Annotated in this window: 114 protein-coding genes and 5 tRNA genes (1 of these 119 only partly in view); 29 read left to right on the top strand and 90 right to left on the bottom strand. The window is 39.8% G+C overall.

Going from position 1 to position 115,343, the window contains the following annotated elements:
• Positions 1-87: 87 nt before the first annotated feature.
• From LDM93_RS09790 to LDM93_RS09780, 3 genes are all read right to left on the bottom strand, one after another.
• On the bottom strand, positions 88-831 hold the full coding sequence (locus LDM93_RS09790) for a DUF4395 domain-containing protein (RefSeq protein ID WP_223892226.1): 744 nt from the start codon (positions 829-831) through the stop codon (positions 88-90).
• Positions 832-962: 131 nt separating this feature from the next.
• Positions 963-1,631 (bottom strand): 16S rRNA (uracil(1498)-N(3))-methyltransferase, encoded by a 669-nt coding sequence (locus LDM93_RS09785; RefSeq protein ID WP_223892225.1) that lies wholly within the window; start codon positions 1,629-1,631, stop codon positions 963-965.
• Between the two features lie 2 nt (positions 1,632-1,633).
• A complete protein-coding gene (locus LDM93_RS09780) occupies positions 1,634-2,059 on the bottom strand; it encodes a hypothetical protein (RefSeq protein WP_223892224.1) in 426 nt (141 codons plus the stop codon).
• Positions 2,060-2,159: 100 nt separating this feature from the next.
• Here LDM93_RS09780 and glp point away from each other — a divergent pair, with 100 nt between their 5' ends.
• Complete coding sequence (glp, locus tag LDM93_RS09775; protein WP_223892223.1) at positions 2,160-3,377, top strand: gephyrin-like molybdotransferase Glp; 1,218 nt, start codon at positions 2,160-2,162, stop codon at positions 3,375-3,377.
• A gap of 32 nt (positions 3,378-3,409) precedes the next feature.
• On the opposite strand, the gene LDM93_RS09770 is transcribed toward glp, so the two are convergent.
• The 9 genes from LDM93_RS09770 to mnmG all read right to left on the bottom strand — a co-directional run bounded on the left by LDM93_RS09770 (position 3,410) and on the right by mnmG (position 11,783).
• Positions 3,410-4,030: a c-type cytochrome gene (locus LDM93_RS09770; protein ID WP_223892222.1), complete on the bottom strand. Its 621-nt coding sequence runs from the start codon at positions 4,028-4,030 to the stop codon at positions 3,410-3,412.
• A gap of 16 nt (positions 4,031-4,046) precedes the next feature.
• A complete protein-coding gene (locus LDM93_RS09765; RefSeq protein ID WP_223892221.1) occupies positions 4,047-4,427 on the bottom strand; it encodes a hypothetical protein in 381 nt (126 codons plus the stop codon).
• A 49-nt stretch (positions 4,428-4,476) separates the two neighbouring features.
• Positions 4,477-5,058 carry a 6-carboxytetrahydropterin synthase gene (locus tag LDM93_RS09760; RefSeq protein WP_223892220.1) on the bottom strand — a complete coding sequence of 194 codons (582 nt, stop codon included), beginning with the start codon at positions 5,056-5,058 and terminating at the stop codon, positions 4,477-4,479.
• A gap of 60 nt (positions 5,059-5,118) precedes the next feature.
• Positions 5,119-5,877 (bottom strand): 7-carboxy-7-deazaguanine synthase QueE, encoded by a 759-nt coding sequence (locus tag LDM93_RS09755; RefSeq protein ID WP_223892219.1) that lies wholly within the window; start codon positions 5,875-5,877, stop codon positions 5,119-5,121.
• On the bottom strand, positions 5,877-6,854 hold the full coding sequence (gene moaA, locus LDM93_RS09750; RefSeq protein ID WP_223892218.1) for a GTP 3',8-cyclase MoaA: 978 nt from the start codon (positions 6,852-6,854) through the stop codon (positions 5,877-5,879). Before moaA ends, LDM93_RS09755 begins: the two co-directional genes overlap by 1 nt.
• 120 nt (positions 6,855-6,974) lie before the next feature.
• Positions 6,975-7,961, bottom strand: coding sequence for a c-type cytochrome (locus LDM93_RS09745; protein WP_223892217.1), 987 nt, complete (start codon positions 7,959-7,961; stop codon positions 6,975-6,977).
• Between the two features lies 1 nt (position 7,962).
• Complete coding sequence (locus LDM93_RS09740; protein WP_223892216.1) at positions 7,963-9,192, bottom strand: cytochrome bc complex cytochrome b subunit; 1,230 nt, start codon at positions 9,190-9,192, stop codon at positions 7,963-7,965.
• Between the two features lie 9 nt (positions 9,193-9,201).
• Positions 9,202-9,714 (bottom strand): ubiquinol-cytochrome c reductase iron-sulfur subunit, encoded by a 513-nt coding sequence (gene petA, locus LDM93_RS09735; RefSeq protein ID WP_223892215.1) that lies wholly within the window; start codon positions 9,712-9,714, stop codon positions 9,202-9,204.
• 194 nt (positions 9,715-9,908) lie between these two features.
• Positions 9,909-11,783: a tRNA uridine-5-carboxymethylaminomethyl(34) synthesis enzyme MnmG gene (mnmG, locus tag LDM93_RS09730; RefSeq protein ID WP_223892214.1), complete on the bottom strand. Its 1,875-nt coding sequence runs from the start codon at positions 11,781-11,783 to the stop codon at positions 9,909-9,911.
• Positions 11,784-11,883: 100 nt separating this feature from the next.
• Here mnmG and ribE point away from each other — a divergent pair, with 100 nt between their 5' ends.
• The gene (gene ribE / locus LDM93_RS09725; RefSeq protein ID WP_223892213.1) at positions 11,884-12,501 is read left to right on the top strand and encodes a riboflavin synthase; all 618 of its coding nucleotides are present in this window, start codon (positions 11,884-11,886) and stop codon (positions 12,499-12,501) included.
• Positions 12,501-12,794, top strand: a complete 294-nt coding sequence (locus LDM93_RS09720) for a cupin domain-containing protein (protein ID WP_223892212.1) — start codon at positions 12,501-12,503, stop codon at positions 12,792-12,794. Before ribE ends, LDM93_RS09720 begins: the two co-directional genes overlap by 1 nt.
• Here the strand turns inward: LDM93_RS09720 and LDM93_RS09715 are convergent.
• The 34 genes from LDM93_RS09715 to rdgB form a co-directional block, all read right to left on the bottom strand.
• The gene (locus LDM93_RS09715; protein WP_223892211.1) at positions 12,774-13,556 is read right to left on the bottom strand and encodes a tRNA (5-methylaminomethyl-2-thiouridine)(34)-methyltransferase MnmD; all 783 of its coding nucleotides are present in this window, start codon (positions 13,554-13,556) and stop codon (positions 12,774-12,776) included. The genes LDM93_RS09720 and LDM93_RS09715 overlap by 21 nt on opposite strands.
• Before the next feature lie 6 nt (positions 13,557-13,562).
• Positions 13,563-14,078 (bottom strand): S-ribosylhomocysteine lyase, encoded by a 516-nt coding sequence (gene luxS, locus LDM93_RS09710; RefSeq protein ID WP_223892210.1) that lies wholly within the window; start codon positions 14,076-14,078, stop codon positions 13,563-13,565.
• A 76-nt stretch (positions 14,079-14,154) separates the two neighbouring features.
• Positions 14,155-14,787 carry an HAD family hydrolase gene (locus tag LDM93_RS09705; protein WP_223892209.1) on the bottom strand — a complete coding sequence of 211 codons (633 nt, stop codon included), beginning with the start codon at positions 14,785-14,787 and terminating at the stop codon, positions 14,155-14,157.
• A complete protein-coding gene (locus tag LDM93_RS09700) occupies positions 14,771-16,390 on the bottom strand; it encodes an ABC transporter ATP-binding protein (protein WP_223892208.1) in 1,620 nt (539 codons plus the stop codon). The genes LDM93_RS09705 and LDM93_RS09700 overlap by 17 nt, the downstream gene beginning before the upstream one ends.
• The gene (locus LDM93_RS09695; protein ID WP_223892207.1) at positions 16,387-17,757 is read right to left on the bottom strand and encodes an ABC transporter permease; all 1,371 of its coding nucleotides are present in this window, start codon (positions 17,755-17,757) and stop codon (positions 16,387-16,389) included. Before LDM93_RS09695 ends, LDM93_RS09700 begins: the two co-directional genes overlap by 4 nt.
• On the bottom strand, positions 17,754-18,731 hold the full coding sequence (locus tag LDM93_RS09690; RefSeq protein ID WP_223892206.1) for an ABC transporter permease: 978 nt from the start codon (positions 18,729-18,731) through the stop codon (positions 17,754-17,756). Before LDM93_RS09690 ends, LDM93_RS09695 begins: the two co-directional genes overlap by 4 nt.
• Complete coding sequence (locus tag LDM93_RS09685) at positions 18,725-20,866, bottom strand: ABC transporter substrate-binding protein (RefSeq protein WP_223892205.1); 2,142 nt, start codon at positions 20,864-20,866, stop codon at positions 18,725-18,727. Before LDM93_RS09685 ends, LDM93_RS09690 begins: the two co-directional genes overlap by 7 nt.
• A 285-nt stretch (positions 20,867-21,151) precedes the next feature.
• On the bottom strand, positions 21,152-21,541 hold the full coding sequence (gene rpsI / locus LDM93_RS09680) for a 30S ribosomal protein S9 (protein WP_223892204.1): 390 nt from the start codon (positions 21,539-21,541) through the stop codon (positions 21,152-21,154).
• A 2-nt stretch (positions 21,542-21,543) separates the two neighbouring features.
• Positions 21,544-21,969 carry a 50S ribosomal protein L13 gene (rplM, locus tag LDM93_RS09675; protein WP_223892203.1) on the bottom strand — a complete coding sequence of 142 codons (426 nt, stop codon included), beginning with the start codon at positions 21,967-21,969 and terminating at the stop codon, positions 21,544-21,546.
• A gap of 95 nt (positions 21,970-22,064) precedes the next feature.
• A complete protein-coding gene (locus LDM93_RS09670) occupies positions 22,065-24,797 on the bottom strand; it encodes a RecB-like helicase (protein ID WP_223892202.1) in 2,733 nt (910 codons plus the stop codon).
• Positions 24,794-27,151 carry a PD-(D/E)XK nuclease family protein gene (locus LDM93_RS09665; protein ID WP_223892201.1) on the bottom strand — a complete coding sequence of 786 codons (2,358 nt, stop codon included), beginning with the start codon at positions 27,149-27,151 and terminating at the stop codon, positions 24,794-24,796. The genes LDM93_RS09670 and LDM93_RS09665 overlap by 4 nt, the downstream gene beginning before the upstream one ends.
• A gap of 100 nt (positions 27,152-27,251) precedes the next feature.
• Positions 27,252-27,800 (bottom strand): FixH family protein, encoded by a 549-nt coding sequence (locus LDM93_RS09660; protein ID WP_223892200.1) that lies wholly within the window; start codon positions 27,798-27,800, stop codon positions 27,252-27,254.
• A complete protein-coding gene (locus LDM93_RS09655) occupies positions 27,787-28,416 on the bottom strand; it encodes a hypothetical protein (RefSeq protein WP_223892199.1) in 630 nt (209 codons plus the stop codon). Before LDM93_RS09655 ends, LDM93_RS09660 begins: the two co-directional genes overlap by 14 nt.
• A 104-nt stretch (positions 28,417-28,520) precedes the next feature.
• A complete protein-coding gene (locus tag LDM93_RS09650; protein ID WP_223892198.1) occupies positions 28,521-28,760 on the bottom strand; it encodes a DUF4006 family protein in 240 nt (79 codons plus the stop codon).
• A 10-nt stretch (positions 28,761-28,770) separates the two neighbouring features.
• Entirely contained in the window at positions 28,771-29,661 is an 891-nt protein-coding gene (locus tag LDM93_RS09645; RefSeq protein WP_223892197.1) for a c-type cytochrome, read from the bottom strand.
• The gene (locus LDM93_RS09640; protein ID WP_223892196.1) at positions 29,658-29,876 is read right to left on the bottom strand and encodes a cytochrome c oxidase, cbb3-type, CcoQ subunit; all 219 of its coding nucleotides are present in this window, start codon (positions 29,874-29,876) and stop codon (positions 29,658-29,660) included. Before LDM93_RS09640 ends, LDM93_RS09645 begins: the two co-directional genes overlap by 4 nt.
• Positions 29,877-29,885: 9 nt before the next feature.
• A complete protein-coding gene (gene ccoO / locus LDM93_RS09635) occupies positions 29,886-30,554 on the bottom strand; it encodes a cytochrome-c oxidase, cbb3-type subunit II (protein WP_223892195.1) in 669 nt (222 codons plus the stop codon).
• A 15-nt stretch (positions 30,555-30,569) separates the two neighbouring features.
• Positions 30,570-32,036, bottom strand: a complete 1,467-nt coding sequence (gene ccoN / locus LDM93_RS09630; RefSeq protein WP_223892194.1) for a cytochrome-c oxidase, cbb3-type subunit I — start codon at positions 32,034-32,036, stop codon at positions 30,570-30,572.
• Between the two features lie 248 nt (positions 32,037-32,284).
• Entirely contained in the window at positions 32,285-32,899 is a 615-nt protein-coding gene (locus tag LDM93_RS09625) for a tetratricopeptide repeat protein (RefSeq protein ID WP_223892193.1), read from the bottom strand.
• Between the two features lies 1 nt (position 32,900).
• Positions 32,901-33,434: a hypothetical protein gene (locus tag LDM93_RS09620; protein ID WP_223892192.1), complete on the bottom strand. Its 534-nt coding sequence runs from the start codon at positions 33,432-33,434 to the stop codon at positions 32,901-32,903.
• 91 nt (positions 33,435-33,525) lie between these two features.
• The gene (locus LDM93_RS09615; protein ID WP_223892191.1) at positions 33,526-34,389 is read right to left on the bottom strand and encodes a protoheme IX farnesyltransferase; all 864 of its coding nucleotides are present in this window, start codon (positions 34,387-34,389) and stop codon (positions 33,526-33,528) included.
• Positions 34,389-35,396 (bottom strand): cytochrome c oxidase subunit II, encoded by a 1,008-nt coding sequence (gene coxB, locus LDM93_RS09610; RefSeq protein ID WP_223892190.1) that lies wholly within the window; start codon positions 35,394-35,396, stop codon positions 34,389-34,391. The genes LDM93_RS09615 and coxB overlap by 1 nt, the downstream gene beginning before the upstream one ends.
• Positions 35,397-35,410: 14 nt before the next feature.
• Positions 35,411-35,740, bottom strand: coding sequence for a cytochrome C oxidase subunit IV family protein (locus LDM93_RS09605; RefSeq protein ID WP_223892189.1), 330 nt, complete (start codon positions 35,738-35,740; stop codon positions 35,411-35,413).
• Positions 35,730-36,419, bottom strand: a complete 690-nt coding sequence (locus LDM93_RS09600; RefSeq protein ID WP_223892188.1) for a cytochrome c oxidase subunit 3 — start codon at positions 36,417-36,419, stop codon at positions 35,730-35,732. The genes LDM93_RS09605 and LDM93_RS09600 overlap by 11 nt, the downstream gene beginning before the upstream one ends.
• Positions 36,419-38,074: a cbb3-type cytochrome c oxidase subunit I gene (locus LDM93_RS09595; protein ID WP_223892187.1), complete on the bottom strand. Its 1,656-nt coding sequence runs from the start codon at positions 38,072-38,074 to the stop codon at positions 36,419-36,421. The genes LDM93_RS09600 and LDM93_RS09595 overlap by 1 nt, the downstream gene beginning before the upstream one ends.
• Complete coding sequence (locus LDM93_RS09590; RefSeq protein ID WP_223892186.1) at positions 38,067-38,861, bottom strand: SCO family protein; 795 nt, start codon at positions 38,859-38,861, stop codon at positions 38,067-38,069. Before LDM93_RS09590 ends, LDM93_RS09595 begins: the two co-directional genes overlap by 8 nt.
• A 277-nt stretch (positions 38,862-39,138) precedes the next feature.
• Positions 39,139-40,179, bottom strand: a complete 1,041-nt coding sequence (locus LDM93_RS09585; RefSeq protein ID WP_223892185.1) for a D-alanine--D-alanine ligase — start codon at positions 40,177-40,179, stop codon at positions 39,139-39,141.
• Between the two features lie 9 nt (positions 40,180-40,188).
• Positions 40,189-41,307: a glutamine-hydrolyzing carbamoyl-phosphate synthase small subunit gene (gene carA, locus LDM93_RS09580; protein ID WP_223892184.1), complete on the bottom strand. Its 1,119-nt coding sequence runs from the start codon at positions 41,305-41,307 to the stop codon at positions 40,189-40,191.
• A 46-nt stretch (positions 41,308-41,353) separates the two neighbouring features.
• Positions 41,354-41,905 (bottom strand): DUF507 family protein, encoded by a 552-nt coding sequence (locus LDM93_RS09575; protein ID WP_223892183.1) that lies wholly within the window; start codon positions 41,903-41,905, stop codon positions 41,354-41,356.
• Positions 41,906-41,917: 12 nt separating this feature from the next.
• Positions 41,918-43,168 carry an adenylosuccinate synthase gene (locus LDM93_RS09570; RefSeq protein ID WP_223892182.1) on the bottom strand — a complete coding sequence of 417 codons (1,251 nt, stop codon included), beginning with the start codon at positions 43,166-43,168 and terminating at the stop codon, positions 41,918-41,920.
• A gap of 5 nt (positions 43,169-43,173) precedes the next feature.
• Positions 43,174-44,019, bottom strand: a complete 846-nt coding sequence (locus tag LDM93_RS09565) for an ATP phosphoribosyltransferase regulatory subunit (protein ID WP_223892181.1) — start codon at positions 44,017-44,019, stop codon at positions 43,174-43,176.
• Entirely contained in the window at positions 44,020-45,129 is a 1,110-nt protein-coding gene (locus tag LDM93_RS09560) for an alanine--glyoxylate aminotransferase family protein (RefSeq protein ID WP_223892180.1), read from the bottom strand. It abuts the gene before it with no gap.
• 130 nt (positions 45,130-45,259) lie between these two features.
• On the bottom strand, positions 45,260-47,089 hold the full coding sequence (gene ciaB / locus LDM93_RS09555; RefSeq protein WP_223892179.1) for an invasion protein CiaB: 1,830 nt from the start codon (positions 47,087-47,089) through the stop codon (positions 45,260-45,262).
• Positions 47,086-47,679 carry an RdgB/HAM1 family non-canonical purine NTP pyrophosphatase gene (gene rdgB / locus LDM93_RS09550; protein WP_223892178.1) on the bottom strand — a complete coding sequence of 198 codons (594 nt, stop codon included), beginning with the start codon at positions 47,677-47,679 and terminating at the stop codon, positions 47,086-47,088. Before rdgB ends, ciaB begins: the two co-directional genes overlap by 4 nt.
• A gap of 153 nt (positions 47,680-47,832) precedes the next feature.
• On the opposite strand from rdgB, the gene LDM93_RS09545 reads away from it, so the two are divergent.
• The 4 genes from LDM93_RS09545 to LDM93_RS09530 all read left to right on the top strand — a co-directional run bounded on the left by LDM93_RS09545 (position 47,833) and on the right by LDM93_RS09530 (position 52,316).
• On the top strand, positions 47,833-49,164 hold the full coding sequence (locus LDM93_RS09545) for an MFS transporter (protein ID WP_223892177.1): 1,332 nt from the start codon (positions 47,833-47,835) through the stop codon (positions 49,162-49,164).
• Positions 49,164-49,841, top strand: coding sequence for a hypothetical protein (locus tag LDM93_RS09540; protein ID WP_223892176.1), 678 nt, complete (start codon positions 49,164-49,166; stop codon positions 49,839-49,841). The genes LDM93_RS09545 and LDM93_RS09540 overlap by 1 nt, the downstream gene beginning before the upstream one ends.
• Positions 49,842-50,020: 179 nt before the next feature.
• Positions 50,021-50,674, top strand: coding sequence for a response regulator transcription factor (locus LDM93_RS09535; protein WP_223892175.1), 654 nt, complete (start codon positions 50,021-50,023; stop codon positions 50,672-50,674).
• Positions 50,658-52,316, top strand: a complete 1,659-nt coding sequence (locus tag LDM93_RS09530) for a PAS domain-containing sensor histidine kinase (RefSeq protein WP_223892174.1) — start codon at positions 50,658-50,660, stop codon at positions 52,314-52,316. Before LDM93_RS09535 ends, LDM93_RS09530 begins: the two co-directional genes overlap by 17 nt.
• Positions 52,317-52,392: 76 nt before the next feature.
• Here LDM93_RS09530 and tkt read toward each other — a convergent pair whose 3' ends face one another.
• Complete coding sequence (tkt, locus tag LDM93_RS09525) at positions 52,393-54,381, bottom strand: transketolase (protein WP_223892173.1); 1,989 nt, start codon at positions 54,379-54,381, stop codon at positions 52,393-52,395.
• Between the two features lie 10 nt (positions 54,382-54,391).
• Positions 54,392-55,240, bottom strand: a complete 849-nt coding sequence (locus tag LDM93_RS09520; protein WP_223892172.1) for a polyprenyl synthetase family protein — start codon at positions 55,238-55,240, stop codon at positions 54,392-54,394.
• A 57-nt stretch (positions 55,241-55,297) separates the two neighbouring features.
• Between LDM93_RS09520 and LDM93_RS09515 the strand changes: the two genes are divergently transcribed.
• A complete protein-coding gene (locus tag LDM93_RS09515; RefSeq protein ID WP_223892171.1) occupies positions 55,298-55,522 on the top strand; it encodes a hypothetical protein in 225 nt (74 codons plus the stop codon).
• On the opposite strand, the gene LDM93_RS09510 is transcribed toward LDM93_RS09515, so the two are convergent.
• Together LDM93_RS09510 and LDM93_RS09505 are read right to left on the bottom strand one after the other, a co-directional pair.
• Complete coding sequence (locus tag LDM93_RS09510; RefSeq protein ID WP_223892170.1) at positions 55,519-56,031, bottom strand: shikimate kinase; 513 nt, start codon at positions 56,029-56,031, stop codon at positions 55,519-55,521. The genes LDM93_RS09515 and LDM93_RS09510 overlap by 4 nt on opposite strands.
• 3 nt (positions 56,032-56,034) lie before the next feature.
• Positions 56,035-56,277 (bottom strand): hypothetical protein, encoded by a 243-nt coding sequence (locus LDM93_RS09505; RefSeq protein ID WP_223892169.1) that lies wholly within the window; start codon positions 56,275-56,277, stop codon positions 56,035-56,037.
• A gap of 128 nt (positions 56,278-56,405) precedes the next feature.
• Between LDM93_RS09505 and LDM93_RS09500 the strand changes: the two genes are divergently transcribed.
• The gene (locus LDM93_RS09500) at positions 56,406-57,098 is read left to right on the top strand and encodes an SDR family NAD(P)-dependent oxidoreductase (RefSeq protein WP_223892168.1); all 693 of its coding nucleotides are present in this window, start codon (positions 56,406-56,408) and stop codon (positions 57,096-57,098) included.
• Between the two features lie 38 nt (positions 57,099-57,136).
• Here LDM93_RS09500 and LDM93_RS09495 read toward each other — a convergent pair whose 3' ends face one another.
• The 4 genes from LDM93_RS09495 to LDM93_RS09480 form a co-directional block, all read right to left on the bottom strand.
• Positions 57,137-58,462 (bottom strand): MATE family efflux transporter, encoded by a 1,326-nt coding sequence (locus LDM93_RS09495; RefSeq protein WP_223892167.1) that lies wholly within the window; start codon positions 58,460-58,462, stop codon positions 57,137-57,139.
• 9 nt (positions 58,463-58,471) lie between these two features.
• Positions 58,472-58,792 carry a hypothetical protein gene (locus LDM93_RS09490; RefSeq protein WP_223892166.1) on the bottom strand — a complete coding sequence of 107 codons (321 nt, stop codon included), beginning with the start codon at positions 58,790-58,792 and terminating at the stop codon, positions 58,472-58,474.
• Positions 58,793-59,013: 221 nt separating this feature from the next.
• The gene (locus LDM93_RS09485) at positions 59,014-59,286 is read right to left on the bottom strand and encodes a DUF4389 domain-containing protein (protein ID WP_223892165.1); all 273 of its coding nucleotides are present in this window, start codon (positions 59,284-59,286) and stop codon (positions 59,014-59,016) included.
• Between the two features lie 79 nt (positions 59,287-59,365).
• The gene (locus LDM93_RS09480) at positions 59,366-60,499 is read right to left on the bottom strand and encodes a site-2 protease family protein (protein WP_223892164.1); all 1,134 of its coding nucleotides are present in this window, start codon (positions 60,497-60,499) and stop codon (positions 59,366-59,368) included.
• Positions 60,500-60,670: 171 nt separating this feature from the next.
• On the opposite strand from LDM93_RS09480, the gene thpR reads away from it, so the two are divergent.
• Positions 60,671-61,171 carry an RNA 2',3'-cyclic phosphodiesterase gene (gene thpR / locus LDM93_RS09475; protein WP_223892163.1) on the top strand — a complete coding sequence of 167 codons (501 nt, stop codon included), beginning with the start codon at positions 60,671-60,673 and terminating at the stop codon, positions 61,169-61,171.
• On the opposite strand, the gene purN is transcribed toward thpR, so the two are convergent.
• Both purN and LDM93_RS09465 read right to left on the bottom strand, forming a co-directional pair.
• Positions 61,168-61,725: a phosphoribosylglycinamide formyltransferase gene (gene purN / locus LDM93_RS09470; RefSeq protein WP_223892162.1), complete on the bottom strand. Its 558-nt coding sequence runs from the start codon at positions 61,723-61,725 to the stop codon at positions 61,168-61,170. The genes thpR and purN overlap by 4 nt on opposite strands.
• Before the next feature lie 55 nt (positions 61,726-61,780).
• Complete coding sequence (locus LDM93_RS09465) at positions 61,781-63,199, bottom strand: NAD(P)H-hydrate dehydratase (RefSeq protein WP_223892161.1); 1,419 nt, start codon at positions 63,197-63,199, stop codon at positions 61,781-61,783.
• A gap of 131 nt (positions 63,200-63,330) precedes the next feature.
• On the opposite strand from LDM93_RS09465, the gene rpsU reads away from it, so the two are divergent.
• From rpsU to LDM93_RS09435, 6 genes are all read left to right on the top strand, one after another.
• Positions 63,331-63,543 (top strand): 30S ribosomal protein S21, encoded by a 213-nt coding sequence (rpsU, locus tag LDM93_RS09460; RefSeq protein ID WP_223892160.1) that lies wholly within the window; start codon positions 63,331-63,333, stop codon positions 63,541-63,543.
• A gap of 135 nt (positions 63,544-63,678) precedes the next feature.
• Positions 63,679-64,842 carry a formate-dependent phosphoribosylglycinamide formyltransferase gene (gene purT, locus LDM93_RS09455; protein ID WP_223892159.1) on the top strand — a complete coding sequence of 388 codons (1,164 nt, stop codon included), beginning with the start codon at positions 63,679-63,681 and terminating at the stop codon, positions 64,840-64,842.
• An 11-nt stretch (positions 64,843-64,853) separates the two neighbouring features.
• The gene (locus LDM93_RS09450) at positions 64,854-65,717 is read left to right on the top strand and encodes a glutaredoxin domain-containing protein (protein WP_223892158.1); all 864 of its coding nucleotides are present in this window, start codon (positions 64,854-64,856) and stop codon (positions 65,715-65,717) included.
• A gap of 8 nt (positions 65,718-65,725) precedes the next feature.
• Positions 65,726-66,661 carry a D-2-hydroxyacid dehydrogenase gene (locus LDM93_RS09445; RefSeq protein ID WP_223892157.1) on the top strand — a complete coding sequence of 312 codons (936 nt, stop codon included), beginning with the start codon at positions 65,726-65,728 and terminating at the stop codon, positions 66,659-66,661.
• Positions 66,658-68,262: an FAD-dependent oxidoreductase gene (locus tag LDM93_RS09440; protein ID WP_223892156.1), complete on the top strand. Its 1,605-nt coding sequence runs from the start codon at positions 66,658-66,660 to the stop codon at positions 68,260-68,262. Before LDM93_RS09445 ends, LDM93_RS09440 begins: the two co-directional genes overlap by 4 nt.
• Positions 68,253-68,984: a succinate dehydrogenase/fumarate reductase iron-sulfur subunit gene (locus tag LDM93_RS09435; RefSeq protein WP_223892155.1), complete on the top strand. Its 732-nt coding sequence runs from the start codon at positions 68,253-68,255 to the stop codon at positions 68,982-68,984. Before LDM93_RS09440 ends, LDM93_RS09435 begins: the two co-directional genes overlap by 10 nt.
• Here the strand turns inward: LDM93_RS09435 and leuC are convergent.
• Positions 68,981-70,261, bottom strand: a complete 1,281-nt coding sequence (leuC, locus tag LDM93_RS09430) for a 3-isopropylmalate dehydratase large subunit (protein WP_223892154.1) — start codon at positions 70,259-70,261, stop codon at positions 68,981-68,983. The two genes, LDM93_RS09435 and leuC, sit on opposite strands and share 4 nt — an antisense overlap.
• A 104-nt stretch (positions 70,262-70,365) precedes the next feature.
• Here leuC and LDM93_RS09425 point away from each other — a divergent pair, with 104 nt between their 5' ends.
• From LDM93_RS09425 to LDM93_RS09385, 9 genes are all read left to right on the top strand, one after another.
• On the top strand, positions 70,366-71,709 hold the full coding sequence (locus LDM93_RS09425) for an NFACT RNA binding domain-containing protein (protein ID WP_223892153.1): 1,344 nt from the start codon (positions 70,366-70,368) through the stop codon (positions 71,707-71,709).
• 58 nt (positions 71,710-71,767) lie between these two features.
• Positions 71,768-72,526: a phosphatidate cytidylyltransferase gene (locus LDM93_RS09420; RefSeq protein WP_223892152.1), complete on the top strand. Its 759-nt coding sequence runs from the start codon at positions 71,768-71,770 to the stop codon at positions 72,524-72,526.
• Between the two features lie 12 nt (positions 72,527-72,538).
• Entirely contained in the window at positions 72,539-73,609 is a 1,071-nt protein-coding gene (dxr, locus tag LDM93_RS09415) for a 1-deoxy-D-xylulose-5-phosphate reductoisomerase (protein ID WP_223892502.1), read from the top strand.
• Complete coding sequence (locus LDM93_RS09410) at positions 73,593-74,150, top strand: alpha/beta hydrolase (RefSeq protein ID WP_223892151.1); 558 nt, start codon at positions 73,593-73,595, stop codon at positions 74,148-74,150. Before dxr ends, LDM93_RS09410 begins: the two co-directional genes overlap by 17 nt.
• Positions 74,147-75,160 (top strand): tRNA (adenosine(37)-N6)-threonylcarbamoyltransferase complex transferase subunit TsaD, encoded by a 1,014-nt coding sequence (tsaD, locus tag LDM93_RS09405; RefSeq protein ID WP_223892150.1) that lies wholly within the window; start codon positions 74,147-74,149, stop codon positions 75,158-75,160. Before LDM93_RS09410 ends, tsaD begins: the two co-directional genes overlap by 4 nt.
• Positions 75,161-75,252: 92 nt before the next feature.
• The gene (gene gyrB, locus LDM93_RS09400) at positions 75,253-77,568 is read left to right on the top strand and encodes a DNA topoisomerase (ATP-hydrolyzing) subunit B (RefSeq protein ID WP_223892149.1); all 2,316 of its coding nucleotides are present in this window, start codon (positions 75,253-75,255) and stop codon (positions 77,566-77,568) included.
• The gene (locus tag LDM93_RS09395) at positions 77,568-78,995 is read left to right on the top strand and encodes an EAL domain-containing protein (RefSeq protein WP_223892148.1); all 1,428 of its coding nucleotides are present in this window, start codon (positions 77,568-77,570) and stop codon (positions 78,993-78,995) included. The genes gyrB and LDM93_RS09395 overlap by 1 nt, the downstream gene beginning before the upstream one ends.
• Positions 78,996-79,004: 9 nt before the next feature.
• Positions 79,005-79,382, top strand: coding sequence for a preQ(1) synthase (gene queF / locus LDM93_RS09390; RefSeq protein ID WP_223892147.1), 378 nt, complete (start codon positions 79,005-79,007; stop codon positions 79,380-79,382).
• Positions 79,383-79,461: 79 nt separating this feature from the next.
• Entirely contained in the window at positions 79,462-79,719 is a 258-nt protein-coding gene (locus LDM93_RS09385; protein ID WP_223892146.1) for a helix-turn-helix domain containing protein, read from the top strand.
• Between the two features lie 12 nt (positions 79,720-79,731).
• Here LDM93_RS09385 and LDM93_RS09380 read toward each other — a convergent pair whose 3' ends face one another.
• The 19 genes from LDM93_RS09380 to LDM93_RS09290 form a co-directional block, all read right to left on the bottom strand.
• Positions 79,732-80,097: a hypothetical protein gene (locus LDM93_RS09380; RefSeq protein ID WP_223892145.1), complete on the bottom strand. Its 366-nt coding sequence runs from the start codon at positions 80,095-80,097 to the stop codon at positions 79,732-79,734.
• Positions 80,098-80,304: 207 nt separating this feature from the next.
• Entirely contained in the window at positions 80,305-82,395 is a 2,091-nt protein-coding gene (gene fusA / locus LDM93_RS09375) for an elongation factor G (protein ID WP_223892144.1), read from the bottom strand.
• Between the two features lie 11 nt (positions 82,396-82,406).
• A complete protein-coding gene (gene rpsG, locus LDM93_RS09370; RefSeq protein WP_223892143.1) occupies positions 82,407-82,874 on the bottom strand; it encodes a 30S ribosomal protein S7 in 468 nt (155 codons plus the stop codon).
• Between the two features lie 130 nt (positions 82,875-83,004).
• Positions 83,005-83,376, bottom strand: coding sequence for a 30S ribosomal protein S12 (rpsL, locus tag LDM93_RS09365; RefSeq protein ID WP_011979826.1), 372 nt, complete (start codon positions 83,374-83,376; stop codon positions 83,005-83,007).
• A gap of 229 nt (positions 83,377-83,605) precedes the next feature.
• Entirely contained in the window at positions 83,606-88,135 is a 4,530-nt protein-coding gene (gene rpoC / locus LDM93_RS09360; RefSeq protein ID WP_223892142.1) for a DNA-directed RNA polymerase subunit beta', read from the bottom strand.
• Entirely contained in the window at positions 88,128-92,285 is a 4,158-nt protein-coding gene (gene rpoB, locus LDM93_RS09355; RefSeq protein ID WP_223892141.1) for a DNA-directed RNA polymerase subunit beta, read from the bottom strand. The genes rpoC and rpoB overlap by 8 nt, the downstream gene beginning before the upstream one ends.
• 182 nt (positions 92,286-92,467) lie before the next feature.
• Positions 92,468-92,842 (bottom strand): 50S ribosomal protein L7/L12, encoded by a 375-nt coding sequence (gene rplL, locus LDM93_RS09350; RefSeq protein WP_223892140.1) that lies wholly within the window; start codon positions 92,840-92,842, stop codon positions 92,468-92,470.
• Positions 92,843-92,924: 82 nt separating this feature from the next.
• Complete coding sequence (gene rplJ, locus LDM93_RS09345) at positions 92,925-93,410, bottom strand: 50S ribosomal protein L10 (RefSeq protein ID WP_223892139.1); 486 nt, start codon at positions 93,408-93,410, stop codon at positions 92,925-92,927.
• Positions 93,411-93,606: 196 nt separating this feature from the next.
• Positions 93,607-94,311 (bottom strand): 50S ribosomal protein L1, encoded by a 705-nt coding sequence (rplA, locus tag LDM93_RS09340; protein ID WP_223892138.1) that lies wholly within the window; start codon positions 94,309-94,311, stop codon positions 93,607-93,609.
• 65 nt (positions 94,312-94,376) lie between these two features.
• The gene (gene rplK, locus LDM93_RS09335) at positions 94,377-94,802 is read right to left on the bottom strand and encodes a 50S ribosomal protein L11 (RefSeq protein ID WP_223892137.1); all 426 of its coding nucleotides are present in this window, start codon (positions 94,800-94,802) and stop codon (positions 94,377-94,379) included.
• A 34-nt stretch (positions 94,803-94,836) separates the two neighbouring features.
• The gene (nusG, locus tag LDM93_RS09330; protein WP_223892136.1) at positions 94,837-95,367 is read right to left on the bottom strand and encodes a transcription termination/antitermination protein NusG; all 531 of its coding nucleotides are present in this window, start codon (positions 95,365-95,367) and stop codon (positions 94,837-94,839) included.
• A gap of 8 nt (positions 95,368-95,375) precedes the next feature.
• A complete protein-coding gene (gene secE, locus LDM93_RS09325; protein ID WP_223892135.1) occupies positions 95,376-95,555 on the bottom strand; it encodes a preprotein translocase subunit SecE in 180 nt (59 codons plus the stop codon).
• A gap of 18 nt (positions 95,556-95,573) precedes the next feature.
• Positions 95,574-95,649 (bottom strand) — tRNA-Trp (locus LDM93_RS09320).
• Positions 95,650-95,699: 50 nt separating this feature from the next.
• Positions 95,700-95,852 (bottom strand): 50S ribosomal protein L33, encoded by a 153-nt coding sequence (gene rpmG, locus LDM93_RS09315; protein ID WP_008245833.1) that lies wholly within the window; start codon positions 95,850-95,852, stop codon positions 95,700-95,702.
• Positions 95,853-95,903: 51 nt separating this feature from the next.
• The gene (gene tuf / locus LDM93_RS09310; RefSeq protein WP_223892134.1) at positions 95,904-97,112 is read right to left on the bottom strand and encodes an elongation factor Tu; all 1,209 of its coding nucleotides are present in this window, start codon (positions 97,110-97,112) and stop codon (positions 95,904-95,906) included.
• A 123-nt stretch (positions 97,113-97,235) separates the two neighbouring features.
• A tRNA-Thr gene (locus LDM93_RS09305) sits at positions 97,236-97,310 on the bottom strand.
• Positions 97,311-97,429: 119 nt separating this feature from the next.
• Positions 97,430-97,505: transfer RNA gene (locus tag LDM93_RS09300), tRNA-Gly, on the bottom strand.
• Positions 97,506-97,527: 22 nt separating this feature from the next.
• Positions 97,528-97,612, bottom strand: a tRNA-Tyr gene (locus LDM93_RS09295).
• Between the two features lie 50 nt (positions 97,613-97,662).
• A tRNA-Thr gene (locus LDM93_RS09290) sits at positions 97,663-97,739 on the bottom strand.
• 156 nt (positions 97,740-97,895) lie between these two features.
• Between LDM93_RS09290 and LDM93_RS09285 the strand changes: the two genes are divergently transcribed.
• Positions 97,896-98,630, top strand: coding sequence for a YaaA family protein (locus tag LDM93_RS09285; protein ID WP_223892133.1), 735 nt, complete (start codon positions 97,896-97,898; stop codon positions 98,628-98,630).
• A gap of 110 nt (positions 98,631-98,740) precedes the next feature.
• A complete protein-coding gene (locus LDM93_RS09280) occupies positions 98,741-99,073 on the top strand; it encodes a translation initiation factor (RefSeq protein WP_223892132.1) in 333 nt (110 codons plus the stop codon).
• Positions 99,074-99,088: 15 nt separating this feature from the next.
• Here LDM93_RS09280 and LDM93_RS09275 read toward each other — a convergent pair whose 3' ends face one another.
• Genes LDM93_RS09275 through LDM93_RS09265 form a run of 3 tightly spaced genes read right to left on the bottom strand, consistent with a single transcriptional unit; the run spans position 99,089 to position 102,716 of the window.
• Complete coding sequence (locus LDM93_RS09275) at positions 99,089-100,363, bottom strand: SagB family peptide dehydrogenase (RefSeq protein WP_223892131.1); 1,275 nt, start codon at positions 100,361-100,363, stop codon at positions 99,089-99,091.
• Positions 100,347-100,709: a DUF309 domain-containing protein gene (locus LDM93_RS09270; RefSeq protein ID WP_223892130.1), complete on the bottom strand. Its 363-nt coding sequence runs from the start codon at positions 100,707-100,709 to the stop codon at positions 100,347-100,349. Before LDM93_RS09270 ends, LDM93_RS09275 begins: the two co-directional genes overlap by 17 nt.
• A 3-nt stretch (positions 100,710-100,712) precedes the next feature.
• A complete protein-coding gene (locus LDM93_RS09265) occupies positions 100,713-102,716 on the bottom strand; it encodes a thioredoxin domain-containing protein (protein ID WP_223892129.1) in 2,004 nt (667 codons plus the stop codon).
• A gap of 88 nt (positions 102,717-102,804) precedes the next feature.
• Here LDM93_RS09265 and LDM93_RS09260 point away from each other — a divergent pair, with 88 nt between their 5' ends.
• On the top strand, positions 102,805-103,143 hold the full coding sequence (locus tag LDM93_RS09260; RefSeq protein ID WP_223892128.1) for a TraR/DksA C4-type zinc finger protein: 339 nt from the start codon (positions 102,805-102,807) through the stop codon (positions 103,141-103,143).
• 166 nt (positions 103,144-103,309) lie between these two features.
• Here LDM93_RS09260 and LDM93_RS09255 read toward each other — a convergent pair whose 3' ends face one another.
• The 4 genes from LDM93_RS09255 to LDM93_RS09240 all read right to left on the bottom strand — a co-directional run bounded on the left by LDM93_RS09255 (position 103,310) and on the right by LDM93_RS09240 (position 106,159).
• A complete protein-coding gene (locus LDM93_RS09255) occupies positions 103,310-103,963 on the bottom strand; it encodes a LexA family transcriptional regulator (RefSeq protein ID WP_223892127.1) in 654 nt (217 codons plus the stop codon).
• Positions 103,964-104,226: 263 nt separating this feature from the next.
• Positions 104,227-105,432 carry a molybdopterin molybdotransferase MoeA gene (locus LDM93_RS09250; protein ID WP_223892126.1) on the bottom strand — a complete coding sequence of 402 codons (1,206 nt, stop codon included), beginning with the start codon at positions 105,430-105,432 and terminating at the stop codon, positions 104,227-104,229.
• Positions 105,433-105,499: 67 nt separating this feature from the next.
• Positions 105,500-105,934, bottom strand: coding sequence for a molybdenum cofactor biosynthesis protein MoaE (locus LDM93_RS09245; protein ID WP_223892125.1), 435 nt, complete (start codon positions 105,932-105,934; stop codon positions 105,500-105,502).
• 3 nt (positions 105,935-105,937) lie between these two features.
• Positions 105,938-106,159: a MoaD/ThiS family protein gene (locus LDM93_RS09240; RefSeq protein WP_223892124.1), complete on the bottom strand. Its 222-nt coding sequence runs from the start codon at positions 106,157-106,159 to the stop codon at positions 105,938-105,940.
• Between the two features lie 108 nt (positions 106,160-106,267).
• On the opposite strand from LDM93_RS09240, the gene LDM93_RS09235 reads away from it, so the two are divergent.
• Positions 106,268-106,930 carry an MqnA/MqnD/SBP family protein gene (locus LDM93_RS09235; RefSeq protein WP_223892123.1) on the top strand — a complete coding sequence of 221 codons (663 nt, stop codon included), beginning with the start codon at positions 106,268-106,270 and terminating at the stop codon, positions 106,928-106,930.
• A 21-nt stretch (positions 106,931-106,951) separates the two neighbouring features.
• On the opposite strand, the gene gltX is transcribed toward LDM93_RS09235, so the two are convergent.
• The 7 genes from gltX to LDM93_RS09200 all read right to left on the bottom strand — a co-directional run.
• On the bottom strand, positions 106,952-108,340 hold the full coding sequence (gltX, locus tag LDM93_RS09230) for a glutamate--tRNA ligase (RefSeq protein ID WP_223892122.1): 1,389 nt from the start codon (positions 108,338-108,340) through the stop codon (positions 106,952-106,954).
• Between the two features lie 167 nt (positions 108,341-108,507).
• Complete coding sequence (locus tag LDM93_RS09225; RefSeq protein WP_223892121.1) at positions 108,508-108,753, bottom strand: helix-hairpin-helix domain-containing protein; 246 nt, start codon at positions 108,751-108,753, stop codon at positions 108,508-108,510.
• Positions 108,754-108,806: 53 nt separating this feature from the next.
• Positions 108,807-110,588 (bottom strand): UDP-N-acetylglucosamine 4,6-dehydratase family protein, encoded by a 1,782-nt coding sequence (locus LDM93_RS09220; protein WP_223892120.1) that lies wholly within the window; start codon positions 110,586-110,588, stop codon positions 108,807-108,809.
• Positions 110,585-111,685 (bottom strand): UDP-N-acetylbacillosamine transaminase, encoded by a 1,101-nt coding sequence (pglE, locus tag LDM93_RS09215; RefSeq protein WP_223892119.1) that lies wholly within the window; start codon positions 111,683-111,685, stop codon positions 110,585-110,587. Before pglE ends, LDM93_RS09220 begins: the two co-directional genes overlap by 4 nt.
• Positions 111,686-111,688: 3 nt before the next feature.
• The gene (locus tag LDM93_RS09210; RefSeq protein ID WP_223892118.1) at positions 111,689-112,288 is read right to left on the bottom strand and encodes a sugar transferase; all 600 of its coding nucleotides are present in this window, start codon (positions 112,286-112,288) and stop codon (positions 111,689-111,691) included.
• Positions 112,289-114,391: an STT3 domain-containing protein gene (locus LDM93_RS09205; RefSeq protein ID WP_223892117.1), complete on the bottom strand. Its 2,103-nt coding sequence runs from the start codon at positions 114,389-114,391 to the stop codon at positions 112,289-112,291. It abuts the gene before it with no gap.
• A gap of 2 nt (positions 114,392-114,393) precedes the next feature.
• Positions 114,394-115,343, bottom strand: partial view of a glycosyltransferase family 4 protein gene (locus tag LDM93_RS09200; protein WP_223892116.1) — the 3' portion only. The gene runs 262 nt beyond the window's last position; 950 of the gene's 1,212 nt are visible here — the last part of the coding sequence; its start codon lies off the right edge, out of view; the stop codon is at positions 114,394-114,396.

Here is a 115,343-nt window from a genome sequence, read left to right as displayed (position 1 = left end):
ATTGACCTGTATGATCCAAACATCATGGGCAACAGGAGTCTGCACATCCAAATCACTCTTTAGGATGTCTGGATCACTGTATAAGACCTACCAATCCTCATCATCTTCAAACTCTTTTGCTACCTCTTTTTGATATGCTTCATCTTTCTCTTTTTGAAGCTGTGCGTCTGTTAAAACCGCTTCATGGAGAAACTCACCGAAGAATGTTTGAGGCTGTGAATTCGCTAAAAAGAGGTAGGTTCCTACCACAAGTCCGATCATGGTTAAAGCGGTGATCACTTTTTGTATCGGATTAAAGGTTTGTATAGGCTCTTTTTTGCGTACTTCACACACGCCTCCAGGACAATGTACTGGGTCTATTTTAGTCATTACTCTGTATAGCTTACAGCCTACACATATAGAAAAAGCACTTTCTAAAAAAGTAAGTAGCAGACAAAGCACACAGATCATCACTTTATAAAAATTGATATCCCAGTGTATCACGAACCACCAGACCATAGGAAGAGAGATAAGCCAGCCCAGTGTCCATGCAAAGCGTTTTTGTAATCCGCCTACATACTCCGGTTTTTGATTTTGTACAAAAAACCTTCCCAAGAGCAAAGAGGGAGCATAGCTTGGACTGATGATCCTTGCCGTAAAGTCAAGAAATAAAAATGCCAGATAGACTCTTGCTACGATAGTATGGTTAAATCCTATCCCCACAAAGATGACGATCATCCCCAGCATTCCGAGTATCCCTGCTCCGGCTCTTGCTTCTCTTTCATTGATGACTCTGACATCGTACCCGGGGACTTTTTCCCCATATTCCCATAAAAAACTTTGTAAGTTCAAAAAATTTCCTTTGTCAATTTAATCTATTTTCAATCATGCTTGAAACTCTAAAAATATTATCCGGATTTTACTGTGCATTGTTTATGTTTACCTTAGTTTACAACAAGGGTGAAAAAATACCCATGCCCCAATTAGAGTAATATTTTTGCAGCTACTGCACACACAGCACTCTCACTTTTGAGCACTAAAGGTGTATCAAATCCTATCACTCTCTGCGGTGCAAAAAGCGCTACCTCATCCTCGGTCATTCCCCCTTCACATCCAACCACGATCGTATCGATACTGCTCTGCGATGAGAGTGTCTGTTCTGAAAAGTTCAAAAGATAACTTTGAGGATTCTCAGCGATAAACGCTTCAAGGCTCTCAGCTACATTCAACTCCATCATCACACTTCGTCCGGACTGCTGAGAAGAATTTAAAAGTATCTTTTCCCATCGTTTGAAGTCCGGCTTAAAACTTTTTTGTGAACGGGCACAGTAGATAAAAGTGATCTTCTCTACACCCATTTCATTTAAAGATGGCAGGACTTTTTCTATGTTTTTAGGATCGATCACACACCAACCTATATGCAGTGGTGCTTTCGCTTTGATCTCAAGTGTTTGACTCTCTTGCAGCTCAAGAATGACTGAACGTTTATCGATATAGGTAATAAGATAGCGATGAATGAGTCCATCTTCAAGGTTACGAAGATACAAGGTATCATCTACCTTATGTCTTCGTACTTTGAAAATGTAACGATGCTCGTCTCCCAGTAGGGTAAGCTGAGGCTGACCTGCCCCTTTCTGATAAAGATATAACATGCTTAGAGTGCTATGACACCTTTAGCTTTCAGTACCATCAGTACGATCATCACAACAACCAGCAGGATCTGTACTGAAGATATTTTCAAAAATGCACCTTTTAGTAACTTGTGCGCGTCAGCATTGTCTAAATTGGCTATTTTGATAAGCTTGTACTTCTTGATCTCTATATACATCAACACTGCCCAAACCACGACCATGATAATCGTCGTTACCGACCAACCCAGATCACCTGTAAACACAGCAACGATACCTGCAAATGCTATCATGGTAGCAAGCGCTTGAAAGATCATCGTATAGATAAAACTTGCTTTTCTAAATCCTAATGGATTTTTTGCTGTCATTATCGGAATAAATAACCCTCCAACCAAAAAGCCTAAAAAGACTTTCACTAAAATACTATGTGCTGCCAACATCTCTTCAACCATATGAATTTCCTGTAATTTTGATTTGTTTAAAAGTGGATTATACCCTATTTTGCTATAATCGACCCCTCTGATCAACATAACTTAATTTTAAAGGTTCAACATGCCCGTTTCTATCACGCAAGCACTTGATATTATTTATAAAAATACCTCTGTGGTAAACTCTGAGGTCATACCTATTGAGATGGCATTGGGACGTGTGATGAGTGAAGACTCCATCGCTACATTTGATCTACCGCGTTTTGACAACTCTGCCATGGATGGATATGCGGTGAAATGTGCTGATGCAAACAGTACCGTGGAATGTACAGATGTGATCTATGCCGGAGATGATCCTCAAATGACACTTCAGGCTACAAAGGCCATCAAGATCATGACAGGTGCTCCTATTCCGAAAGGTTGTGAATCAGTCATCCCCATAGAGAATACGACTGTCAATGGCACACAGGTCACCTTGCCAGAAGAGATCAAAAAAGACGGGCATATAAGACATGCGGGTGAAGATATCAAGAGCGGTGCTGTCTACCTGCATAAAGGAGAGAAGGTCACGGCATACAGCATAGCACTTCTTGCCAGCCAAGGAGTGACACATCTACGGGTAACACGCAAGATCAAAGTGGCTGTCTTTGGTACAGGAGATGAACTGCGTCCACACTTCGAAAAAATAGCCCCACACCAACTCTACAACTCAAATACGCCTATGTTCTTGGCACGTGCCAAGGAGCTGGGATGCGAAGTACAATACATAGGCAGTTCCGGTGACACATTAGAGTCTTTGACGTCTGCTATCAAATCTGCATTGAATGCGGATATCATCATCACATCTGGTGGTATCAGTATGGGGGACAAAGACTTCACCAAAGAAGCTTTTACAAACTTGGGTATGACACTGCACTTCGACAAAGTAGATATCAAACCGGGTAAACCTACTGCTTTGGGGACCATAGGAGACACTGTTGTGATCAACCTGCCTGGAAATCCTCTTGCATCTATGGTGAATTATGAAATGTTTGTACGCGCTGCCATACGTAAAATGTCGGGGATGAACGCCTATTATCATCATACGATATCTACAGAGATAAAAGAAGACTTCACACTTAGAGCAGGTAAACATACCGTACGTCTGGGTACATTTGACGGACAAACATTTATGCCGTTCACAAAACAACTTCCCGGCATGATCTCACCCTTAGAACAAGCCAATGCTATGCTTATCACCATACCTGAAATTTCAGTGCTAGAAAAAGGCAGAACGGTTAAAATACTACCGATAAATTGGGAATTAACCGCTTCTGAAAAGGAAGATTTTTTTACATGTTAAAGGAAAAAGAGGGACATTGCCCTCTACATTTTTTAGATCTGTGAAAGATACTCAGCCACTGCTTCGATCTCTTCGTCAGACATTGTTGCCACTTGAGCCGTCATAAGCGAACCCATTCCAGCTACATTTTTTGTACCTGCTTTATACTCGTTCAAAGAAGTAATCAGTGCTTCTTTATCCTGACCGGCAATTACTGCTGATTTTCCAAGTGCTTTTGTCTTACCATTTGCACCATGACACCCTTTACATTTGGCATACGCTGCAGGTGATGCAGGTGGTGTAGCAGGAACAGCAGCTGGCGCTTCTGTTGCTTCTGGTGCTGCAGGCGTTTCTGATGTTGCAGACTCTGCTACTTCCTCTGCTTTTTCTTTCACTACTTCCGCTGCTTCAGCTGCTTTTTCTGCCGCAGCTACTTTGGCTTCTGCTGCTTTTTCTGCTGCTTGATCCGCCATTTTTTTCGCTTTAACTTTTGCTTCTTCTGCCATTTCGGTTATTTTGATCTTCGCCGTCTCTACAGCATGTACGGTATCTTTTTTAACTGCTTCTGCAACTTTGGTTGTATTCACTTCTGCTACTGCTTTTTGTGTCTCTTCTCCACAGGCTGTAAACAACACAGTTGCTGTTACAAGAGAAAGTAATGTACTATTCTTCATGATCGATCCTTTCTATTTACTTGGCTGCCGGTTTTTCGGCTTCTTGTGGGCAGGTTCCCGGTGCTGGTGTTGCTGGTTCTGCTGGTGTTGCTGCTTTTGCTGATTGGGCAGGTTTTACCGGTGTTGCTGGATCTGCTGCTTCTACAGACTTTGCGGCTTCGGCAGGAGCTGCAGGTTTCGCGGCATCCGCTGGCTTTACTGGTTCTGCAGGTGTTGCAGGTTTTGCTGGCGCCACACATTCTGCTGGTTTTGGTTTTTTTGGTGATACTAATGGTGCTGAAGATTTTTCAGATGCAATTTTTTTAGCTGGAACTTTTTCTACTGTTTTTGCTTCTTCTGCATAAGCGGTAAACACTACACTCGCTGTGACAAAAGAGAGAAATATTATTTTCTTCATACTCTATCCTTCTTGTGTTCATGCATCTATTATAACTAAAAAAAGGAACCTAAACCTTTTTAGGATTTTTAATATGAATACGATTCAGCAATTTATCCCAAAGTGCACTGTCACTCCATTCACTTTGTACTTGAGGGGAGAATACAATATCTTCAAGCTTTATGGTCCCCATAATCTCACTATGGGCATCTTCTTTAAACCCTTGTGCATATCCGGTGTCAGTCTCATGTACAATAATACTGTGAAGCTTTACTTCTCTCTCGCCATTTTGCATATCTGTGCACGCCAAAACACGTTCTACCATAAGATAGATCACACGGGAAAACTGTTCTGCCGAAGGAGAAACAGGCAGTTCCACCCATCTATTACTGTAGGTTTTCATCGCTTCTACATAATTTTTATCATCTTTGGACCAAAGCGTGATCGCATGATCAAAGGAGTCTATCAGCTCTTTAATGTACCGTTTGGTCAGTCCAAAATCATACACCATTTGTCCATCATCAAGATAGTTTGACTCTAAGAGTACTTCAATTTTATAAGAGTGTCCATGGATATTTTCACTGCAGCGCTGTGTGCTACAGTCACGTACAATATGCGCATTTTCAAATTTAAAAAGTTTTCTGATTAACATGTGTCTTCCTCAACTAGGAGTATATTCATCTGATTTTAACCAAGCTAACTAAAATTTAGGTTATACACCTTGGGTAGTATCAAAAACGCGTATATGCAGTCTGTCACTATACTTAAAATTATATTTCATGCAGAATTCAAAAACAGCTTTGTCATTTTTCCAAATGGTATCTCTGCTTTCACCCACAGGCATACAGTAGACGGGGAGATCCGGCAAGAATTCTCTTATAGCTTCTATCTCATCGAGCGCTGAAGTTTGTACCAGATCCGCATCAATGGTAAATTTTAAAAAAGACTCTTTTGCATGATCACGTATAGATCGAAGTGCCTGAGGAACGATACGCTTCGCTTCAGGTTCACCTGAATTGGCCAATTTTAAAGAGAGTGCAAAGATACAGAATTTGTATGCAGGATACTTTTCAAAGTCTATCTCGATTGTACCATTGGTTTCAAAAGTGATCTCAATCCCTTCTGAAACCAACCACTCAATGACTGCATAAAATACAGTATCACTATGATACATTAAGGGTTCACCCCCCGTAATGACCATATGTGGTTTATAGCCTATCGCGCTGAATTCTTTTTTAAGTCTGTCGATCAGTGTTTTGCTGTCATCAACTTTTATCCAGGATTTGGCATAGGCACTGTCTACCGCAAAATAGGTATCACACCCGTAGCGTACTTCACCGTCGACTTCATAACTTGCACCAAAACCAGGACAGCTCAAATTACAGCCGCCTGTACGTAAAAAATACGAAGGTACCCCCGCGTATTTACCTTCACCCTGGATCGAAAAAAACTGTTCAGTAAGGTAAAACATCAGCCACCAGTTTCATAAAAAGCACGTGAAGAAATTTCTTTCTCTTCATTAGGGTTATCTTCACTCCAACGGTTCTCTTTTGGTTTGTCTTTGAGTACTTGAGCCAAAACATTTGCCGCACCTTGGATATCACCCTTTTTCACTGACTCTGCAATACTCATCGCTTCATCGAAATAAAGACATGGGATGAGATTACCCTCAGCAGTCAAACGTATACGATTACAGCTCTCACAAAAATCATGTTTATGCGGGTCTATCAATCCAAACTCTGTCCCATCTTCAAGTGCATAGTTAAATGATGGACTGGCACCTTCCCGTCCTAAAGCATGAATCGTATGTTCCTCTTTTACTTTCGCAAGTATCTCTCTTCCGTGCATACCTTTGAGTGCTTGATCTGCATGTCTGTTTTCCATGTACTCTATGAAACGTACTTTGATATTACGTGCTTTACAATAATCCAAAATATCTAATATCTCACCATCATTAATACCTTTAAGAGGAACCATATTGATTTTCACTTTAAGACCGACTTCTAAAGCTTTATCTATGCCTTTAAGTACTTGAGGAAGTACGTCTTTCCCTGCTATCTTCGCTGCTACATCCGCGTGCAGTGAATCGAGTGAAATATTCAGTCTTTTAAGCCCTGCATCCTTAAGTCTTTGTGCTGCTTCGGGAAGAAGATAAGCATTGGTTGTCAGTGCTAGATCTATATCCGGCTTATAATCAGATATCATTTTAATAAAGACATCAAGATCTTCTCTCAGTAGCGGTTCCCCACCTGTGAGACGAATTTTCGTTACCCCTTCATCGATAGCAACTTTGACAAATAAAAAGAGTTCTTCAAAAGTAAGTAAATTCTCTTTAGGTACCCATGAAAAAGGTTTTTCCGGCATACAATACTGACATCTAAAGTTACAGCGTTCTGTCACTGAGATACGTAAATAGTTCACTGTACGGCCATGTCCATCTATAAGCATATAAAATCCAATGTATAATTTTTTAAAATTTTTTCTTAGGGTAGCAGAATGTAGATAAAAAAGGGATAATGTGTATCAAGAAAGTGAGGACAAGGAGATTCCCTGTCCTAAATCGTTAGATTAGTGCAAGTCTCTCCATTGTGACTTCTTCCATAGCAATGCAAGAAGTGAAAACAAGATAAAGAAACCAATGACGATCGGTCCAAGCGCTTCTCTTTTTTCTTTACTTGGATCACCCACTTCAGTAAGGTAGGCTTTTACCTTCTCATATCCTTCATGGTTCAGACCCACTCTAGGCATTGATGTACCAGCCAATTGACTTTGTGGATTTTCAATGAATGTCTCCATAAAGTGCTCGCTTCTTGCTCTGATGATCATAGAAAGATCCGGAGGAAGTTTACCCATATAGGCTTTCACGGCATCTTGCTCATCTATCACTTTGATCTTATGCGCCAGTGCATCTTTTTCATATTTGAATGCTGGTGTTTCACCCAACTGTGTCAGTTTACCGTAACGTACAGCATGGCATCTTACACAAGCTTCCATAAACGCTTCTTTAGATGTAACTTCTCCAGCTTTATTCTTAAGTAGATAAGCTACAACATCAGCAATTTGCTGCTTGTCACTCATCATTGATTTGATCGATCCCATTGGGTGCATCATGGTATCTGCGTATTTATGATCCACATTGGATGCCATCGCAGGATCTTTGATCAAAGCGATAAGATAGTTTTTATCATAAAGTGCACCTGCATGATCAAGGTTAGGCGGTATCACACTACCCATATTCATGTTTGCACCATTATGACACCCCATACAGAGTCCAAATCCTGCTTCACCTGCAGTCGCATCTCCTTTGAGCCTAGCAACTTCTGCTACTTCTGCCCAGAATGCTTTTTTTGCTTCAACCCTTGCAGTATCTCCTGCACGTACTGCTTCTTCGATGTCATCTGCTCCATTATAGGTAAACCCATGACTCTCTATTTTGATCTCATTACCCTGAGCATCCACTTTTTTATGCATCTCATGGTGTGCATAAGGTTCTACCAAATAATAGGTCAATAATGAAAAGAAGACAACAACTGCTAATATTTTTAATTCTCTCATGTTATGCTCCTTTCTCTATTTTTTTTTCGAACATAGTGATAATGAACAAGATCGGTCCAAGTGCTAGAAATGTCCATGCTGATACCAAGCCTATCCATGCAAATGTAGGATCTGTCGGAGGTAATTTACCCATTGCTGTAAGTACTATCATATCTACAAGTAAAACCCAGAACCAAACTTGGAAAAGTCCTCTTTTATGTGCTGGAGCCACATTTGGACTTCTATCGATGAACGGCAAGAAGAACAGGGCTAGCTGCGCAATACCAAACGCTATCAGACCAGCATCTTTACCGAATGGACGCAAGATCTCATAGGACCACAGGAAGTACCACTCAGGATAAATGTGAGCCGGTGTTTTAAGACCATCTGCCGGGTCAAAGTTCACCGGGTCCATCGCAAAGTTAAAGTTATAGAATACCAGGTAAAAGAAGAGTATAAAATATACACCCATGACAAAGACATCCTTACTTAAAAATACTGGAGAGAAAGGAATGACTTTAGACTCTTTTTTCTTTCCAGATTTCCAAAGATCTGCAGCTTCTTTAAAGTCTATCTCTGCACCTTCTTGGTTGTTGACATGCGGTATTCTTAGCGTACCAAAATGCAGTACGATCAGCCCAATGATCACCAATGGGATCAAAAATACATGCAGCATAAAGAATCTGGTCAAGAATGCATCACCAGGAACATAATCACCACGTATCCATTCAACCAAACCATACGCCTCAAGAGAACCTCCAGAGAAAAGGTTTGTAATAACCATACCTGCCCAGTAACTCATCTGTCCCCAAGGGAGCATATAACCTGAAAAGGCTTCTGCTGAGAATGCAACAAAAAGTGCCATACCTGATAGCCAGATAAGCTCTCTACCTTTTTTGTATGAACCATAGTAGATACCTGTGAACATATGAATGTAGATGATAAGGAATACAATAGAGGCACCCACCCCATGAATATGTCTCCATAACCAACCATAGCCTACTTCACTCATGATCGTATAATTGACAGAATCAAAAGCCAGGTTCGTATCTGGTTTATAATACATAAGTAAGAAGATACCAGAAAGCACGAGTATACCGAATGTCGCCGCCAGGACCATACCCATAGCCCAAAGGAAGTTAATATCTTTTGGGATCCAATATTCCGTATTGAGTACTCTTTTGAGTGTATTAATGGCTAAACGCTGATCCAACCACTCATTAAGATTCTTCGCTTTTTCAAAATGTGCCATAATTCCCCCTTATACCGTTAGGCCGGCATCTAACATTTTTTGATATTCTGGACCAGTCTCGCCAAGAACAAGCTTTGTTCCATCTATTTTAAATGGAGGAATTTCAAGTGGACTTGGAGGAGGACCGAAAATTTGGTGTCCACTTGCATCAAATTCACCACCGTGACAAGCACACTTGAACTTATGCTGTTCTTTCTCATAGGCAGGAATACATCCCAAGTGCGTACAAAGACCGATAGAGACATGATATCTAGCTGTACCGATCACTATATCTCTGTCATCTGCTTGCATATCTTCCGATTTCTTTAAAACAAAGATCGGTTTCCCTCTCCATTTTTCGACAACAAGTACATTTTCTTGAGCACCACTCAAATCAATGGTAGTAAAACCCGCTGCTTTTACACTCGGCAATGGATCCCATGTACGTTTTGCCGCGTAGAGTGCGCCTACACCACCTACTGCCGCACATGCACCAAGTGCCATACCCATAAAGTCCCGACGACCTTTTTCTTTTTCTTGCATCTTTAATCCTCCATAAATTAAAACTATATTTATATTGTATTGTACTTATGATTAAAGAAGCAGTGTAAAAAAAATGTAAACTACCCCTGAATAGATAAGATGTTACTGCAGGTAAATTAGGAATATTATATTCCTAATTTATATTTATTATAATTTATTTTTTTAACTTCATACTTTTATCATCATTTTTTCTATTATCTTTTTTTGTTTTTTTGAGCCATTTTAATATGCACATGTATAATTTCCAAAGCCGCAGGTGTCACACCCGATATCTGTGACGCAGCAAACAGCGTAGGAGGTGTAGCAATCTCAAGTTTTTCAACGATTTCATTGCTCAATCCTGAAATATGCTTATAGGCAAAACCTTCGGGTATTTTGATCTTCAGCATATCATCCATCTGTAATATCTGCTGTTGCTGTTTCTCTATGTAACGGCTGTATTTGGCTTCAATGAGAATCTGCTCTATCACCTCATCATCATACTTGTCAAACTCCGGCAGAAGCGTAACCAATTTCTCTCTATTGAAATCTCCACGCCCTATCACATCGAGGAAAGGTGTTTTGTCATTTATTTTCACAGCACCTATAGATTCTAGCTTAGCCAAAAACTCTTTGGTAGGCGTTGCATGATGCACTCTCAAGTAATCCAATGCTTCCTCTAGGTTCGCTTTTTTCTCTTCAAAATGCTTGATATACTCAGCATCCAAAAGTCCCAACTCTTTTCCGTAATGTGAAAGTCTCATATCTGCATTGTCCTCACGCAGAAGCAGTCTGTACTCTGCACGGCTGGTGAACATACGGTAGGGTTCTTTGGTTCCTTTGGTTACCAGATCATCGATCAGTACGCCGATATAAGCCTCATCTCGTCTAAGAATGAAAGGTTCTTTGCCTTGTATGCTCAGTGCAGCATTGATCCCTGCCATGAGTCCCTGTGCAGCTGCCTCTTCGTACCCGGTCGTACCGTTTATCTGACCTGCGGTATAGAGCCCTTTTATCTTCTTCGTTTCAAGCGTATGTTTTAGGTCCGTTGGCTGGATGTAATCATACTCTATGGCATACCCATAACGGACTATTTTCGCATTTTCCATCCCTGCAACTGAACGTACCATCTCAAGCTGTACATCAGTCGGTAATGATGTACTCATACCGTTGATATAATACTCCGTTTCATCAATGGTTTGAGGCTCGACGAATATCTGATGTCTCGGTCTGTCTCTGAAACGGTTGATCTTGTCTTCTATACTTGGACAGTAACGCGGTCCTACACCTTCTATCTGCCCCGAAAACATAGGTGCCCTGTAGAAGTTACTCTCAATGATCTCATGGGTATCTTCATTGGTGTATGTCACATAACAAGGCAACTGTGTAGGGTTAAACGTCTTCTTATCTGTTCTAAAAGAAAAAGGCGGCGGTGGGGTATCTCCCGGCTGTATCTCCATACCCGATGTGTCAACACTCTTCGCATCAATACGCGCACAGGTCCCTGTCTTCAGGCGACCGATATTCAACCCTAGTCCACGTAAGTACTCAGCCAATTCTATAGAAGCAAATTCACCCTGTCTACCTGCTGTTTGTGTTTTTTCACCTATATGGATGAGACCGTTAAGGAATGTTCCTGCTGTGATGATGACTTTGGAAGCCATGTATCTATTTCCAAGTTGTGTCGTTACCCCTTTGACCTCACCCTCTTCTATGATCAGACCTTCTGCTATCTCCTGTTTTACATCAAGGTTATCCGTGTTGAGGACTACATTACGCATGTAGATACGGTACTCATCCATATCTATCTGCGCACGGCTTCCTCTGACTGCCGGACCTTTAGAGGCATTGAGTGTACGGAACTGTATCCCCGTTTTATCTGTACACAGACCCATCTCACCACCAAGGGCATCTACTTCTCTTACCAGGTGACCTTTAGCCAGTCCGCCTATGGCAGGGTTACAAGAAGATGCCCCTATCTGTTCTGCTAATATTGTGATCATCAATGTTTTGCTTCCCATACGCGCAGAAGCCAAAGAAGCCTCTATCCCCGCATGTCCGCCACCGATGACTATGACATCATAATTCATAAAAAAACCTTACCTCTTATTCACAAGACAAAGCAGTGAACAAGAAAAAATATATATTTTGCTATAATAATCGAATTATATCCAAAAAAATTGAGGTCACATGTTTACAGGACTTATACGAGAAATTGCGACAGTAAAAAGCTATCAAAACAATATTTTAACCATTCAGTCAAAACATGCTGCAAAACTCGGTGACTCCATAGCGATCAATGGTGTCTGCTTAACGGTTATTAAGGTAAACAATGACGGTTTTGATCTCGAACTGGCAGATGAGACACGTTCTATCATTGATGAAAGCAAGATTACTGGACAAGTACACATCGAACCGGCCATGATGATGAACGACCGCTTTGAAGGGCATATCGTACAGGGGCATGTCGATTGTGTCGGTACAGTCTCACAGATCACGCCTCGAGAGAATGCCACGGACTTCATCATCACTGTGGATAAAAAATACATCGCACATATCATACCAAAAGGCTCTATTACCATCGATGGCATCTCTTTGACAGTCAATGACGTAGGAGCAGATCATTTCAGACTCACCATCATCCCACACACACTTAAAGAGACCCTGATGAAAAACTATAAAGTGGGCACTAAACTGAATATTGAAACTGATGTCTTTGCACGATACATCGACCATATACTGGCACACAGAAGCTCAAAAAAATGTATGAGCTGGGAAGAAGTTGACAGTTTACAAATGACATACTAGTGAATATTTACGACTATCTAACCCCTCAAATCGGTGAAACCTTCACCACCCTTCTCGAACATAAAAATATCAAGATCAACCGTATCATCAGTTCAAATCATGTAGAGGAAACAGAATATATACAGGAAGAAGATGAATGGCTGGTCGTACTTGAGGGTAAAGCAACACTCCTTCTAAAGGGTGAAAAGAAAACACTTATAAAGGGGGAATCACTGTTCATCCCTTCAAAAACACCCCATCGTGTTTTGAGTACGCAAAGTGGTACGATTTGGCTAACGGTCCATATCTTTTAAATACTCTGCATCTCTCATACTGCGTGCTTGTGTATTACGTACTTTTTTCAGTTCCATATCTATATATTCTAATCCGTCAAGTAATTTCAGGCTGGCTACGGTTGAGTAACGCATCATTTCAGCTCTGTGTACAAAGATAAAAAAATCATTTTCATACAATCCCAAACGTATGGCTGCTGCTGTTGAGTAGGTGGTAAGCAGTGCATCCTCTTTGCAAAGTGCCCTGATATCTGCAAAGTGTTCTTTCGTCCAAAGCAGTGGATTGTGTGCGGGGCTGAAAGCATCCTGATAGATGATGTCTACCTTCTCTTTTATCTTTGGAATACTTGTTCTTGCATCCCCTAGAAGTATCTCTATCTTGAACTGTTCATCTTCATAGTAAAGATCAGAACTGACCGCTTTGATAATGTGTTTGATACTCTCAAATTCCGGAGGGAAATCAAAGGTATCCAGGGAACGCACAAGCCCTTCATCAAACTCTGGAGAGAGTATGTGTACTTTTGTCTTTAAGCCCTGTTGTTTTATGTAATAGAGGCTTGCAAAGGTATTATATCCCAGACCAAAACAGATGTCCAAGATAGTCAGTTCACTCTTTTTTTGACTGAAAGAGAGTGCGGGTTTAACATGTTTCTCTAAAGACTCATGTAGCGCACCATCTTTGGTAGAGTGGTAGGGTTCGTCAAACTCAATAGAAAAGAGTGTATTAGTACCATCTTCACACAGTACCAACTTTTTTTCTTCCCTTAACGATTCATTATACATTATTGGTTATTTATTTGCCTCTTTGAGTTGTTTTTTTGTCATTTTGAGTTTTTTGTTGTTCATGACGCCTATTCCTCTGTCCAAAACAGTGTGTGCGATAAGCTTTGCTTCACCTAGTGAATGCATCTTATAGGTTCCGCACTGATACTTATTCAGTTCCGGAATGTCTTTTTTGCTTTCAACGCCAAGGACATCTTTCATCGACTTCTTCCACGCTTTGGCTACCTCTTTGGCTTTTGGCGACCCAAGAAGTGACATATAAAAGCCTGTGCGACATCCCATAGGAGAAAGATCTATGATCTCCACATCTTCACTGTTCAAATGTTCTCTCATAAAACCGGCAAACAAGTGCTCCAAGGTATGGATACCTTTTTCTGACAATGCTTCCGCGTTCGGTACACAAAAACGCAGATCGTACACTGTGATGTCATCGCCACTTGGACTACTCATCTTTTTGGCCACACGTACCGCAGGTGCGATCATCTTCGTATGGTCTACAGTAAAACTGTCTAATAATGGCATAGAATTTCCTTCAAAATATTTTTTTTGATTATAGCGAGATTTACTAAGTCTGGAGTTACGACTTCTTTAATGTTCTTTATCCTTGGGTAATGAACTTCACAGCTTCGAGAGCTGTTTTAGATACATTATCCGTATGTTTTAATAACAATGCTTCATCTGCATATCCGCATGTCACACCCACACTATCGATATTTGCTGCTTTAGCCGCCAAAATATCCATCGGTGTATCGCCTATCATCCAATACTTATTTTTGTCACCCTGTAATTTTGATAATGCTTTGAAAATAGGTTCGGGGTGAGGTTTGGGATTTTCTACATCCTCCCTACCTATCAATACATCAAAATAGGTCATCAGCCCCATATGCTCTAAAAGTTCTATGGAATACTTCGCTGTCTTGGTCGTCACCACTCCCAGAACTGCATGCTGACTTGCAAGTTCTACCGCTTCCCTTGCTTCAGGAAGCAGCACTGTCTTGGCACATGAAATTTTTTGATAATGCATCTTATACGCCTGTACATGTGCATCTACAGAAGCCTCCTCAACACCCAGTGTTGCAAACATCACATCTAAAGGATGTCCTATCTCCGCTTTGATCGATTTATCATCAGGTGATTCTTTTCCATGTGCCTTAAATGCAACAGCAAAACTTTCCAGTATGGCTTCTGTTGAATCTATCAGTGTTCCGTCTAAATCAAATAGTATTATCATTTTCTCTTTCTTTATGCATTAATTTTGGTGCTGAAGCAAGTAATTTTTGTGTGTAAGGATGCTGAGGGTATTCCATCACATCTTCTACCAAGCCTTGTTCAACAATTTTACCCTCTTTCATCACAGCAACTTCATCTGCTATCATAGGGATAATAGATAGATCATGTGTGATAAACAGATACGAGACCCCTGATTCTTTTTGCAGTCTGGTAAGTAAGTCTAAGACCTGTGTCCGCACAGAGACATCAAGTGCTGAAGTAGGTTCATCACAAATGATCAGTTCAGGTTCTACCGCCAATGCTCTTGCGATACCTATACGTTGACGTTGTCCTCCTGAAAACTCATGCGGATAACGATGCATGTGTGCAGCTTCCAGATCCACTTTTAAAAGCAGTGCCTCAATATACCGATCTTGTTCACTTCTGCTTTTTGGTCCCACATCCAGACTGATCATACCTTCTCTAATGATATTGGCTATCGTCATTCGAGGATTTAGCGCAGAAAAAGGATCTTGAAACACCACTTGTATCTTACGTCTGTAAGGACTTAAAGCTTTTTTATCCAGTCCAACCAGATTTTGGTTCTCAAAGCGCACTTCTCCCTCTGTCTCCTCCAGCAAAGAGAGTATGGCTTTACCGATGGTACTTTTACCGCTTCCTGATTCTCCAACTAGTGCCAGTGTCTTTCCCTTTGCGATAGAAAATGTGACATCATCTACCGCCTTGACAACCCCTGTTGTTCTTTGAAAAAAACCTTTTTTGATGGGAAAATGTACTTTTAACGCTTCAACCTCAATGAGTGGGTCAGATACTTCTTCTTTGTTGTATGCTTTGGTAGCCTTGGCATCTGCCAGCAAGCACTGCGAATAGGCATGTTGCGGATGCGTAAAAAAATCTTCACACGCTGCTTGCTCAACGATCTCTCCTTGTTTCATCACGGCAACCCTGTCAGCCATTTCTGAAACCACAGCCATATCATGCGTAATGAACAATATAGAGAGATCCCTCTGCTTACATATCTTTTTGAGTAACCCAAGTACTTGTGCTTGTATCGTGACATCTAACGCCGTGGTAGGCTCATCTGCTATAAGCAGGTCAGGTTCACAGGCCAGTGCAATCGCTATCATCACTCTTTGTTTTTGTCCACCGGAGAGTTGATGCGGATACCAGTGGTAACGTTCTTCAGGATCTTTTAATGCCACTTCCCTAAACAGTGAGAATACCTTCTCTTTGATCTGCTCTTTTTTGAGCCCCAAATGCACCTTGATCACTTCTGCAATCTGCGAACCTACCGTCATCACCGGATTCAACGCGGACATAGGTTCCTGAAATATCATCGCTATAGATTTGCCTCGTACTTTTTGCATCTGTGATTCGGGAAGATTAAACAATGCTCTATCTTTTAAATGAATCTCTCCTGAACGCACAGCTATGACTTCAGGCAGCAGCCGCATGATAGCCAATGAAGTTAAAGACTTACCGGACCCGGACTCCCCGACCAAAGCAAAGATCTCCCCATGCTGAATGTCAAAACTGACACGGTCCAATACTATGTTACTCCCCACACTCAATGAAAGATCTTTAACGGTTAAGATACTGCTCATACTTTATTCCTAGGGTCCAGTACCGTTTGAATACGGTCAGAAAATAGATTGGCAGCCAAAACCAAAATAAACATAAATACAAATGCCGAAAAGAGCGACCACCAAACCATGGGTTCTCTTGCCATCTCCAGTCGGGCCTGGTTGATCATATTTCCCCATGAGTGCATCGTTGGATCGACCCCTACACCTACATAGGAGAGTACGGCTTCAGCCAATACCAGCCCAGAAAAGTCTAACACTACAGAGATAAGAATGATATGCATGAGGTTCGGCACAATGTGACGACGAATAATCGTCAACTTGCTCACACCAAATGCTTTGGCTGCAGTGACAAACTCCATTTGAGAGATTTTAAGCGTCTCAGCTCTAAGCAGTCGACATAAACCTGTCCATGAAGTGATCCCAAGGATCAAGATAAGAAATAACAAACGCAGATCAGAACGTTCAAGGGTAGTTTCAAACCATGTGGGGTGGTTATCCATCATTACTTGCATAGAGAGTACTCCCGCTGCGATAAGCAGTACACCCGGGATCGAAGAGAGCGTGGTATAGATATACTGGATCACATCATCCACCCAGCCGCCGAACAACCCTGCACTTACACCCAGGATCACCGCTACAGGCAACATGATAAGTGTGGTGAGTATCCCTATCAGGACCCCGGTACGAATGCTCTTGAAACTTTGATAGAGTACATCACCACCCACTTTATCTGTGCCCAATACATGATAAGAGTAGCTGAGCAAATAGAGCCAGGTAAATGCCACAACCAAGAGTATGAATGTCACATAAGCCGTACGCCACGGCAGATCACTTTCTCCCTGCCACGTCTCTTTGCATGCACGCATAAATCTTGATCTCTCTCTCCACCAGATATGCAGCATCACAAGTGACAGACTTACTATCAAACCTACACCCACTGCGAACAGAGATTCCTCTACAACGTTATCTTTGGTAGAAACATGTTTTAAAGGCAGGCGAACCTGTTTGGTCATGCCCTTTTCATCTACCATAATGGAACTTGTATACTCCACCGTGGCAAAAGGTGCAGAGTAGGTACGCTCTGTATTTTCAATATTATGTTCAAAGATCAGATCCAGAAAGGAGACCATTTCAGACGTATACACGACCTCCTGACTCTTTTGTCCTTCAAGAGGCAGTGCAAAACGCAAATGTATCGAGTCAAGCAAAGTGAACAGTACATAAAACAAAAGTACCGTTGCAGAGGCCATCGCGATACTTGATCTAAAGATCATCTGCCATTGTTTCTTTATTTGAGGAGAATGTGAGATCACCCATGACCATAGCAAGAGTACTATTACCAATGACCATACCAGCATATCTGTCCAAAGTAATACCAGTTTCATGAGAGCTTCACCCGCGGATCAAAAAGTGTATAGGAGATGTCTGTCAAGATCAATCCCAGGATATAAAGGACCGAACCTAAAAAGACCATCGCTTTGACGATAGCAAAATCTTGTGAATTGATCGCATCGATCGTGTATGAACCAAGTCCGGGAATACCAAAAAAGGATTCCATAATAAGACTTCCCATAAAGAGTGAAGGGATGATCACCACCACCCCTGTCAAAATAGGAAGCATCCCGTTACGCAACACATGTCCAAACAATACTTTAATTTCAGAGAGTCCTTTGGCCCTTGCAGTACGCACATAATCCTGGTTGATCTGTTCCAAAAAGATACTCCTGTACCAACGTACGCCTGATCCTAACCCCGAAAAGACACCTATCATCACAGGTAAGAGTATGAACTTCACACCATCCCATCCACTCTCATACCCCGATATAGGTACCCAGTGCCAAATCTTGGAAAAAAGCACCTGCCCGGCAATGATATAAAAGAGCCCAGAGATAGACATGATCATCACGGCGATGATCATCATACTTGTATCCAACATAGACCCTCTAAAAAGTACCAAAAGCAGTGCCAGACTAATGTTGGTGACCAGTGCGATCACAAATGTCGGTAAAGCAATAGAGAGACTGGGTATCATACGCTCTTTGATATCTGATCCTATGTCACGGTTGCTGTCTGAAAAGCCAAAATCAAAGGTAAAAAGCTTGAGAGACTCTTGTACAAAAAGAGTCTCTGATACCTGTGCAAGACCTTGGGCTTTGGTATTGACAAAAAGAGGTTTGTCATAGCCTCTCTCCTCTTTCCATGATTGTATGAGTTCAGGAGTTACCTGTTTGGCACCTAACTGTACTCTTGCCATGTCATCCGGACTATTGACCATAAAGAACAACATAAAGGTAATCAGGTTGACCCCTATCAGTATGGGTATCGCATAGAGTATTCGTCTCATGATATAGGCTAACATATACCCTCCTCTTGAAAGATCACTCTGTTTTGTCTATTTCTATAGATGCGGCGAAGTGAAAAGACCATCACCAACACAAACAGTGCCATGATGATCAATGGCATCACTACAGGCTGATTCCACTCTTTTTGTTTTTCTACCCGCAAAGTGGCATCAATACGTTTATACTTCAGTGTATTGTTTGCCATGGCATTGGGAACCACATTACGATACCAGGCATGAGACAGGGCCAAAGACTTGGGATGAATACCCCACACCCAGGGTGCATCCTCTCTTGATATTTTGACCATTTGACGTATAATTGCCATTCTCTCAGGCGTACTCTTCATCGTTTTCATTTTTTCAAAGAGTCTGTCAAACACCGGATTTTTATAATTTGAGGAGTTGATCCCCGCACCATTGGTATCGATAGAGGCATTAGGCCCATAGAGCAAAAAGAGGAAGTTTTCCGGATCTGGATAATCAGCATTCCAGCCCCATGAAAAAAGTTGTGTCTTGCCTTTACGTACTTTATCTTGGAAGCGGTTATAGTCAGTCGCACGTATCACAAGCTGTATACCCAAGGCATCAAACTGTTTACGATACCAATCCATCAAAGCTCTGTCATCAGGACCCGTAGCAGTGACATCATAGTGAAGTTTTAAAGGCTTTCCTGTTTTATTTGAAATACCATTTGGGTATCCCGCTTCTGCCAAGAGTTGTCTAGCAAACGCCAATGACTTACGTACTCTCTTACCGTCAACCCAGTCATAGACCACGCTATTGGTACCTTTTTTCCCCTCTTCATATCCAAAAATACCAGGAGGTATGACACTTTGTGCAGCGATACCTCTTTCATTCATAAAGATAGAGATATACTCTTCCTGATTAATAGCAATACTAATGGCTTGTCTTAATTTTCTGGCTGACTCTGTATATCCGCCGACAATAGGATCTACCATATTAAATGCCATGTAGTAAATGGAAGGCTGCACAGACCCGATCAATGAAATGCCCTTTTTTTGCATCTCTTCACTTAACCCCATACTGCCCGATGAAGATATCTGCACCGCTTGGTCAAACGCTTCCGAGCTGATACCTGAGGCATCATAATATCCCTGTAAAAACTTGTTCCATAAAGGAATGCTCTCTTTTTCCAGGGCATAAATGATCTCATCTATAAATGGCAGTTTCTTCCCTGCATCCTCATGATCTGAACCAGGATACACCTCATCATGAAAATTTGGGTTTTTTACCAGACGCATCTGTTTATTGGGATTGTTCTCTGCCAAATAGTAGGCTCCTGTCCCTACAGGATACCAATTGAGCGTCAGATTTTTAGACACTAAACCCTGCTGCTGGTAAAAGATATCTGCCTCCCAGGGTATAGGTGCAAAGAAATTCATCGTAAGCCAATAGAGGAACTGCGGGTATTTTCCTTTTATCTCTATGACCAACGTATAATCATCCACAACCTTTACCCCTGAAATATCATACGCACGCAGATCAAGGACTTCCCCCTTTGCTCTCTTTCTTTTTGCTATCTTTGTAATCGCACTCGAATATGATTTTAACCCCACGATATAGGTTTGCATCGTGTCCAAGATAGGGGAGTGGTTCTGCCTGACCCCCATACGCTTTATGGCATAGGCATAATCTTCTGCCAGTAAATGACGTGTACCCTTCTTTGGAAAATCATCCAATGTCTCTATCTTTTCAAGATCTTCTTGGCTCAATGCTGCGTAAAGCAGCTGCCCTTTTTCATCTTTTGCAAAAGCGGGATGGTTTTGATACATGACATCTTTTCTAAGGTCCAGACGGTATTCGCTGAATGCTACACGCTTATCATTTTCACCCACTTCTTCTCTCTCTTTATTCAGGTAACGTATCGTTGGCATTTGAATGAGTGTCAGTGGTTCAAGCGTATAAGGTCTTTGAAGGTAATTGTATTGCAACGGGGGTTCATAGATCTGACCGATGAATGCCCATTCATTAGAACTATAGGAGACAACCGGATCCAGTCTTTTAGGAGAGAGTGAAAAAGAGGTAAAAAGCGTATTGGAGGCACTCTTTTCCTTGTTATGAGGGTTATTCCAAACATCCGCCTGAAGCAATGATACGATCATCATCAATAAAAAGATCTTTATCCTAACCATCTGCATCTATTTGTATCTTCCCTTATCGTGAACTGCTTCTAAATTATATCAGAGGTAAAATAGTAGCATACTTTAGTCATTTTAGGCTAATGTAGACGTATGGAGACAAAATAAGATGAATAATCGTGATCATTATACTTGGGTTGAAGTGTATAGATAAAAAGTATGGGGTGTGTACTCTGTAGATTTTGCAAGAGAAAAGCTCTTGCAAAAAGTGCCAAGGATAAACCTTGGAAAAAAGAAGTGGAAAAGATTTTCCAAAGAGAAGCTTTGGAAAAAGATCGACTATCTTTTTGAGAATTGTGGAGATCTTCTCGCTTTTTTCTTTCCTGGTTTCTTTCTTTCAACTACTCTTGAATCTCTAGTAAGAAGTCCCATTGGTTTAAGGATCGCTCTGAAAGATGGTTCAAACTCTACAAGTGCTTTAGTGATACCATGCTTCAATGCATCCGCTTGAGCAGCATAACCACCACCAAGTGTAGTAGCTCTGATATCCATAGACTCAAGTTGTTTAGTTGCTTCAAGTGGAAGTCTTACTTTCATCTTAAGTGTTTCATGTCCACCCAACCATTGGTCAAGTGTTTTACCGTTGATAAGCATTTCACCGTTACCTGGAGTCAACCAAACTTTAGCGATCGCTGCTTTTCTTTTTCCTGTTGCGTACATAGTTGCCATGCTTACGCTCCCTTATTGATTTGAGCAGTGTGTGGATGTTCAGCACCTGCATATACTTTAAGCTTTTTAAGCATTGCTCTACCAAGAGTAGTCTTTGGAAGCATACCTCTTACAGCCAATCTGAAAAGTTTTTCTGTATGGTTTTCTAACATATCATCCAGTTTTTTACTTTTAGTAGAACCGAAGTAACCACTGTGAGTAAAATACTCTTTGTCTTCAAGTTTAGCTCCTGAGAACTTCGCTTTTTCTGCATTGATGATTACTACGTAGTCACCACAATCTACATTTGGTGTAAATGATGGCTTGTGTTTACCTCTAAGAAGTGTCGCTACTTCAGTTAAGATACGACCAAAAGTTTTACCTTCTGCATCGATCAGAACCCAGTCACGTTGTACTTCAGAAGGTTTAAGAACTGATGTCAATTTCATGAATTTTCCTTGTTTAAATAGAACTATCTACACAGTAAATGCTCTTTTGTGAACGGATTCTACCCACTTAAACTTAAAATTTATTTAAATTAAGATTAATTTAAGCTTTTAATGCTGATTTCATCTTCTAAAAGATAAATGATCCTGCCTTCTGTTCTTTTTCCTGTGATATTGCCTATGGCCTTTTGATAATATCTTACCTGTTTTTCATGTTTCAGTGCATACTTTTTTGAACTCTTATAATCTATGACCAAACAGTGATCCTCATACTCCAGCAAAAGATCTATCTGTTTCAACTCTCCCTCAAAACTAAGAGACTGCTCTTTTCTGACTTTGGCACCATCTAGTATCTGCTGGAATGCTTCATGGTCTATCAAATGCTTGATACGCATTTCTATCTGTTCTATACTTGGATCAGGCAGCTGCTGTCCATAACGATTTTTTAATGAAAGCATTGCAACATCCAAACTCTCTTTATCAAAGGTACCCAACATCTCTAAAGTATAATGTAAAGCCGTACCAAACAAGATAGCTTCATAATCTTTCTCTTCTTCCTCATCATCAGAGAGCACCTCTTGTGTACCATAGTTTGAGATACTCAACTCTTTCACTCTTTCAGGTAAAGTCTTTTTACTCTCATGAATTGATTCCACTTGAAGTTCACCTACAGACATAGGTGCCATATTGATCTCATCAAATATAGAGTCTTTAGGTTTCCTAAGCACAATAAGCCCTTCAACTGCACGGGTCAAAGCCACATAAAGAACATTCTTTCTATCTTTAAGTTCAGATAGCTTGCGCGCCTCCATAATCCGTTTATATGCGCCATCAAAATTTTCTCTACCTTTGGTTCTGTAGAGGATTTGATCTATATAAAGATTGTCATTGTAATGATAGATAAGTGCCGACTTATCACTGTTTTTACGTGTAAGTTTATCGAGCAGTATGACATATTCAAACTCCAAGCCTTTGGAGCCATGTACCGTCATGATCTTTGCACCGTGTAACGAATTGGATGCTACAGCAATACTTGAAGTCTTAAACTCTTCTACAAATGTTGGTATATCAGAAAAGTCAGAAGCAAATTCCAAAAGTTTTAAAATATTCAAGTCTTCGTCAAAATACCCAAACTCGCGTACAAGTCTATCCACAACCTGTAAAGGAGACATAAAAGCAGAGAACCAGGAAAGATCTATCTCTTCCAAACTTTTACCTACCTTGAGAAGCATCGCCTCAGCATCTATCTTCTCTCCAAAGAACAGATACTCACACATTGCAACCAAGGCAGCTATTTTAGGCATATTTTTTAAAGAAGAAGAAGTTTTTAAAAGGGTATGTATCCCTTCATGTTCACAAGTTTCTTGTAAACTCTGTCCATCTTTATTCGTATGTACCAAAAAAGCGATCTCATCTACATTTACACCAAGATCTAAAAGTTTTTTAGCTTGTGTTACTGCTTCTGTTATGATATCTTCAGACTCTAACACTTCCACATAGCCTTCCGACGCTCCAGGCTTGCTCTTTTGCGCTGTGTAACCCTCCATGGTTTCTTCAAACCAGCGGTTAACTTGTTCCACCACATTTTTAGAACTTCTATAATTGGTGTCCATCGGGAGTATATCTACATCATAGTTCTGGGCTACTTTATCAAAGAGCTCTTCCACTCCCCCACGGAAACGATAAAGTGACTGTTTGGTATCTCCCACATAAAAAAAGCTCTTAAATTCACTCTGTCCATGCCCTGAAAATATCTCATCTATAAGCGGTTTGAGGAGTAAAAACTGCAAGGTAGAAGTATCTTGAAATTCATCAAGCAGTATATGTTTAAACTTAGAGTCTATCTTGAAATATAAAAACTCTTTACTGAGACTCTCATGCAAGAGCCTGTAGGTAAAATAGGTCAAATCATCAAAACTCAAAACACCCGAAGATTTTGCATTGGTGATCGTCGCATTTTTATAATAGTCATATATCTTAAAGATGTTATGTAAAACAATGGCCTCTTTAACTTGCGACCAAAGGGCTAACTCTTTTTTGAGAAAAGCATAGAGCCCTTCTATCTCATCATTGGCTACTTTTTTAAACCATGAGTGTTCTCCCAAGGTTTCTTTTTCAAAAAGTGACTTGGCAAATAACGCTTTAATATCCTTTGTATCAAACTGTTTCATACAACGTGCTGCAGCCCCTGCATCTGTAAGGGCTTTGATCATCTTGATTCTCAGTGTTTCACATGCCTCTTCCTGTTTGGCCAAAGAAAGAGCTCTCTCTTCTTGCTGAGGCAACAAAGGATCCACCTTATAAAAATTTTGCATCAGATCAAAGATCTTCATAAAACGTTTGTCTTCGATGTCCATAGAGAGTTTTACTAGAGAGGAGAGTAATCCCGCTGCCTGCACTTCATCCAGGAAATGTTTTTCTAATTCATCTTCACTCTGATCTTTGGTAACAAAGTCCGGTTCAAGTCCTATCTCCAAAGAAGCCGAACGCAAGATAGAAGAGAAAAAACTGTCAAGCGTAACAATGTAGGAACTACTGGCCAGGAACCGTGCCAAAACCTCAGGCTGTTTTCGTAAAAGTGCCTCACGTGAGAGTCCAGTCTGTATACAGATCGCATCAGTGAACGCTTCATTGCTTTTATCAGCCAAGCCCCGTAAAGAATCTACTACTCTTTGACGCATCTCCGCTGCTGCTTTGTTGGTAAAAGTCGCTGCCAAAATAGCACTAGGAGATTCTCCCATAAAAAGCAATGATATGTATCGTACAGAGAGTGCAAATGTTTTACCGGACCCTGCAGAAGCAGAGTAGGCTAAAAAAGGTTTGAAACTCATAGATACTCTCCTCTTCCACACATCAAAGTAAATTCACAGTATTTGCATTTTTGCAGATCTTCACACTTTTCAGCCGTAAAAGAGTTTGTCTGTTTGAGTGCTATAATGTGTTGTGCCAAAAGTGCATTTTTTTCTTCAAGGACTGTGATCTCTTCTATAGTACCACCTTCGAGTATTTTGACGAATGCCAGAGTGATATTCTGGTATTTCCCTGCAAGCATTTGGTGATAGATACTCATCTGCAGATCTGTGAGTTTCTCCAGGTTCTTCGTTTTGTTGGCCTCTGCAGTTGAGCCGCTTTTATAGTCAAGTATAAGTGTATCTGTAGCATTCTGGTCTATACGGTCTATGCGTCCTTTGAAGCGTAGCCCCCCTATTTCGCCCTGCACTTCCACTTCTCTTTCCACCACGCTCCAATCCGCCTTAAAATGCTCTACCTGGGAAGTAACAAATCCTTTTAATTTCTCTTTCCACAGCAGTTTTTTATACGAAGTTTGCGCATCATCATAAGGAAGTAGTCGATCTAAAAGGATATCTATGTTTTTTTGCATCTCATCTTGATTGTCATAACACCCTTTTTCTCTATATAAGTGATCCAAGAGCAAATGTAAAAATGCACCTTCATTCAACTCTTCTTCTTTCTTTGCCTCTATCTTTTGTATATACCGATAATAATACTTTCTCTTACACTCCAAATAGGTTTTCAGTCTTGAAGCTGACCAAGTGATATCCTGCGCATTAAAATGCTCTACCTCTGGATCTTTTTCATCTACAAACTGTGAAGGTTGGTCATAAAGAAGGGTGGTTTGGACCGGTGTTGGTACCGCACTTTTAAGTCCCAGTTCATAAAGGAATTTTGAGGGGAGTTTATTGTCACTGCTGCTGTAGAGTATTGCTACCTCTTTGGCTTGTTCCAGTAAGCGTTTATAATACTGCTTTTGCAACGCTTCTCTGTCATTTTTCGTAGGAAGATTGGCAAAGGCCCGGACTGATGAGTTAAGAAACTGGTCTTTGCTTGAAGCTGCCGGTACAATGCCTTCATTAAAATCGACGATGACCACACCTTCAAAATGTATGCCTCTGGTCTCCAACACACCCATCACCGTGATCATTCCGCCTCGTACATCATCGATAGTGATCTTGGAGAGTGCTTTAAGCCACAAGAAGAGCCACTCTTTTAAACTCAGTTCCTCTTTTGCAAATATCTTCATGAAGTGCAGATATTTTTCATAGACCCGTTCATTGATCTTCTCTTTTTTTTCACCATCAAGCAGTGCGCATTCTAATAATCCCAATCCGTCTACAGCCTTAAAAAACTCCTCTATTTTACAACGTTTTGCAGGAGATAATGTTTCTACCGTTTCAAAGTTAAATCCATAACGTTCCAACATCTGTCTCTGTTCAGCATCAAAGCTTTGCCAATATTTATAAAGTGCTTCAAGCGATTTGTAGATACGGCCATTTGCGTAGTCATACCCCATCGCAAAATTCAGGTTATTTTGGGTATCAAATAGGGTAAAGTGCTCTTTAAAGCTTTCATCAGGCAAGATTAGTACGATCTCTTCCGGGGATATGCCGGAACGGACCATCTTTTCTATCTGGACGAAGGCAACAGCTATCTGTTCTTGTCGTTCTTCCACAGAAAAGACATTAGCATTTATCTTTGCATCATTGGGCTGGGTCGTAAGTATTTTTTTATCTGTTAGATCAAAACTGACATGTGCATGATTTGGTAAAACTATCCCCAATGTTTCAAAACGTTCCTGCATCTTCACATTAAATGAGCTGGTTGTGTAATGTATGATGAGCTGTGTTCTCTTGGCTATTTTTTCAATAAGTTCCAACTCAAAGTGACTCAAGTACCCTTCAAGGTGTATCTCTATGCTTTCATAACTTTGTAAAAAACCCTCATTGAGTCTATATGCACTTGGAATGAATGCTTTATCCGTAAACCCTTGTGCATCAAGAAGCCCTCTGTAATTCTCAAAAAGTTGTTCCAGTATGCCAAGGTGTGTCTCGAACTCTGCATAAGCATCTGCCTGTGCCAAAATATCAAAGCTTATCTGTTCGGCAGCCAACTCTTCAAAGAATTTGAACAAGGCATCACTCTTGGTAAAGAACCGTACCAGTTCAAGATTCACTTTCAAGTCTTCAAAGGCTTGGAAACACGCTGCTTCACGTAAAAGAAGAATGCGCTGCAGCGGATCTATCTGCACTCTGTCTTCCAGAAGAATAGCACGCTGTTCAAACTCATCCATACGCATGAGTGCGGGTAAAAAACCATCTTGCTCTTTATGTGCAGCACTGACTGTTCTTAATGCTCGTGATGTGGGGTAAATATGGAGTTGATTCATGCTGAGTAGTATAGCATAGTGTAGAAGATAAAAACGAAAAATCTGTCATATTGACAGATAAAGATGAAGACAGGGTTAACCCTGTCTTCAGGATTACATCTTAGGGTTTCAGATAAGCAGATACTTCAGAGTAACCAATCGTATCACCCACTTCTGCTCTTAGCTGTAAGGTGTATCTTCCCGCTTTAGTGATCTCTACATCTCTGATTTGGTATTTTCCATCTTTATAAGGCACATTGGTGAAAAGTTTATCTTCTTTTCTACTATGGGGCTGTGTCAATAAAAATGTTACATTTGCATCAGATACTTTTGTACCGTCTTTTGCAAGCACTTCATAGGTAAATGTATTGATGCCTTGTGAGAGTTTTACGGGGTTAAACTGAGGTCGATTACTATTGACGTTATCTGTCATCACCATTGTTTCCGCATCAACCATGTGAATGTTATATGCTTTGTCAAATGCTTTTTTTCTCTCCATAATCTGGTTGATATTCATATCAGCCATTTGATACTTGAGCATGAATTGATTGGACTCTTGTACGGGCATTGATGAGGCCGACTTTACAGTCCAGTAACTTAATGTGATCCCAACCACAAGAAATCCAAGTATCATGTGCGGCCAATAAGTTTTTTCGTTATTTTTTGCCATTTTTTATCCTCATATATAGTGGTCTAATTGCAAATATCCAGAGTACAAACAGTGAACCGATGTAGACAAAAACACTTAATCCCCATACCATATAACGTGTCTCATTAGGTATCGTTGTAGCCAGCTTAACCCCTTTTGACTGAGCAATACCTTCTGCCAGCTCCGAAAAAGCCTGTATCACGCCAATGTTATGTTTATCTTCATCCGAATTACTATCTTTAGTGGAAACGATATCCACTGCAGCATCTCTTACGTCATCATAGTCATAGAGACTACGAAGATCATCAGATGAAGGGATCAATCCCACTCTACCCTTTGTTTCTGTTTGATCTGTGATCCGTGCCTGTGGGGCAAATATAAATAAAACATAAGGCTTGCTCATCTGCGCTTCATACTTCTTGCTATACTCTACCAAGTTGAAACCTACAGGAAAGTGCTCATTGGTCGCTATTACGTATCCATTGATGCCTGTTTTTGAAAAAAGTTCATCACCCATCTCATTGATGCGTTGTGAAGCTTCAATTTTTAGAATGTCATCTTTGAGTATATGTGTAGCGTTTAGAAGAAGTGGAAGTACCAAAGCAAGCAAGGTTGCCCTTACTTGTGCTTTGAACATATTTTATCCTACGTATAAAAGATTGCCACTGAGTGACAAATATAATGCTGCTGCTGCTGCAAATGCCATACACGCGATAAGTACTTTATCCATATATTTAATCATTATTTATCCTTTTTCTCTGCATCTATAAATGCAAACTGCTTATTATTTACATCGATCATTTTAACATTATGTATATCTCTGATCGCTGTCGGATCATAAGGCTTTACTGCTGCATGTCTCTGTACAACGATAACCATGAGCATCAATGTGATCAAAATTGCAAGTAAACCTACGATCGAGATCAAAACCCCAAATATTCCATGTAGTCCAAATAGACTTCGTTTTGTATTTTCTGCCATATGAAACTCCTTACTTTGACAATGACTGAACATATACAGTCAAAGCTTTCTCTTGTACTGGTGTAATAAGCGTTTTGAATGATGGCATTTTACCGATCATACCCTTTTTACCATTTTGCAATACATGGTTCATCAATGTAGCATCATAAGATACAAGATTTGGTGACATACCATTGTTACCTTTACCATCCATTCCATGACAAGAACCACAAGCTGCAAATGCTGCAGGCTGTTCACCCTTCATACCACCGGCAATATATACAGCGATCGCCTCAGCGTCTGCGCCTTGCGCCATACCAGCAGGCATTGCACCCATAGGATAACCCAATTGATTTGAACCATTATTGATCACATCCAATACTTGCTCTTTACTCATTCTAGCAGTAAAGTCTTGTGCTTTACCGGAAAGACCATCTCCTGTCACCCCATGACATTGCTGACATTGTACCAAAAAGATAGACTCACCCATCTCTTTAAGTGTTGCTTCATCTGCATTTTTGTGTATCTCTTCAAACTTCGCATTATATGCCAAAACATCTTCATTGTACTCACCGATCTGGCTATACGCGTTCACAGGATACCCTATCAGTCCATACCACATTGACCAAAGAAAAACGGCTAAAAATGAATATGCCCAACCCGAAGGTAGTTCATTTTCATACTCACCGATCCCATCCCAGTTTTCCTCTGCAAGCTTACCAGATGCTGTGTCTGTTTTCATCTGATTCACATATTTAACTGCAACTGATGCTGTGATCGTTGCAATCGCAATAGCTCCCCCCATTGTTATCGCATTGACCGAATCTGCAAAGATATCGATATCCAGACTCGTTACAACAGCTATAGTTGCTATGATCAACACTGCTGCAAATGCCAGCGCTTTTATCATTAATGCATTCATTTATTCTCCTCCTTATATTCTCTTTGTGACGCGGGTTTATCTTCTACGGGTGTACTTGTCACTTCATCATCAAGTGCAATATTCCCATATTTTTCATAATCACGCTCACCTTTTTTTTCACTTCTGTACAGGTGTATAATATACCCGTACAGCATCACTACCAAAAAAATGGTCATAAAGAAACTGGCATAGCCTTGAATATCTCTAATGTCCATTTTATCACTCTACTTCAAGCTGTTAAGATAAGCAATAAGTGCTACGATCTCAGGTACTTGACCATTCGCAACTGCTTCTTTAACATCTTTGTTTTTCATATCATCAGCAATCGCTTTTGCGTCTGCAAGAACTTTTGGTCTGTGTGCTTCCCATGCAGCTCTGGTTCTTTTAAACTCAGGTCCATATGGTGTGTGAAATGCATTTTTAACTGTTACCGCTTCTGCATAAGCAGTTTCAATATCAGCCAAGTTTGTAAACTGATGTTTATATGCCGGCATAATAGAACCAGGTACGATCTCAGCAGGATTCAACATGTGATTTTCATGCCAATCAGTTGTTCTGTAGTTTCCTACACGGTGAAGGTCCGGACCTGTTCTTTTAGAACCCCAAAGGAATGGTCTGTCAAAAGCATACTCACCTGAAAGTGAATAATCACCATAACGATCCGTCTCAGATTTAAATGGACGGATAAGCTGTGAGTGACATGACATACAGTTATCTTTAATATAGACATTTTTACCTGCAAGTTCAAGTACAGTACGAGGTTTAAGGTCTACTACCGGTCTTGCCGCCTTCGCAAAGTTCGGTACGATCTCAATAAGTCCTGCAAATGCGATAACGATCGAAATCCCCGAAGCAAAGAAGAATGGATTTTTTTCTAACCAATGAAAAAACATAATAAACTACCTCCCTTATGCCATAGGTGTTCTAAACTGTGGTTCTTCTGTAATCTCTTTAGCAGAAGTCATAGTTTTATACATATTGTAAGCGAACATAATGAAACCAATAAGGTACATTACACCTGCAAGCGCTCTGATTGTGTAGTAAGGATGAAGTACATTGACCGTATCGATGAAGCTATACATCAAGTTACCATACTCATCTACTGCTCTCCACATCATACCTTGTGTAATACCTGCGATCCACATAGATGTAAAGTAAAGTACAACCGCTGTTGTTTGAAGCCAGAACTGTGTCTCCATCATTTTTCTAGAGTAAATTTCTCTTTTAAACATACGCGGTGCCATATGGAACAGTGAAGCCATGATCATAAATGTAACCCAACCAAGTACACCATCATGCACGTGACCTGGAATCCAGTCAGTAAAGTGTGCAATTGCATTGACTGATTTGATCGCTTGGATAGGACCTTCAATGGTTGACAACATATAGAATGTTGATGCAAGTACCATAAATTTGATCAGTGGATTGTCGGTTAACTGATTCCACTCACCTTTCATCGTAAGGAGCATATTGATCGCTGAACCCCATGATGGCAAGATTAGTACTACAGAGAACGCAGAACCCATTGTTTGCATCCAGTCCGGAACTGTTGACCATAAAAGGTGGTGAGAACCAGCCCAAAGGTAAACGAACATCAATCCCCAGAAAGAAAGTAAAGAAAGCTTATATGAATAGATCGCTTGTCCAGACTCTTTTGGAAGGAAGTAGTAGATCATACCAACAATAGGCACTGTAAAACCAAATGCAACCGCATTATGACCATACCACCATTGTACTAGTGCATCATTCGTACCTGAATACATAGATACAGAGTGAGTGATTGCACCTAGACCCTCTGTTGCGAAATAAGTAGGAATTGACATATTGTTGAAAAGATAAAGCATAGCAATACCAAGGAAACATGCAAGATAGTACCATACAGAGATATAAAGTGCTTTCTCTCTTCTGATACCTATAAGACCCATCATACCAACACCCCAAAGTACCCAGATTACAACAACAACAAGATCAACCCACCACTCATACTGAGCATACTCTTTACCACTGGAGATACCCAATAGTAATGATACTGTTGCGATCAACGCGCCCACAAAGTATAGCCAAAACTGAATGTTTCCGACCACCATCAAAAACTTCGATTCTGCCATAGATACTTTAAGGACTCTTTGCCCTATATAAAACCAAGTAGCAAAGATTGCTGAAACCGTAAATCCAAATACTACGGTATTTGTATGAAGTGGTCTGAGTCTTGAGAATGTCCCATACTCACCCAATAGATAGTTTAATTCAGGAAATGCCATTTGTGCGGCAATAATCGTACCGATCAACATTCCTAAAAATCCAAACAAAATAGTTAAAAAGGTAAACTTTTTTGCCAATGAATAATCATATTCCAATGCTGCGTTTGATTGCATGCATACCCCCTTGTATAAATTCTATGTCATAAAATTACAACACTCAATAATAATTATAATCTTATTTGATTATATTGGGACTTAAATAATTATTTAATGTATATATATGGGATAAATGGTTACATTTGACGTAATTATGGAGTGATTTAAGGCATCAAAAGAGAAATTAACTCTCACTTAATTTATCAATTTTATTGATTTTTTTAGGAGTAATATTCTCCTAAATAATCTCTTGAAAGGAAAGAAAACTATTTAAACCAGCTTTTTATCGTAGCCCAGATCCCGGTTTCTATACCCTTGTCTTCGTTGTCCAATTCAGTATATCGATCACATCCGGCTTTCAATCCAGTATCACAACCTTTTTTGTAAAATTCTTTTTCTTTTGTTCTGTTTTTCTCAACACCAAAGCCACCACGATAAATGATCGCCACTGCGAAGCATGCATCACCGCTTTTTAGTTCACACGCCTTTTCATAAAACTCTCTAGATTTGACATCATCAGGCCTTACATCATGACCATCACGATAGATCGTTCCCATAGCTTCACAGGCAAATTTCACACTTCTTGCACATGATTCTTCAAGATAAGGTATAGCCGCGCGGTAATTTTGATCCTTATAGTAATTATCCCCCATAAGGTCACATGCTCTATCCTCTCCTAGAGTACATGCTTTACGTATATAGCTCAACCCCTCTTCTTTGATATCTTGTACCTTTGCATTATCACCTGTTACTTTAGGGAGGCCATACTCATAACATGCTGTTCCATTATTGTCACTACACAACACTTTTAACACATCACTTTGTGAAGCTGAGAGCGTAGACAAAATACATAGGCTTAATGATACGATAATCTTTAACATACTATTTACCTTCTTTTTTCTCTTTATCTTTTTTCATTGCCTCAACAAGGTGAATGTTTTCCATTTCCATCTTTTGGAATGATTCAGTCATTCTCGCCTTTAGTGCATCTTCCTCTAAAGCCTCTGTAAGTGCTGATTCATAATATTTTTTGAAATCAGCATAAGGTGTTACACCAGAAGAGAGTATCATTTTAAAATCAATACCAGGGAAATAGGCCTCCCATGCTTTGGCAGCTGTTTTTAGCACCTTTTTATTATTAAAGTAAGAGACCGCCACAACAATTTGCATGGCAAACACAAGGAGTATAATATAAAATACAATGGCTTGAGCTATACCTAACTCTTTAAAAGATACCGGGTTAAAGATTGCGGCATACATAGCAAATGGTAAAATAAGAAACGCCAGTTTGATCCACTTGTTGCTTAATCCCCCAAACTGTGCATTATCATAAATAAGTCTTTTATTGATCGTGTGATTCTTTTCTTTAAACACACTCTTTATGATAGTTTGAATGCTATATTGTTTTTCTTGCATGGTTGTCCCTTAAAATGTAACTCATATAAGTGTAGTAAGTTTTAATAAACTGTAGTTTAATAGCAGAAAAATTCTGCTATTGAAAATATCGTTAGAGATGATGTTTGACATACTCATCAATGCTGAGAAGTATGATAATACCTAAAAATGCTGCATTAATTTTCCAGAAAATTGCACGTGCATCTGTGAGTTTAAACTCTTTTTTAAGCAATTTTAGAGATGTGATAAATGCCCATACACCCAGTGCTGCAGAAAGCGCCACGGTAATATTTGAATAGACATTAAATGTATAGACCAAGAATACACCTGCATGTATAGTCAGTACCAGCCACACAAATGTAAGTCTTTGCAGTGTCCCTTCACCAAAGAGGCGCATTGCTGTTGGATAACCACCTTCCTTGTAATCTCCATGAAAGAGCATCACCAATAGCCAAAAGTGTGGTACCTGCCAAATAAAATAATAGACTGCTAAAGCAATGAACTCTAACTCAAACAGCGTATGACCAGCAACAAGCCACCCGATAGCCGGTGGAATAACACCTAATATCGCTCCTGGTACAACTGCTACAGCAGATCTCTTTTTCAAAGGAGTATACATGAGGTTATACCAAATGAATGCAAAAGCAAAAAAGTTTATGCCTGTAAGCCCCAAGAGTGCATATATGCAGGCAAAGGATATCAAGATCAGGACAACTGCAATGATCGTTCCTGTGCGTGGTGACATACGGCCTGCTGCTATAGGACGATTCTTCGTTCTTTCCATCTTGGAATCTTCTTTATACTCTTGTACTTGATTAAGAGTGGAAACTCCCATCGCAACGAGAAGTACAGAGAAGGTAGCAAGAAACATATCTAAACCAATCTCTCCCTTTGCCATAATGTAGGCAAAGAGTGCAGATAAACTGACTGCAAAGGAGAGAACAAACTTGGTGACTACGAAAAAGTCTTTAATCATTATTTACCTGTTTCCATGTATTTAATAAGTGTTTCAAGATCTTCAGCCGGAAGGTTGAACGTTGGCATAATACCTGGGTAGAATCCTTCAGGAACATCTTTATCTGGATTGGTAATCGCATCTTTAAGATATGCAGTGTCATATTTGTCACCTATACCTTTAAGGCTTGGTCCAACTAAAACTGCATCCGTATCAATTGAGTGACATGAAGCACATCCATTCTGTGCGTACAATGCTTTTCCATCTTTAGGGAAGTTACCTTTTGGTGTATCTTTGTCAGTGCTCTCAAACCACTTCTTGTACTCATCTTTTTCCATTACAACGACCTTAGAGTACATGTATGAGTGGTCTGTACCACAGTACTCAGCACACTCTACATCATACTCACCCGTTTTAGATACATTGAACCATTGTTTGGTTGTACGCCCTGGAACGACATCCTCTTTCATACGGAATGCAGGAATATAATATGAGTGAATTACATCATTGACTGGTGCAGTCATTTCTAAGATGACATCTGTATTCACAGGCACATATAGTGCAGTGATACCCATAGTACCCTCTTCAATAACCTTACCTGTCTCTTTATCTATAGTAGGCTTTTTGAACACCCCACCGATTTGATGAACATGTCCGCTTTTATTTGCAGGGTACTCATATTTCCACTTCCATTTAGAACCTTCAACCTTGATCACAACAGTCTCATCTGTAACTGTTGGCATTGTTCTAAACATTTGCATTGTCGTATTACCGTAGTAAAAGAAAACCATCACTGCAATAATAGGAATGATAGTCCATGCTAATTCCAACCCGGTATGATGGGTTAAGTTACCAATCTCTTCATCTTTTACTTTATCAGCACGATACTTCCATGCAAAATAGAACATCGGTGCAACTACTGATAAAAATAGTGCAACTGAAATCCACACGTGCAGCCAAAACGCAAAATCAACATCTGCGTTAAAACTTGATGCACTTGTACTAAATCCTTCTAATTTATTACTCATATGTAAAACCCCTCTTAGTGTGCTGCAGGAGCAGTAATATGACTTTCAGCTCCAAATTGGAAATTGGCAACATCAATACCAATGACGATAATAAAGAAAACTGTAACTAATGCTAATGAAAACCATACCATAGCTGAAATCAGTTTCTCACCTTTTAAGTGCATGTAGTAGATCACGATCAACCAAGCTTTAACCACTGCAATAAGCATTTGTGCTAAAAATGTTGAATGTGTCATAAACATATGCGGCTGGATAAATGTAATCGCCGTCAGTACTAGTAGTCCTACAAGTACTTTATAATATATCTTTTTCTCTTCTTGATAATTTACTGTATTAGTGTCCACCTGTTGCTCCTCCTGCTCCGATCATGTAGTAGTAAGGGAATACGAATACCCAAATAAGGTGTACGATATCCCAGTATAGTGCGATGTTCCAGTGTAAAATATGATGCTCAGTGCTCACTTTACCTGCATTGATTCTTTTAAGTAACCAAATCATAAGACCAATACCAATAATAATATGGAATCCATGGAGTCCAGTCATTGAAAAGTAAAGACCAAAGAATAGTTTTTGACCAAATGGTAAAGTTGACTCAGGCAATAGCTTGTCATGCATCAAGAAAATACCGTGATGATATTCAGCTGTCCATTCAAATCCTTTGATGACCAAGAAAGCAACCGCTAAAATCATAGTCGCCCAGATCATAAGCTTGGCACCTTTTACATCACCAGCTCTCATTCTAAGTAATCCCAGCCCCATTGTCAGTGCCGATATAAGTAGAATGACTGTATTTGTACCACCCAATAGTCTATTTAAAGATGCAGATGCATCTAAAAAATCTTGAGGGTGTAATGTATTATAGTATGCAAGTGCAAGGAACATAGCTCCAAACATCATTACTTCTGTAAGCATGAACAGCCAGAAACCTAGTTTCCCGCCGTAAAAATCACCTTGCCAACCTTGTACTTCATGTTCATTCCCATCACGATCGATCGCGATTTCAGGTACGTATTCGTGTCCCATTAGTCTATCCTTTGCATCGTTTCATAATTAAATTTAACCACTGGCTCACCATGTTTATACTCATATGGATCAAAATCAACATATGGCACTTTAGAGTGGTTATCTAGTGGTGGTGGTGATGTTGGTAAGTGCCACTCAAGTGTTGTAGCATTCCATGGATTCGGCGTAGTTGCCTCACCTTTAGTCCAGCCTTTAAAGAATACCCAGAACATATAGATAAGACCAGAGATAAAGATAACTGCTCCTATAAATGAGATTTGGTGATAAATTTCAAATTCTGGCAAGTAGTCAAAATAACGTCTTGGCATACCATAGTAACCAGCGATGAACATTGGGAACCACAGAAGGTTGAATCCAATAAAATTAAGATAGAAAGCAATTTTTGCTTTTGTTTCATTATACATTTTACCTGTAATCAGCGGGAACCAATAGTGCATCCCAGCAAACATCAAGAATACAACCCCACCAAGAATTGCGTAATGGAAGTGTGCAACTGTGTAGTACGTATCTTGTAAGTGTACATCCATACCGATCATTGTAATAGTAATTCCAGTAATACCACCGATAGCAAATGTGATAATTGTTCCTAGTGCCCAGATCATTGGTGTAGAAAGAACGATCTTTCCTTGATACATTGTAGCAACCCAGTCATAGAACTTAACACCTGTTGGAATAGCAACAAAGAACGTTAAGAATGAAAATACTGTTTTAGCAATATCTGACATACCTGATGTATAAAGGTGGTGACCCCATACAAGGTAACCAATACCTGCAATTGACGCTGAAGAAAGAGCGATAGTTCTATATCCGAATACCTCTTTTCTTGAGAAAGTAGGAATGATTTCAGACATAATACCAAATGCTGGAAGAATCATAAGATAAACAGCCGGGTGAGAGTAGATCCAGAATAAATGCTGGAACAATACAGGGTCTCCCCCTTTAGCTGGATCAAAGATACCAATACCAAAATACTTTTCTAAAATAGCAAGCACAAGTGTAATACCAACAACTGGTGTAGCAAGAAGTTGGATCCATGCTGTTGCATAGATACCCCATACAAACAGTGGCATTTTAAAGAAAGTCATACCTGGTGCTCTAAGTCTGTGAATAGTAACAAGGAAGTTAAGTCCCGTAAGAATTGATGCAAAACCAAGAACGAATGCAGCTACAAGCGCCATAATAACGTTTGTTCCTGTGTTCATTGAATATGGAGCATAGAATGTCCACCCTGTATCTGCTACACCTTCACCAATAAATAGTGATGCAAGTGCAATACAACAACCCGCAATGTAAAGCCAAAATGTAAACCAGTTCAATCTTGGGAAAGATACATCTTTCGCACCGATCATAAGTGGCATAACAATGTTTCCAAATACCGCAGGAATTCCCGGGATAATAAATAGAAAGATCATAATTACACCGTGAAGTGTAAATGCCTGGTTAAATGTGTCTCCATCCATATATTGTCCGCCTGGTGCAAACAACTCTAGTCTCATTGCAAATGCTGTAAATACAGCTACAAAAAAGAATACAAACATCACAGCTGCATACATAATACCAATTCTTTTATGGTCAATAGTAAGCATCCACTGCATGAATGTACTTTTAGGGTGCCCAATGGCACAGTGTGTTTCGTCGAAATAAGTTTTACTCATCTAAGTCTCTCCTTTGATTTTGATGTTCTTCTTGATCTCTTCTTCCTGCTTTGATAAGCCAGATAAAAAAGATAATTGTAATCGTTAATATCACTGTTGCTGCTATCTTCTCCCAGGCAAAAACATAAGTTTTACCTTTTGGGTCGTATGAAAAACAGTACAGTAATGTTTTAGCTATGGTCGGTCCAACCTTTCCTTGTGCTGACTCCAACACTGCCATTTTCACATCAAAAGGAAGTTGTTCGATACCATTAAGGTAACGTGTGATCTTCCCTTCTGGTGAAATGATGATCAATGTCGCAGCATGAATCCACTCAACTACACCTGCTTTAGATACTTCCTTTTTATAGGTAAATCCAACTTTGTCAGCCAAAATAGCTGAAGAGTTGTTTTCACTCAGTAAAAAGTGCCAAGCATCCTGTACGTATGGTCTATCCATTACGTGTAGCATCGTTTTTCTTTTCGCTTTTGCTAAAGGCGGTGTTTCATCCGGTGCAAAACTGATAGTCAATGCTTTGTAGTCAGTATTTTCAGCCAAGTCAAGTTTAGACAGCATTTTTGCCATATCTTCTAGTTGTGGTGTACAGATACCTGCACATCTAAAGTAGTTCAAAGAGATGATCGTTGGTTTCCCATCCATATACTCTTTGAGTGTTCTACTTTTACCGTCTTCGTCTATAAATGTTAAATCAAGTGGAACATATTCACCTAACTTTTCATTTACACCTAAAGACTCTGCTTGCAGTACAGTTAACAACAGTACTACAAGCATTACGATTTTCTTCATATACACTCCCCTGTTTATGTCCTATATTTGTAAAAATACGAACAATTCTAGTCCACAATCACTTAAATGGCAATGAAAATATATTGATTAATCTGTATTTACTTGATAAAAAAGACTTTTAAGTTACAGAAAGTAATTTTTTTAATTATATATAATTTTTTGTAATTTTTAGTATTATCTGAAGTAATTTAGGTATGGAGAAAATGCTTTTACGGGAAAGATATACTTTCCCTGATTGATTTTGAGAGAATGAATAAGTTTACTATAACACGTATAGTTAGGCTTTGCCTTTTGCGCTTTGGATAGAGTGAATATATTGGTAGTCTACCGCGATGTTTTGTTCTTTAGGAAGAGTGTTTGAGAGTCTTTGCACCATACCTTCAAAATCTTCAAACAAATAGTTCGCCATAGAACCGGGAATAGGATTGATCTCATTAAGAAGCACTTCATTGTCTACAACAAAAAAGTCACAACGTATGATACTTCCTTTAAACAATGGATCATATATCTTTTTGAAACTCTCTTGGATCTTTTCTTTTAGCGCATCAGAAATATCCGCTGCCAAAACTTGAGAATCTCTGGAAAAGTCCATGTATTTTTTTTCAAAATCGAGGAACTCTTCTTTATGCGGCTCTTCTACAATAGAAAGTTCCCAATCATTCGTGTATGAACCTGCCTGATTAAACTCTTTTACCCCTTCGATAAAAGGTTCTATGATCACATCTGTATCAAATTCAAATGCAACATCAAGCGCGTAATCAAGCTGAGAAGCTTCTTTTACGATACTCACACCGATGCTGGAACCTAAACGGACCGGCTTAATGATCACAGGGTACTCCATAGAAATTTTTCTTTCATCATTTTTAGAAAGATATTCATAAGCGACTGTTTTGACACCTAAACTCTCTGCTAAAAATTTGGTGTAGAGTTTGTTATAAGAGAGTGCCGAAGCTTCTATTCTCGGAGAAATGAAAGGAATCGTGTAGAATTCCATCAGTGAAGCTATCTTGCCATCCTCTCCATCTCTTCCATGGATAAGGTTCAGAGCCACATCAAAATCCACATGCTTGCTTCCAAACATACCGTCAATCTGAAAACCGCCATTTTTAAGTGTCAACTCTTTAGATTTTTTATATTCACCGGATGAAAACAGTTTAGAGTTGATCTTCTGCGTATCAATCAGATAAAATTTTCTGTCACTGCTTACAAAGATATACACAAGTGTAGAATTTTTTAAGACTTTTTTCATTGTGATAGCAGAGACAATGCTTATCTCATGTTCATAGCTGGATCCACCAAACAATATCGCTATTTTCATCGGACTTCCTTAAAGCATTTTGGCAAATTCGCCAAAGATATATGCACTTTCATGTGGTCCAGGACTTGCTTCTGGGTGATGCTGTACCGACATTGTTGGAGAATCATTGTATTTGAGTCCTTCAATCGTATTGTCAAAAAGGTTCATATGCGTGACAGTCGCCACTTCAGTAATAGCATCAGGTACATTATAGTTGTGGTTTTGTGCCGTGATCTCTACAGTACCTGTAACTTCGTTTTTCACAGGATGGTTTCCGCCATGGTGTCCAAACTTCAATTTGTACGTATCGTAACCATGTGAGATAGAAAGCAGCTGGTGTCCAAGACAAATACCAAAAATCGGTACTTTACGAGCGATAAGCTTTTTGATCTTCTCTTGTTCCTCTTTCAAAATAAGCGGATCCCCAGGTCCATTTGAAAGGAATACACCATCACACTCTTTTGCATCGATCTTGGCAATGATCTCTTCTGCTGACATAGTGTTAGGTGCAACCGTGACTTCCATTCCTGCATGGGTAAGTTCATTTAAGATATTTCTTTTAATCCCAAAATCCAAAGCAATAATTTTTTTTGTGGTTTGTGGCACTTCATATTCAAATGTCGTTGCATTGTATCGTGCTTCAGTATGTACATAACTCTCTTTGGTACTTACCTGCTCGATATAATTCACTTCTTCAATACGCGGTGAAGATTCCAATACTTTTTTGAGTGCATCCTGATCATGTATCTCCGTAGAAGCTACCATCATCATTGCGCCTTCATCTCTAAGCATTTTTGTTATAAAGCGTGTGTCTATCTCAGTAATGCCAAGGACATTTTCTCTTTTTAACAAGGCTGCCAAAGTCTCTTCGCATCTAAAGTTAGAGGTACGATCCTGATAACTGCGTACGATGATTCCTTTACAATGCGCACCTTTACTCTCCATATCTTGCGCATTACACCCTACATTACCTATCTCAGGCGTCGTAAATGTCACAAATTGCCCTGCATACGAAGGGTCCGTAGTAATCTCCTGGTATCCTGTAGTGGATGTATTAAATACGATCTCTCCTACAGAAGTACCTTCTGCACCAAAACTTTTCGCTTCAAGCATCAATCCATTTTCAAAATATAAAGATATCTTATTCATATATTTCTCCTTTTTTTGAGAACAAGTCCCTCAAAAGATTCATTCATTAGAGCATACCTCTCTTAGCAAGCTCTTCTTGATACAATCTTTCATAAAGCAGTTCATAATCCTGAGAACCAGGGATCACTTCTTTTTCCATACCTTTGATCTTTGCATACACAATATCATCTATCTCATCATATGCATCTGCAAATGCTTTGAAAGATTTAAAGATCACATTCTTTACCTGGTTTTCATTTACCGTATATTCTGCAAGGTAGTTTTCATACAATTCATCCAGGATAAGGTGTGCCAGATCATTGTATCTGTCATCGTAATTCATGATCACACCATGTTCAGGAGCCATTTTCTTTTTGATCATAAAAAAGAGCTGTCTCTCATCTGCATGTTGAAATTCAATCTCATCATAATTTTCATCTAGAATTTTTTTTACTTTTTCATCAAGTGCATGCTCTTTTTCCAGGTTTTCGTCTATGATCTTTTTTGCTGCTTCAACAACGGCTTCTCTACCTTTTGGCAGAGTGACAAAAGGTGCGTTGGCCAAATCTATCCCGATTTTTGTTGCTACATACCCTGTCTGTTGTGGTTTTAATCTCATTGCTACCCCTTATTATCGAATTATTGTATCTTCACGCTCTGGACTTGTGGAAATGATACCCATCTTTGTCCCTATCATCTCTTCAAGTGCTAAAATATATGATTTTGCAGTCTCCGGTAAGGCATCGAATTCTCTCACACCTTCTGTTTTATCCCAACCTGGAAAACTTTTATACACAGGTGTTGCATCATCAAGTTCATAAGGTACATAGTTGATCTCTTTACCATCTACTTCATAGGCTACACATACTTTTACTTCATCAAAACCATCCAGTACATCCAATTTCATCAGTGCTACCTGGTCTACACCATTCACACGTACTGCATGACGCATCGCTACAGCATCGAACCAGCCACATCTTCTCGGACGTCCTGTTGTCGTACCGAACTCATGACCATTTTTACGCAGGGTGTCACCTTCTACACCAAAGTCTTCACTTGGGAAAGGCCCATTTCCTACTCTTGTACAGTATGCTTTTGCAATACCCGTTACTTTTCCAAGGTCTTTTGGGTTAATACCAAGACCAGAACAGGCACCTGCACTTACCGTTGTTGAGGAAGTCACATACGGATAGGTACCATGATCTATGTCAAGCATCGTTCCCTGTGCACCCTCTAAAAGTATCTTCTTATGGTCATCCAGAATGTCCCACATCATTTGTGTCGTATCTGTAATAAAAGGCCCGAGTACTGCTTTGTACCCTTCCAGCTCAGCTAAAAGCTCTGCCTCCACAGGTGCATCTACACCCATAGCATCAAATACAGGTTTGTTTATACTAAAGAACTCTAAGATTTTTGCTGTGAGTTTTTCAGGGTTGAGTAGTTCACCCAGTCTATGTCCTACTCTAGCGATCTTATCACCATAGGCAGGTCCGATCCCCTTACCTGTTGTACCGATGGCTTTGTCACCCTTCAGACGCTCTTTGGCTTGATCTATAAGTGCATGGTAAGGCAAAAGTACATGTGCTTTATCTGAAAGGAACAGTCTCCCTTCCAAATTATCAAACTGCTCCATCTCTTTAATGAAATCTTTTGGTGAAAGTACCACACCGTTCCCTACAATGTTTTTAGCCTTAGGGTTCAGTACACCTGAAGGGATAAGGTGAAGCGCATACTTCTTGTCACCAATAACAATCGTATGCCCGGCATTGTGCCCACCTGCAAAACGACATACATAGTCATGTGTCTGTGCCATATGGTCAACGATCTTTCCTTTTCCTTCATCTCCCCATTGGAGACCTACGATCAAATCTGCTTTACTCATCTACCCTATCCTCTGTTCATTTTATTACTGACACACTCATCTGTATAGAGTGCAAATCCTGCTGCTTCTACACCGTCTATGGTGTATATTCCGCCCCTTGCCAAAAGACTGTTGCCTTCAAACATCCTGAATGTTAAAGAGTCATAATATCTCATCTTCGCATAGAAGAGTGGAGAGATGACCATATTGCTATACGCTACTTTTTGTGTCGCCTCTTTGATCTTTTCAAGCTCCACTTTGATGTCATCAGGAAACGGGCTCAGATCTTCAAGGTCACTCACGGCATTGATTCTTATAAGTTGTTCGATCCAAGGCAGATCAGCCGCCATGATCTGTTCAACATGCATCGATTTCAATACTTCTAAAGAGACCCCGTATTTTTCATTTAAAAGATGCGGGATACGGATATTGGCTATCTGCATGACCGGTTCTGATCCTATCTGGCTTAAAAGCGTTGTTGTGGTTTCTGCGATCTCCTCAAAACTGCCATCGATCACTTCCGCACCGATCTGATACTGCTCTTGTGTCGGGAACGTTACCGTTGGCTGGATATAAAACCACTTTTTAGACTCTGTACTGCGCCCCAGTCTTTTTGTCACAATACGTACTACATCTGCCGTAGAATCTGCACGTAATGTCACTTCATGATTTTCTGCATCATTGAGTCTGACCAGGAGCTTTTGATCCTCGAAACATTCATGCTGATGATAAGAGAAGAGTGGTGTTACGATCTCTTCAAATCCAAGCGTCCCCAATGTTTCACTTGCGATACTTTCTATCTCTCTTTTTATCTTGGCACTTTGTCCAAAATAAAGCCTGCTCCCACTAGGGATCTCGTGTTCAAATATCATTTAGTTACTCTTCTTAAAATATGTTTCGTTAAAGACACGGCTTGCCGTACCATCAAACTCTCTTCTACCCATGTCAGCCAAGGCCAACTCAATAGCATTCACGACCCATGCAGACTCATAGACAGGGATAAGACCCATCTGATTGATACGGAAAAGTTTACCTTTGAGGTGGTCTTGACCCCCTGCCATGTTAACACCGTACTTCGTTTTGAGTAGTTTGCGTATTGGCTCTGCATCTTCATCCAATACAGTACTCATAGACAGTGCCGGAGTTTGTGGGTACATCGCAAAACCGATCGCTTCAAGCGCCGCTTGTGTCGCTGCTGCTCTTGCTGCAGTATTTGCATATAAAGCATCGATCCCCTCTTCTTCAATCGCATCAAAAATAGCATTGAGACCGATGATGAGTGTCGTTGCTGCTGTATATGCCGTAGTATTCTGCTGCTGTTTTTTAATCTCTGAAGCAAGGTTGAAGTAGTAGTCCACTCCTTTGCCTATCTTCTCTACAGCTGCACTTGAAAAGCCGATCATTGCAAGTCCGGGAGGAAGCATCAATGCTTTTTGACTCCCCGTGACCAATGCATCGATATTCGAAATGTCGATACGCTCCACACCTACTGCTGTGATACCATCTGCAACGATCATAATATCAGGTTTGATCTCTTTGGCTCTTTTCGCGATCGCTTCTACAGGATGGCGAAGTCCGCCGGCACTTTCACACACTTGTATAAAGATCGCATCGATATCTGTATTTTCATGCAAAGCATTTTCAACATCAGCTACAGAACACGGTGTATTCCACTCATAGCTGAGCTCCACTTTAGCTCTTCCTATTGCATCAGCAATCTTTCCAAAACGCTCACCAAACTTACCGGCGTTTACCGTCAATGCTTTAGTCTTACATAAGTTCAACATACATGCTTGCATGGCACCTGTACCTGAAGAGGCTATCATCACACACTCATCCATTCCAAGAAGTTTTAAAAGTCTTTCACGGGCTTCTTTAAAAATGGCTTCAAATTCTGGTGTTCTATGGTGTAGTGTAGGTGTTGCCATAGCTTGGCGAACAGACTCCGGTACTGGTGTAGGTCCTGGGGTAAAAAGTAGCATAAATATCCTCGCAATCGCCATCATGACGACGGCGTAATTAGCGAGATTATATCCAAAAAGAAGTTAGAGAATGGTGAAGAAAAAGAATTAAATCATGGTAGAAGAGAAGGAGGTCCCTTCTACTGCGCGCTTAAGAAAGTACGATAGTTTGCTGACCTATCTCTTTATATCTTGTATAATAATGCTCTACAAACGATCTTATCTCCTCTTTTACCGGTAAATATACACCATTTTCTTTACTTGCATAGGTACTTAAATAAAGATTTGCATCTACTTTTGAAAGATAATTTTCGGCTAAATTTCTATAGGCATTTTGATAGGTTTCTTTCATCTTGCCATACTTGCTGTAGTCAATGCGTATCTCTCCGTCATACGTGATAACACCTGAGCTGAAAAGAATATCCAGATGGATCAATCCTTCACAATAATAGGGCAATACTTCACCTACTTCACGCCAGGCCATCAGCCCTACAGCACGAGAAACAAGATCATCTACAATGTGTGTTTTCAGCGCTTCACGCTCATTGGAGAAAAATGCCATCAATCCACCTGCTGTCGCCTTGAACTCTTCGATATTTTTAAACTGTCCAGAAGCATTCATCTTGGTTTCTGTATCTGCATCTATCCATAAGATATGTCCGTACTCATGTCCTACAGTAGAGATATCATAAAGCTCATGCCAAAGGTTAGGATCTGTATCTATAAGCTCTCTTTGTGTCTTCACAAAATCTTCACCCATTGTTTCAACGGAAAGTTTCATGATAGGTTTGGATTTTTTAGACTCCATGACAAAATCGGCATACGCAAAGATCTTCTTGCCAAGTTCTGCTGAAACCTGTTCATCATTCGGTACTACTTGTGCCGAGAAAAGACCATTGAATTCTGCTCCGTAGTAAAGGACGGGTTGACCTATATAGAGTTGGGTTTCATCAACCTGTAAAAGATTCTTGCTCATAGTATGCAAGGCTTCTTCACCAAAATCTTTTGCCATTTCATAGGCAAAAAGTTTAATGTTGTTACGCGTACTTGAACCTTCTTGTAATTTAGGATTGACAATACGAAGATCCCACTCTAGTGCAACAGCTTTTCTATAATGATCTTCATAATACTCTAACGGATGCCCTACCTGCAAAGGTGTCGTTACAGCCATCCAACGTCTGTCTACATCTGCCCATTTACCTATCAGTTCATCGGTTTTTGTATGCATAAAAGCCGCTTTGATCGCTGTAAAATAGGCTATCCACTCTGCTTTTTGATGAAAGACAGTATCTTCATGTTGGTTCAAAAGTGCAATGAGCTGTTCAAGTGCTGTAGTCACTTGTGTCACCTCTTCAGGAAATGCTTCCGCATAGGCAACACTTTTATACCCTGTATCCTCTTTTTTAAGTACAGAGTAAGATCTATCTCCTACAGATCCACTCTCGTCTGCATCTAGTAGAGACTCATTCTGAAGCATCTCAAATACTTTTGCATCATCACCATTAAACATTTCGCTGAGTTCAAGGTTCACAGAATAAAGAATGTGATCTGTCCAGTGGCTCTGCCAGACGCTCATAGCAACACCAACATAATGTACACCAAGCATCAACGAACGATAAAAAGGTGTAAGAAGCTGCTTCTCCTCTACCCATGCAATGAAATTTTCATGCCGTGTGATATACATCGTACTGACAAATCCGTATGCCAACTCTTTTTTCACTCTTATCTCATCTGCAGAACAACCATTTTTTTCCAAAACCTGTTCCAAGGCATCTTCACGAAGATTAACGATACGTGTAAGTGCAGCCATCGTAGCGTCATCATCTCTAGGGATATCTATGAGGCTTAAAAAAGCATCCACGATCTCGTTAGCTTTGTCATGCCCCTTATCTAAAAGTTCATAGTAGGCATTAAGACCGGCCTGTCTGCTTTGCAATTCGTCATAAATGACCTGAAGATCTTCCATAAACTGTTTTTTCATTGTTTACCCTTTAACATTTGTATGATCGGCTGTGCCAATTTCATTGCTTGTGCTCTGTGTGATATCCTTTTTTTCACATCATCATCTAACTGCCCTAGTGTCTTGTCAAATCCTGCAGGGATGAACATCGGATCATACCCGAACCCTTTCTCTCCTCTGGCTTCATCTATGACATCTCCATGCATCCAACCATGCACCACATACTCTCCATACTTGGAAACGATAGCGATCGCTGCAGTATAATATGCCGGTGTAGACTTTACACCTCTTTCTTTAAGCTTTTCTATCAGTTTATAGAGGTTCTCTTTATCTGTCGCACCTTCTCCTGCATAACGTGCCGAGTAAATCCCCGGTGCCCCGTCAAGTAGTGGTAGAGAAATACCACTGTCATCTGATATCACCAGATACTCTTCCCCCAGTTTCTCATAGATCGCACGTGCTTTTATGAGTGCATTGGCCGAAAATGTATCTCCGTCTTCTACGATATCAAATTCACCTAAAAGTTCAGAAAAAGCAACCACTTCATCTTGACACATTTGTTTAAATTCACGTAGTTTTCCTTTATTCCCTGTCGCTAGAACGATACGCATTTCTCTCTCCTTGTCACAGAGTGAAACTTTGTGAAAATCCCTTCCACTCAAGCTTCCTCTTTTACGAGAGATGACAGATCTTTCTCTTTATCATCTACTCTTAAATATTTCGTTATATAATGAGAGAAATTTTATCTAAATAGAGGTATCACTATGATTAAACAGATCATGCCGCTCAGTCTCATTGTGGGTCTGAGATTTTTTGGACTCTTTATCGTTCTTCCTGTTCTCTCCATCTATGCACTTGACATGGAAGGTGCAACACCCTTCCTTGCAGGTCTTGTTGTAGGTGGTTATGCGCTTACTCAAGCAGCTTTTCAAGTACCTTTTGGACTGGTTAGTGACAAAGTAGGACGTAAAAAGACTCTACTTTTTGGTCTGATCATCTTTATCATCGGTTCAGTGATCGCTGCACTCAGCGAGAATATTTATATGCTTCTTGTCGGACGTTTTTTACAAGGTGCAGGAGCCATCGGTTCTGTGGTCTCAGCGATGGTTGCAGATCTGGTAAAAGAAGAGCAGCGTGCACATGCCATGGCCATCATGGGTGGGACGATCGCGCTGAGCTTTGCAGCAGCGATGATCATCGCACCTGTTGTAGGTGGTTACTGGGGGATAGACAAACTCTTTTGGCTGACTGCTATTCTTTCAGTGATGGCGATCGGTATTTTATTTACTGCCGTACCTCAACCTCCAACCATTGTTCACAGCTATGCAGAAGAAGAGTCTAAAATGCTAGAAGTCTTTAAAGACAAGTCTCTGACACGTATGTACATTACTTTTCTTTTCCATTCGTCTATTATGACCATGGCATTTTTTATCATTCCGGTTGTGATGACACAAGGACTGACAGAAGGTGGCTTTGGTTGGGAAAAATCTGAGTTATGGAAAGTCTATTTCCCTGCGATGATCTTTGGTTTCTTCGCTATGGCACCTGCAGCAATATTTGGAGAGAAGTACGGCAAAGGGAAACAAGTCTTTATGATCTCGGTTTCTGTTATTTTCTTAGGTTTTCTTGCGATGGGATTTGCTAGTGCTGCGTGGGTCTTTGTCGTGGGTGTAGTGCTTTTCTTTATCGGATTCAATATGTTTGAGCCTCTCTTACAGAGTTTTGTAGCCAAGTTTGCCAAAGTCCATCAAAAAGGTGCAGCACTGGGTGTGGCAAATACTTTTGCCTATGTTGGTATCTTCTTGGGTGGTCTGCTTGCAGGTTGGCTCATGCAGCACTATGACAGAGCAACACTTGCCGTTGTGGTAGCGATCATCTCTGTAGTATGGTTCATCTGGGTAGCGACCATGCCAAACCCGAACAACAGAGGGAATGTGTACCTTCCACTAGACATCTTTGACCGTGAAAGAGTTGCTTCACTGACGAGTCATGAAGCTATTGTAGAGAGTTATGTGAATGAAACAGAGAACATCGCTGTTGTCAAATATGAAAAAGACCTCATAGATGAAGATGAGATCAGAGGGATGTTGAGTTAATGCTTACACCACTTATTAAAGAGCTCCAGGAGGCACTTAGACATACGCCTTCGAATATACAGATAAAAGATGCATTACATCTGCTCTTTAATGAGAGTCACTATGGATGTCAAAAAGAGTATCCTGTCGCTGTGGTCCATGAAAAGACAAGGATCACGGAACCCTCGTCTCTTGCTTTTTTCACACAAAACAACCTTTTAGATACAGAAGGATTTACCCCTTGTGCCTATGACGATACGCAGATCGAAAAGATTGTTTCACAGGCACCTTCTTACATCCAAAGGGTCAACTATATCGTAGCCAAAAGCAAAACTATCCCTAAACCGACATTTTTCAATAAATTCAAACATGACTACTGGAAAAAAATTCAAAGTGTCGATGGGCTGGAAGCTGTTATCGATGTTACTGTTCTTAGTGAAGAAACTACCGATTGTGAGGTCGAGGCATCTTTACGTGCCATCATCCGAAAAAGAAAAGAGGTACATCAGTTAAAAAAACTGACCTTTATCTGGATAGTGGAAACCGAAGGGGAAAACCCTTCCATAGAAACCGTACTTAAACACTATTTTCAAAAAGAGTATACTGTTGTGAAAAGCGCAGAGAAAACCTACTGCATAGGATGGAGCACGCCATTGCAGAGTATCAATATGCGTTACTTTGTCTGTCCCCCTGAATAAATTTTCTTGTTTTTTGTCATCGAGTGTCTAACGTTCTTTGAATAGATCTCACGTTTTCAATCCTCCTTTACAACTATTTCGTTTCAAACTATACCTTATTGATGTCATTATTCTCGTCATCTAAGATTTTTCAACCAAATATGACAGAAATATGACAGAAAGAGAGTATAGTTTTAGTCATGAATGTATTGATTATAGAAGATGATGTTCAACTGAGCATTGCCATTAGCAGATTTTGTGAAATCAAAAAGTTTGATACTATATGTATGAAAGATGGCTTAGATGCCATTGATCAAATAGATAATGGTAATTTCGATCTTTATATTATTGATATCAACATCCCTCGTATTAATGGTTTAGACCTACTTAAACACATTCGAAAAACAGATCTGAATACACCAATCATCATTATTACTGCATCTTTGGAGATACAAAATTTTTCTACGGCCTTTGAAAATGGTTGCAGTGAATACATCAAGAAACCATTTCATTTAAAAGAGCTCGATATACGGATCAATAATTTGTTGGCTATCAATAAGCCTGAAATCATCACTTTAAACGATGAACTTACTTATGATCTCAGCAGAGAAGAATTCTATTATCAAAACAGGCCTATAAAATTTAGATATAAAGAAAAAAGATTTTGTGCCCTATTGATGAAACATATAAACACTGTTGTTCCTAATGCGCTGATTCATGATTATGTTTGGGAAGGTGAGATTAAAGAGACATATCCTTTACGACAGTTGCTTGTTGAACTGAGAAAAAAACTACCCTTTAATATAATACAAACAAAAATCAGAGAGGGGTATATTATTGAATCTCAAAGATAAACTTCAACAAATACAATCCAAATTAAAACAATTACAACCTATAAATACCTCTATGGTAACTACACTCTATACTCTTACACAAAAAAGTCTTCCAACCGCCCTAATATTTACTATACTTATAGCAATATTTTTATATTCTGAACTTTCCTATACTATTGTCATCTGGGCTAGTCTAATGATTACAGTTATACTATTAAGACTCTATGATCTATATCTTTTCAAAACAAACTTTCAAAGGTATTCGCTTGCAACATGGCATAACAAATTTATGTTATCTGTTTTGTTATTAGCATTGCTGGTATCTTCACTCAGCTTTGTATTTATCCCTTACCTGAATGAATATTATCAACTTTTTGTACTGGCATCTTTAGTGGGTATCACTGCCGGGGGAACAACTTCTTTATCAGCTGATTTTCGTATTGCTATAGTATATGTCAGCATCATTATGCTTCCTTTAATTGGATCTTTATTGATGATCCACTCATCACCAGGTAACATCCTTTCACTACTCATGATATTATTTTTCATATCACAGGTAGGTATGATCCATAATAACTATACGGAACAAAAAAACCTCAAAGCGTTAAAAGAACAACAAGATCTGCTAAATAACATATTTGCAGAATCACCTCTTGCCATGTTTTCATATGATACCCACTTGAATATCTCATATGCCAATAAACATGTATATGAGATATTTGGGCAAGACAATACTATGATAGGGATGAACCTTGGCTCTCTCCACAATAAAAATATTTTAAACATATTTAATCTTTCTCTCACCAAAGGCCATCAATCATATACAGGATCTTATCTTGCTCCAAACGGCACTTTTTTTTGGATAAAGATAACAGCTTTTTCGTTTAAAGATACAGACAATACTATTCTTGGTGGCGTGGGAATCATAGAAAATAAAACTGAAGAATACAAAGATAAAAAAGAACTTGAAGTGCTACATATAACACTTCAAGAACAAGTAGAAAAGAATCAGACACTACTGGAGGAAAACAAACTGTTCATTGCTGATATGGTACACCAGATAAGAACGCCACTCACCGTCATTATGACAAACACTTCACTCATAGAAATGCAAACTGAATTACAAAATTCTTCTTGTATAACACAAATACATTCAGCTATAAACATGCTTTCTAATTCATATGAGGACCTATCCTATATTATTTCAAATGATAGGATAGAATACATGCCCATAGAGATTGACTTTACAAACTTTCTTAATGAAAGAGTTCACTTTTTTGACGTCATTGCCAATGCCAATAATAAAACTATATCTACCGATATTCCAAACGATATAAAAATAACTATCAATGATACAGAATTGGAAAGGCTCATCGACAATAATCTATCTAATGCCATTAAACATAGTTACGATAAAAGTGAAATAGAGATTGTTTTGGAAAAAACAAATTCAGAAATAATTTTGAAATTTATCTCTAAAGGACCAAATATACAGAATGTATCTAAAATATTTGATAAAGATTATACAGAAAGTTATGGTGCAAAACGGAGTTTAGGATTGGGATTAAATATGGTAAAAAATATTTGTGAGAAAAACCATATCAAATATAGCGTTCACTCGAAAGACAATATTAACACATTTACCTATATTTTTAAGCGCTAAAAAAGAGTTTATTTTAAGTCTCGTCATACAAATCTCAAGGGATTTGAATAACGATCATAACAAATTAAAAATAAGATTAGAGTTTACACTCTCCAAGCTCTACTTCTCTGTACTCTACATCCATGAGTTTACATGCACGCTTCATGATACCTTCCTGTGTAAATCCGAACTTCTCAAAGAGTTGCTCTGCCGGTGCTGAGGCTCCGAAACTTTCCATTCCCAGAACATCATCTGCATAACGGTAGTACTCTGTACCTGTCGCTGCTTCTACTGCGAGTACTTTTGTATTTGGATCCACCACTGCTGCTTTGTATTCTGTATCCTGCTCATTGAAAAGATCAAGACATGGTACGGAAACCACGTTTGCTTTGATACCAAGTACCGCCAGGTGACATGCTGCCTTGAGACAAGTCATCAATTCAGATCCTGAAGCCATCAATGTCATGTTCGCATCTTTTCTTTTTTTGACGATATAAGCACCTTTGCTTACATCACCGAAATCTCTTTTTGGCTTCAGTGTTTGAAGTTTTTGACGGCTCAAAACAAAACCGTGTGGTGCCTGCATAGTCAGTGCTGTTTTCCATGCTTCTACGTTCTCCGTTGCATCTGCCGGTCTCCATACATAGAAGTTAGGCAAAGCTCTAAACTGAGACATATGCTCGATAGGCTCATGTGTAGGACCATCTTCCCCTACACCGATACTGTCATGCGTCCACACAAAGAAGTTTTGAATCTTTGTCAATGCTGCGATACGTGCTGCGGGCTTGAGATAATCCGAGAATACAAAGAATGTTGCATTAAACGGGATCGTTGTACCATACAGCGCTATAGCATTTGTGATAGCAGCCATAGAGTGCTCACGGATACCAAAGTGCAGGTTTCTTCCTTTAGGGAAATCTCCCAGATCTTTTAACTCTGTTTTGTTCGACGGCGCCAAGTCTGCTGACCCCCCAATGAAAGAGGGGACAGCTGTGGCTATGGCATTGAGTATCTTACCGTTTGAGTCTCTTGTTGCCATCGTAGCATCTCCAGAAAAGTCCGGGAACTCGATCGCGGAGAAATCAGGGTTAAGCAGTCTATCCAACGCTTTGTTCTGCTCTATAAGCGGTGCTTCTTTTTGTCTGTGAATCCACTCTTTTTCCGCAAGTTCACCCTGTTCTAATGCACATCTGAATCTGAGTAGTACATCTTCTGGGATTTGGAAAAAGGCTTCAGGATCAAAACCTTCTTTGGCTTTTGACTCAGCAATGATGTCAGCGCCAAGAGGTGCACCATGTGTATGATGAGACCCTTCCATATCGCCTGCACCCTTACCGATAATCGTATTGGCAATGATAATGGTAGGTTTAGTGGCTGTTTTTACTTCTTCCAACGCTTTTTCGATGTCATCATAACAGTGCCCGTTGATCTTCATCACGTTCCAGTTCTGCGCTTCAAAACGCTTGGCTACATCTTCACTCCATGCAATACTTGTATCACCTTCGATCGTAATTGCATTGTTGTCATAGATAAGCACCATATCTTTAAGCCCCAAGTGTCCAGCAAGGGCACAGGCTTCATAAGAGATACCTTCTTGCAGGTCACCGTCACCACAGAGACAATAGACTTTATGGTCTATTAGTTCACAGGTCTCTGAGTTTACTTGATTGGCGGTATACGCTTCTGCCATAGCAAAACCTACAGCATTAGCGATACCCTGTCCCAAAGGACCTGTCGTGATCTCTATACCATCCGTATGTCCATACTCCGGGTGTCCCGGTGTCTTAGAATCTAGTTGACGGAAATTTTTCAGATCGTCAAGAGTTACATTGTAACCCCAAAGATGTAAAAGAGAGTAGATTAGTGCAGAAGCATGCCCTCCTGAGAAAACCAAACGGTCACGGTTGAGCCATTTTGGATTTTTAGGGTTATGGCTCAGTTTTTCACTCAACACTACTGCGATATCTGCAAGACCCATAGGTGCACCCGGGTGTCCTGAATTTGCTTTTTGTACCATATCAGCCGCTAAAAATCTGATCGTATTTGCCATCTTTTTACGCATAATGTTCTGCTCTGTCATTGCCATAGTTATTCCTTTAGTTATGTCTGTATAGGTATGTGTTCATCAAGGGTTGTAAAGCCATTTGCAGCTTCTCATCAAAGTCTTCAAATCGTCTTTGTAAATCTTTTGCCAGAGTATCTGCTTCTTCAACACTCTTCTCCAGTCCTAAAAGATTGACAAAGCTATTTTTATCACTGTCATTTCCTGTGGTCTTACCTGCTTCTTCCTCACTCTGTGTCTCATCGATAATGTCATCTTGTATTTGAAATAACAATCCCAGTTCGATACCAAAATCATAGAGTGCATCTTGTTCTTTCTTCTCAAGTCCTACGATAATCGCTCCCATCTGCATGGAAGTGGCGATGAGTTTGGCCGTTTTGTTCTTATGCAGTGTTTTGACCTGTTCAATATCCAGGGGGGTATTCTCAAAATAACAGTCTATGGCCTGTCCAAGTACCATACCGCGACCGCCGCCATCACGTGCCAATAATTCTACAAGTTTGATTTTCACATCTGCACGCAGTGGTGCTTTGGCGATGAGATAAAAAGCATCCGTGTTAAGTGCATCTCCTGCAAGTATGGCAGTTACCTCATCAAAACGTTTATGTAAGGTCTCATGTCCGCGACGCAGATCAGCATCATCCATCGCAGGAAGATCATCATGTATAAGAGAGTAGGTATGGAACATTTCAAGTGCAAGTGCTACAGGTAATGCAGAATCATAGAGCATTGGTTCATAGGCATCAACGATATTTAAAAGCAGCATAGGACGAAAACGTTTTCCCCCGGCAGTCAGCATGACGCCAAGTGCCTCTTCATAGATAGGGTGGAAACTTGGTACTTGTGGCAGGTTTTCATTTAGATACGTTTCAAATCGTTGCAATTTATACTCTCAAAGTTTATTTGTTGAAATTATATCAAATTTGGATAAAATAAGCATATGAAAAAAGAAACATCACTCTTACTTATCATTTGGACCAAGCGCCTGCTGGGGTTTATCGCTTTTTTAGTGTGGGGATATGTTATCTTTACCATCTCACAATCTCCCACCCCATTTATAGAACAAGCACCCTACTGCATGGGTAGCACCATGCTTATATTCGGCTTACTGACCGCTGTGTATAAAGGGTTGGATCACTGGAGTTTAAAACAAAACGGTCATTAAACCTTACATTTTTTAGCAATTTGCGTGATCTGTTCCTCTAAAGTAAGATTTTCCACATCTATGATCACATCTGCCACTTTTCTATACGCCTTTTCACGTTCATTATAGAGTTTCTTTGCCTTTTTTTCATCTGAAAAAAGTGGACGTTTTGCAAGTTTTGATTCAGCATTTTTCGCTGTTTTCAGACGCTGATGAATCCATTCAAATGAAGCATCGAGCAACACGACCGTACCCAGTTTTTTAAGATTATCCACTTTATAAAAACCACCGCCGCAAGAGATGAGCGTACCTGTCACACATTTCTCTATCCAGTTGGCAGTGACCTGTTCTTGTGCTCTAAAATACGCTTCACCTTTTTTAGCAAATATTTTTTTGACCTCTTTGTTCTCTTTAGATTCTATAAGATCATCTGTATCTATGATATAGGTACCATATTTTTTTGCAAATGCACGGGCAGTCGTACCTTTCCCTACACCCATGAAACCTATGAGAATAATATTCTTTTTCAAAGTTTATACCATATTGTAACGGTCTATAATTCTTGAAAGACGTTTACGTAGATTTTTCAATGCAACTGTAGCATTTTCACCTTCAGCAACAAGAGATTCAAACTCGTCAAACTGTATCTTGGCAACCCAACCTATCTTTGTATGTTTTTTGATCCCTACAAAACGTACTTCACCAAAATGTTCTTTTGCCATTTTATAGATACGCTCAATTCTTTGATCTAAAGTTTTTACTTCTTTATTGCTCATTGCTTTCCTTTTTGATTAGATAGATCCCGTTAAAATATCATGATTCCATCATGTTTTATAGGACTTTTACTTTCTGATATAATTATATCATATCAAAATGGCAAATATATTACAAAAGGATGAGAGTGATGAAAAACATACTGATTACGGGTGTGAGTTCTGGGTTGGGTGAAGCTTTAGCTACAAAATATTTGGAGAATGGTGACACGGTCTATGCCATAGGTAAAACCATTCCAAAAAAACTTGACCATTATCCTCATTTTTTCTTTTTCCCTTATGACCTGAGTGAAACCTTTATGATCCAATCGACACTGAAAGAGTTTTTTCAACACCGCTCATTTGACATAGTGATCCTTAATGCCGGTCTCTTAGGTGACATAAAAACACTCTCTCAAACAGATCTAATGGATGCCAAAGCAGTAATGGAAGTCAATGTCTGGGCAAACAAAGAACTCATAGACACCCTCCATGAACATGCACAGGTAAAACAAGTTATAGGGATAAGCTCAGGTGCTGCAGTGAATGGATCTAAAGGCTGGGGTGCATACTCACTCTCTAAAGCCGCGCTAAACATGTTACTCAGTGTCTATGCCAAAGAGTTACCCGAGATCCATTTTACCGCACTGGCACCGGGGGTTATCCGTACTCCTATGGTTGAGCATATCATAGAAGAAGTGGATGATACCCTATTCCCCTCGGCCAAAAGATTGAAAGAGAACCCTATCCAAACAGCTGGGGAAGCAGCCAAAAATCTTATCAATATTTTCCCTCAACTTCTGGAGTATGAGAGTGGAAGTTTTTTAGATGTAAGGACGATGTAAAGTAAGACTTAGAAAGGTACTAATGGACAATAGATCGTTTAGACTTTTATCTTTTGCCATTCACCTTTATCGAAAGTCCTCCAGAGCCATGTGGCTTTTACAAACGTATCTGATATCATTGCTATATAGACCAACAAGATAGACTCAAAATACCAGCTCAACACAAAAGCAGGAATGATACGGACAAGCCATACAGAAATAAGATTGATCTTCAACGTTCGTTTGGTATCCCCTGCTCCCCGCAGGGCACCAGAAAGGACAAAATTATAAGCCAAAGGGATTTGTGACAATCCTACAATACGCAAATAAAGACTCGCTTCTTCAATGGTTTGTGCATCATCGGTAAAGAACCACACGAGCTTCTCTGGCATAAATATCATAAAAAAGGAGAGAAAGAACATGAAACTAACGGTGTATTTGAGTACGAGAATGACATCTTCTCTGGACTGTTCAGGCTTTTTTGCACCTAAGCCCTGTCCCATGAGTGCCATCGCAGCAATGGTAAATCCAATACCCGGCATGAAAGCCAATCCTTCTACCCGCAACCCTATCTGATACCCTGCCAATACTTCTGTGCCATACTGTGCGATGATCACCGTAAACAGCATAAAACTTCCAAATGTCAAGGAACGTTCAAACGAAGCAGGAATACCCACTTTCAGTGCACGTTTTAAGAGTGATGTAGAGTAATGCCAAGCAGGTATATATGGTGTTTTATGTTTAAGATAGAGAACCATATAGACGATCAGTTCCAGGATATTGACGATCACGGTACCTACCGCTGCACCCATCACACCCAGTTCCGGAAATCCATGATTACCGAAGATCAACAGATAGTTTAAAAATACATTGAGCACAATAGAGGCTATCTTGATCTTCATAGGGGTATGGGTATCTCCTGCAGAGTTCAGTGCCGTCACAAAGACCAGTTTTCCCAATACAAAAGGAAGCATCCATGTCAACGTTTGTACATACGCTTCACCCAATCTGACAACTTCAACTGCTGTACCAAACCATACATAGATATTTGAGGCGAAAAAGTACCAAAAGGCCATGAGTGGCAAAGAGAGGTATAGCACAAAATGAAGCAGGGTTGAGAGTCCTACTGAAGCGCGGTTCATCTGCCCTGCTCCCACAAAACGCGAAAGTAGCGCCGAAGTACCGATGTGAAGCAAAGAAAGCATCGCAAACAAGAACATAAGCGACTGCAGTCCAAGCCCTACGGCTGCCACAGCAAAAGCAGAAAGTCGTCCCACCATTATAAGGTCGGTAATAATTTGAAGCATATCGAGCAGTGAATTCACTGCTGCGGGGAGAGAGAGCTTGAGTATTTTTTGGTGTTTTTTAGGGAAAAATCGTATCAAGGAGAGTAGTTACCCTGTAATTTGTGCAACATAGACATAAAGTAAAACAATAATCAGCGATGCTGTAGCCATCGTCCATATGAAGGCACCCATCATTTTACCTGCATTGAACATTTGTCGATATTTGTAAAGGAGAATAGGGAAAATGACCAGTGCCACAAACACTGGGAAATACATCAGAACACTCAAACCATACTCGTCTATAGCAAACCCCACTGCTACAAAAGAAGTATAGATGATGATGTACACCATAGTGAGCACTACCATTTGCACGATCATGAACAGAACTTTGGCGCCTGCTTTGTTTTTTTCATCATTATAGTGCTGCATATGTCTGTTCCTCTATGGTATCTTTGCGGAATTATAGCACACCGTTGGCTTCGAAATCTTATTTAGATACGATAACTTTCAATTCACACTTCATACTATATATCATTCCCTTCACGAAAGACGGAGGTCGGAAACCTTATAATCTAACATATTTTATAAGGTTTTCATTTAAATAGATATACCCGAATAATATGATGGATCGATATTAAACTAGGAAGTTTCTATACATACGGCCAATCGCCTACAGGCCATGGTTTTTCATCCGTATTGAATCCCACATAGGAAACAATCTGTTTTGCATACTCTGCCAAACCTTCCGTAAAATGTAAGATCTTTTCATTAGGTTCGCCTGTCAGCCAACTGTAAATAAATTGGGTAATGGCAATCACAAAAAGGATCATCGAGATAAACCTGCCTATGATCAAATATAAGATCGTATAGAGGGCTCTTGATAACCCGGCTTTCCCCCGTTCATTCGTTTCAAACTCTTCCATCTTGACTCCCTTTTTGATTTGATTATATCAAATTTATTCATTTTCATCCAAATTATATAGGTATATCCAACAAGTGCTTCTATGGTATGGTCTCCAACTCCATCTTCAATGTGATATATTCAAGCAGGTCCTTCAGCGTAATGATGCCCACAATTTTATGCTGTTCTACTACCAGTAAACGTGTGAATCCACTTTCATTCATTTGGTTCAGGGCATCGTCGATAGGCGTATTTGATGCGATCGAATTGGATGAATTTTGTTCTTCCATGACCTGTCCCACGTAAAGACGCTTCCACTCTTCGTGTGTATGTAACTTTAGCATCTGAACCGTAATGAGTCCAGCTATTTTACCCCCTCTGCTTACAGGGAACATTTTATAGTGATAACGATAAAGATACTTATCCACAAACGCTTGCAGTGTGATATCAAAAGGCACACTCACGGGTTCTGGGTTCATGAAATGGCGTACGGCCTTCCCTTTAAATGACTCCTTGATCATTAACTGTTGATACGAAGCATTCGCTGCAAAGAAAAGAAAAGATCCGATCAGTATCCACCACAGCCCTCCTATAGCATTACCTCCTATCATATGCATAAATCCTGTGAAGATAATGACAACGGCGAACAGAAGACTGATACGTGAAGCTATCTGTGTTGCCCAATGGATATCACCCTTGATCCACCATAAAAATGAACGAAGCACCCGTCCTCCATCCGTAGGGAATGCAGGTATCATATTGAAAATGGCAACCAACAGGTTAATCATACTCAAATAGCCCAAAATAGCGACAATGGGTACCGAAAACTTCAATGTCTCCGCAACTTGCGCAAGTCCACTGAAGATGATAGAGAGTGTAAAGCTGGCTATCGGCCCTGCAATCGCCATCAAAAATTCACTTTTAGGCGTGTGGGGTTCATCCTTCATCTCAGCCACACCCCCAAAGATAAAGAGCGTAATACCTTTTATTTTTATGTCATATTTACGGGCAATCAATGCGTGGGAAAACTCATGGATGATAATAGAAATAAAAAGTCCTATCGCCCCGGATACGCCCATCAGCCAGTATGTTTGAAGGCTAAGCCCTGGGAAATAACTCGGAAAGAAACCCTTAGAAAGTGACCATATCACCAAAAAAAGAATAATACCCCAGCTCACGTCCAAAGATACGGTAAAACCAAGCAGTTTAAACAGTGCTATTTTTCTTTTGAGCATGCTATACTCCTTCTACCTATTATAAGTTCATTTTTTAATTATAGCGATTTTTTACACTATCTGCTTTTTGCTCATCAATCAGCCCATATCTTGAAAAGATCACCTGACATTTAAGAAAAAAGTGAAAAAGTATGTCAAAATATCATAGTTGATTATGAAAAAAGGACCACCATGAGACTCTTCATCGCATCGCCTGTCATTCTGGAGGACTATGCTTCCATACAAGAAGATTTTAAAGGTATTATCGAAGGGAAATGGGTAGAAGAGCAAAATCTGCATCTGACCTGGGTATTTCTCGGTGATGTGGAGGAGGTAAAACCTATCCTTGATAAACTCCAAGGGATATCTGCCTTGGAACATCAGGTCCCTATACAAGCATTAGGGTATTTCGGACGGCCGCCTAGAGTCTTTTTTTCTAAGTCTAAAGCCATAGAACTCTATAACAAAGCAAAAGAATTCAAACATGCAGGCTTTGATCTCTATCGTTTCAAACCGCACATTACGTTTTGCCGTATCAAAGCCATACATGATTACAAAGCCTACAAAGAGAAACTCAAAACCTATCGTGAAAGATCTTTAGGAGTGATCCTCCCTGAAATAACGATTTATGAGAGTACCCTATCCTCTGAAGGGGCACAATACAGTCACAGATATACCATCAAAAAAATTTAATCCAGGACTTTTCTAATGGCTTCTACCAGGGCTACTTTTTCAATACTCCGTATTTTTTTATCATAGTCTTCAAAACTCAAGCCCTCTTTGGCGATCTCTTTTTGCAAGATCACCTCTCCTCCATCAAGTTCAGAAGTGACATAATGCACAGATGCACCGCCATGGGTATGTTCATCTTCATAACTTTTCTCTATAGCCTTAAGCCCTTTGTGTCTTGGCAGCAAAGAGGGATGCAGGTTGATACTTTTGATCTGCTCTGTAAAGACAGGGGTCAAGATACGCATAAAGCCTGCAAGTACGGTAAGATCGGGATTGTACTTTTGTAGGCATTTTACCACTGCAGCATCAAAAGCTTCTCTACTCTCATACGCTTTTGAATCTATGATCTCAAGAGGGATAGATGCTTCTTTAGCTATGTTTATTCCCTGAGCATTGGGATTATTTGTCAAGGCAACGACAACTTCAAATCCTTTATGGTGTAAAGTGTTGACAATATACGCGAAATTGCTTCCTTTACCGCTAAAAAGTACTGCTAATTTTTTACGATTTGCCATTCAATGCTTCCCTGCCTTGTTTTGTCATACTTAATTATCGTCGCATTGTAGCGTTTTAGCCCTTAACCGTACACTCTAATTTCCCTACTTCTTCTACAAGGTCCGTAGACAACATCGCATAAGAAGAACCCTCATATTGATGCGCAGCGATCACCAAGGCCAAAGAAGCTTGAATGGCTGCATCAATGGCAGTATACCCTTGTGCAAGCAGTGCAACAATGAGACCCGAAAGCACATCGCCGCTCCCCCCTTTGCTGAGTTTGGAACATCCCAAAGGGTTGATGTAGAGTCTCTCTTCTTGCATGATAAGGGTATTTGCCCCTTTAAGCAGAAGTGTAATATGCGGATATCTGGCATTAAACTTTCGTACCATCTCAAAACGTCTGTTTTGTACTTGTGTCACAGTCAATTGTTCCCCTGTCAGGGTTTTCCAAAGTACGACAAACTCTTTGGGATGAGGGGTGATAACAACTTCTCTGTCTTTCTGTTCCAGAACACTCAAGATCTCTTCATTATAGAAACTGTCTGCATCTAGTACAATAGGCAGGTGGCTCTTAACCACATACTTCTGTAAAAATTCACTCTCAAAGTGACATCCAAGTCCCATACCTATGGCCATGGCCGATGCATTGTCAGGCACAACCGTTGAGTGCATCAGATAAGGAGGAGGGGTGATCCTTTCATGTACGACTAAGGTCGTAAGCCCTGCACCAAATGTCGCTGCAGCCATTCCTGAGATAATACCTGCGCCCTCCTTTTCTCCGCAAAATACAGCTGCATGTCCGAAGATACCTTTATGTGTAGACTGTTCTGTTCTGCTAGGAAGTTTCAGATCAGATTTTTCGAGTAGACAGGTTTGACTCTCTCCTTCATAGAAAAGTGAACTTACGCCAAGATCAATACGCAGAACTTCACCTACTACATCTTTACATGCATCTAAAAACAACGCTTCTTTATAGGCTCCCATGGTCAAGGTCACATCTGCATGAAATGCCATTGGCATGAGTATGCCTTTCTCTCCTACCCCTGTAGGGATGTCACAAGCGATCTTATGCGCTTTTAGTGCATTGAGCTGATGCAGTAGATGTTCTGTATCTTCATCTAGGTTTCGATTGAGGCCTGCACCAAAAAGTGCATCCACCACTACATCAGCCTGGCTTATTTGATCAACTATTTTTAGCCCTAAAAGCGTGGCACGTTCAAACTGTATTTTTGCCATCGACGAATGCAGAGGAAAAGGAAGATAGAGTTTGACGTCGTAATCTCCATGAAGCTGACGTCCCAATGCAATACCGTCTGCACCATTGTTCCCCGTCCCTGCCACGATCAATACAGAAGTGCCTTTGGGAAAATGCGTACGTATATAGTCTGCCATACCGGCAGCTGCATGCTCCATGAGTATGTCTTCACTCAGCCCATAAGATTCATAACACCTTTTATCTAGTGCATAACAATTTTCAAATACTTTTTGCATCTTGACTCCTTCTACTACTTCTATGACTTTCATTTTATCACAAATTAATACTAACTCGATATAATCCCATTCATATTTATCTATTTTGGTCCAGAACCAGGAAATCTTGATAAGGAAGGGGGTGCTTTTCGATGCCAGGAATTATGTTATCACAACGTGACTCTTTTGATGATGCTTACAGAAAATTCAAAAGACAATGCGACAGAAATCTTATCGTGACAGAAGCTAGAGCTAGACAACACCACGAAACTGAGACTGAAAAGAGAAAAAAAGAGAAAATTGCAACGCGCAAGAAAATCCTTAAAAAACTCTTCATGCTTAGAAGATACGAGTCTAGACTGTAATATTACAGCAGTAGGGCATTTGCCCTACGACTCATCTCACTTTTTTACTTAAACTACTACAAATTTTCCTTTAACTCATTACATATTATTTAACTTTTCGCTAGAATAATCTATTATTTTTTCGAAGGTTTTCTTATGACATTTACGACCACATTACAAAAAGACGCTATTAAGATCATGCTCCTGGGTTCAGGTGAACTTGGTAAAGAAGTTGCTATGGAAGCCCAACGGCTCGGGATAGAGGTCATCGCAGTAGATAAATATGAAAATGCCCCTGCACACCTTGTAGCCAACCGCTCTTATGCCATAGACATGCAAGACAAAGAAGCCGTACTCGCACTAATAGAAAAAGAGCAGCCTAGTTTTATCTTGCCTGAAGTGGAAGCGATCAGCATTGCAGCCCTTTTTGAAGCAGAAGCCAAAGGTTTTCATGTGATCCCAAATGCCGAAGCGGTCAACAAAACAATGAACCGTAAGAATATCCGTGTTTTTGCCGCTGAAGAGCTGGGACTCAAAACAAGCGGGTATGAATTTGTTACTACGCTTGAAGGGCTTAAAGAAGCCAGTAACCGCATAGGTTTCCCTTGTGTCATCAAACCGGTCATGAGTTCATCGGGTCATGGTCAAAGTATCGCAAGAACAGCAGATGATATAGAAAATTCATGGGAGATCGCGAAAGAAGCACGTGGAGATGCCTCGGAGCTTATCGTAGAAGAGTTTGTCCCTTTTGACTATGAGATCACTCTTTTGACCGTGCGTAATGAAACAGGAACCACCTTTTGTGAACCTATCGGACATGTCCAGAAAGATGGAGATTTCATCCTCTCATGGCAGCCGATGCAAATGACACCTGAAGCACTCAAAAAAGCACAGGAGATCGCAAAAGCAGTGACTGATGGTCTAGGTGGCCGCGGTATCTTTGGTGTGGAATTCTTTGTGAAAGATGATGAAGTCTACTTCTCTGAACTCAGTCCGCGTCCTCACGACACAGGAATGGTCACACTGATCACACAAAGCCAAAGTGAGTTTGCTCTGCATGTAAGAGCTGTGCTTGGACTGCCTCTTGACTTTACCTTCTACGGTTCTGGTGCCTGTGGTGCCTACAAAGCTAAAAATGAAAGCCACACCCCTATACTTGAAGTACCCGACACTGCCTTTACAAAAGACAGTTTTGTAAGAGTCTTTGGAAAACCCGAATCACATGTAGGCCGTCGTATGGCAGTGAGTCTGGTACTGGATGAAGTGGAAGAAGCAAAAAGAAGAGCCACTCAGATCGTAGAGAATATTTCTGATCATTAACAGGAGAACATATGCGTTTTTTTTCTAGGGTCTTTTTACCCTTCTTACTCTTTGTGTATATTGCCACTGAGACCTATTTAAGATTACAGCATACTTCACTTTGTGGAGAAGTAGGTTGCGCACTTGCTGGAGAGCTCCTGAGATTTGACCATATTTATCTCAATTATTTTGGTTTGGCCGGCGTACTCTCTTTGATCATCTCTGGCTACCTTTCACTCAAAAGCCGTTGGTTTGAAACACTCTTTTTCACTATGCTTTACGCCGGTATAGCTTTTGAAACAACTATTATTGGCTACCAGTTCATTGCCAACCCTGAACCCTGTCTCTTCTGTCTGAGTGTCTTCTCCTCTTTGCTGGTCATTGCACTCTTTAGTCAAATGAAGTACTTTGCTGTGGTTCTGGCTACCGTACTTTCCATTTTTTTAGGGTTGAATACCCTGACCATACCCCAAAACAGATCTTTTGTGACTGCTCCTGGTTTGTACCTCATACAATCAGAGACATGCTCCCATTGTAAAAAAGTGAAAAAATATTTTGCAGAACATCAGATAGCCTATACACCGATCTCCGCAAAAGAGATCAATGCCAGAGGATTTTTGAAATTTGTGGATATAAGCACCATCCCTGTACTCATTATCAAAGAATCCTCAAGTATGACCATTTTAAAGGGTGATAGAAAGATCATTGCACATTTTGATGCACAGAGGAAAGAAGAAGTGCTTAAAGATGTAACAGAGTCTACCTTGGTACAAAGCAGTGCATTGGAACTCTCTTCAGATTTCCTGGGTACCGGGGGAGATGCAGGGTGTACACTTACCATTACAGAAACACCTTCCTGTGAAGAGACGAACGCTACACCCATACCTCAACACTAAGGCAAATTATGAATATCGTATTACTTGACGCTAAAACACTGGGTGATGACCTAGACCTCACTGTACTTGAATCTTTTGGAACACTGAGCGTGTACAAGACCACTTCACCCGAAGAGACCCTCGAACGCATCCAGAGTGCAGACATTATTATCACCAATAAAGTGGTCATCACCGCAACTATGATGGAAGCAATACCTACACTGAAACTCATTTGCATCGCTGCTACAGGCATGAACAATGTAGACCTGGAGGCTGCCAGATCCAAAGAGATAGAAGTCAAAAATGTTGCAGGGTACTCAACAAAAAGTGTGGTACAGCATACGTTTGCCATGGCACTTTACCTCCTGGAAAAAATGGCCTATTATGATAAAGTAGTGAAAGATGGATCATGGAGTCAATCAGGGCTTTTTACCGATGTTACTCAGCCCTTTTATGAAATATCAGGGAAAAAATGGGGCATTATCGGTTTTGGCACCATAGGCCAAGAGGTTGCCAAAGTTGCAACAGCATTCGGAGCCGAAGTGAGTTACCACTCGACCAGCGGGAAAAATCTTCATCATACCTACCCGCATCAAAGTTTGGAAGTATTGCTCAAAGAGTGTGACATCATTTCTATTCACGCACCGCTCAATGAAAATACCTATAACCTCATCAATGAAAGCAACCTCTCTTTTATCAAAGAGAATGCAATACTTTTAAACCTCGGACGGGGAGGTATCATCAATGAGACAGATCTGGCCGTTGAACTTGACAGACGTACATTGTATGCGGGGCTGGATGTACTCGAGAAAGAACCGCTTACACCCGATAACAGTCTTCATGAAGTCAAACATCAAGAAAGACTCCTGATCACGCCACACATAGCCTGGGCAAGTATCGAAGCGAGAAAAAAGCTTCTTGAAGGTATTGTAAAAAATATTCAAGTATTTATGGAGAGCATATGATAGATGTACTGATCATCGGTTCAGGTGGTGCTGGACTCACAGCGGCACTTGCAGCAAAAAATGCCGGAGCTTCCGTCACCGTAGCAGGTAAAGCCTACCCTACCAATTCGCAAACCTCTATGGCACAGGGAGGCATGAACGCTGCCCTTGGCAATGTAGGCGAGGACCATGTAAGTTCGCACATCGCAGATACCATCAAGTCGGCACATGGACTTTGTGATGAAGAAATGGTACAACAGATGTGTGAAGATGCTCCTGGGACCATCGCATGGTTAGAACGTTTGGGTGTCCCTTTTTCAAGGCTTGACAATGAAAAATCCGGTACACAAACCATAGCCCAACGTCAAATGGGCGGGGCATCTGCGAAACGTGCATGTTATGCCCAGGATTATACCGGACTCAAGATACTCCATACCCTTTATGACACCTGTTTAAAAGAAAAGATACACTTTTTGGATGAATATTATCTTCTGAATCTCATTACAGAAGAGGGAACAGTAAAAGGTGCCACCTTTTTAGATATACGTACAGGCAAGGTCAAGCAGATCAATGCAAAATCTGTTATCATGGCCACAGGTGGATATGGTGCACTCTATCATGGATTTACAACCAATGCCTACGGCTCTACCGGTGATGGTATAGCGGCAGTACTGCGTGCAGGTGGAGCAGTCTCTGATATGGAGTTCATCCAGTTCCATCCAACGGCACTTAAACACTCTTGTATTCTCGTCTCTGAATCTGCCAGAGGGGAAGGCGGGTATTTGGTCAATGAAAAGGGAGAGCGTTTTGTCGATGAGCTCAAACCACGTGATGAAGTCGCCCGTGCTATCTTTAGCCAGATCAAAGAGGGACAGCGTGTCTTTTTGGATGTACGTCATTTAGGAGAAGCAAAACTCATGGAACTTCTCCCGCAAGAGGTGGAACTCTGCAAATTGCATGAACATGTTGACCCTGCAACAGAGCTTATCCCGATCAAACCTGTCGCTCACTATTCCATGGGAGGAATAGACGTAGATACCGCCCTGGAAGTCAATGGGATCAAAGGCTGCTTTGCCGTGGGTGAATGTTCCAATGCCAAAGTCCATGGTGCCAACCGTCTTGGAGGAAATTCCCTGCTTGAAATTACCACTTTTGGAAAAGTTGCAGGAGAAAATGCCTATAAATATGCTGTTTCTGTTAGTAGCAAAGCTGCAGATGATACACAACAGCAAAAAGATGCTGGAGAGATAGAAGCACTTTTATCACAAAAAGAGACTGCTAATTTTTATCCCTACAGAGAGAAGCTGGGGAATCTTTTTTATGATAAAGTCGGTATCGTCAGAGAAAATGACCAGCTCAATGAAGCACTAAATGAAATAACTATGATGCAAGAGACAAAAAAAGAGATGGGCATTTCAGACAAAAGCCCAACTAATAACCAGAACCTCATTGACTTTTTAGAGTTTCAAAATGCCCTGCTTCTGGCACCCACCATCATCTCTGCAGCCATTGCCAGAGACGAAAGCCGTGGAGCCCACTACAAAGTGGGGTTTGAACATGAAGATGAAGCACTGAAAAAACATAGGGTACTCCAGTGGAAAAAGGAAGAGACATGCAAATAAAAATTCTTCGCTCTGAAACCAATACCCATCAACTCTATACTCTACCTGCGGGAGAGATTCCTCTTTTGAATGCCTTGAGCTACATTAAAGAGACGCAAGATGCCACACTTACCTTTTCAGCTGGCTGTCGTGCTTCGGTTTGCGGTACGTGCGCAGTACGTGTAAATGGAAGAGAAGAGCTTGCCTGTGCCTATAAAGTAAAATCCGGGGATATCATAGAGCCACTTCAGTATCATCCTGTACTGCGTGATCTTAAAGTAGATAAACACAAAGCCAAAGAGACACTCTTAACAAGTACTGCATGGCTGCATAGTACACAAGAGGCTTCACTCACACCGAGTGATGAAAGACTCTCTGAAACACAGACAGACTGCATACTCTGTGACTCATGCTACTCAGCCTGCCCTGTCTATGCAGTCAATCCTGATTTTCTTGGACCTTTTGCGCTGACACGTGCCTATCGTTACAGTGCTGACAAAAGAGAAGGTGATATGAAAAATATCATAGATAACATTCAGAGTAATGGTGTGTGGGATTGTACCTTATGCGGAGAGTGTACAGCTGTGTGTCCTAAAGGTATCGATCCGAAAATGGATATCACCATGTTAAGAGGACTCTCTGTACAGGAAGGATACAATGATCCCTCTTTTGCGACACAGAGTTTTGGCACGCCAGATTTTGGCGGTGGAGGATTTGGGTTCGACCCCAATGCAGGATTTTAGAGATCTCTAGGGTCTACGATCTTTCCGGCTATTGCTGAAGCAGCTGCCACAGCTGAGTTCGCCAAGTAGATCTCAGATGTTCTGGCACCCATACGACCTACGAAGTTACGGTTTGTTGTAGCAACACAACGCTCACCGTCTCCGAGTATACCCATGTATCCACCCAAACATGCACCACAAGTAGGGTTCGAGACCACGGCACCTGCTTCGATCAAAATATCCATCAAACCTTCATGCTGTGCTTGAAGAAGTATCTTCTGTGTGGCTGGCGTTACGATCATACGCGTATGGCGTGCGACTCTTTTGCCTTTCACAATTTCTGCTGCAACACGTAGATCCTCGATACGTCCATTCGTACAAGATCCGATCATTACCTGGTCTACTTTGAGATCATCTGCAACCGCTTGTTCTATAGGCTTTCCGTTTGATGGCAAGAAAGGATACGCGACCACCGGCGAAAGTGCTCCGGTATCTATCGTGATCACTTGACAATACTCGGCATCTGCATCAGAAACATGGATCTTAGGTTCAGCTCTTAATCCGCCATTGATCTCTTTTCTCTCTTCAAGGTACGCCAATGTGATATCATCCACTGCGAAGATACCGTTTTTAGCTCCCGCCTCGATCACCATATTTGCAATAGAGAATCTGTCTGCCATACCAAGGTGTTGGATCGCTTCACCTGTAAATTCGATCGCTTTGTACAATGCACCGTCCACACCTATCTGACGGATCAGTTCAAGAATGATATCTTTACCGTAGATATGTTCACCCGGCGTACCTGTCAATTCCACTTTGATCGTCTCAGGTACTTTAAACCAGTTCCCACCCGTGATCATCCCGAATGAAAGGTCTGTACTTCCCATACCTGTTGAAAATGCACCAAGGGCACCATGTGTACAAGTGTGGCTATCCGCACCGATGATCACATCACCAGGGACCACAAGTCCTTTTTCCGGGAGTAAAGCATGCTCGATACCCATATCTTTTTCATCAAAAAAATATTTCAGATCATGTTTATAGGCAAAATCCCTAGAGATCTTTGCCTGGTTTGCCGATGCAATATCTTTTGCCGGAATATAGTGATCCATTACGATACAAAAATTATCTGGTCTAGCCAATTTCTCTGCACCTGACTCTTCAAATGCTCTAATGGAGATAGGCGTCGTAATGTCATTTCCAATGATCATATCGATATCTACTCTAACGATCTCCCCTGCATGCACTTCACGCCCTGCATGTTCTGAGAAGATCTTTTCTGTCATAGTTTGTCCCATAGGTTATCCTTAGTTCTACATTAGATAATGTATATAATATTACGCGAATTATAGCGAAAAAAAATTATGCTAGAATTTCACTACAATTATGAAGAAAGACTCAAATGAAATTATATGAACTCAAAGCCATTGCCAAACGTCTTAATGACTTCTCTTTTATCAGTCGTGCCAGACGCGTTGAAGACAATACTTTAGAGTTGGTATTTGACAAATCGGACAGCTACTTTTTCAATATGACACGAGGGCACAGTTTCATCTATAAAGCTCCATCACAAAGACCGATTCAAAGTTATAATGCACCTTTTGACACCCTGCTCCATACACTCTTGTCTGCAAGTAAGATCATCTCTGTGGATGTACCGAATGATGACCGGATCTTACGTTTGACACTCGCACCCAAAAGTTCTTATAAGGACAAGATCATCTGTCTGCAGTTGGAATTTACAGGTAAGAATACCAATGCCATACTCATTGATGACAACGAAGTCATCATAGAAGCACTCAGACATATCGATGCGGACAGCTCATTTCGTGTCATCCGTCCAGGCGTACAACTCCTTGCGATACCTCCTTTTACACGGACAGAAGAGAGCAAAGAGATCATAGATATAGATGCTTACCTTGAAGAGAAATATACTCAGATACAGGCTAAAAAACTTTTAGAGCTAAAAAAACAGAAACTCGCTCTTACCGATAAAAAGATCCAAAAACTGAATCAACTTTTGGAAAAACTTCCTGATGAAGTACAACTGAACGAGGAAGTGCAGAAGTATAAAGAATATGCCCACCTCATCCTGGCAAATCTCTATCAGATAAAACCCTATGACACGAAACTTAAAACCTATGATTTTGAAGGCAATGAAATCACCATAAAATTGCCCAAAGATACGAAGGTCAACCGTATGAGTGATTACTTTTTCAACCTATCCAAACGGGCTAAAAATAAAGCCAAGAACGTTCACATAGAAAAAGAAAACCTGCAAAGTAAAAAAGCTTTCTATGAAAATATATACTATGCGCTTGAACAAGCCAATGAGCCTTATGAACTGGAACTTCTTGTGCCCAAACGCGGAAAGTCTCAACGTAAAAAAGAACGTCTGAAGGAAGGAGAACTCTTCTGGATAGAAGACTATAAAGTGCTTGTCGGACGTAACAGCAACGAAAACCAAAAACTCCTGGAAATGGCAAAAGCCAACGACCTTTGGATGCATATACGTGATATGCCATCAAGCCATGTCATCATCAGAACCGATAAACAAAACCTGCCCGACTCCGTACTCAAAGCTGCCGCAAAGCTCTGTGTAGATTTTTCTGTCAAAAACCCCGGAGATTATGAAGTCGATTACACAAAGCGTAAATTTGTCAAAGTACAAGAAGGTTCCAATGTACTTTACAACAAATATGACACTATTTCTGTCACGAAGGAAGGCGTTGAAATTAGAGTCTAGTACCCTCTAATCCAAAGCGTGCTATAATATTCTTCATTTAAAAAACGAGGGTATCGCCATGACAAAAATATTTAAAGATTATCAAGAACGATGGCTTACGGGCATTGCACTATTAGCACTTGTTGGATTTATCGGTTGGGTGGATAACTTTTTTGTTATGTGGGCTTTTTTAGGTCTCATCTATATGTTTGCCTTTTATGAAGCGATGAAACTTTTCAAACTTACCGGTCCTGCTATGTATGTGTGGGCTGTCGTTCTGTGGATAGTGGCCTATTTTTACCCTAACCCGGATGATCTGTTCTTCTTTATGGCAGTCATATTTGCTTCTTCTCTTGCCTATTTTCATAATTTTGACAAAAGATTGCTTCTCCCTTTCCTTTACCCGGTCAGTGGAATACTCTTCTTTCTTATCCTCTACCAGGATTTTGGTATCGCGTCTATGTTTTGGCTTCTTGTCACCGTAGCACTCACGGATGTCGGTGCATTTTTTACAGGGAAAACCATAGGTAAAACAAAATTTTCAGATACTTCTCCAAATAAAACACTCGAAGGTGTTTTTGGCGGTATTATCATAGCAACTCTTGCAGGTAGTTTTGCCGGACTTTATGTCGTTGAGTGGTGGATCGCGATCATTGTCACACTTTTGACCTCTGTAGCTTCAGTATTTGGAGATCTTTTTGAGTCTTATCTTAAACGTGAAGCAGGGGTAAAAGACTCTGGAGACCTGCTCCCCGGACATGGTGGTATCTTAGACAGAATAGACGGTTATCTCTTTGCTGCGGTTATCATGGTTATTGCACTGAGATCTTTACTCTAATTCATGTCAAGTATCGTTTTACTCGGTTCTACCGGCTCTATAGGTGTCAATACCCTCATCATCGCAGAACGCTATAACATTTCCATAGAAGCGCTTGTCGCAGGCAACAATATTGACCTGCTTAATGAACAGATCAAAAAGCACCAACCCAAAGTGGTTGCCATTGCCAACGAAGCAGACAGAGCAAAAGTGAATCATTCCAAGGTACTCTGTGGGACAAAAGGTATTTTGGAGCTTATAGAAATGTCTCATAGTGATACGGTTGTCAATGCACTCGTAGGTTATGCCGGTCTTGCACCTACACTCAAAGCTACCAGCCTTGGTAAAAGAGTTGCATTGGCAAATAAAGAGTCTCTGGTGGTTGCCGGAGAATTCATAGACATGTCACGCATCACCCCTATAGACTCTGAGCATTTTGGACTATGGTATCTTATGAATGAACGGCCTGTCTCTAAACTCTATATCACTGCAAGCGGTGGTGCATTCAGAGACTGGGAACTGGGCAAAATGAAAGATGCTACGTTTTCAGATGCACTCAAACACCCTAACTGGTCCATGGGGAACAAGATCACCATCGATTCAGCCACTATGACCAATAAACTCTTTGAGCTTTTAGAGGCAAAATGGCTCTTTGATACGAACAAGGTTGATGCACTGATAGAAAAAAAATCGATCATCCATGCACTCGCAGAATTCACAGATGGTTCTACCACTGCACACTTTGCAGGGGTGGATATGAAACTCCCAATTGCCTTTGCATTGAGAGGAGAAGTGGAAGAAGCTATATTACCTCCCACAGATCTTCTGAGTATGGGCAGTTTGGAATTTTTACCTATTGAAGCAGCACGTTACCCTATCTGGAATATCAAAGAACACATCTTGGAACATCCTCATCTTGGTGTAGTGGTCAATGCTGCAAACGAAGAAGCCATTCAAGCGTTTCAAGATGAGAAATGTTCTTTCTTTGGTATGAGTGACATGGTTTTAGATGCCTATCAAAAATTTGAAGAGGTAAAAGCATCGAACATAGATGAAATTATCCAAATCGATCAAGAGGTCAGAACCTATGTCACGCAAAGATAAAGTACTCATCCTGCATGGTTGGGGTGGAAGTGATGCACCACACTGGCAAGCAGAACTGGCTGCAGCTATCGCCAAAGAGTACGGGACAGTCTCCTTTCCTCTGCTTGACAACTGTCACTTCCCCAGTAAGAACAGGTGGGTCAAGCAGCTTAAAGAGATACTTGAAGATTTCAAACCGGATACTATCGTCTGCCACTCTCTGGCCAATACCCTGTGGTTTTGGCTCTGCCAAGAACAAGACTTTATGCAAAAAATACCTGAGATAAAAAGGCTTTTTATGGTCTCTCCGCCAAGCCTTGGCACGGAAATAGATACTATTAAAACCTTTTTCCCTTGCAAGATGCCAGAAAACCTCTATGCCAAAGAGATACAGATGATCGTTTCAGACAATGACCCATACATTCAGGTAGAAGAAGCCAAAAGCATGGCACAACAGTATGATATTCCTGTAACTGTTATCCAAGATGCGGGCCATATCAATGCAGACAGTGGCTACGGGGAATGGGCCCTTATAGAAAAACTTGTATTGGACAGATCATGATCTTAAGTATTGAATCAAGCTGTGATGACAGCTCTATAGCCATCACCGAAATAGCCACAAAAAAAGTGCTTTATCATAAAAAGATCTCCCAGGAGGCACAACACTCGTGTTACGGTGGCGTAGTCCCTGAACTTGCATCAAGACTACACGCTGTTGCACTCCCGGAGATACTCAAAGAGACCCAACCCTACCTTGAAAAACTCAAAGCCATAGCCGTCACCAATCAACCCGGACTGGGAGTCACCCTGCTTGAAGGCATTGCTATGGCAAAAACCTTAAGTACTCTGCTTGAGTTACCTCTTATCCCCGTGCATCATCTTAAAGGGCATATTTACTCACTTTTTATAGAAAAGGAAGCAACCCTGCCCCTTCTGGTACTTCTCATCTCAGGAGGGCATACACAAGTCATCAGAGTCAAGAGTTTTGAACATATGGAGATCCTTGCTACGAGTATGGACGATTCTGTCGGTGAGAGTTTTGACAAATGTGCCAAAATGATGGGCTTAGGCTATCCTGGAGGACCCCTGATAGAAGCACTTGCACTTAAAGGAGATGAAAACCGTTTCGACCTTCCTGTACCGTTACGTAACTCTCCTCTCATCGCCTTTTCTCTCTCAGGGCTTAAAAATGCAGTCAGACTTCAAGTAGAAGCACTTGGTGGCAGTGAAGGAATGAGTGAACAGGACCGTGCTGATCTCTCTGCATCCTTTCAAAAAGCAGTCAAACTTCACCTGCTTCAAAAAAGCAAAAAGATCTTTGCCAAAGAGAAGATCAAAGACTTTGCTATCGTAGGTGGAGCATCCGCAAATAAATACCTGCGAAATGCGTACCAAAACCTTTGTGATGAGTTTGGGAAAACGATGCATGTTGCACCACTTGAATACTGCTCAGATAATGCTGCTATGATAGGGAGATATGCACTGGAAGCCTATGCAAGAAACCTCTTCATCGACCCCAATGAAATAGATATTATAAGCAACAAAAAACAACAAAATGGAATGCTCCTTTAATTGTCACTTTAATCCCCCTTTTATAGCTGGATATCTAAGCTAGTTTTAGCTAAAATATATACACTTATACCCCCACAAAATGGAGTCTCAACATGGCAGAATATGGTGCTAGTAATATTAAAGTTCTTAAAGGACTAGAAGCGGTAAGAAAAAGACCTGGTATGTACATTGGTGATACCTCTACCAAAGGTCTTCACCACCTTGTATACGAAGTCGTAGATAACTCTATCGATGAAGCGATGGCAGGATTTTGTGATACCATCAAAATCACACTTACCAAAGAGGGCTCTGCGATTATTGAAGATAATGGTCGTGGTATCCCGGTCAAAGAACACCCTACTGAAAAAATATCTGCAGCGACAGTTGTACTGACCGTACTTCATGCCGGTGGTAAATTTGACAAAGACACCTATAAAGTTTCAGGTGGACTACATGGTGTAGGTGTCTCTGTTGTAAATGCCCTCTCCAAAGACTTGAAGCTAACTATTTTCAAAGATGGTGAGATCCATGAGCAATCCTTTAAAGAAGGTATCCCGCAAGCGGTGCTTGAAACAACAGGAACAACAAGAAAACATGGTACCAAAGTAGAGTTCTGGCCAGATGACACTATCTTTAAAGATAGTGTCACTTTCCAAAAAGAGATCTTGATGAAAAGATTCAAAGAACTCTGTTACCTGAATCCAAAGATCACTATTGAATTTAAAGATGAACGTGATGGTACAAAAGAAATGTATCATTTTGAAGGCGGTATCAAGCAATTCGTTGAAGATATGAATACGAAGACACCTCTTACCACTGCACAGTTTTTTCAAGGTAAAGCAGATGATATCGAAATAGATATCGCACTCATGTATTGTGATGCAGACTCTGAAAAATCACTCTCTTTTGTAAACAACATTAAAACAGCTGAGGGCGGTACACACGAAGCAGGTTTTAGAGCGGGTCTTACACGTTCTATGGCAAGTTATATCGCCAAAAATGCCAACGCAAAAGAAAAAGGCGTTAAAATTACAGGGGATGACTGTAAAGAAGGTCTTATATGTATCGTTTCCGTGCGTGTACCTGAACCACAGTTTGAGGGACAGACAAAAGGAAAACTAGGTTCTTCTTATGTTCGTCCTTTGGTACAAAAATTCTTCTCTGAACACTTCAATAAATACCTTGAAGAGACACCTTTAGAAGCAAAAGCCATCATGGCACAGATACTTCTTGCAGCCAGAGGTAGAGATGCAGCGAAACGTGCAAAAGACTTGGTGAAACGTAAAGACTCTATGAGTATCGGGACACTTCCTGGTAAACTTGCAGACTGTCAAAGCAAAGACCCTGAAATCTCTGAGATCTACCTGGTGGAAGGGGACTCTGCTGGTGGTTCTGCTAAACAGGGACGTGATAGAGTTTTCCAAGCGATCCTGCCACTCAAAGGTAAGATCCTTAACGTAGAGAAAGCACGTTTGGAAAAGATCCTCAAATCCGACGAGATCAAAAATATGATCACGGCACTTGGCTGTGGTATCGGTGAAGAGTTTGATGAAGAGAAATTAAGATACCACAAGATCATCATTATGACCGATGCCGATGTAGATGGTTCCCACATTCAAACACTGCTTATGACCTTCTTCTTTAGATTCTTGAAACCTGTCATTGAAAAAGGATATCTTTATCTTGCGCAGCCACCGCTTTACCGTTACAAAAAAGGTAAAAATGAAACCTATCTTAAAGATGAAAAAGCACTCAATGATTATCTGATAGAAAACGGTATCTCTGCTATTGAAAGTACGACTATGGGACAGGCTGACTTGGTTGATCTCTTTAAGCTCGTAGCCTACTACCGTATGACACTGAAAGAGATAGAAAAACGTTTTGCATTGCCTGAAGTACTTCGTTATATGATCGAAAATCCTGATGTGATAGGCACAGATAATAAAGAGCTTGCAAAAACGATAGAAGCATACATTGCCGAACTTGGATATAACATCCTCAACAAAACCATTACAGAAGATACGATACACCTCTTTGTACAAACAAACGATGGACTGGAGGAACTCATCGTAGATGAAATACTCTTTACGAACCCTCATTATAATGAGGCAATCCATATCCATCAAAAGATCAATGAGCATATCACAGATGAATTTAAAGACCAGGACCTTCTTACGCTCTTTGCAGAAGTTGAAAGTTCAGCAAAAAAAGGTGCGTATATCCAACGTTACAAAGGTTTGGGTGAGATGAACCCTGAACAACTTTGGGAAACAACCATGACACCGGAAAACAGAAGACTGTTACAGGTTACTATAGAAGACGATGAAAGTGCCAGTGATACATTTACACTCTTCATGGGTGACGAAGTAGAACCTAGAAGAAACTACATTGAAAGTCATGCAAAAGATGTAAAACACTTGGATGTTTAATGCTCTACTCACAAAAAGAAGAAAGAGGACGACGTTTTAGCCTGGCTCTACGAGCGGGGTTACCCATACTCATTCTCGTTTTTCTTGTTTTTTACACGACCATTGATCATGCCAGCACACTTACCATCAGTCTGAAAGATGGTGTACTGCTTGCCGCCATTACTTTTATTGCTATCTATTATATTTATTTTTTAATGAATCTAGGTGTACAAGAAACTCTCTTAGATGAAACTACTCAGGGATTTAATAAAAGAACATTTGTCAAAAAACTAAAAGCGTATAAACCAAAATCTTTGGCATGCTTGAGTATAGAGAACCTTCCCTTATTAAGCGAAAATTACAGCAGTGACCAAATTGATAATCTCCTCTATACCATTTCTAGAAAATTGCATCTCATATTTAAACAAAATGGTTTGGACAAGGTGCTTATAGGCCGGGAACGCGGTTCAGAATTTTTGATCGCACTCAATGATGACTATACACATATAGAAACTATTTTGGAAACACTGATAGAAGAGAACGGTCGCATCAACGATATTGACGTAGAGTTTAAATTTGCGATCATCACCAATCCCAATGGAGATTTCAAAAAAGCGATACTACAACTTCGAGATATCCTCGCAAGCCAAGCAGAAGATGACAGTCAAGAGGAATCTACCCCTAAGATAAAAGATGCCCAAGAACTTTCAAGCATAGAAAAAGATGTGATCGCTACGATCCAAAAGAAAAAACTACTTTTATCTTTCAGACCTCTGTTGAACACATCTAACCATACGATAGATACATATGAAATTTCAGTCAAGCTGAAATCAGAAACCCATCAAGATATTTTACCTCGTGTATTTTTGCCCATCATTAACCGCTTAGGCCTAGGAAGAGAATATGACTTCACATTGATCAAACATGTGATAGAGCTCTTGCCTCTTGTGGATGAGACTATTTCATTTACCTTTAATATATCTCCATTTTCCCTCAGAGACAGTACTTTTCAGGCAAAACTTTTTGCCTACTTAGAGGAAAAACAGGTGGACCCGTCTCGTCTCATTATCCAGCTCTATGAACGTAAAACACACCATGATCTTAGCGGATACCTCAAAACCCTCAAGAGTTTCAGATCTCATGGGTTACGGATCTGCATCGATAATTTTGGTTCTTCCAATGCGTCTATGGAGTATATGAAACATTTTAAATTTGACATGATACAGTTTGATAGAAGTTATGTGACAAACTTAGAAGATGAAACAACGTATGCTATGCTACACTCTTTAATTAATATGGCTAAAGAATTAAATGTACAGACTGTTGCAAAGTGGGTAGACAATGAAGAGCAAGAGAACAAACTAAAAGCGCTTGGGATTAACTACATACAAGGATTTGGTGTAAGTAAATCCATCAATGAAGAGACACTGATCAATAGATACAACTAAAGGAAAACAATGAAATACGGTGAAAAAGAGATACTAGAATTTGATATTAACAATGAAGAGAACTACTGGCCCAATGAGCATAAAAAAAATTATACGATCAATATTGAACTTCCTGAGTTCATGTGTATGTGTCCGCGTTCAGGATATCCTGATTTTGCTACACTCAAACTCAGTTATGAGCCGGACTTGAAGGTGATAGAGCTTAAAGCACTCAAACTCTATATTAATTCATTCATGACGAGACATATTTCACACGAAAACTCTGCCAATGAAATTTATGATGCACTCTACAGTAAGCTCAAGCCGAAATCAATGAAACTGATCGCAGACTTCAATCCTAGAGGGAATGTACACACTGTGATAGAGATTGACAGTACAAAGAACTAAAACATTACAATTTGACATAATTTTACACGTACTTCAAAAAATCTATTATCATACCTTTATATGAATACGAAGGATATCGATGATAGATTTTCATGAAGTAATGCAAAGGGTCAAACAGGTGCTCTCTGCACAAACCCAAAAAGAAAAGATACTCGACAGAGATATAGCAGACTCTCTAAACTTGGATCCGCAATATTTTGCAGTGATCAAAAGACGTAAAAAGATCCCCTATGAATCTTTAGCGCATTTTTGTAAACAGCACCATATCAGCCTTAACTGGATACTGTTGGCACAAAAACCACAATATTTGACTAAATTCACTAATCATAAAAGATAAAATGTTGAAGTGTTATATCTTGATAAACAAGATATATCGCTTCTGCTCATCATTTTTACCAAACCCGACTATCTCCATATCTTTATACTGAGCGTTAACATCCATTTTAAGCTCAAACAGCATCGCATCCATATCAAGTATCAAGATGGATGGGATAAGCTCTCCAATAGTCAATTTTTTATCACTGCCATCTATCTTGAATGTCAGTTGCCTTTTTTCTCTTTCTAGCTCTATCGAGTTTAACGGTGCTTCACCCGCATAGATAAGTTTTGTACTATCCTGTGTATCTGTTTTGAGTAAGCCAGCCATGACTTCATAGGTTTCATGATTACCGATCTGCTCTCTCACATCTTCTATAAGGTCAATAATTACTCTCATGGTATGTCCTTTAAATACTATTATATGCTAATTTACAAATTAAAATAGAATAATACTCTTCAATCATCTTAGTAATCGTTAAGTTCGTAGCTAATTTTCTGTAGATTTGGTTTGATGGAGTTTTCGTAATAAGAGAGTTTACTAGTATTAAGTGACCGAATGGAGAAAAACTCCATCCGACCGAATGTGCAGTAAAGAAACCCGAAATTAGCTATTACGCTTTTCGATGATCTCTTTAGCTACGTTCGCTGGAACTTCATCATAGTGATCGAATTCCATAGCATACGTTGCACGACCTTGCGTCATTGAACGTAGGTCTGTTGAATAACCGAACATTTCAGAAAGTGGTACGAACGCGTTAACGATCTTGTTACCTGCTCTGTCATCCATACCTGATACTTGACCACGTCTTTTAGCAACATCACCGATAACATCACCCATAAAGTCTTCAGGTACTTCCACTTCAACTTTCATCAATGGTTCCAAGATAACCGGATTCGCTTCTCTACAACCATCTCTGAATCCCATTGAACCAGCAAGTTTAAACGCCATTTCAGATGAATCGACATCATGGTAAGAACCATCATATACAGTTACTTTAACATCTTCAACAGGGTAACCTGCTTGGATACCTCTAGCCATAGCTTCTTGTACACCTTTGTTAACCGGTTGGATAAATTCTTTTGGAATCACACCACCTTTAACTTCATCAACGAACTCATAACCAAAACCTGGCTCTTGTGGTTCGATTCTAAGGTATACGTGACCGAACTGTCCACGACCACCAGACTGTTTAGCATACTTGTATTCTTTGTTTACAGATTTTCTAATTGTTTCACGGTATGCAACTTGAGGTGCACCAACTTCCGCTTCAACTTTAAATTCTCTTTTCATTCTGTCTACAAGGATCTCAAGGTGAAGTTCACCCATTCCTGAGATGATCGTTTGACCAGACTCTTCATCAGTAGCAACACGGAAAGATGGATCTTCTGCAGCAAGTTTACCAAGTGCAAGTCCCATTTTTTCCTGGTCAGCTTTTGTTTTAGGCTCAACTGCAACAGAGATAACCGGATCCGGGAAATCCATTCTTTCAAGTACCACTTTATCTTTCTCTGAACAAAGTGTATCACCCGTTGTTGTATTTTTAAGACCAACAACCGCACCGATCTCACCTGCGTAGATCTCAGATACTTCTTCACGTTTGATCGCGTGCATTTTCATGATACGACCGACACGCTCTTTTTTCTCTTTTGTAGAGTTAAGTACATAAGAACCTGATTCCAAAGAACCACGGTATACACGGATAAATGTCAACTGACCAACAAATGGGTCTGTCATGATCTTAAATGCCAGTGAAGCGAACTCACCGTTATCAGTTGAGTCAACCACAACTTCAGCATCTTCATCTTCCATTTTAGTACCCTTAATTGCAGGTGCTTCAACTGGAGATGGAAGGTAAGCAACAACAGCGTCAAGTAGTGTTTGAACACCTTTATTCTTGAATGCTGTACCTGGAAGCATTGGAACTACATGCATACCGATCGTTGCTTTTTTGATACCAGCAATGATCTCGTCTTGAGTAAGTTCTTCACCCTCCATGTATTTTTCCATAAGCTCTTCGTTACCGTCAACTTCAGAGATACCTTCTATAAGTTTTTCTCTAAACTCATCAGCTTGATCTTGAAGTTCAGGACGAATATCTTGCTCGCTGTATGCAGAACCCATTGCTGCTTCTGCATCCCATACCACTTCTTTCATCTTTACAAGGTCAACAACACCTTCAAAGTTCTCTTCAGCACCAATTGGTAATTGGATAACCAATGGGTTACCTTTAAGTCTTTCACGGATCTGTCTTTCAACTTCAAGGAAATCTGCACCTGTTCTGTCCATTTTGTTTACAAATACAAGTGATGGTACACCATAACGGTTTCTTTGTCTCCAAACTGTTTCTGATTGTGGTTGAACCCCACCAACAGCACAGAATACTGAAACAGCACCATCAAGTACTCTCATAGAACGTTCAACTTCAATAGTAAAGTCAACGTGACCCGGAGTATCGATAATATTGATCTGTTTACCTAACCACTCACAAGTTGTAGCAGCAGAAGTAATCGTAATACCTCTTTCCTGCTCTTGTTCCATCCAGTCCATAGTTGCAGCACCATCATGTACTTCACCTATTTTGTGTTCAACACCTGTATAGAAAAGAATTCTTTCAGTTGTTGTTGTTTTACCTGCATCAATGTGAGCAGCAATACCGATGTTTCTTACGTCTTCAAGTTTATGCGTTCTTGCCATAACTTAGTTCCTTACCATCTATAGTGAGCAAACGCTTTGTTCGCTTCAGCCATTCTATACGTATCTTCTTTCTTCTTGAAAGCAGCACCTTTTTCAGTTGCAGCGTCCATAAGTTCATTACTTAAACGCTCCATCATAGTTCTTTCATTTCTTTTTCTAGCTGCATCAACGATCCATCTGATTCCCAGTGATTGTTGTCTTACAGGTCTTACTTCTATAGGCACTTGGTACGTTGCACCACCTACTCTTCTAGATTTTACTTCCATTACAGGTTTGACGTTATCCATCGCTTTGTTGAATACTTCAATACCTTTTTCACCAGATTTTGATTCAATTCTCTCTAACGCAGCATACATTACTTTTTGCGCTGTGCTTTTCTTACCATCAAGCATTACTGCATTGATGAACTTTGTTAATACTTTAGAACCGTGTACTGGATCTGGCAATACCGGTCTAACGGGAGCTTTTCTTCTTCTCATTATGTTTCCTTCTTCAATCTTATATGGTTGATTTACTCAAGTCTTGTCCCCTAAGGATAAATGACAACACCTGTTTCAAGTCTATTTCTAGACTAAACTTTTACTTTAACGCGTTTAAAATAATCTTGGATTATTTAGGTTTTTTAGTACCGTATTTAGATCTTGCAACTGTTCTTCCAGTTACACCTGAAGCATCTAGTGCACCACGAACAATGTGATACTTAACACCAGGTAAATCTTTAATTCTTCCGCCTCTTACAAGTACGATAGAGTGTTCTTGAAGGTTGTGACCCTCACCACCGATGTATGAGATTACTTCAAAACCACTTGTCAATCTTACTTTAGCAACTTTTCTAAGTGCCGAGTTAGGCTTCTTTGGTGTTGTAGTATATACTCTAGTACATACGCCTCTTCTTTGAGGACATTTTACGAGCGCAGGTGATTTTGATTTTTTCACTTGCTTTTTACGTTCTTTACGAATCAATTGATTAATTGTAGGCAAATCGTTTCCTTTCTGGTTAGTTTGAATTGAGATCATATCTCTTGAATCTGGGTTCTTACACCACATAAAAACATTCACTGTGAACGTTTATATCTAGCCTAATTCCTACAGAAAATTGGAGGCATATTATATCGAAAGATTCTTTAGAAATTCTTATACTTAAGAGGTGTGAAGGAGAAGAAAGAGGTTTAACCTGTTTCTAGCCTAAACTAGAAACAGTGTGCCCAGATTACTCTGCAGCTGTGAATTTAATATTCTCATTGTCGATCATACCAGTACCTACTGGGATAAGACGTCCGATAACAACATTTTCTTTAAGATCTTCAAGTGCATCAACTGTTCCTGCGATAGATGCAGAAGTCAATACTTTTGTTGTATCCTGGAATGATGCAGCAGAGATAATACTGTCTGCACCAACCGCTGAACGGGTAATACCTACAAGCATTGGCTCAGCAATAGAAGGTTCACCGCTAAGAGCGATAACCCTTTCATTCTCTTCTTGGAATTTACGACGAGACACGATATCTCCTGCAATAAACTTAGAGTCACCGCTCTCAACCACTTTCACTTGTCTCATCATTTGAGAAGTCACGATCTCGATGTGTTTATCTGAGATATTAACCCCTTGTCTACGATATACCATTTGTACTTCAGACACAATGTACTCATACAATGCTTTTTCTCCAAGTGCTGCAAGAATATCATGACTTGATACAATACCGTCAGTCAGTTTTTCACCAGCATGTACATATTCACCCGTGTGCACAAGCGCTACTTTATTCTTGTCGATGAACTGTTCAGTTACCTGATTATTGTCACCAGAGATAATAAGTCTCTCTTTACCACGTAGTGGCTTACCAAAGCTTACTACACCATCGATCTGTGCAATAAGTGCAATGTCTTTAGGACGTCTAGCCTCGAAGAGTTCAGATACTCTTGGAAGACCTCCGGTAATATCTTTTGACTTGATAGCCGCTTTTGGAGTTTTTGCCAAGATATCTGCAATACTTACTTCATCACCATCTTTAACAAACAAGCTCGTTTTTGCATCAAGTTGATAACGGATCAATTCTCCGCCTTCAGTTGCAAGTACGATAGCTGGTTTATAGGCAGCAGGAATATACTCGTTCAATTCAAGTCTTGTATCACCCGTCACTTCATCAAACTGTTCAACCACAGTGACACCTGGAATAATATCTTCAAACTTCAATGTCCCTTTCTGCTCTGCAATAATAGGCTCTGAATAAGGGTCCCATTCAGCGATCACTACATGTGCTGATGCTTCAGGAGCAGAAAGAAGATCCCCTCTTTGAACCATAGCATCATTGTCTACTTTTACGATCGATCCTCTTGATATGTAGTGTCTTGCTGCTTCTCTGTTATTTTCATCAACAACAACCGCAAAGAGACCTTTTTCTACTACTTTTGTACCTTCAGTAATCCCTGTATGTGCTTCAAGATAATCCCCTTTAAGTAAGAAGAATTTCACTTTACCTTTTGATTCAGAAACCACATTCTGTGTCACTGGCGCACCATCTTCCACTTTAAGTTCAGAAGCGAATGGCACACGGCTTGGTACAGACCAACCCTCATTGATCACTTCAACGATAGAGTCACCCTCTTTTACTTTATCACCATCTTGAAGCGGTAAGAAAAGCTTTCCTTCTACTTTACCTGCAACACCTGCAAGTTCATTTGACTTAGCGACATCCGATTTTCTAAGGTTGTATTTCACCTCATTGTTACTTCCGTCATTGACAGAGATCACATACTCGTCATGTGTGACCACAAGAGAAACTGTTCCGTCAACGGTTGCTTTGATCTTAGGTTCTACCAAAAGTACCCCGGCATTTCTTCTGTTTGCAACGATCAGTTTACCCTCTCTGTTACGGTATACATTCAGGTTATAGTATCTAATGAAACCTTCTTTGCTTGCGATAACTTGTCTATCTTCTTTACCTGCTGTTGCCGTACCACCCGTGTGGAATGTACGTAGGGTAAGCTGTGTACCTGGCTCACCAATAGATTGCGCTGCAATAACTCCTACAGCTTCTCCACGTTTTACTATTTTGTTATCAGCCATATTCAGACCATAACATTTTGCACAAATACCTTTTGGTGCTTTACATGATGACGGTGCTCTCATAACTACTGAACGCACACCCGCATCTTGTACTCTTGTAGCAGTCTCTTCATCTATCATCGTACCTTCACTTACCAATACTTCAGAAGTAATAGGATCGATAACATCTTCAGCCAATACTCTACCATAGATACGATCTGCCAATGGCTCGATCATTTCATTACCCACAACGATATCTGATACTTCTACACCTTCATGTGTACCACAATCTGTCATAGAGATCTTCACATTTTGTGCAACATCGATCAGTTTTCTTGTTAAGTAACCCGCATTCGCCGTCTTAAGTGCTGTATCGGCAAGACCCTTTCTCGCACCGTGTGTTGAAATAAAGTACTCAAGTACATTTAGACCTTCACGGAAGTTTGACGTAATAGGTGTTTCAATAATTGATCCGTCCGATTTCGCCATAAGACCCCTCATACCGGAAAGTTGTCTGATCTGAGCTGCTGAACCTCTCGCCCCAGAGTCTGCCATCATGTGAACCGAGTTAAATCCGTCTTTATCTTGCTTAATAAGATCCATAAGACCTTCCGCAATACTATTGTTCGCATCCGTCCAGATATCAATAATTTTGTTATAACGTTCCTGATCCGTTAAAAGACCCGCACCATATTGTCGCTGGATCTCTTTCACTTCTTCTTTTGCTGTAAGAACGTTTCCTGCTTTCATCTCAGGAATTTTAATATCATCAATGGAAATAGATACACCCACTTTAGTTGCATATTTGAAACCCATATCCTTAAGATTATCAAGGAATCCTGCAGCTTCTGACACACCACCTATTTTATAGATATAGTCAACCAATGCACCGATATCTTTTTTCTTCAAGACTTTGTTCCAGTATTTTTCCGGTACATAGTCAGGAATAATTGATTTTAAGATCAGTCTACCTGCAGTCGATTTAGCAATGTGCCCATCGATCACTGTTCTGATACGTGCATTCAAGTCAAGTGACTGTTGTTCAAATGCGATTTCCACTTCTTCTACATTGGCAAACAGTTTATGTTCACCTTTTACATCATTTTTCTCAAGTGTGAGGTAGTAAAGCCCTAAAATCATATCTTGTGAAGGTACGGCTATCGCTTTACCTGATGCCGGAAGCAAGATGTTCATTGATGCAAGCATCAATACTTTTGCTTCCGCTATCGCTTCATCTGAAAGTGGTACATGTACCGCCATCTGATCCCCATCAAAGTCGGCGTTGAACGCTGAACATACCAGTGGGTGCAATTGGATTGCTTTACCCTCGATCAGTCTTGGGTGGAACGCTTGAATCGACAATTTGTGAAGCGTTGGTGCACGGTTCAGTAAGATAGGATAGTTATCAACTACCTCTTCTAAACACTCCCATACTTCATTCTCTTGCTTTTCGATCATCTTTTTGGCTTGTTTAAGTGTCGTTGCATACCCTTTTTCTTCAAGCTTTGCCATCAAGTGCGGCTTAAAGAGTTCGATCGCCATTTTCTTAGGCAGACCACACTGATCCATACGTAAGTCTGGACCAACAACGATAACCGAACGACCAGAGAAGTCAACCCTTTTACCAAGAAGGTTTTGTCTAAAACGACCTTGTTTACCCTTGATCACTTCAGAGAGTGACTTCAATGGTCTTTTGTTCGCACCCTTAACTGCATTTCCTCTTCTACCGTTATCAAAAAGTGCATCGACTGCTTCTTGAAGCATACGCTTTTCATTTCTAACGATAATTTCAGGTGCATCCAGTTCTACCAGTCTTTTAAGTCTCTGGTTTCTGTTGATCACTCTTCTATAAAGGTCATTCACATCAGAAACAGCAAATTTACCGCCGTCAAGACTTACAAGAGGTCTTAGATCTGGTGGAAGTACCGGCAGTTGTGTCAACATCATCCACTCTGGTCTGTTTCCTGAATGAAGGAAAGCTTCGATCACCTTAAGACGTTTAACGATCGTCTTTCTTTTTGCTTCAGATTTTGTTGCTTCTATATCAAGTTTAAGCTGGTTGAACATTTCAACAAGATCAAGATCTGCAAGCAGTTCCTGGATGATCTCACCACCCATTCTTGCATCTAGATCTGTATCACCAAAACGTTGAGTGATCTGCTGATACTGCTCTTCATTCAATACATCATATTTTGCCAGTGGATTTAAACCTTCACTGTCATAGCTTGCTTCACCAGGCGTTTTGACAATATATGCTTCATAGTAAAGTACTCTCTCAAGGTCTTTCATCTTTACACCCAAAAGTGTACCGATACGTGATGGAAGTGAAGAGACATACCAGATATGTGCCACAGGAGCAATAAGATCAATGTGACCCATACGGTTTCTTCTTACTTTTGAAGTGGTGACTTCAACCCCACATTTTTCACATACGACGCCTTTATAACGCATCTTTTTGTATTTACCGCAAAGACACTCATAGTCTCTGATAGGTCCAAAGATCTTCGCACAGAAAAGACCGTCTCTTTCGGGTTTTAGGGTTCTATAGTTAATCGTTTCTGGTTTTTTTACTTCACCGTAACTCCATGAGAGTACTTTCTCCGGACTCGCGACTCTCAGTTGTAATGCTGCGACATCATGCGGTCTCTCTTCACTGTTAAGATCTATTGGTGTTAAATTCTCTAAAAACTTACTCATTTTCACCCTCCACTTCTTTTTTACTCTCATATAATTCTGTATCAAGACCTAATGCTTGAAGTTCTTTTGTCAATACGAACATTGTTTCAGGGACACCCGATTCAGGAACAGCTTCACCTTTGGTGATCGCTCTGTATGCTCTTGCTCTACCTTCCACATCATCTGATTTAATGGTCAACATCTCTTTAAGTGTATGTGACGCACCATAGGCTTCAAGTGCCCATACTTCCATCTCACCAAATCTTTGTCCACCAAAGAGTGCTTTACCACCCACTGGTTGTTGTGTCACAAGTGAGTAAGGTCCAGTTGAACGTGCATGCACTTTTTCATCAACCAAGTGGTGAAGTTTAAGCATATACATGTAACCCACATTGACTCTCTCTATCATCTGTTCACCTGTTTTACCATCAAACAAGACCATTTTTCCATCTGAGTCCATCTTAGCCATTTCAAAAAGCTTGTCGAATTCAGCTTGATTTGCTCCTTCAAATACCGGTGCAGCAAATTTTACACCTGTAGACCAATCTCTACCGTATGTGATCAACTCTTCATCGCTCATACTCTCTAAAAGCTCTTTTGCGTTCATCAATTTTGCTACATCAGCAATAGCGATCATTTTCTCTCTAAGATCCTTAATAAAGGTTTCTTTCTGGTTCTCGAACATCTCTTCGATCTGCTCACCAAGGTTTTTCCCGACCAATCCCAAGTGTACTTCAAGGATCTGACCGATGTTCATACGAGACGGTACCCCTAGCGGGTTCAAGATAAGATCTACCGGTCTTCCATCTTCCTGGTAAGGCATGTCGATCTCTGGTACGATATTGGAAACGATACCTTTGTTTCCGTGACGCCCCGCCATTTTATCACCTACTTTTAGTTTTCTCTTTGTAGCGATATAGATTTTTACCAGCTTCGTTACACCTGAAGGAAGAATGTCATCTTTTTCAAGTACCGACAATTTCTCTTCATGTTCTGTTTTAAGTCTCTTCTTTTGTTTCAAGAAATAGTTTTTCAATGACTCATATTCATTTTGTACATCATCTGTGTAAGACTGAACGACACCTCTTAGTGCAAATCTGTTTACACCTTTGATCGTCTCTTCATCGATCTTAGATCCTGCTGCATACTCAGTTTCACCGATCGTTACAGCTTTCGCTAACTCTTGATTTGAAAGATAGTTTGCGATACGTAAGATCTCTTCTCTATCTATCATAAGAAGTTGGTCATGGTGATCACCATCCAGCACTGCTTTCTCTTCTTCATAGGCCTGGATAGCACGAGCATCTTTTTCATAGCCTTTTTTCGTAAAGACTTTGATATCAACAACCACACCTTCCATGGATGCTGGACAGTAAAGTGATTTATTGACCACATGTCCTGCTTTTTCACCAAAGATCGCTCTTAACAGTCTCTCTTCTGGTGTTGGTTTGATCTCACCTTTAGGAGAAACTTTACCTACCAGGATCATACCCGGTTTTACATACGTACCGATCTGAACGATACCACTTTCATCTAAGTGTAACAATTCATCTTCACGGATATTCGGGATATCACGTGTGATCTCTTCCGTACCGTGTTTGAGTTCTCTTGCTTCTACCTCTTTTTCATAGGTATGCACTGAGGTGAATGTATCTTCACGGATCAATTTTTCAGAAATGATCACCGCATCCTCATAGTTATATCCATACCAAGGCATAAATGCAACACGGATATTTTTACCGATCGCAAGTTCACCCTGATCCATGTTCGCACCATCTGCGATCACTTGTTTCGCTTCGATCTTGTCACCTAGTTTTACGATAGGTGTTTGTGTAAACGTCGTATTCTGGTTGGTTCTCATGTTCTTTTCAAGTGGATAATGGTCTATAAATACACCACTCTCATCTTCACCCATGATATAGATGTTCTTCGCATCTATTTTTTCCACTGTACCTGGTCTTTTTGCTTTGACACATTCCCATGCATCACGACTCACAACCGCTTCCATACCCGTACCCACCACTGGTGCCTCGGTTTTAAGAAGAGGTACTGCTTGACGTTGCATGTTTGAACCCATAAGTGCACGGTTGGCATCATCGTGCTCCAAGAATGGGATCAATGCAGCCGCAGAACCAGAGATCATCAATGGAGAGATATCGATAAGATCAACTCTTTTTGCTTCATTAAGCTCGATGTTACCATTGAGTCTAGTCTCAATAAGATCTTCAACAATACGCCCGTCTTCACTAACCACAGTAGATGCAGGAGCGATACATTTATCTTCTTCCTGTGTCGCAGTAATATATACGATCTCGTCAGTCACCTGGCAATCTTTCACCACTTTATATGGTGCTTCAATGAACCCGTGCTCATTTACTTTTGAATAGGTAGCCAATGTATTGATCAAACCAATATTCTGCCCCTCAGGCGTTTCAATAGGACAAATACGTCCATAATGCGTAGGGTGTACATCCCTTACTTCAAATCCGGCTCTCTCTTTTACAAGACCACCCTCACCCAGTGCAGAAAGTCTTCTTTTATGTGTCACTTCTGAAAGTGGGTTTGTCTGGTCCATAAACTGTGAAAGCTGTCCTGATGAGAAAAATTCCAAGATCGTATTGGTGATCATTTTAGAGTTTACCAAGTCATGCGGCATTAACTCATCTAGTGTCCCAGATACGGTTGTCATCTTATCTTTGATCGCTTTTTGCATCTTCACAAGACCGTTGTGAAGTTCATTACCCAAAAGTTCACCAATGGCTCTAATTCTTCTGTTACCTAAGTGATCTCTATCATCTATATGACCTTGACCGTTCTTTACTTTAATAAGATATTTCACCGTATTGATAAGATCTTCTGCAGTCAATACCGTAGCATACTCAGGAATATCCAGACCCAACTTATGGTTCATTTTCATACGACCCACTTTCGTAAGGTCATATCTTTCCGGATCAAAGAAGAGTTGCTTTAAAAATGCTTTTGCAGCATCAGGTGTCACTGGCTCACCTGGTCTCATCACTTTGTAGATACGGATTGCTGAAAGCACATTTTCATCATCGATCTGCTCTGTTTGCTTTAAGAGTCTTAAACTTTCATTGTCAGCGATGAAGGCATTAATGATTGACATATCCGCACCCTCAGCAAGGTCGTTGATGATTTCGATCGTCTCAACACCTTCTTCGATCATCTTTTTAAGCTTACTCTCATCTAGTGGTGTCACGACATCATACAGTACTTCACCACTCTCTTGGTCGATAATAGGCTTAGCCAAGTGTCTTTCCATCAATACTTCAAGTGGGTACTCGATCCACTCTAAACCATCTTCAATAAGCTTTTCTGCTTTTTTCTTAGTCAGTCTTTTCCCTGCATTGACAACGGTGTTACCATCCATATCTTTGACATCATACTCTGCTCTACCACCAAAGTCATTCGGATCAAATCTTACAAGGAATCTGTTATCTTTGATATTGATCTCTTTTGTTGCGTAGAAAAGTTTTACAATATCATCTTTAGAGTAATCCAAAGCTCTAAATAAGATCGTCACAGGGATTTTTCTTCTTTTATTGATACGTGCATACAGGATATCTTTAGAATCGTATTCAAAATACAACCATGAACCACGGTCTGGAATGATCTGAGCAGAATAAAGCATACCACTACCAACAGTCGTTCCTTCTTCTTCTTTAAAGATAACACCTGGAGATCTGTGAAGCTGGTTTACGATAACTCTTTCAACACCATTGACAACAAAAGAAGTTCTATCTGTCATCAATGGAATATCACGTACGAAAACAGCTTGTTCCTTGATCTCTTTTGGGTCAAGTTTTTCACCTGTTTTTTCATCTCTGTTCCAGATCGTAAGTGCGATGTTCATCTTAAGAGATACAGAATAGGTTAATCCTCTCTCCATACACTCTCTAACGGTATATTTTGGTTTAACGATTTCAGAGTTTTTATACGTGAGTGTAAGTCTGTTTTGTTGATCATGGATAGGGAAAGATGATTTGAAAACTTTCTCTAATGTAGAGTTTTTTCTGTCTTTCTCACCTAACATTAAAAAGTTTTCATAACTTTTTTGTTGAAGCTGGAGCAAATTTGGGATTTCAATTTCTCTTGGTGTTTTTGAAAAGTCAACACGAAGTCTGTTACCAGAATGTAAAGAATTTAACATGGGCTATCCTTATTTCGGTTTTGGTTTGGTTTATGTAGTATGTTTAATGTGTATATATTGGGTATACAAATAAACTATTGCCATGAGGGTATGAAATGTCTCCGAATAGTTTATCGCTATATCCAATGAGGTTTGTAACAGGAGCTTAGGCAATATGCCTAAGCTCTTTTAAATAAGAATTCTTATTTAAGCTCACAAGAAGCACCAGCTTCTTCAAGTTGTTTTTTGAAGTCTTCTGCTTCTTCTTTAGAAACACCTTCTTTAAGTACAGATGGAGTCTCTTCAACAGCAGCTTTCGCTTCTTTAAGACCAAGACCAGTGATTGCTCTTACTGCTTTAATAGCGTTGATTTTTTTAGCACCTGCATCAGTAAGTACTACGTCAAACTCAGTTTGTTCTTCAGCAGCTTCGCCACCTGCAGCTGCACCACCGCCAGCTACTACTGTAGCTTGTGCAGATACACCAAATTTTTCTTCAAATTCTTTTACAAGCTCAGAAAGCTCAAGTACTGACATGTTTGAGATAAACTCAAGAACATCTTCTTTAGTTGTTGCCATAATTAATTCCTTAAATTATAATTCATATGAGATGAAACATTTTACAGTTTCAAATTAAAAGAGCCTCGTGGCTCTCACCACTCTACGCCTCTTCTTCTTTTTTTGCTGCTAATGCATTCATACCAATAGTGAAATTTTGCACCGGTGCGTTCCAAACATTAAGAAGCATACCGATAAGTTCATCTCTAGTAGGAAGTTTAGCCATTGCATTAATGGTTTCCAAACTAGCAACTTCACCCTGGATCAAACCAGTCTTGATTGCAAAACTATCTTTAAAATCAGTAGCGGCTTTGTCAGCGATCTTACAAGGTAAAACTTGTGTATCACCCCAGATTACAAGGTTTGTGTCTTTAAAATCAATCGCTTCACAACCTGCATTTTGCAATGCGATCGCTGCGAGTTTATTTTTAACAACTTGTACTTTTGTGTCTTCATCTTTAGCAAGATTTCTTACGATCTCAAGATTCTCAACAGTCATACCTTTGTAATCACAAACGATAATGGCACCAGCGTCTTTAAACTCTGCTGTCATCTGCGCAACTAACTCTTCTTTTCTAGTTCTAGTCATATAATTCTCCTTCCGATCTCTAAAAGGGTTCCATAAAGGACCATATATTCTTTCAAATATATTAATTAAGCTTTCGCCCCTCTTATCTTTGATCTAAGATTACTGAGTGGTAAAAATTACCCTCAAACAAAAACTAAACGATTAATTTTTGTTTGAAGACAATATAAAGAGAGCATAGGCCCTCTTTATCAATGAATTATTTTATATCCATTAATTCAGTAGTATCAAGTGTGATTGAAGGACTCATAGTGAGTGAAATCGCACCATTTGTGATAAATCTACCTTTTGCCGAAGCAGGTTTTGCTTTATTGATCGTTTCAAGAAGTGTTACAAAGTTTTCTTTGATTTGCTCTTCTGAAAAAGAAACTTTACCAATACCAGCATGGATGTTACCTTTTTTATCTACTCTAAAGTTAACTTGTCCACCTTTAGCATTTTCAACTGCTTTAGCAACATCCATAGTGACTGTACCAGTCTTAGGATTAGGCATAAGACCTTTTGGTCCAAGGATTCTTGCTACTTTACCAAGAACACCCATCATATCAGGTGTTGAAATTACGATATCAAAATCGATATTACCTGCCTGAATTGATTCGATAAGATCTGTAGAACCTACCAAATCTGCACCTGCTGCTTTAGCTTCATCCGCTTTAGCGTCTTTTGCAAATACTGCTACTCTTACTGTTTTACCAGTTCCATTAGGAAGAACAACTGATCCTCTCACCATTTGATCTGCATGTCTTGGATCAACATTTAAGTTAAGTGCCACTTCTACAGTTTCATCAAATTTTGCTGATTTAAGGTTTTTAAGTGTAGTCATTGCTTCATCAACACTATATGTTTTCGTCGCATCTACTATTTTAAGTAGTGCTTCTCTTCTTTTACTTGGTTTTTTTGCCATTTTATTCTCCGCTTTATATGCTCCCACATTTAAAATCATGTGGTTATGATTATCTTAAAAAAAGACTAGTCTACGATTTCAACACCCATACTTCTACAAGAACCAGCAATAATGTTCGCTGCCATTTCTCTGTCATTCGTGTTAAGATCAACAATTTTCTGATCGATAATTTCATCAAGTTTTGCTTTAGTGATAGTTCCAACTTTATTAAGAAGTGGATTATCTGTACCTTTTTTAATGTTTGCTGCTTTTTTGATAAGGTCACTTGCAGGTGGTTGTTTTGTTTCAAATGTAAAACTTCTATCTGCATATACTGTAACGATCACAGGGATATTGAACCCCATTTTATCTTTTGTTTTTTCATTAAAAGCTTTACAAAACTCCATAATGTTTACACCACGTTGTCCAAGTGCAGGACCTACTGGTGGTGATGGATTTGCTGATCCAGCTGGGATCATCATTTTGAACTTTTCAGTTATCTTTTTTGCCATCTGTTCTTCCTTTGTTTGATTTGACCGTTAAGTCTTATAGTATTTTTTCTACTTGTGTGTAGAGTATTTCAACCGGTGTGTTTCTACCAAAGATTGAAACATTCAACTTTAACTTTCCATGGTCTAGATCATACTCTTCAACCATGCCTGTAAAGTTTGCAAACGGACCATCAACAATACGGACCATTTCGCCTGTTTCAAAATCAACTTTAGGTCTTGGTGCAGCTTTTTGCTCCATTTTGTCTAAAATCACTTTGATATCTGCCTCTGAAAGTGCAGTAGGTGTCTTTTGTTCACCGATAAATCTAGATACTCTTGGCAAAGATTGTATCTTATGCCAGAGATCAGTATCCAGGTCTATATGTGCGAAAGCATACCCAGAATACAATGTTCTTTCAGTAATCTTTTTCACGCCATTTTTAACTTCAATCACTTCTTCTGTTGGAACGACGATACGTTCAAGTTTATCTTCAATTCCATGATCTTTGACAAGTTGCTCGATCGCTCTTTTTACAGCTTGTTCCGAACCTGAATATGTTTGAATTGCATACCATTGATAAGCCATTGTCTATCCTATAAAACTGATGATACGATTGATGACATTAAAAAGTCAACCAACGCTAAAAATATTGATATTACAGTTACTACCAGAACAACTGCTAAAAATGCTTGTCTTACTTGTACTTTTGTTGGAAATATAACTTTATGAATCTCCGCTCTCGCGTGTGCTATAAATGTTGAAATTTTTCCCATATATATTACCTTTACTTGTGGCAGGCCAAGAGGGACTCGAACCCCCGGCACCTGGTTTTGGAGACCAGTGCTCTACCAACTGAGCTATTGGCCTAGAAATAATACTATGGGCAAAGCCCGATAGTATCTAACAAAAGTCTCCGATTACAGTTTCATCTCTTTGTGTACTGTATGGCATTTACACCATTTACAATACTTTTTAAGAGCAAGTTTTTCTGTTGTCGTTTTTTTGTTTTTATTGGTGTGATAGTTACGTCTTGTACATTTCTCACAACCTAAGTGAACTGTTTCTCTCATTGTTATCTCCTATGATAAGTGCGCAAGAGGCAAGCCTCCTGCAGTGTGTTATTAAGCAATAATCTTAGAAACAACACCGGCACCAACTGTTCTACCACCTTCACGGATAGCAAACTTAGTACCTTCATCAAGTGCAACAGGTGCGATAAGTTCAACGTTAATTTTAACGTTGTCTCCTGGCATAACCATTTCAGTACCTTCTTGAAGTTGAACTGAACCTGTTACGTCTGTTGTACGAACGTAGAACTGTGGTCTATAGTTGTTAAAGAATGGAGTGTGTCTACCACCTTCTTCTTTAGTAAGAACATAAATTTCAGCTTCAAATGCAGTATGTGGAGTGATTGATCCTGGCTTACAAAGAACCATACCTCTTTGCACAGCTTCTTTATCGATACCACGGATAAGAACACCACAGTTATCACCAGCTTCACCACAATCCATCTCTTTACGGAACATTTCAACACCAGTAACAGTTGTTTTTTGTGTATCTTTAAGACCAACGATCTCAACTTCGTTACCAACACATACAGTACCTCTGTCAACTTTACCAGTTACAACAGTACCACGACCTTGGATAGTAAAGATATCTTCGATTGCCATTAGGAAATCTTTATCAGTTTCTCTTACTGGCTCAGGGATATATGCATCTACTTCATCCATAAGTGCATAGATCTTTTCAGACCACTCACCAGCTGTACCAGCTTTAGCTTCTTCAAGTGCTTTAAATGCAGAACCAGCTACGATTGGAGTATCGTCACCTGGGAAGTCATACTCAGAAAGAAGTTCACGTACTTCCATCTCTACAAGTTCTAACATCTCTTCTTTATCTTCATCATCAAGTTGGTCTTCTTTATTCAAGAATACAACGATATATGGAACACCTACTTGCTTAGAAAGAAGGATGTGCTCTCTAGTTTGTGCCATTGGACCATCAGTCGCAGCAATAACAAGAATAGCACCGTCCATTTGAGCAGCACCAGTAATCATGTTTTTAACGTAGTCCGCGTGACCTGGACAGTCTACGTGAGCGTAGTGTCTAGTTTCTGTTTCATACTCTACGTGAGAAGTAGCAATTGTAATTCCTCTTTCTCTCTCTTCTGGAGCATTATCAATTTGATCATAATCCATTGTAGCAGCACCAGTTTTAAGTCCTAGACACATTGTGATCGCAGCTGTCAATGTAGTTTTTCCGTGGTCAACGTGACCGATAGTACCGATATTTACATGCGGTTTTGTTCGTTCGAATTTTTCTTTAGCCATGCTATTCTCCTAGCGTAAAATGATTTAAAGGCAGTATTATACCTAAATTTTCTTAGACCCCATACCTATATGGACAGAACTATTACAAAGATGTAATACTTTTGTCCATACTATCATGGAGAGTGGAGCCCATAGTGAGACTTGAACTCACGACCTCTTCCTTACCAAGGAAGTGCTCTACCCCTGAGCCATATGGGCAACTCAATTGTATATAATTAATATTTGTGCGTTAAAGTCATAAATGAATAAAAAAGGAAAGCTTTTACATGTGAAGTTATTAGTGTGTTAAATACATAATTCACACAGCTCCCAGTTTATGGAGCGGGCGAAGGGATTCGAACCCTCGACAGCCTGCTTGGAAGGCAGGAACTCTAGCCACTGAGCTACGCCCGCATCTTTTATGCGATTTAACATATGGTGGTGAGTGAAGGATTCGAACCTTCGAAGACATAGTCAGCAGATTTACAGTCTGCCCTCGTTGGCCACTTGAGTAACTCACCTTAATGTTTAAATCTTTACTGGTCAAACACTGATAATTATATTTCTTTCATGGAGCTGGTGAAGGGACTCGAACCCCCGACCTGCTGATTACAAATCAGCTGCTCTAGCCAACTGAGCTACACCAGCACCATCATTAAAAGCGGTTACACTTAAAATGGACGGGAATTATAGACAAAAAAGTTTTTAATGTCAAGGGTTTTGGACAAATTGATAAAAATTTCTCTTTTTTAGGTAATTTCTATAGAATACATCCACATAAAATGAAAAATAGAGGCACTATTAATGAAAATACTATTGGCACCAAGTGAAACCAAAAAATCAGGAGGAGAACACTCTTTTAATCCTGCTACTTTACTCTTTGAAGCCCTCTTGCCTCACAGAACCAAACTCTTGCATACCTATATCAATGTTTTACAAAAGGGTGACATACCCACACTGTCCAAAATGTTTGGTCTCAAAAAAGAAGCAGATATCCTTGCACATAAAAAAGATATCATACATGAACTCACGATGAAAGCCATCCAAAGATATACAGGTGTGGCTTTTGATTACCTGGGTTATGCAAAGCTGGATAGAGAGACACAAAAGTATATAGACAGCCATGTCATTCTCTTTTCAAACCTCTTTGGTCCCATCCGTGCTTCTGATCTCATCCCTGAGTATAAACTCAAACAGGGAGAAGCCGTAGGCGACATCAAGCCAGAGAAATTTTACAATGAACACGCTGCAGCACTTATGGAAGCATACCTGGCTGAGGATGAGATACTGGATCTGCGTGCAGGTTTTTATGATAAATTCTACAAACCCGCTAAACCCTATACCACACTCAAGTTCATCAAAGAGGGGAAAGTCGTGAGCCATTGGGCAAAGGCCTATAGAGGTATCGTCCTGCGAGAGATTTCCAAAGCGGGGATAGAAACCCTCGAAGCGTTTATGAAACTTCCCATAGAAGGACTGAGCATCAAAGAGATCCAAACAAAGAAGAATAAAACTGAAATCATTTATGAGATAGGATGAAGATGAAACTTCCTAGTGATGCAACACTTTACAAAGTCTTTATTTTCTTGCTTGTTCTCATGGTAGTGCTTGGCATACTTTTTGATACAGATTATAATTAGGAGTGAATAGTGAAAGAAAATCTATTTGAAATGGGTGCAAATTTTGATGATGGCTGGTCATCAGATAATAAAGAGAAGCCCACTAAAAAAATCTCTACAGAGATCAAAGCACCCGAAAAACATCAATTGCATTTTGCAAAAGAGAAACGGCGTGGTAAAGTGGTCACCATTGTCAAACCTTTTTATTTAAAAACAACAGATCTTCAGGCGCTGCTTAAAACGCTTAAAAAAAAGCTTGGCACCGGTGGAACTGTCAAAGACGAGTGTTTAGAGTTTCAAGGGGATATCCCTGCATTGTTACGTACACAGTTAGAAACATTGGGGTATCGGTTTAAAAACTAAATAGTCTCATAGGACTTATTTGCCTATCGCCAAAGCATACAGTACCATTTCATCGTTCTCCACAAATGCATTGACCTCATCATCATAATACGCACCGATACCCGAACACCCTATCCCCATATAGAGTGAAGCCACATAAAGTCTATGTCCTATGATACCGGCTTTCTGGTAAAGTGCCTGATAGTTCTTCGCTTTGGAAGTGAGGAAAAAGGCTACTGCTCCCTGCATAGAAAGACTATACTGTTCCAAACTCAAATACCCTGCTTTTCTGGCAAAGTCTCCATACTTCAGATACTCGCCTTCTTTATAGAGTCCCAACGGCATGTCAAGCACCCGGTTGATGACGACGTAAACAGAGACCTCTTCATCGCAGTCACTCAGGACAGGCTGGTGTACCGATTCCATAATATAATTGAACTGCCCCTTCGTAATAGCACCTTCCTGGAAACCTCTTTGTGATCTACGTTTAAAAAGCGTCTCTTGAAGTTTTTCCGTATAATAGGTAAATTCGGGGGCCTTCACTTCTCTCTTGCAAGACTCCAAATGCATGGTTTCATGGTACGCCTGCTCGATAAGCGGGTTGGGTTCAAACGTTCTGCTTCCATCCACATAGGGAAGTGAAAACTCTATGGGCGATACGTCTTGGTCTTCTATAGGTATCGCCATAGAGCACCCTGCAAGCATCCACTCTCTGTCTTCAAATCCGAACATGAGATTAAGCTTTTCTCTGTCTATATCGTACCGCATTTCTACCACATTCGATTTGAGCAATGCTGAGGCTTCTATACTGCCCAAAAGATGTCCCGCATCCAAGAGGCAATACCTGAATGCACGGTTCTTATATTTCCACGAAGAACGATAATAAATGGCAGAGACCAAGAACAGATACCCTTTCATCGCTGTTTTGTATCCAAAATAGGGTTCCAAGCCTTCATCATCTGTAATGCGTTGGAGCAGTGTCAAAGAGGAAGAAAGCACTTCATAGTGATAGATACCATCTTCTATACCCTCTACACCCCGTGTTTGAAAATAGAGTTCGTTGGGATAGAGAGCACCTGCTGAAGGGTTGATCCGCAGATAATACTCTCCGCTTGGATAACTTTTTTTTGCCGTCAATCCTGCGATATGATAGAGGAAATTCTCTTCTTCTTTTTCCAGATCCAGCTTTCGTTTTTTATAATGTTCCGGATAGTTTTTATACGTACTGGGCTGATCTTCCCAGGAGAGCCTGTTAGGATTGGTCCGTACAGAGTTGTAAGAATGTTTGGTGGTGCTATGATACCAGAACATCAAACACCCCAGCGTGTGTTACTTTCAGCGCTTCTATCTTTTGACAGGCTTGCTTAAAAAGCTCTGCATGTTCAATACTCTCGGTACACAAATGTTTATGTCTTTCATAAGAAGCTATGACACGCTGTGCTTTGTCTTTCACGTTTTTACGATTGCGTTTGATATGCTCAAACGTAATAGCCCCATTGATCAACCCCTTTGCGAGGTTAGCCAATGGATGATCGCTGAGCCTCAAAGGATGCCAAGCCTCTTCCAGGACCTCATGTGCTTCAAAATACTCTTCTTCATCAAGTAATACAAGATATGCTTTTAGCGCACCTTCCAGATCATCATTCATTGTTAGCATACTTTACTTTAGCTCCTTCTCTATATAGTTTATCAAAGCTGTGATGTTTGTATCATAGGCAAAACAGCTGTTTATTCTACAGGCAAGATACTTATCACTCTCTTCAAATTTGCTTAAAATAAAAGGATAGTCTATCGCATCTATCTCTTTTCTGCTTTTTTGCAAATTTTTTATCTTTGATTTGATGATCACATCTCCCATTTTAAGACGTAAAAAGGCATGAAGCAGTTTGGGTGCTTTAGCCGGTGATTTTTTCAATACAGCGCCCGTATTCTGAATGGTCTCTTTGACTATCTTGGCATAAGAGAGTTCCTCGGTAAGACCAGCAAGTCTGACCAGGTTTTCCAGCATGACACTTAAAGCAGAAGTATAATACCTGTCATCAAAGTCAGCCTCTGCACGTATACTGTCATCACTCAAGTACCACTGCTTCTTTCTATAAAACTTATCCAGGGCCTCTTTGGTCAATGATTGGAGCAGGGTAAGATATGTTTTATTGTATGTCCTTTCATACCCTTCTATCATAGCATCTATCAAAAAAGCATAGTCTTCAAGCAACCCTTCTTGTTTAGGGGCTTTCCCTGGAAGTGTTTGATGATACAGTATACCTTGGGGGCTCATCTTTTTTAGAAGCGCATCTAAACGCTGCTCAGCCAAAGTCAGATACTGTCTATCAAGCCTTGACGCGACAAAAAGTGCTTTGATCATCATCGCATTCCATGCCGTGATGACCTTGCTGTCTATAAAAGGGAAAGTTCTTTTACTGCGGACCTCTCTTAAATATGTTTTCACTTCTTCCAGCCTCAAAGGCACCTTGTCACCGGTAATATGTGTATGGGAAAAATCTCCATCTATATTTCCGTCTTCTTCTATCCCCAGGTATGCCAAGACCTCTTCTATCTCTCGGGGATCCCATCCTTGAGTCAATAGGTATTTTTTTACTTCTGCATACTCATAGATAAAATACCCTCCCTCCTCTCCATTACTGTCCGCATCACTGGCAGTAAGATAGAGACCTTCTTGCATAAAATGCTTTTCCATTTGTGCAATGGTCTCATAGACGATTTTTTGATACAGGGGATCCGTAGTAAGTTCATACATACGTACATAGACAGGAAGTAGTTCTGCATTGGTATAAAGCATCTTCTCAAAATGAGGCATCTGCCAATGCCTGTCCGTGGTATAACGGAAAAATCCTCCGCCTATCTGGTCATAGATACCTCCCTCAGCCATTTTCCTAAGTGTCAGCTGTGCCATATAGAATGCTTTTTTGTTCCCGCTTAACTGATAGATATCTATCAAAAGAGCCAGTTTGGATGCTTCGGGGAACTTTGGCCTTAAAGCGAATCCTCCATTCTGTGGATCAAACTCTGTAGTGATCTCCCGGACTGCTTTATCCATCACGTCTGCATTCAACTTCTCATTTAGCTGTGCTTTGGTGTTCCCTCTTAATGCTGCTTGTTTGTGCTGTTCAACCAATAACTGAAATTGCCCAGCCTTCTCTTTTTGCAGTCTCGTAAAGGATGGCAGTAGACTCATCAGACCCATGGAACCATACCCGTCTCTAGGAATATAGGTAGCCACATGAAAGACTTCTGCTTCAGGGGACATAAAAACACTCAAAGGCCATCCTCCTCTTTTCCCATGTACGGACATATAAAGCCTTTGATACTTTTTATCCAGTTGAGAGAGTTCTTCTCTGTCTACTTTAATGGATACATAACTCTCATTGAGCAATACAGCCACGGCATCGGAGGTAAAGCTCTCTTCCTCCATCACATGGCACCAGTGACAGGTACTGTACCCTATAGAGAGAAAGATCATTTTATTTTCTTTTCTTGCCTTATCCAACGCTTCCTTCCCCCAAGGATACCAGTTGACAGGGTTATGCGCATGTTGCTGCAGATAAGGAGAGTCTTCTTGAATGAGTGCATTTGTATGGTTATGTTCTGCCCACAGAAAACTCAATGTCACTACAAAAAATACGGTTTTTTTAATATGTAGCATTGCGTATCACACTGTACTCTATTTTACTGTTACCCATTTTGTTCCATTTCGTGTATAATAATCTCAATATAGCATAAAGTGGCCAGAAATGACAAAAGAAGAGAAAAGTGACCTACAAGAAACGATAGAGACCCATATCAAAATCCTTAAAGAGCAGATAAAGATGCTTCAAGAAAAAGTACAACCCATCTCTCCTGACTGTTCACTAGGGAGACTGACCCGTCTAGAGGCTATGGGAGAACAGCATGTCAATAACAAAATATTGGATGAATCAAAATTGCGCTTAACAAGACTTACCAATGCCCTATCACGCATAGACAAACCTATGTTTGGTATCTGTATCGAGTGTGAAGAACCCATAGGTATAGGGCGCATGCGCATACGTCCTGAGAGTGTACGATGTGTGGAGTGTGCGAATAGCCTATAGACTTCATCATAAAGGACACTTTTTGAACAAAGTCCTAAAAGTTACGCTTATCGCTGAGACTACTTACAACTCGGCATTTAGTGCCTCACTTGCACTGCAATTTAGTTGATAGTTAGCAGTAGGCTCTTGCAACAGGCTGCTCTTTATTGCTTTGCAATATCGAAAACTATAAACTTTCGATATTACCAACAACCTTACCTACAATCGTTACTTCATCAGAAGCAACCGCTTGTGGTGGGTACATACTGTTATCAGAAATAAGCTCTATCATACCATCTGCACGCTGCTGGATACGTTTGATGAACAATCCTCCCGTAGTTGATGCAATGAATATGCCATTTTTATTGATATTGGTTTCTGTTCTATCGATGAAAACAATGCTGCCATCCTGTAAAGTTGGCTCCATAGATTCACCATCGACATGAATAGCTTCCAGTTCTGTGTTCCCTAGTCCAACCATATTGTGCATAATTTTTTCATCTATGGATATCGTCTCAAAATCTTCATCAAATCCATAAGCACCCCCACCTGCACTTGCTCGGATATCAGAAAAATACCGTACCTGAAAAAACTTCTCTGTCTCCTCTTTGAGCATATCAACGGCTTGGTCAAAAAAGAGCCAGTTCACAGAGATCTTCTTAAGCGCACAAAACTCCAGTATCTCTTCATAAGGAATGGAGTTTCTTTTTTTCATCGTTGCAAACGTTGCCTGGGGAATATTCAGTGCAGTAGCCACATCTTTGTCAAACACTTTTTTCCCTATGGTACTCTCTGAGAGTACATCTTTTAACTTCTCGATAATTTCACTAAGTACTAACATTTTAACTCCTTTTTTATTATATATATGACAAATTATAGGGTATTTTTCTTAAAAGTATGACAATTTGACATATTTTTTAATTATTTTACTATTTATTTATACAATTTGACATATTTAAAAACAAAGGATTGAAAATGATCTACTCAAAAAATAAAGAATTGTTAAGTTATGCGATCAAAATGGGATGTACCACAGCAGCCGAATTTGCTATGTTTTTAAAAGCAAGAGAATCTATTCTCTCACTTTAGTCAAGGGAAGACGCTTTAACCAAGAAGCAAAACAGTGACTTCATCTCCAACGGCTTTGGAAGTATCATCTTCTGAAGTAACTAGAAGGGCTACATCCCCAAGCATATTCGTAAGGATAGCCGAGGAACCTACTTTTTTGTCTTTAAAGTCAACATAGTACTCCCCTTGCATAAGATTTACATTACAAGCTGTAAACTCTGCTTTTTTGGCACGTTTTAGAAATGGCTCTTTAAGCTTGGCTTTTACTTTTCTCAGAGAAGATTTTCCCTGTTGCAGTTTTTCTATCAGTGGGACCAAGTAAAGTAATGCCGTCACAGTAGAAGAATAAGCAAATCCCGGAAGCCCGATAATAAACTTATCATCCTTGCGTGCTACCATGATATGCTGTCCAGGTTTTACACGTACACCCTTAAACACTACATCACAACCAATTTCATAAATAACATCTTTCACAAAGTCAAAGTCGCCGACACTCACTCCGCCTGTCGTCACAACAATATCAGATTTTTCTAAGGCAGCAGAAATTTCTTTAGTGATGGTTTCTTTATCATCTTTGATGCATCCCAGTTGCATAGGTACACCATCATACTTATTGACTATTGCTTCAAGGATATAATTATTGGAACTTCTTATCTGAGAATCGTTGGTTTGTTCTTCCCCTAATTCCAGTAATTCTGAACCTGTCGATAGAATAGCTACGGTTGGCTTCTCATAGACAAGCACATTTTCGATGTTTAAACTGGCCATGACACCTATTTGAGGGAAGTCTATTTTAGTTCCTTTAGGAATAAGCATTTGCCCTTTTTCATAGTTCTCCCCTACTTCACGTACAGCAAACCCTTGGGGTACCTCTTCTTTAATGATGATCTCATCACCATCCACTTCTACATTTTCTATAGGAATAAGTGTATCAGCACCATGTGGCATCAGTGAACCTGTAAAAGTCTTGATGCATGTACCGCCTATCACTTCTTCTTTGAGTGCAGAACCTGCAGGATTGATACTTCCCACTTTGAGCGTTCCCAGTGTCATATCTTCATGAATAATAGCATAGCCATCCATCGCAGAGGTAGGGAACTCCGGAGAGTTATGGTCTGCCACAATATCTTCAGCCAGTACATACCCCCGTGCATCTACCAAATAAAGTTTTTTTGTTTTATAATTCTTTATCCTAAGATCTTGTATCATCTGGAGTGATTCATCAAAATGCATAAATGCCATTGTTGTTTTCCTTATTCATTATGCGACAAGTCGCGTGAGACAATTATTGTCAAAAAGCTGGGTTCCTTTAACTTAATAAACCTGAGCCGTTCATCGGAGTACTTCTGTCTGCTGCGTAAATGCGTTCACCTTTTTTCACATCATACTTCCATATAGGGGCATTGGCTTTAAAATCTTCCACAAATTCATCAATAAGCTCCAATGCCACTCTACGTTTAGGAGAAAATACAGCAGAGATATAAGAAGAAGTATGTACGGGAACATCTCCAATGGAGTGTGCCATTTTTACCACTGCCCCTAGAGCAGCAGCTTTCTCCTGCCACGCATCAAACCATTTTTGCAGTATCGGTTCATAGATATCAAAACTCAGTGCTTCTATATCGTCTTCAGCACGTATCGTTCCCACAAAAGGGATATAGGCACCATAATTTGACTCTGCCTGCTCATCAAGCCAACGACCAAAGATCTCTTTGGTATCTAACGGTCCATGGTAGAGTTCCACGACTTATCCACCACACACAGGAGGCAAGATAGATATCCTGTCACCATCTTTAAGTTCAGTTGCTAGATCGTTCACCATCGTATCATTGAGTGCTACTGCACATTTATCTAGCCATTTGATCAAACTATCATCTTCTTTGAGTTGCGCGGAGACATCTGCCAATGTCGAAGCTTCCATCTCCATCGGTGCTTTACCGATGGGACCTAAAAATTCTACTTTTACCATAAATTACTCTTTCAAAATAAGGGTTATTTCATCCCCAATAATGACGCGATTATAAAAGTTGTTTGCTATAATTACGCTTAAACAGGATTTTGAGAGGAGCTTTGCACTGTGTTATTTGGGTCTATCAGCTATCTTAATCTTCTACCTTTTCAAGTGTTCTTAAAACGCTATATCTCTAACAATGCCTCTAAAATGACCTTTCGCTACAAACGTGCTGTACCTTCACAGATCAATAAAGCACTACAAAGAAGAGAAGTCAATGCCGCATTTATCTCTTCTGTCGCCTCAGTGAACTGTAAATGTACGGATTTAGGTATCATCGCAGATCAAAAAGTCTATAGTGTTTTACTTTTAGAAGGAGAAAATGAAATGGATCCGGCATCAGCCACTTCCAATCAACTTGCACGTGTGTTAGGACTTAAAGGAAAAGTACTTATAGGAGATGCTGCACTCAAACATTATCTCCATGAGGGAGAAGGTATTGACTTGGCTGAAGCTTGGTACAAAGAGACAGGTCTTCCTTTTGTGTTTGCCAGACTCTGTTATAATAAACATGACGAAGCTATACAAAAACTGGCCCGTACATTTGCACAAACCAAAGTAAAGATCCCACAATACATCCTCAAAAAAGAAGCAAAAAAAAGAGATATTACCCCTAAGCAACTTACGTGGTATTTGAGTCATATCCACTATAAGATGGATGATAAAGCGAAGAAATCTTTGAAGTTGTTTTTAAAGAAAAGCAAAAAAGTCCGTCATCCTCGTACTTGATACGGAGGTGACAAATAAGCGTTACTCTATCGTTGCAATCGCTTTTTCGATGCGCGCTACCGTTTCGTCCACACCTAAAATAGCCATGATCTCATCAAGCCCGGACCCTGTCATGGAACCAAGTAGACTCACACGAAGTGGCATACCAATCTTCCCAAAACCTATCTCTTTTGTCTCAACAAGTTTTTCCATCACTTCATGGTAATCACAAGGAAGGTGCAATGTTTTATCCCAGTTTTTTAACATTGAAGCAAAATCATTCAAGATCTCTTTGGCTTCACCTTTAAACGCTTTTTTGGAAGCCTTTTCATCATACTGAGCAGGTGTCGTAAGTATAAGATTGATCTGCTCTGCAAGATCTACCAGTGTTTTCCCTCTTTCTTTTGTTGCATCAAGGAGCAATTCCAACTTATCGTGGCCATGGATATCCACACCAAAATCTTTAAGCAGCACTGCAAGCTCATCATTTGGCGTATTTTTAATATAGTGCGCATTCAACCAAAGCAGTTTATCCAGATTATAGTTGGATGAACTCTTGTTAATATTTTTAGGATCAAACAACGCTATCATTTCCTCCAGGCTGAAGATCTCCTGGTCTCCGTGACTCCAGCCAAGGCGTACCAAAAAGTTCAAAAGTGCTTCAGGAAGATACCCCATTGCTTTATATTCCATGACATCCGTAGCCCCATCTCTTTTAGAGAGTTTTTTGCCCTGTTCATTGTTGATCATCGCAACATGATTAAATCTAGGAATTGGAAATCCAAGTGCATTATAAACAACGATCTGCTTCGGAGTATTGTAGAGGTGGTCATCCCCACGGATCACATCTGTCAAGCCCATCAATGCATCATCTATGGCAACGACAAAATTATATGTGGGTGCGCCATCTGCTCTAGCAATCACAAAGTCATCTACTTCAGATGCGGCTATGTTCATCTCACCTTTCACTCCATCCACAAAAGAGATCGTCCCTTCTTGAGGTGCTTTGATGCGGATAACCGGTTCAACACCTTCTGGTGGCGTACCGGTAAAGTCACGATAGCGTCCATCATAACGTGTTCGCTCTTTTTTTGCCATCTGCTCTTCACGTAATGCATCAAGCTCCTCTTTACTCATATAGCACTTATAGGCCTTGCCCTCTTCAAGGAGCTGATCAATGTATTTTTTATAAAGATCAAATCTTTTGGACTGATACACCACATCACCATCATGACTCATCCCTACCCATTCAAATGCTTTGAGTATCGCTTCTGTCGCTTCTTCGGAATTACGTGCCATATCGGTATCTTCTATACGAAGTAAAAACTGACCTCTGTTATGCTGTGCTGTAAGCCAGGAAAAGAGTGCTGTTCTAAGCCCACCGATGTGAAGATAACCTGTAGGAGAAGGTGCAAAACGTGTAACTGTCATGATAATGCCTTAAATAAAGTCTAAAAATAAATTAGTGAATTGTAGCGAAAATGTGGTTAAAGCGGATTATAGTGTTAAATAGGGACAAGCCAAAGAGCTGAAGCTCTTTTACCTGATCATTTATATTTTCTCAATGTTTGAAATATCTTTTCTTTTATCTCAGAGGCTTACTTGACATACTCTTTCACATTTAACGCAGCCTTTGCTCCAATTCCTTTGACTCTTTGAAAATCATCAAATGAGGTAAATGCACTCTTTTCCCTCTCTGCTATAATTGCTGCTGCCTTAGCGGCACCAATACCTTTGACTTCCATCAACTCTTCTTTAGATGCGCTGTTAAGCTGATTCAGACTCATTCCAAACAGTGCCGATGTAGCAAAAATTAAAAATCCCGCTATTATTTTCTTATACATGTAGTCCCTTTTATAAGTTTATTTTTAGTTATGTTAAATTATAACTAAAAATATTATATATGAATATTTCTGATATACTCCGGGACAATCTTTTGAAGTGCCTTCACCTTATCTTCTGCTTCCAGTAATACCTCAATATCCTGAGTCAGTTTTGAGATCTCATACTGCGTAGGTTTTGAAATAAAAATCGAACTATATTGAGTTTCTTGTTCACTTTCATCCAGTAGTAACTCTTCATAAAGCTTCTCTCCAGGACGCAATCCTGTAAAAGCAATTTCCACTTCATCCTCTTTGCCATAAAGCCGTATCATCTGCTGTGCCAATTCTGCAATTTTGACAGCTTCTCCCATATCCAATATAAACAGTTCACCCCCTTTGGCTATCGCAGCCGTTTGCAATACCAACTGGCATGCTTCAGATATCAGCATGAAATAACGCGTAATATCAGGATGTGTTACTGTCACAGGACCACCTGCTTCTATTTGCTGTTTAAACTTGGGAATGACCGAGCCGCTTGAGCCCAATACATTCCCAAAGCGCACCGCTACTATTTCGGTTCCTTTTGCATCAACATTATTGGCATAGAGTTCTGTCACTCTCTTGGTAGCGCCCATGACATTGGTTGGGCGTACCGCTTTATCGGTGGAGATGACCACTACCTTTTCTACACCATTTTCTATACTTAGATCTATGACATTTTTACTACCTAACACATTGTTCAAGACAGCCATCTCCTGGTTCTCTTCACAGATAGGTACATGCTTATAGGCTGCTGCATGTATCACTATCTGTGGTTTGGCTTCTTTAAAAACAGCCTCTAAATTCTTTTTATCTGTAACACTCAACAGTTTCAGTTTGGCATTTTCTATCTGTTCCCCTATCTGATAGAGATTGTATTCACTGTTGTCTACCAAAATGAGGGATGAAGCTTCAAACTTCTGACACTGTCTGGCTATCTCTGAGCCTATGCTCCCTCCGGCTCCTGTGATAAGAATAGATTTATCTTTCACAAAAGAGGAGATCGTATCAAGATCAAGATCTTTGGGGTGACGTGCTAATAGATCTTCAATCGAAAGATTTTCAAGCTTTTCGTGCTCTGAACCTAAGATCTTAACCTGTTTGATCTCAGTTACTCCAGCCTTGTTTAATCTGTCAACCAAGTGTTTAAGTTCATTTTGTGCTAATTTCTCAGTAAGGATCGCTGCTGAAATGTTCTTTTTCTCTATGATTGTTGTCAGTGCAGACATATCAAAAACTTTTACATTATTGATATATCCATCTGCCATTTTTTCATCTTCTTCAGTGGAAATAATAGCAGCGGGATAATAATCTATCTCTTCTTTTAAAGCACTCTGAATAATCGTATTTGTCTTACTGTTTACACCAATAATAAGAGTCGGTTTCATCGAATACTGTCTACGTCCCTCAGTAATGAAACGTTTCACTCCCCTTAACCCACCTATAAAAATAAGAGACAAAAAGAAATCTATTATAATAACACTACGGGGGAACGGAGTAAAATATTCTTTAAAAACCAAATAAATGACGATAAAAAACATATACGCCAATATATGTGCTTTAAATATATTTCTTGCATCATAAAAACTAAAAAATCTCCAAATAATAAAATAGTTTTTAAGCATAAAAAGAAAAAAGACCTTTGCCCCTGTAATCACACCATAGGTCAGCCAAAAAGAATCTAAAAATTCTTCTGGTATCTGAAAATTGAAGCGCAATAAATATGCAAGATAAAGCGTGACCCCTGAAAGAATGAGATCTGCAATAAGGAAAAAGACCATTCTTTTTAATGATGTTGGGCGAAACAAGCCTTTCATTTTATCGCCTTTTTAATTGCATCACAAACCCTCATAACATCTTCATCACTCATGCTACTCCCACTTGGCAGACAGATTCCTTGTTCAAAAAATGTTTGTGATGTCCCATCCTCTATGGCCATCGCATCAGAAAACAGTGGCTGCATGTGCATCGGTTTCCAAAGTGGACGACTTTCTATATTGGCTTCTTCCAATACAGTGATGATCTTTTTAGGGTCAGTTTTTTTTAATGTCAAAGTACTTAACCAGCGGTTTCCTCTACTGCCTTCAATCTCTGGCATAAATTGTATCTCTTCATATGTGCCAAGTACTTTTTGATAGAGGTCGAATATCTCTCGTCTTCTATTCACACGTTCATCTAACACTTCCATTTGTGCCACACCAATGGCGGCTAAAATATTTGACATACGATAATTGTATCCAACCTCTTTATGCTCATAATGCAAAAAATTCTCTTTAGCTTGTGTAGAAAGGAACTGTGCTTTGGCTACCCACTCTTCATTGTCACTCACCAGCATACCTCCACCAGAAGTAGTGAGGATTTTATTACCGTTAAAACTATATACTCCCATATCGCCAAACGTACCACTCTGTTTACCTTGATAACTCGCACCCAAAGATTCTGCGGCATCTTCTATCAGAAAGATACCCTCCTCTTTACAGATAGTAATAATTTCATCCAGTTTACACAACTGTCCATAGAGGTGGGTAATAATAAGTGCTTTAGGTTTTCTGGGTGACTTCTGAATCGCTTCTTTTAGAAGTTTGGGTGAGATATTCCAGCTCTCATCACTATCTACAAATATAGGCTTTGCATTCTGATACAAAATAGCATTCACAGAACCGATGAACGTAAAACTAGAAGCCAACACATAGTCTCCATTTTCTACACCCAATACACACAAAGCCAAATGTAACCCTGCAGTCGCGCAAGAGAGAGCTAGTGCATGTTTGGTGCCTGTACAGTTACAGATACTGCTTTCAAAACGGTTCACAAACTCTCCGAGTGGAGCAATATAGTTACTCTCAAACACTTCAGATATATACTGCTGTTCTTTACCACTCATGTGTGGTGGAGAAAGAAAAATTCTATCCATAGGTTATCCTATAATTGTTTTTATTATATATTCTACATCTTTTTTGAGTGACCAATCTTTAATATAGGCTTTATTTATCTGAACCTTATCTGGCCAAATCACTTCTTTATTATATTTTTCCGGGTCTTTTTGTTTAGCCAAAAGTGCTTCTTCATCTTTATATCTCAGCGAAGATGGTCCTGTGATGCCCGGTGCCAATTCCAATATCACTCTATCCTCACCTTCTAGTTGGTCTGCAAAACCAGGTACGTCTGGTCGTGCCCCTACAAAACTCATCGTGCCCAAAAGTACATTAAAAAGTTGAGGAAGCTCATCTATCTTGGTTTTCCGGAAAAAGGCGCCACTTGTTGTGATACGAGCATCTCTATTGGTGGTTACAGTTGTATTTATACCGGGGATATCTTTCATCGTCTTTATTTTAAAAACCCTAAACAGCTTTCCCTTTTTTCCTACGCGTTTTTGTGAAAACATGCCATTACCTCTAGTCTCGATACTGGCAATCATCCATGCTAACAATATAATCCACCATGTCAAAACAATCCCAATAATAGACAACAGAAGATCAAAAACTCTTTTTTGAATTTTTTCTACTCTGCTTAACATCTATTTTTTGAGTTTATAAATTTTGCTATAAGGTGATGAGACGACAAGCTCAAAAAGATTACTATCATACTTCTCTAACATAAACATCTGTACATAGGTCGAGTTAAATGTTTCATTGTCCATTACAATAAACCGCCCATAACTTTGCATATAAACAATAGTATAGTCACCCTCAGCATGATAAAGCTGAGACTGCAGTTGGACTTTCCCTTCTTTAGTATTTTTTGTCACTATAAAATGTTTCACAGTTTTTTCTTGTTGTCCTAATCTGATCATACCTTTTTTTGTATCAAACAAAATGCCATTACTAAAAGTTACCATCCCATTTTTATTACTCATAGCTTGTGTAGGATAAAAAGCAATTTTTCTCTCTTCCTGCCCAGTAGTTAAATCCAAATTCCCAAAAACTGCCACAGTAGGGAAAATATTTAGCATTCGATAAGGGAGATAGAGATAGATATCTCTTGTTTTTTTAGGAAGTTTATAGTTTGAATCTTCTAGTTCCGACAAAAAAAGATTAGGATCAAGCTGATCTTTTTGTTTGTTCTTAAACATGATATTCGTAATAGTAGAGTAATTAGAATCCACATATGTCTCTACAGCTAAACGACTTAAATTGGCAACAAGTTCCGGAGAAGATGTTTGCATAATTTTAGAGATAATAAAATTATCATTATGATGTTTCGCCCCATCAATTAAACTAGAAGTATCAGAGTAAAACCAAATAGGATATCCGTAGTCCCACCAGCTTAGCGTGTAATCTTTAGAATTTGCTATTTTATTGAGGGCATCTAAATCTTTTACTTCTTGAGTATTTAAAACTGTAGGAACCTTATACCCTATAATATGTTTAATATTGGGTTGCAATGCCAATATCGATAATACTATGAATACCCCATAAGCCATTTTTTTGTTCTCAACAAACTGAGATAAGATATAAAAAAGATATATAACAGAAAATGCTGCAACAGGTACAGCGTAAACAGTGAATCTTAATCCCGCCCAATGTGCAAAAACACCTACACCAATAAGTGGTAAAGCCAAAATAAACGGCTTATATTTTATAACCAAAAAAATATAACCGAAAAGACTCAATACCAATAAAATAGGATGCCCAATAATTCTATTTGAGACTGTTTCCCAGGAAATACTTCCCGCTTCTCTTACTGTTTGTATCACTTGATAAAAATGTAACCCGCTCTCTTCAACGCCACGATTTAAATAAATACTTACTTTCCCCCATATCAAGGAAAATACATTACCAAAGAAAAAGAATACAAGTAATGCAAGTAAAGTGAGGTAAAAAAACTTTTTATTATCTATTTTACTTTTTATCTGTTCTAAAAATGCAAAAGCCAAAATAATCAAAACAACTTTCACCCATACAGGAACAGCCCAAAGTGCTACAGAAGCTACTATAATAAATAAATAACTATTTCTTTCCTCTCTTTGAAAAACAAGCTGATATAGTGTCCACAATATAAAAATAGCATAAATAAGACTTAACCCTTGAGGATAAAAGTATGGGTAAATTAATAATGTAAAAGCTAGCCATAATACGTTTTTATCATCCTTGACATAAATAGTCAATAAGAAAAAATATAAAACAGTAAATTGCAACAATGCAGAGAACATATCCGTGTCATAATATCCTATCATCGTACGATTATAATAACTCCATACAATAGAACCTAAAAGTGCTGAGAAGAAACCAACCCATGGTAATTTGATAAGTTTCCCCGTCAATACCAAAGGAATAACAACCAAACTTGATATGACTGCAGGGAGATAAAGTATCACTGTTTCTAATGAGAATGGTGTATATTTTGTTAAAAAATATGTTGTATATACCATCCCGGGATAACTATCGATTGCAATAGGTACTCTAGGATTATCTGCATGTGCTCCATTGAGTAAATATTCAACTGCCGAAGCGAAGAAGTAACCATCATTTGTATTGATCATTAGCTGATCATTCCAAAAAAAGTTTGGATTATCCTGAAACTGCCATACCCATATCATTCTTACCAGAAAACTAAATGCATATGCAACTAAAATAAGTAATCCTAGTTCTTTATAGCCTAATTCTTTCTCTTTGAACATTATTATTCCTCTATTATATTGATTAATTTCTCTGCCAACATTTTATAGCTGTGATGCATATTAACAAAATTATATCCATTTTGTCCTAATTCATTGAGAACATCTTCTCCTGATTCTTTTAGTCTCAAGATGGACTCTTTTAATGCAATAACATCATTCAAGGGAACACTTAAACCACACTCAGCATCTTCTACTAAATTATTCCCTGCTTCAATTGCCCAAAGTATTGGTTTTTTTGCATACATATACTCAAAAACCTTATTAGGAGAGACTCCAAACTTAAAAAGCTTTTCAGGCAATAATGATATAAATGCAACATCTATATATGTTAAAAAACTGGTAACTTCCTCTTTTGATATAGCTTCTAAAAAGGTTACATTTTTTAAAGATAACCTCTTAACGCGTTCTTGTAGTCGTTTTTTCTCCCCACCGTTACCTAAAATCATGAAATGTATTTCATCATTTTTTTTCAAAATCTCAGCAACATCAATCAGGTAGTCAAGATTATTTGCTATCCCAATCGTTCCACTATATCCGATAATAAGTTTTTCTGTAGGTATTTTTTCTCTGATCTCTTGAGACAGAGAAACACTCTTTTGTTCTTCTGTTTCGATACCATTTGGCAAATACACAAATTTATCTTTTTGCATACCTTGTTTTTCAAAATGCTCTTTCGCAGCAGGAAGCAATGAGATAACTTTATCTGCTTTTTTATATGCAAACTTTTCATAATGTTCCATAAGTTTTATGAGTGGATGAGAAGAAGACAAGCTTGAAAGTTCCACAAGTGTCTGTGGCCAAATATCCCGAACTTCAAATAAAAATTTTGTATGAAACTTTTTGGCTAATTTTGCACCAACCTTCACAGGGAAGAGAGAGGGGGAAGAAACAATAATATGAGAAGGTACAACAGCTTTTAAAAAGTGTAATTTCCATGTAAAGCAAAGCATAT

This window comes from Sulfurovum sp. TSL6 (assembly GCF_019972115.1).
In the GTDB taxonomy this organism is placed as follows: Bacteria; Campylobacterota; Campylobacteria; order Campylobacterales; family Sulfurovaceae; genus Sulfurovum.
The sequence above is the reverse complement of the archived record's forward strand: the minus strand, read 5'-3'. Positions and strand labels throughout refer to the sequence as shown.

What these genes read in the sequence shown, in the direction of transcription:
- LDM93_RS09785 (WP_223892225.1), bottom strand. Translation starts at nt 1,631, where the DNA reads ATGTTATATCTTTATCAGAAAGGGGCAGGTCAGCCTCAGCTTACCCTA.
- LDM93_RS09780 (WP_223892224.1), bottom strand. Translation starts at nt 2,059, where the DNA reads ATGGTTGAAGAGATGTTGGCAGCACATAGTATTTTAGTGAAAGTCTTT.
- glp (WP_223892223.1), top strand. Translation starts at nt 2,160, where the DNA reads ATGCCCGTTTCTATCACGCAAGCACTTGATATTATTTATAAAAATACC.
- LDM93_RS09770 (WP_223892222.1), bottom strand. Translation starts at nt 4,030, where the DNA reads ATGAAGAATAGTACATTACTTTCTCTTGTAACAGCAACTGTGTTGTTT.
- LDM93_RS09765 (WP_223892221.1), bottom strand. Translation starts at nt 4,427, where the DNA reads ATGAAGAAAATAATATTTCTCTCTTTTGTCACAGCGAGTGTAGTGTTT.
- LDM93_RS09760 (WP_223892220.1), bottom strand. Translation starts at nt 5,058, where the DNA reads ATGTTAATCAGAAAACTTTTTAAATTTGAAAATGCGCATATTGTACGT.
- LDM93_RS09755 (WP_223892219.1), bottom strand. Translation starts at nt 5,877, where the DNA reads ATGTTTTACCTTACTGAACAGTTTTTTTCGATCCAGGGTGAAGGTAAA.
- moaA (WP_223892218.1), bottom strand. Translation starts at nt 6,854, where the DNA reads ATGCTTATAGATGGACATGGCCGTACAGTGAACTATTTACGTATCTCA.
- LDM93_RS09745 (WP_223892217.1), bottom strand. Translation starts at nt 7,961, where the DNA reads ATGAGAGAATTAAAAATATTAGCAGTTGTTGTCTTCTTTTCATTATTG.
- LDM93_RS09740 (WP_223892216.1), bottom strand. Translation starts at nt 9,192, where the DNA reads ATGGCACATTTTGAAAAAGCGAAGAATCTTAATGAGTGGTTGGATCAG.
- petA (WP_223892215.1), bottom strand. Translation starts at nt 9,714, where the DNA reads ATGCAAGAAAAAGAAAAAGGTCGTCGGGACTTTATGGGTATGGCACTT.
- mnmG (WP_223892214.1), bottom strand. Translation starts at nt 11,783, where the DNA reads ATGAATTATGATGTCATAGTCATCGGTGGCGGACATGCGGGGATAGAG.
- ribE (WP_223892213.1), top strand. Translation starts at nt 11,884, where the DNA reads ATGTTTACAGGACTTATACGAGAAATTGCGACAGTAAAAAGCTATCAA.
- LDM93_RS09715 (WP_223892211.1), bottom strand. Translation starts at nt 13,556, where the DNA reads ATGTATAATGAATCGTTAAGGGAAGAAAAAAAGTTGGTACTGTGTGAA.
- luxS (WP_223892210.1), bottom strand. Translation starts at nt 14,078, where the DNA reads ATGCCATTATTAGACAGTTTTACTGTAGACCATACGAAGATGATCGCA.
- LDM93_RS09705 (WP_223892209.1), bottom strand. Translation starts at nt 14,787, where the DNA reads ATGATAATACTATTTGATTTAGACGGAACACTGATAGATTCAACAGAA.
- LDM93_RS09700 (WP_223892208.1), bottom strand. Translation starts at nt 16,390, where the DNA reads ATGAGCAGTATCTTAACCGTTAAAGATCTTTCATTGAGTGTGGGGAGT.
- LDM93_RS09695 (WP_223892207.1), bottom strand. Translation starts at nt 17,757, where the DNA reads ATGAAACTGGTATTACTTTGGACAGATATGCTGGTATGGTCATTGGTA.
- LDM93_RS09690 (WP_223892206.1), bottom strand. Translation starts at nt 18,731, where the DNA reads ATGTTAGCCTATATCATGAGACGAATACTCTATGCGATACCCATACTG.
- LDM93_RS09685 (WP_223892205.1), bottom strand. Translation starts at nt 20,866, where the DNA reads ATGGTTAGGATAAAGATCTTTTTATTGATGATGATCGTATCATTGCTT.
- rpsI (WP_223892204.1), bottom strand. Translation starts at nt 21,541, where the DNA reads ATGGCAACTATGTACGCAACAGGAAAAAGAAAAGCAGCGATCGCTAAA.
- rplM (WP_223892203.1), bottom strand. Translation starts at nt 21,969, where the DNA reads ATGAAATTGACATCAGTTCTTAAACCTTCTGAAGTACAACGTGACTGG.
- LDM93_RS09670 (WP_223892202.1), bottom strand. Translation starts at nt 24,797, where the DNA reads ATGAGTTTCAAACCTTTTTTAGCCTACTCTGCTTCTGCAGGGTCCGGT.
- LDM93_RS09665 (WP_223892201.1), bottom strand. Translation starts at nt 27,151, where the DNA reads ATGAATCAACTCCATATTTACCCCACATCACGAGCATTAAGAACAGTC.
- LDM93_RS09660 (WP_223892200.1), bottom strand. Translation starts at nt 27,800, where the DNA reads ATGGCAAAAAATAACGAAAAAACTTATTGGCCGCACATGATACTTGGA.
- LDM93_RS09655 (WP_223892199.1), bottom strand. Translation starts at nt 28,416, where the DNA reads ATGTTCAAAGCACAAGTAAGGGCAACCTTGCTTGCTTTGGTACTTCCA.
- LDM93_RS09650 (WP_223892198.1), bottom strand. Translation starts at nt 28,760, where the DNA reads ATGGCAGAAAATACAAAACGAAGTCTATTTGGACTACATGGAATATTT.
- LDM93_RS09645 (WP_223892197.1), bottom strand. Translation starts at nt 29,661, where the DNA reads ATGAATGCATTAATGATAAAAGCGCTGGCATTTGCAGCAGTGTTGATC.
- LDM93_RS09640 (WP_223892196.1), bottom strand. Translation starts at nt 29,876, where the DNA reads ATGGACATTAGAGATATTCAAGGCTATGCCAGTTTCTTTATGACCATT.
- ccoO (WP_223892195.1), bottom strand. Translation starts at nt 30,554, where the DNA reads ATGTTTTTTCATTGGTTAGAAAAAAATCCATTCTTCTTTGCTTCGGGG.
- ccoN (WP_223892194.1), bottom strand. Translation starts at nt 32,036, where the DNA reads ATGCAATCAAACGCAGCATTGGAATATGATTATTCATTGGCAAAAAAG.
- LDM93_RS09625 (WP_223892193.1), bottom strand. Translation starts at nt 32,899, where the DNA reads ATGTTAAAGATTATCGTATCATTAAGCCTATGTATTTTGTCTACGCTC.
- LDM93_RS09620 (WP_223892192.1), bottom strand. Translation starts at nt 33,434, where the DNA reads ATGCAAGAAAAACAATATAGCATTCAAACTATCATAAAGAGTGTGTTT.
- LDM93_RS09615 (WP_223892191.1), bottom strand. Translation starts at nt 34,389, where the DNA reads ATGATTAAAGACTTTTTCGTAGTCACCAAGTTTGTTCTCTCCTTTGCA.
- coxB (WP_223892190.1), bottom strand. Translation starts at nt 35,396, where the DNA reads ATGAGTAATAAATTAGAAGGATTTAGTACAAGTGCATCAAGTTTTAAC.
- LDM93_RS09600 (WP_223892188.1), bottom strand. Translation starts at nt 36,419, where the DNA reads ATGGGACACGAATACGTACCTGAAATCGCGATCGATCGTGATGGGAAT.
- LDM93_RS09595 (WP_223892187.1), bottom strand. Translation starts at nt 38,074, where the DNA reads ATGAGTAAAACTTATTTCGACGAAACACACTGTGCCATTGGGCACCCT.
- LDM93_RS09590 (WP_223892186.1), bottom strand. Translation starts at nt 38,861, where the DNA reads ATGAAGAAAATCGTAATGCTTGTAGTACTGTTGTTAACTGTACTGCAA.
- LDM93_RS09585 (WP_223892185.1), bottom strand. Translation starts at nt 40,179, where the DNA reads ATGAAAATAGCGATATTGTTTGGTGGATCCAGCTATGAACATGAGATA.
- carA (WP_223892184.1), bottom strand. Translation starts at nt 41,307, where the DNA reads ATGAATAAGATATCTTTATATTTTGAAAATGGATTGATGCTTGAAGCG.
- LDM93_RS09575 (WP_223892183.1), bottom strand. Translation starts at nt 41,905, where the DNA reads ATGAGATTAAAACCACAACAGACAGGGTATGTAGCAACAAAAATCGGG.
- LDM93_RS09570 (WP_223892182.1), bottom strand. Translation starts at nt 43,168, where the DNA reads ATGAGTAAAGCAGATTTGATCGTAGGTCTCCAATGGGGAGATGAAGGA.
- LDM93_RS09565 (WP_223892181.1), bottom strand. Translation starts at nt 44,019, where the DNA reads ATGATATTTGAACACGAGATCCCTAGTGGGAGCAGGCTTTATTTTGGA.
- LDM93_RS09560 (WP_223892180.1), bottom strand. Translation starts at nt 45,129, where the DNA reads ATGCTACTTTTTACCCCAGGACCTACACCAGTACCGGAGTCTGTTCGC.
- ciaB (WP_223892179.1), bottom strand. Translation starts at nt 47,089, where the DNA reads ATGAAAAAACAGTTTATGGAAGATCTTCAGGTCATTTATGACGAATTG.
- rdgB (WP_223892178.1), bottom strand. Translation starts at nt 47,679, where the DNA reads ATGCGTATCGTTCTAGCGACAGGGAATAAAGGAAAACTACGTGAATTT.
- LDM93_RS09545 (WP_223892177.1), top strand. Translation starts at nt 47,833, where the DNA reads ATGATTAAACAGATCATGCCGCTCAGTCTCATTGTGGGTCTGAGATTT.
- LDM93_RS09540 (WP_223892176.1), top strand. Translation starts at nt 49,164, where the DNA reads ATGCTTACACCACTTATTAAAGAGCTCCAGGAGGCACTTAGACATACG.
- LDM93_RS09535 (WP_223892175.1), top strand. Translation starts at nt 50,021, where the DNA reads ATGAATGTATTGATTATAGAAGATGATGTTCAACTGAGCATTGCCATT.
- tkt (WP_223892173.1), bottom strand. Translation starts at nt 54,381, where the DNA reads ATGGCAATGACAGAGCAGAACATTATGCGTAAAAAGATGGCAAATACG.
- LDM93_RS09515 (WP_223892171.1), top strand. Translation starts at nt 55,298, where the DNA reads ATGAAAAAAGAAACATCACTCTTACTTATCATTTGGACCAAGCGCCTG.
- LDM93_RS09505 (WP_223892169.1), bottom strand. Translation starts at nt 56,277, where the DNA reads ATGAGCAATAAAGAAGTAAAAACTTTAGATCAAAGAATTGAGCGTATC.
- LDM93_RS09500 (WP_223892168.1), top strand. Translation starts at nt 56,406, where the DNA reads ATGAAAAACATACTGATTACGGGTGTGAGTTCTGGGTTGGGTGAAGCT.
- LDM93_RS09490 (WP_223892166.1), bottom strand. Translation starts at nt 58,792, where the DNA reads ATGCAGCACTATAATGATGAAAAAAACAAAGCAGGCGCCAAAGTTCTG.
- LDM93_RS09485 (WP_223892165.1), bottom strand. Translation starts at nt 59,286, where the DNA reads ATGGAAGAGTTTGAAACGAATGAACGGGGGAAAGCCGGGTTATCAAGA.
- LDM93_RS09480 (WP_223892164.1), bottom strand. Translation starts at nt 60,499, where the DNA reads ATGCTCAAAAGAAAAATAGCACTGTTTAAACTGCTTGGTTTTACCGTA.
- thpR (WP_223892163.1), top strand. Translation starts at nt 60,671, where the DNA reads ATGAGACTCTTCATCGCATCGCCTGTCATTCTGGAGGACTATGCTTCC.
- purN (WP_223892162.1), bottom strand. Translation starts at nt 61,725, where the DNA reads ATGGCAAATCGTAAAAAATTAGCAGTACTTTTTAGCGGTAAAGGAAGC.
- LDM93_RS09465 (WP_223892161.1), bottom strand. Translation starts at nt 63,199, where the DNA reads ATGCAAAAAGTATTTGAAAATTGTTATGCACTAGATAAAAGGTGTTAT.
- rpsU (WP_223892160.1), top strand. Translation starts at nt 63,331, where the DNA reads ATGCCAGGAATTATGTTATCACAACGTGACTCTTTTGATGATGCTTAC.
- purT (WP_223892159.1), top strand. Translation starts at nt 63,679, where the DNA reads ATGACATTTACGACCACATTACAAAAAGACGCTATTAAGATCATGCTC.
- LDM93_RS09450 (WP_223892158.1), top strand. Translation starts at nt 64,854, where the DNA reads ATGCGTTTTTTTTCTAGGGTCTTTTTACCCTTCTTACTCTTTGTGTAT.
- LDM93_RS09445 (WP_223892157.1), top strand. Translation starts at nt 65,726, where the DNA reads ATGAATATCGTATTACTTGACGCTAAAACACTGGGTGATGACCTAGAC.
- LDM93_RS09440 (WP_223892156.1), top strand. Translation starts at nt 66,658, where the DNA reads ATGATAGATGTACTGATCATCGGTTCAGGTGGTGCTGGACTCACAGCG.
- LDM93_RS09435 (WP_223892155.1), top strand. Translation starts at nt 68,253, where the DNA reads ATGCAAATAAAAATTCTTCGCTCTGAAACCAATACCCATCAACTCTAT.
- leuC (WP_223892154.1), bottom strand. Translation starts at nt 70,261, where the DNA reads ATGGGACAAACTATGACAGAAAAGATCTTCTCAGAACATGCAGGGCGT.
- LDM93_RS09425 (WP_223892153.1), top strand. Translation starts at nt 70,366, where the DNA reads ATGAAATTATATGAACTCAAAGCCATTGCCAAACGTCTTAATGACTTC.
- LDM93_RS09420 (WP_223892152.1), top strand. Translation starts at nt 71,768, where the DNA reads ATGACAAAAATATTTAAAGATTATCAAGAACGATGGCTTACGGGCATT.
- LDM93_RS09410 (WP_223892151.1), top strand. Translation starts at nt 73,593, where the DNA reads ATGTCACGCAAAGATAAAGTACTCATCCTGCATGGTTGGGGTGGAAGT.
- tsaD (WP_223892150.1), top strand. Translation starts at nt 74,147, where the DNA reads ATGATCTTAAGTATTGAATCAAGCTGTGATGACAGCTCTATAGCCATC.
- gyrB (WP_223892149.1), top strand. Translation starts at nt 75,253, where the DNA reads ATGGCAGAATATGGTGCTAGTAATATTAAAGTTCTTAAAGGACTAGAA.
- LDM93_RS09395 (WP_223892148.1), top strand. Translation starts at nt 77,568, where the DNA reads ATGCTCTACTCACAAAAAGAAGAAAGAGGACGACGTTTTAGCCTGGCT.
- queF (WP_223892147.1), top strand. Translation starts at nt 79,005, where the DNA reads ATGAAATACGGTGAAAAAGAGATACTAGAATTTGATATTAACAATGAA.
- LDM93_RS09385 (WP_223892146.1), top strand. Translation starts at nt 79,462, where the DNA reads ATGATAGATTTTCATGAAGTAATGCAAAGGGTCAAACAGGTGCTCTCT.
- LDM93_RS09380 (WP_223892145.1), bottom strand. Translation starts at nt 80,097, where the DNA reads ATGAGAGTAATTATTGACCTTATAGAAGATGTGAGAGAGCAGATCGGT.
- fusA (WP_223892144.1), bottom strand. Translation starts at nt 82,395, where the DNA reads ATGGCAAGAACGCATAAACTTGAAGACGTAAGAAACATCGGTATTGCT.
- rpsG (WP_223892143.1), bottom strand. Translation starts at nt 82,874, where the DNA reads ATGAGAAGAAGAAAAGCTCCCGTTAGACCGGTATTGCCAGATCCAGTA.
- rpoC (WP_223892142.1), bottom strand. Translation starts at nt 88,135, where the DNA reads ATGAGTAAGTTTTTAGAGAATTTAACACCAATAGATCTTAACAGTGAA.
- rpoB (WP_223892141.1), bottom strand. Translation starts at nt 92,285, where the DNA reads ATGTTAAATTCTTTACATTCTGGTAACAGACTTCGTGTTGACTTTTCA.
- rplL (WP_223892140.1), bottom strand. Translation starts at nt 92,842, where the DNA reads ATGGCAACAACTAAAGAAGATGTTCTTGAGTTTATCTCAAACATGTCA.
- rplJ (WP_223892139.1), bottom strand. Translation starts at nt 93,410, where the DNA reads ATGACTAGAACTAGAAAAGAAGAGTTAGTTGCGCAGATGACAGCAGAG.
- rplA (WP_223892138.1), bottom strand. Translation starts at nt 94,311, where the DNA reads ATGGCAAAAAAACCAAGTAAAAGAAGAGAAGCACTACTTAAAATAGTA.
- rplK (WP_223892137.1), bottom strand. Translation starts at nt 94,802, where the DNA reads ATGGCAAAAAAGATAACTGAAAAGTTCAAAATGATGATCCCAGCTGGA.
- nusG (WP_223892136.1), bottom strand. Translation starts at nt 95,367, where the DNA reads ATGGCTTATCAATGGTATGCAATTCAAACATATTCAGGTTCGGAACAA.
- secE (WP_223892135.1), bottom strand. Translation starts at nt 95,555, where the DNA reads ATGGGAAAAATTTCAACATTTATAGCACACGCGAGAGCGGAGATTCAT.
- rpmG (WP_008245833.1), bottom strand. Translation starts at nt 95,852, where the DNA reads ATGAGAGAAACAGTTCACTTAGGTTGTGAGAAATGTACAAGACGTAAC.
- tuf (WP_223892134.1), bottom strand. Translation starts at nt 97,112, where the DNA reads ATGGCTAAAGAAAAATTCGAACGAACAAAACCGCATGTAAATATCGGT.
- LDM93_RS09285 (WP_223892133.1), top strand. Translation starts at nt 97,896, where the DNA reads ATGAAAATACTATTGGCACCAAGTGAAACCAAAAAATCAGGAGGAGAA.
- LDM93_RS09275 (WP_223892131.1), bottom strand. Translation starts at nt 100,363, where the DNA reads ATGTTCTGGTATCATAGCACCACCAAACATTCTTACAACTCTGTACGG.
- LDM93_RS09270 (WP_223892130.1), bottom strand. Translation starts at nt 100,709, where the DNA reads ATGCTAACAATGAATGATGATCTGGAAGGTGCGCTAAAAGCATATCTT.
- LDM93_RS09265 (WP_223892129.1), bottom strand. Translation starts at nt 102,716, where the DNA reads ATGCTACATATTAAAAAAACCGTATTTTTTGTAGTGACATTGAGTTTT.
- LDM93_RS09260 (WP_223892128.1), top strand. Translation starts at nt 102,805, where the DNA reads ATGACAAAAGAAGAGAAAAGTGACCTACAAGAAACGATAGAGACCCAT.
- LDM93_RS09255 (WP_223892127.1), bottom strand. Translation starts at nt 103,963, where the DNA reads ATGTTAGTACTTAGTGAAATTATCGAGAAGTTAAAAGATGTACTCTCA.
- LDM93_RS09250 (WP_223892126.1), bottom strand. Translation starts at nt 105,432, where the DNA reads ATGGCATTTATGCATTTTGATGAATCACTCCAGATGATACAAGATCTT.
- LDM93_RS09240 (WP_223892124.1), bottom strand. Translation starts at nt 106,159, where the DNA reads ATGGTAAAAGTAGAATTTTTAGGTCCCATCGGTAAAGCACCGATGGAG.
- gltX (WP_223892122.1), bottom strand. Translation starts at nt 108,340, where the DNA reads ATGACAGTTACACGTTTTGCACCTTCTCCTACAGGTTATCTTCACATC.
- LDM93_RS09225 (WP_223892121.1), bottom strand. Translation starts at nt 108,753, where the DNA reads ATGTATAAGAAAATAATAGCGGGATTTTTAATTTTTGCTACATCGGCA.
- LDM93_RS09220 (WP_223892120.1), bottom strand. Translation starts at nt 110,588, where the DNA reads ATGAAAGGCTTGTTTCGCCCAACATCATTAAAAAGAATGGTCTTTTTC.
- pglE (WP_223892119.1), bottom strand. Translation starts at nt 111,685, where the DNA reads ATGGATAGAATTTTTCTTTCTCCACCACACATGAGTGGTAAAGAACAG.
- LDM93_RS09210 (WP_223892118.1), bottom strand. Translation starts at nt 112,288, where the DNA reads ATGTTAAGCAGAGTAGAAAAAATTCAAAAAAGAGTTTTTGATCTTCTG.
- LDM93_RS09205 (WP_223892117.1), bottom strand. Translation starts at nt 114,391, where the DNA reads ATGTTCAAAGAGAAAGAATTAGGCTATAAAGAACTAGGATTACTTATT.